Origin of the sequence: Micromonospora violae (assembly GCF_004217135.1) — a bacterium.
In the GTDB taxonomy this organism is placed as follows: domain Bacteria; phylum Actinomycetota; class Actinomycetes; order Mycobacteriales; family Micromonosporaceae; genus Micromonospora; species Micromonospora violae.
This window is the reverse complement of the sequence record NZ_SHKK01000001.1, coordinates 4,240,350-4,354,759: the sequence shown is the minus strand read 5'-3', so window position 1 is coordinate 4,354,759 and position 114,410 is coordinate 4,240,350. Positions and strand designations below refer to the sequence as shown.

The 114,410-nt window shown below is 70.6% G+C and carries 106 protein-coding genes, 2 tRNA genes and 3 rRNA genes (2 of these 111 cut by a window edge); 76 read left to right on the top strand and 35 right to left on the bottom strand.

Features of this window, described 5'->3' with window-relative positions:
• Positions 1 to 731, bottom strand: partial view of a DUF6194 family protein gene (locus EV382_RS19265; protein WP_130403848.1) — the start only. Its footprint begins 862 nt before the window's first position; the window shows 731 of its 1,593 coding nt (coding positions 1–731); the start codon lies at positions 729 to 731; its stop codon lies off the left edge, out of view.
• Between the two features lie 54 nt (positions 732 to 785).
• On the opposite strand from EV382_RS19265, the gene EV382_RS19260 reads away from it, so the two are divergent.
• Positions 786 to 1,559, top strand: a complete 774-nt coding sequence (locus EV382_RS19260) for a MerR family transcriptional regulator (protein WP_130403846.1) — start codon at positions 786 to 788, stop codon at positions 1,557 to 1,559.
• Here the strand turns inward: EV382_RS19260 and EV382_RS19255 are convergent.
• From EV382_RS19255 to EV382_RS19245, 3 genes are all read right to left on the bottom strand, one after another.
• Complete coding sequence (locus EV382_RS19255) at positions 1,502 to 2,341, bottom strand: class F sortase (protein WP_130403844.1); 840 nt, start codon at positions 2,339 to 2,341, stop codon at positions 1,502 to 1,504. The two genes, EV382_RS19260 and EV382_RS19255, sit on opposite strands and share 58 nt — an antisense overlap.
• 12 nt (positions 2,342 to 2,353) lie before the next feature.
• A complete protein-coding gene (locus tag EV382_RS19250; protein WP_208758448.1) occupies positions 2,354 to 2,878 on the bottom strand; it encodes a hypothetical protein in 525 nt (174 codons plus the stop codon).
• Positions 2,879 to 2,982: 104 nt separating this feature from the next.
• Entirely contained in the window at positions 2,983 to 3,447 is a 465-nt protein-coding gene (locus EV382_RS19245; protein WP_130403842.1) for an Lrp/AsnC family transcriptional regulator, read from the bottom strand.
• Between the two features lie 147 nt (positions 3,448 to 3,594).
• On the opposite strand from EV382_RS19245, the gene EV382_RS19240 reads away from it, so the two are divergent.
• From EV382_RS19240 to EV382_RS19175, 14 genes are all read left to right on the top strand, one after another.
• Positions 3,595 to 4,497, top strand: a complete 903-nt coding sequence (locus EV382_RS19240) for a tryptophan 2,3-dioxygenase (protein ID WP_130408991.1) — start codon at positions 3,595 to 3,597, stop codon at positions 4,495 to 4,497.
• Between the two features lie 14 nt (positions 4,498 to 4,511).
• The gene (kynU, locus tag EV382_RS19235; protein WP_130403840.1) at positions 4,512 to 5,792 is read left to right on the top strand and encodes a kynureninase; all 1,281 of its coding nucleotides are present in this window, start codon (positions 4,512 to 4,514) and stop codon (positions 5,790 to 5,792) included.
• Positions 5,789 to 7,126 (top strand): FAD-dependent oxidoreductase, encoded by a 1,338-nt coding sequence (locus EV382_RS19230; RefSeq protein ID WP_130403838.1) that lies wholly within the window; start codon positions 5,789 to 5,791, stop codon positions 7,124 to 7,126. Before kynU ends, EV382_RS19230 begins: the two co-directional genes overlap by 4 nt.
• 23 nt (positions 7,127 to 7,149) lie before the next feature.
• On the top strand, positions 7,150 to 8,631 hold the full coding sequence (locus tag EV382_RS19225) for a 2-hydroxymuconic semialdehyde dehydrogenase (protein ID WP_130408989.1): 1,482 nt from the start codon (positions 7,150 to 7,152) through the stop codon (positions 8,629 to 8,631).
• Positions 8,632 to 8,669: 38 nt separating this feature from the next.
• Positions 8,670 to 9,467, top strand: a complete 798-nt coding sequence (locus EV382_RS19220) for a 2-keto-4-pentenoate hydratase (RefSeq protein ID WP_130403836.1) — start codon at positions 8,670 to 8,672, stop codon at positions 9,465 to 9,467.
• Positions 9,464 to 10,396, top strand: coding sequence for an acetaldehyde dehydrogenase (acetylating) (locus EV382_RS19215; protein ID WP_279636489.1), 933 nt, complete (start codon positions 9,464 to 9,466; stop codon positions 10,394 to 10,396). The genes EV382_RS19220 and EV382_RS19215 overlap by 4 nt, the downstream gene beginning before the upstream one ends.
• The gene (gene dmpG, locus EV382_RS19210) at positions 10,393 to 11,490 is read left to right on the top strand and encodes a 4-hydroxy-2-oxovalerate aldolase (protein WP_130403834.1); all 1,098 of its coding nucleotides are present in this window, start codon (positions 10,393 to 10,395) and stop codon (positions 11,488 to 11,490) included. The genes EV382_RS19215 and dmpG overlap by 4 nt, the downstream gene beginning before the upstream one ends.
• Positions 11,487 to 12,260, top strand: a complete 774-nt coding sequence (locus EV382_RS19205; RefSeq protein ID WP_130403832.1) for a 2-keto-4-pentenoate hydratase — start codon at positions 11,487 to 11,489, stop codon at positions 12,258 to 12,260. The genes dmpG and EV382_RS19205 overlap by 4 nt, the downstream gene beginning before the upstream one ends.
• A 130-nt stretch (positions 12,261 to 12,390) precedes the next feature.
• Positions 12,391 to 12,822: a RidA family protein gene (locus EV382_RS19200; protein WP_130403830.1), complete on the top strand. Its 432-nt coding sequence runs from the start codon at positions 12,391 to 12,393 to the stop codon at positions 12,820 to 12,822.
• Entirely contained in the window at positions 12,819 to 13,343 is a 525-nt protein-coding gene (locus EV382_RS19195) for a 3-hydroxyanthranilate 3,4-dioxygenase (RefSeq protein WP_130403828.1), read from the top strand. Before EV382_RS19200 ends, EV382_RS19195 begins: the two co-directional genes overlap by 4 nt.
• Complete coding sequence (locus tag EV382_RS19190) at positions 13,343 to 14,344, top strand: amidohydrolase family protein (RefSeq protein ID WP_130403826.1); 1,002 nt, start codon at positions 13,343 to 13,345, stop codon at positions 14,342 to 14,344. Before EV382_RS19195 ends, EV382_RS19190 begins: the two co-directional genes overlap by 1 nt.
• A gap of 178 nt (positions 14,345 to 14,522) precedes the next feature.
• Positions 14,523 to 15,986, top strand: coding sequence for an amidase (locus EV382_RS19185; RefSeq protein ID WP_130403824.1), 1,464 nt, complete (start codon positions 14,523 to 14,525; stop codon positions 15,984 to 15,986).
• A gap of 51 nt (positions 15,987 to 16,037) precedes the next feature.
• Complete coding sequence (gene ctaJ / locus EV382_RS19180) at positions 16,038 to 16,358, top strand: aa3-type cytochrome oxidase subunit CtaJ (protein WP_435819372.1); 321 nt, start codon at positions 16,038 to 16,040, stop codon at positions 16,356 to 16,358.
• Positions 16,345 to 16,752, top strand: coding sequence for a DUF5130 family protein (locus EV382_RS19175; RefSeq protein ID WP_124772579.1), 408 nt, complete (start codon positions 16,345 to 16,347; stop codon positions 16,750 to 16,752). The genes ctaJ and EV382_RS19175 overlap by 14 nt, the downstream gene beginning before the upstream one ends.
• A 56-nt stretch (positions 16,753 to 16,808) precedes the next feature.
• Here the strand turns inward: EV382_RS19175 and EV382_RS19170 are convergent, their stop codons facing one another.
• Both EV382_RS19170 and pepN (EV382_RS19165) read right to left on the bottom strand, forming a co-directional pair.
• The gene (locus EV382_RS19170) at positions 16,809 to 17,372 is read right to left on the bottom strand and encodes a Uma2 family endonuclease (RefSeq protein ID WP_130403822.1); all 564 of its coding nucleotides are present in this window, start codon (positions 17,370 to 17,372) and stop codon (positions 16,809 to 16,811) included.
• 84 nt (positions 17,373 to 17,456) lie between these two features.
• On the bottom strand, positions 17,457 to 20,006 hold the full coding sequence (gene pepN, locus EV382_RS19165; protein WP_130403820.1) for an aminopeptidase N: 2,550 nt from the start codon (positions 20,004 to 20,006) through the stop codon (positions 17,457 to 17,459).
• 220 nt (positions 20,007 to 20,226) lie between these two features.
• Here pepN (EV382_RS19165) and EV382_RS19160 point away from each other — a divergent pair, with 220 nt between their 5' ends.
• From EV382_RS19160 to EV382_RS19145, 4 genes are all read left to right on the top strand, one after another.
• Positions 20,227 to 20,853, top strand: a complete 627-nt coding sequence (locus tag EV382_RS19160; RefSeq protein WP_130403818.1) for a mycothiol-dependent nitroreductase Rv2466c family protein — start codon at positions 20,227 to 20,229, stop codon at positions 20,851 to 20,853.
• A gap of 191 nt (positions 20,854 to 21,044) precedes the next feature.
• On the top strand, positions 21,045 to 21,551 hold the full coding sequence (locus EV382_RS19155; protein ID WP_208758447.1) for a hypothetical protein: 507 nt from the start codon (positions 21,045 to 21,047) through the stop codon (positions 21,549 to 21,551).
• A 90-nt stretch (positions 21,552 to 21,641) separates the two neighbouring features.
• Positions 21,642 to 22,841, top strand: coding sequence for a DUF1015 family protein (locus EV382_RS19150; RefSeq protein ID WP_130403816.1), 1,200 nt, complete (start codon positions 21,642 to 21,644; stop codon positions 22,839 to 22,841).
• 87 nt (positions 22,842 to 22,928) lie between these two features.
• Positions 22,929 to 23,396, top strand: a complete 468-nt coding sequence (locus tag EV382_RS19145; protein WP_130403814.1) for a ribose-5-phosphate isomerase — start codon at positions 22,929 to 22,931, stop codon at positions 23,394 to 23,396.
• 11 nt (positions 23,397 to 23,407) lie between these two features.
• On the opposite strand, the gene EV382_RS19140 is transcribed toward EV382_RS19145, so the two are convergent.
• Complete coding sequence (locus EV382_RS19140) at positions 23,408 to 23,749, bottom strand: hypothetical protein (RefSeq protein ID WP_130403812.1); 342 nt, start codon at positions 23,747 to 23,749, stop codon at positions 23,408 to 23,410.
• Positions 23,750 to 23,888: 139 nt separating this feature from the next.
• Here EV382_RS19140 and EV382_RS19135 point away from each other — a divergent pair, with 139 nt between their 5' ends.
• Positions 23,889 to 24,434, top strand: coding sequence for a hypothetical protein (locus EV382_RS19135; protein WP_130403810.1), 546 nt, complete (start codon positions 23,889 to 23,891; stop codon positions 24,432 to 24,434).
• A 190-nt stretch (positions 24,435 to 24,624) separates the two neighbouring features.
• Here EV382_RS19135 and EV382_RS19130 read toward each other — a convergent pair whose 3' ends face one another.
• Entirely contained in the window at positions 24,625 to 25,389 is a 765-nt protein-coding gene (locus EV382_RS19130; protein WP_130403808.1) for a class I SAM-dependent methyltransferase, read from the bottom strand.
• Between the two features lie 130 nt (positions 25,390 to 25,519).
• Between EV382_RS19130 and EV382_RS19125 the strand changes: the two genes are divergently transcribed.
• The 3 genes from EV382_RS19125 to fxsT are packed head-to-tail and all read left to right on the top strand — an operon-like array spanning position 25,520 to position 30,105.
• The gene (locus EV382_RS19125; protein ID WP_208758446.1) at positions 25,520 to 25,891 is read left to right on the top strand and encodes a CU044_2847 family protein; all 372 of its coding nucleotides are present in this window, start codon (positions 25,520 to 25,522) and stop codon (positions 25,889 to 25,891) included.
• Between the two features lie 57 nt (positions 25,892 to 25,948).
• Positions 25,949 to 26,908 carry a trypsin-like peptidase domain-containing protein gene (locus EV382_RS19120; protein WP_130403806.1) on the top strand — a complete coding sequence of 320 codons (960 nt, stop codon included), beginning with the start codon at positions 25,949 to 25,951 and terminating at the stop codon, positions 26,906 to 26,908.
• Positions 26,905 to 30,105 (top strand): FxSxx-COOH system tetratricopeptide repeat protein, encoded by a 3,201-nt coding sequence (gene fxsT / locus EV382_RS19115; protein ID WP_130403804.1) that lies wholly within the window; start codon positions 26,905 to 26,907, stop codon positions 30,103 to 30,105. Before EV382_RS19120 ends, fxsT begins: the two co-directional genes overlap by 4 nt.
• Positions 30,106 to 30,136: 31 nt before the next feature.
• On the opposite strand, the gene EV382_RS19110 is transcribed toward fxsT, so the two are convergent.
• The 3 genes from EV382_RS19110 to EV382_RS19100 form a co-directional block, all read right to left on the bottom strand.
• On the bottom strand, positions 30,137 to 31,237 hold the full coding sequence (locus EV382_RS19110) for an aKG-HExxH-type peptide beta-hydroxylase (RefSeq protein ID WP_244236760.1): 1,101 nt from the start codon (positions 31,235 to 31,237) through the stop codon (positions 30,137 to 30,139).
• 86 nt (positions 31,238 to 31,323) lie between these two features.
• Positions 31,324 to 31,518: a hypothetical protein gene (locus EV382_RS19105; protein WP_130403800.1), complete on the bottom strand. Its 195-nt coding sequence runs from the start codon at positions 31,516 to 31,518 to the stop codon at positions 31,324 to 31,326.
• Between the two features lie 165 nt (positions 31,519 to 31,683).
• On the bottom strand, positions 31,684 to 33,831 hold the full coding sequence (locus tag EV382_RS19100; RefSeq protein ID WP_130403798.1) for a M14 family zinc carboxypeptidase: 2,148 nt from the start codon (positions 33,829 to 33,831) through the stop codon (positions 31,684 to 31,686).
• 188 nt (positions 33,832 to 34,019) lie between these two features.
• Between EV382_RS19100 and EV382_RS19095 the strand changes: the two genes are divergently transcribed.
• Complete coding sequence (locus EV382_RS19095) at positions 34,020 to 34,529, top strand: SigE family RNA polymerase sigma factor (RefSeq protein ID WP_130403796.1); 510 nt, start codon at positions 34,020 to 34,022, stop codon at positions 34,527 to 34,529.
• Positions 34,526 to 35,368: a hypothetical protein gene (locus EV382_RS19090; RefSeq protein ID WP_130403794.1), complete on the top strand. Its 843-nt coding sequence runs from the start codon at positions 34,526 to 34,528 to the stop codon at positions 35,366 to 35,368. The genes EV382_RS19095 and EV382_RS19090 overlap by 4 nt, the downstream gene beginning before the upstream one ends.
• A 105-nt stretch (positions 35,369 to 35,473) precedes the next feature.
• Here the strand turns inward: EV382_RS19090 and EV382_RS19085 are convergent, their stop codons facing one another.
• Entirely contained in the window at positions 35,474 to 35,866 is a 393-nt protein-coding gene (locus EV382_RS19085) for a hypothetical protein (RefSeq protein ID WP_130403792.1), read from the bottom strand.
• Between the two features lie 132 nt (positions 35,867 to 35,998).
• Between EV382_RS19085 and EV382_RS19080 the strand changes: the two genes are divergently transcribed.
• Together EV382_RS19080 and EV382_RS19075 are read left to right on the top strand one after the other, a co-directional pair.
• Positions 35,999 to 36,391 (top strand): hypothetical protein, encoded by a 393-nt coding sequence (locus tag EV382_RS19080; RefSeq protein ID WP_130403790.1) that lies wholly within the window; start codon positions 35,999 to 36,001, stop codon positions 36,389 to 36,391.
• Positions 36,392 to 36,489: 98 nt separating this feature from the next.
• Entirely contained in the window at positions 36,490 to 37,287 is a 798-nt protein-coding gene (locus EV382_RS19075; protein WP_130403788.1) for a class I SAM-dependent methyltransferase, read from the top strand.
• Positions 37,288 to 37,368: 81 nt separating this feature from the next.
• On the opposite strand, the gene EV382_RS19070 is transcribed toward EV382_RS19075, so the two are convergent.
• A tRNA-Gly gene (locus EV382_RS19070) sits at positions 37,369 to 37,442 on the bottom strand.
• A gap of 233 nt (positions 37,443 to 37,675) precedes the next feature.
• Between EV382_RS19070 and EV382_RS19065 the strand changes: the two genes are divergently transcribed.
• From EV382_RS19065 to EV382_RS19040, 6 genes are all read left to right on the top strand, one after another.
• Positions 37,676 to 37,749, top strand: a tRNA-Pro gene (locus EV382_RS19065).
• 138 nt (positions 37,750 to 37,887) lie between these two features.
• Positions 37,888 to 39,234, top strand: coding sequence for a trigger factor (gene tig, locus EV382_RS19060; RefSeq protein ID WP_130403786.1), 1,347 nt, complete (start codon positions 37,888 to 37,890; stop codon positions 39,232 to 39,234).
• A 168-nt stretch (positions 39,235 to 39,402) separates the two neighbouring features.
• Entirely contained in the window at positions 39,403 to 40,044 is a 642-nt protein-coding gene (locus EV382_RS19055; RefSeq protein WP_007464111.1) for an ATP-dependent Clp protease proteolytic subunit, read from the top strand.
• A 10-nt stretch (positions 40,045 to 40,054) separates the two neighbouring features.
• Positions 40,055 to 40,717 (top strand): ATP-dependent Clp protease proteolytic subunit, encoded by a 663-nt coding sequence (locus tag EV382_RS19050; RefSeq protein ID WP_030333536.1) that lies wholly within the window; start codon positions 40,055 to 40,057, stop codon positions 40,715 to 40,717.
• A 209-nt stretch (positions 40,718 to 40,926) separates the two neighbouring features.
• On the top strand, positions 40,927 to 42,222 hold the full coding sequence (gene clpX, locus EV382_RS19045; protein ID WP_130403784.1) for an ATP-dependent Clp protease ATP-binding subunit ClpX: 1,296 nt from the start codon (positions 40,927 to 40,929) through the stop codon (positions 42,220 to 42,222).
• A gap of 137 nt (positions 42,223 to 42,359) precedes the next feature.
• Positions 42,360 to 43,157 carry a carbon-nitrogen hydrolase family protein gene (locus tag EV382_RS19040; protein ID WP_130403782.1) on the top strand — a complete coding sequence of 266 codons (798 nt, stop codon included), beginning with the start codon at positions 42,360 to 42,362 and terminating at the stop codon, positions 43,155 to 43,157.
• Positions 43,158 to 43,160: 3 nt separating this feature from the next.
• On the opposite strand, the gene EV382_RS19035 is transcribed toward EV382_RS19040, so the two are convergent.
• Positions 43,161 to 43,385: a hypothetical protein gene (locus tag EV382_RS19035; RefSeq protein WP_130403780.1), complete on the bottom strand. Its 225-nt coding sequence runs from the start codon at positions 43,383 to 43,385 to the stop codon at positions 43,161 to 43,163.
• Between the two features lie 695 nt (positions 43,386 to 44,080).
• Here EV382_RS19035 and EV382_RS19030 point away from each other — a divergent pair.
• The 3 genes from EV382_RS19030 to rrf all read left to right on the top strand — a co-directional run bounded on the left by EV382_RS19030 (position 44,081) and on the right by rrf (position 49,291).
• Positions 44,081 to 45,595 (top strand): 16S ribosomal RNA (locus EV382_RS19030).
• A 382-nt stretch (positions 45,596 to 45,977) separates the two neighbouring features.
• A 23S ribosomal RNA gene (locus tag EV382_RS19025) occupies positions 45,978 to 49,087 on the top strand.
• Positions 49,088 to 49,174: 87 nt separating this feature from the next.
• A 5S ribosomal RNA gene (rrf, locus tag EV382_RS19020) occupies positions 49,175 to 49,291 on the top strand.
• The 16S, 23S and 5S rRNA genes sit together here, the layout of an rRNA operon.
• A gap of 124 nt (positions 49,292 to 49,415) precedes the next feature.
• Here the strand turns inward: rrf and EV382_RS19015 are convergent.
• Complete coding sequence (locus EV382_RS19015) at positions 49,416 to 50,102, bottom strand: hypothetical protein (RefSeq protein WP_130403778.1); 687 nt, start codon at positions 50,100 to 50,102, stop codon at positions 49,416 to 49,418.
• Between the two features lie 69 nt (positions 50,103 to 50,171).
• On the opposite strand from EV382_RS19015, the gene EV382_RS19010 reads away from it, so the two are divergent.
• Genes EV382_RS19010 through EV382_RS19000 form a run of 3 tightly spaced genes read left to right on the top strand, consistent with a single transcriptional unit; the run spans position 50,172 to position 54,555 of the window.
• Positions 50,172 to 52,790 (top strand): valine--tRNA ligase, encoded by a 2,619-nt coding sequence (locus tag EV382_RS19010; protein WP_130403776.1) that lies wholly within the window; start codon positions 50,172 to 50,174, stop codon positions 52,788 to 52,790.
• Entirely contained in the window at positions 52,787 to 54,124 is a 1,338-nt protein-coding gene (locus tag EV382_RS19005; RefSeq protein WP_130403774.1) for a bifunctional folylpolyglutamate synthase/dihydrofolate synthase, read from the top strand. The genes EV382_RS19010 and EV382_RS19005 overlap by 4 nt, the downstream gene beginning before the upstream one ends.
• Positions 54,121 to 54,555, top strand: coding sequence for a DUF4233 domain-containing protein (locus EV382_RS19000; protein WP_130403772.1), 435 nt, complete (start codon positions 54,121 to 54,123; stop codon positions 54,553 to 54,555). The genes EV382_RS19005 and EV382_RS19000 overlap by 4 nt, the downstream gene beginning before the upstream one ends.
• 42 nt (positions 54,556 to 54,597) lie before the next feature.
• Here the strand turns inward: EV382_RS19000 and EV382_RS18995 are convergent, their stop codons facing one another.
• Positions 54,598 to 56,067 (bottom strand): VOC family protein, encoded by a 1,470-nt coding sequence (locus EV382_RS18995; protein ID WP_130403770.1) that lies wholly within the window; start codon positions 56,065 to 56,067, stop codon positions 54,598 to 54,600.
• Between the two features lie 142 nt (positions 56,068 to 56,209).
• Here EV382_RS18995 and ndk point away from each other — a divergent pair, with 142 nt between their 5' ends.
• Positions 56,210 to 56,635 carry a nucleoside-diphosphate kinase gene (gene ndk / locus EV382_RS18990; protein ID WP_088949743.1) on the top strand — a complete coding sequence of 142 codons (426 nt, stop codon included), beginning with the start codon at positions 56,210 to 56,212 and terminating at the stop codon, positions 56,633 to 56,635.
• Between the two features lie 33 nt (positions 56,636 to 56,668).
• On the opposite strand, the gene sigJ is transcribed toward ndk, so the two are convergent.
• From sigJ to EV382_RS18955, 7 genes are all read right to left on the bottom strand, one after another.
• Positions 56,669 to 57,547, bottom strand: coding sequence for an RNA polymerase sigma factor SigJ (sigJ, locus tag EV382_RS18985; protein WP_130403768.1), 879 nt, complete (start codon positions 57,545 to 57,547; stop codon positions 56,669 to 56,671).
• Positions 57,544 to 57,975: a carboxymuconolactone decarboxylase family protein gene (locus tag EV382_RS18980; RefSeq protein WP_425271994.1), complete on the bottom strand. Its 432-nt coding sequence runs from the start codon at positions 57,973 to 57,975 to the stop codon at positions 57,544 to 57,546. Before EV382_RS18980 ends, sigJ begins: the two co-directional genes overlap by 4 nt.
• Positions 57,976 to 58,196: 221 nt before the next feature.
• Positions 58,197 to 58,985 (bottom strand): ABC transporter permease, encoded by a 789-nt coding sequence (locus EV382_RS18975; RefSeq protein WP_244236758.1) that lies wholly within the window; start codon positions 58,983 to 58,985, stop codon positions 58,197 to 58,199.
• A 10-nt stretch (positions 58,986 to 58,995) separates the two neighbouring features.
• Positions 58,996 to 59,769 (bottom strand): ABC transporter permease, encoded by a 774-nt coding sequence (locus EV382_RS18970; RefSeq protein ID WP_244236757.1) that lies wholly within the window; start codon positions 59,767 to 59,769, stop codon positions 58,996 to 58,998.
• Complete coding sequence (locus EV382_RS18965; protein ID WP_130403762.1) at positions 59,766 to 60,776, bottom strand: ABC transporter ATP-binding protein; 1,011 nt, start codon at positions 60,774 to 60,776, stop codon at positions 59,766 to 59,768. The genes EV382_RS18970 and EV382_RS18965 overlap by 4 nt, the downstream gene beginning before the upstream one ends.
• Positions 60,777 to 60,835: 59 nt before the next feature.
• On the bottom strand, positions 60,836 to 61,858 hold the full coding sequence (locus tag EV382_RS18960) for an ArsR family transcriptional regulator (RefSeq protein WP_130403760.1): 1,023 nt from the start codon (positions 61,856 to 61,858) through the stop codon (positions 60,836 to 60,838).
• Positions 61,859 to 61,959: 101 nt separating this feature from the next.
• A complete protein-coding gene (locus EV382_RS18955; protein WP_165435828.1) occupies positions 61,960 to 63,090 on the bottom strand; it encodes an acyltransferase family protein in 1,131 nt (376 codons plus the stop codon).
• Between the two features lie 347 nt (positions 63,091 to 63,437).
• Between EV382_RS18955 and ileS the strand changes: the two genes are divergently transcribed.
• Entirely contained in the window at positions 63,438 to 66,608 is a 3,171-nt protein-coding gene (gene ileS / locus EV382_RS18945) for an isoleucine--tRNA ligase (protein ID WP_130403757.1), read from the top strand.
• 105 nt (positions 66,609 to 66,713) lie between these two features.
• Complete coding sequence (locus tag EV382_RS18940) at positions 66,714 to 67,403, top strand: lysophospholipid acyltransferase family protein (RefSeq protein WP_130403755.1); 690 nt, start codon at positions 66,714 to 66,716, stop codon at positions 67,401 to 67,403.
• Between the two features lie 54 nt (positions 67,404 to 67,457).
• Here the strand turns inward: EV382_RS18940 and EV382_RS33550 are convergent, their stop codons facing one another.
• Positions 67,458 to 68,735: a hypothetical protein gene (locus EV382_RS33550; protein ID WP_244236756.1), complete on the bottom strand. Its 1,278-nt coding sequence runs from the start codon at positions 68,733 to 68,735 to the stop codon at positions 67,458 to 67,460.
• Between the two features lie 107 nt (positions 68,736 to 68,842).
• Between EV382_RS33550 and EV382_RS18930 the strand changes: the two genes are divergently transcribed.
• The 10 genes from EV382_RS18930 (at position 68,843) to EV382_RS18885 (ending at position 81,706) form a co-directional block, all read left to right on the top strand.
• On the top strand, positions 68,843 to 70,837 hold the full coding sequence (locus tag EV382_RS18930; RefSeq protein WP_130403753.1) for a TIGR03960 family B12-binding radical SAM protein: 1,995 nt from the start codon (positions 68,843 to 68,845) through the stop codon (positions 70,835 to 70,837).
• Between the two features lie 248 nt (positions 70,838 to 71,085).
• Complete coding sequence (locus EV382_RS18925; protein ID WP_130403751.1) at positions 71,086 to 71,526, top strand: hypothetical protein; 441 nt, start codon at positions 71,086 to 71,088, stop codon at positions 71,524 to 71,526.
• Between the two features lie 10 nt (positions 71,527 to 71,536).
• Positions 71,537 to 73,003, top strand: coding sequence for a WXG100 family type VII secretion target (locus tag EV382_RS18920; protein ID WP_130403749.1), 1,467 nt, complete (start codon positions 71,537 to 71,539; stop codon positions 73,001 to 73,003).
• A gap of 10 nt (positions 73,004 to 73,013) precedes the next feature.
• Complete coding sequence (mycP, locus tag EV382_RS18915) at positions 73,014 to 74,468, top strand: type VII secretion-associated serine protease mycosin (protein WP_130403747.1); 1,455 nt, start codon at positions 73,014 to 73,016, stop codon at positions 74,466 to 74,468.
• Between the two features lie 157 nt (positions 74,469 to 74,625).
• Positions 74,626 to 75,438, top strand: a complete 813-nt coding sequence (locus tag EV382_RS18910; RefSeq protein WP_279636487.1) for a TIGR03936 family radical SAM-associated protein — start codon at positions 74,626 to 74,628, stop codon at positions 75,436 to 75,438.
• 131 nt (positions 75,439 to 75,569) lie between these two features.
• Positions 75,570 to 78,677, top strand: a complete 3,108-nt coding sequence (locus EV382_RS18905) for an Rne/Rng family ribonuclease (protein WP_130403745.1) — start codon at positions 75,570 to 75,572, stop codon at positions 78,675 to 78,677.
• Between the two features lie 381 nt (positions 78,678 to 79,058).
• A complete protein-coding gene (rplU, locus tag EV382_RS18900) occupies positions 79,059 to 79,373 on the top strand; it encodes a 50S ribosomal protein L21 (protein WP_007464063.1) in 315 nt (104 codons plus the stop codon).
• Between the two features lie 11 nt (positions 79,374 to 79,384).
• Positions 79,385 to 79,639 carry a 50S ribosomal protein L27 gene (gene rpmA, locus EV382_RS18895; protein ID WP_007464062.1) on the top strand — a complete coding sequence of 85 codons (255 nt, stop codon included), beginning with the start codon at positions 79,385 to 79,387 and terminating at the stop codon, positions 79,637 to 79,639.
• A 95-nt stretch (positions 79,640 to 79,734) separates the two neighbouring features.
• Positions 79,735 to 81,210, top strand: coding sequence for a GTPase ObgE (gene obgE, locus EV382_RS18890; protein WP_130403743.1), 1,476 nt, complete (start codon positions 79,735 to 79,737; stop codon positions 81,208 to 81,210).
• Positions 81,211 to 81,280: 70 nt separating this feature from the next.
• Positions 81,281 to 81,706, top strand: coding sequence for a GNAT family N-acetyltransferase (locus EV382_RS18885; protein WP_130403741.1), 426 nt, complete (start codon positions 81,281 to 81,283; stop codon positions 81,704 to 81,706).
• 28 nt (positions 81,707 to 81,734) lie between these two features.
• On the opposite strand, the gene EV382_RS18880 is transcribed toward EV382_RS18885, so the two are convergent.
• Positions 81,735 to 82,394 (bottom strand): DUF6766 family protein, encoded by a 660-nt coding sequence (locus EV382_RS18880; protein WP_130403739.1) that lies wholly within the window; start codon positions 82,392 to 82,394, stop codon positions 81,735 to 81,737.
• 65 nt (positions 82,395 to 82,459) lie between these two features.
• Positions 82,460 to 82,951: a DUF4383 domain-containing protein gene (locus EV382_RS18875; protein ID WP_130403737.1), complete on the bottom strand. Its 492-nt coding sequence runs from the start codon at positions 82,949 to 82,951 to the stop codon at positions 82,460 to 82,462.
• A gap of 221 nt (positions 82,952 to 83,172) precedes the next feature.
• On the opposite strand from EV382_RS18875, the gene EV382_RS18870 reads away from it, so the two are divergent.
• Genes EV382_RS18870 through EV382_RS18860 form a run of 3 tightly spaced genes read left to right on the top strand, consistent with a single transcriptional unit; the run spans position 83,173 to position 85,095 of the window.
• Positions 83,173 to 83,970, top strand: a complete 798-nt coding sequence (locus EV382_RS18870) for a hypothetical protein (protein WP_130403735.1) — start codon at positions 83,173 to 83,175, stop codon at positions 83,968 to 83,970.
• A 31-nt stretch (positions 83,971 to 84,001) separates the two neighbouring features.
• The gene (locus tag EV382_RS18865) at positions 84,002 to 84,469 is read left to right on the top strand and encodes a phage holin family protein (RefSeq protein WP_130403733.1); all 468 of its coding nucleotides are present in this window, start codon (positions 84,002 to 84,004) and stop codon (positions 84,467 to 84,469) included.
• The gene (locus EV382_RS18860; RefSeq protein WP_130403731.1) at positions 84,466 to 85,095 is read left to right on the top strand and encodes a DUF3618 domain-containing protein; all 630 of its coding nucleotides are present in this window, start codon (positions 84,466 to 84,468) and stop codon (positions 85,093 to 85,095) included. The genes EV382_RS18865 and EV382_RS18860 overlap by 4 nt, the downstream gene beginning before the upstream one ends.
• Before the next feature lie 66 nt (positions 85,096 to 85,161).
• Here the strand turns inward: EV382_RS18860 and EV382_RS18855 are convergent, their stop codons facing one another.
• Positions 85,162 to 86,232 carry a glycosyltransferase family 2 protein gene (locus EV382_RS18855; RefSeq protein WP_130403729.1) on the bottom strand — a complete coding sequence of 357 codons (1,071 nt, stop codon included), beginning with the start codon at positions 86,230 to 86,232 and terminating at the stop codon, positions 85,162 to 85,164.
• 22 nt (positions 86,233 to 86,254) lie between these two features.
• Positions 86,255 to 87,502: a cytochrome P450 gene (locus EV382_RS18850; RefSeq protein WP_130403727.1), complete on the bottom strand. Its 1,248-nt coding sequence runs from the start codon at positions 87,500 to 87,502 to the stop codon at positions 86,255 to 86,257.
• Between the two features lie 146 nt (positions 87,503 to 87,648).
• Between EV382_RS18850 and EV382_RS18845 the strand changes: the two genes are divergently transcribed.
• Positions 87,649 to 88,038: a hypothetical protein gene (locus EV382_RS18845; protein WP_130403725.1), complete on the top strand. Its 390-nt coding sequence runs from the start codon at positions 87,649 to 87,651 to the stop codon at positions 88,036 to 88,038.
• A 120-nt stretch (positions 88,039 to 88,158) separates the two neighbouring features.
• Here the strand turns inward: EV382_RS18845 and EV382_RS18840 are convergent, their stop codons facing one another.
• Entirely contained in the window at positions 88,159 to 88,377 is a 219-nt protein-coding gene (locus EV382_RS18840; protein ID WP_030491749.1) for a DUF397 domain-containing protein, read from the bottom strand.
• A 69-nt stretch (positions 88,378 to 88,446) separates the two neighbouring features.
• Here EV382_RS18840 and pepN (EV382_RS18835) point away from each other — a divergent pair, with 69 nt between their 5' ends.
• On the top strand, positions 88,447 to 90,963 hold the full coding sequence (pepN, locus tag EV382_RS18835) for an aminopeptidase N (protein WP_130403723.1): 2,517 nt from the start codon (positions 88,447 to 88,449) through the stop codon (positions 90,961 to 90,963).
• A gap of 106 nt (positions 90,964 to 91,069) precedes the next feature.
• Here pepN (EV382_RS18835) and EV382_RS18830 read toward each other — a convergent pair whose 3' ends face one another.
• Together EV382_RS18830 and EV382_RS18825 are read right to left on the bottom strand one after the other, a co-directional pair.
• The gene (locus tag EV382_RS18830; protein ID WP_130403721.1) at positions 91,070 to 92,275 is read right to left on the bottom strand and encodes an FAD-dependent monooxygenase; all 1,206 of its coding nucleotides are present in this window, start codon (positions 92,273 to 92,275) and stop codon (positions 91,070 to 91,072) included.
• A 186-nt stretch (positions 92,276 to 92,461) separates the two neighbouring features.
• A complete protein-coding gene (locus tag EV382_RS18825) occupies positions 92,462 to 93,154 on the bottom strand; it encodes a PadR family transcriptional regulator (protein ID WP_130403719.1) in 693 nt (230 codons plus the stop codon).
• Between the two features lie 307 nt (positions 93,155 to 93,461).
• On the opposite strand from EV382_RS18825, the gene nadD reads away from it, so the two are divergent.
• The 5 genes from nadD to EV382_RS18800 all read left to right on the top strand — a co-directional run bounded on the left by nadD (position 93,462) and on the right by EV382_RS18800 (position 96,912).
• Positions 93,462 to 94,058, top strand: a complete 597-nt coding sequence (nadD, locus tag EV382_RS18820) for a nicotinate-nucleotide adenylyltransferase (protein ID WP_130403717.1) — start codon at positions 93,462 to 93,464, stop codon at positions 94,056 to 94,058.
• A gap of 110 nt (positions 94,059 to 94,168) precedes the next feature.
• The gene (gene rsfS, locus EV382_RS18815; protein ID WP_130403715.1) at positions 94,169 to 94,576 is read left to right on the top strand and encodes a ribosome silencing factor; all 408 of its coding nucleotides are present in this window, start codon (positions 94,169 to 94,171) and stop codon (positions 94,574 to 94,576) included.
• Complete coding sequence (locus EV382_RS18810; RefSeq protein ID WP_130403713.1) at positions 94,573 to 95,232, top strand: histidine phosphatase family protein; 660 nt, start codon at positions 94,573 to 94,575, stop codon at positions 95,230 to 95,232. Before rsfS ends, EV382_RS18810 begins: the two co-directional genes overlap by 4 nt.
• 48 nt (positions 95,233 to 95,280) lie before the next feature.
• Complete coding sequence (locus EV382_RS18805) at positions 95,281 to 96,135, top strand: DegV family protein (protein WP_130403711.1); 855 nt, start codon at positions 95,281 to 95,283, stop codon at positions 96,133 to 96,135.
• A 3-nt stretch (positions 96,136 to 96,138) separates the two neighbouring features.
• Complete coding sequence (locus EV382_RS18800) at positions 96,139 to 96,912, top strand: SDR family NAD(P)-dependent oxidoreductase (RefSeq protein ID WP_130403709.1); 774 nt, start codon at positions 96,139 to 96,141, stop codon at positions 96,910 to 96,912.
• A gap of 21 nt (positions 96,913 to 96,933) precedes the next feature.
• Here the strand turns inward: EV382_RS18800 and EV382_RS18795 are convergent, their stop codons facing one another.
• The gene (locus EV382_RS18795; protein ID WP_244236754.1) at positions 96,934 to 97,125 is read right to left on the bottom strand and encodes a GntR family transcriptional regulator; all 192 of its coding nucleotides are present in this window, start codon (positions 97,123 to 97,125) and stop codon (positions 96,934 to 96,936) included.
• A gap of 663 nt (positions 97,126 to 97,788) precedes the next feature.
• On the opposite strand from EV382_RS18795, the gene EV382_RS18790 reads away from it, so the two are divergent.
• The 6 genes from EV382_RS18790 to EV382_RS18765 all read left to right on the top strand — a co-directional run bounded on the left by EV382_RS18790 (position 97,789) and on the right by EV382_RS18765 (position 104,317).
• Positions 97,789 to 98,220 carry a VOC family protein gene (locus EV382_RS18790; RefSeq protein WP_244236753.1) on the top strand — a complete coding sequence of 144 codons (432 nt, stop codon included), beginning with the start codon at positions 97,789 to 97,791 and terminating at the stop codon, positions 98,218 to 98,220.
• A gap of 89 nt (positions 98,221 to 98,309) precedes the next feature.
• Positions 98,310 to 99,116: a hypothetical protein gene (locus tag EV382_RS18785; RefSeq protein ID WP_130403707.1), complete on the top strand. Its 807-nt coding sequence runs from the start codon at positions 98,310 to 98,312 to the stop codon at positions 99,114 to 99,116.
• Between the two features lie 102 nt (positions 99,117 to 99,218).
• The gene (locus tag EV382_RS18780) at positions 99,219 to 100,055 is read left to right on the top strand and encodes a ComEA family DNA-binding protein (protein WP_130403705.1); all 837 of its coding nucleotides are present in this window, start codon (positions 99,219 to 99,221) and stop codon (positions 100,053 to 100,055) included.
• Positions 100,056 to 100,126: 71 nt separating this feature from the next.
• Positions 100,127 to 102,505 (top strand): ComEC/Rec2 family competence protein, encoded by a 2,379-nt coding sequence (locus EV382_RS18775; protein ID WP_244236969.1) that lies wholly within the window; start codon positions 100,127 to 100,129, stop codon positions 102,503 to 102,505.
• A gap of 412 nt (positions 102,506 to 102,917) precedes the next feature.
• Positions 102,918 to 103,898, top strand: coding sequence for a DNA polymerase III subunit delta (holA, locus tag EV382_RS18770; RefSeq protein ID WP_130403703.1), 981 nt, complete (start codon positions 102,918 to 102,920; stop codon positions 103,896 to 103,898).
• Positions 103,899 to 103,903: 5 nt separating this feature from the next.
• Positions 103,904 to 104,317 carry a hypothetical protein gene (locus tag EV382_RS18765; protein ID WP_130403701.1) on the top strand — a complete coding sequence of 138 codons (414 nt, stop codon included), beginning with the start codon at positions 103,904 to 103,906 and terminating at the stop codon, positions 104,315 to 104,317.
• Positions 104,318 to 104,444: 127 nt separating this feature from the next.
• On the opposite strand, the gene rpsT is transcribed toward EV382_RS18765, so the two are convergent.
• Both rpsT and EV382_RS18755 read right to left on the bottom strand, forming a co-directional pair.
• Positions 104,445 to 104,711 carry a 30S ribosomal protein S20 gene (rpsT, locus tag EV382_RS18760; RefSeq protein ID WP_030336508.1) on the bottom strand — a complete coding sequence of 89 codons (267 nt, stop codon included), beginning with the start codon at positions 104,709 to 104,711 and terminating at the stop codon, positions 104,445 to 104,447.
• A gap of 327 nt (positions 104,712 to 105,038) precedes the next feature.
• A complete protein-coding gene (locus tag EV382_RS18755; RefSeq protein WP_244236752.1) occupies positions 105,039 to 106,025 on the bottom strand; it encodes a phosphotransferase family protein in 987 nt (328 codons plus the stop codon).
• A 61-nt stretch (positions 106,026 to 106,086) separates the two neighbouring features.
• Between EV382_RS18755 and EV382_RS18750 the strand changes: the two genes are divergently transcribed.
• From EV382_RS18750 to EV382_RS18715, 8 genes are all read left to right on the top strand, one after another.
• Complete coding sequence (locus EV382_RS18750; protein ID WP_130403697.1) at positions 106,087 to 106,623, top strand: DUF4240 domain-containing protein; 537 nt, start codon at positions 106,087 to 106,089, stop codon at positions 106,621 to 106,623.
• Between the two features lie 116 nt (positions 106,624 to 106,739).
• Positions 106,740 to 108,617 (top strand): translation elongation factor 4, encoded by a 1,878-nt coding sequence (gene lepA / locus EV382_RS18745; protein ID WP_130403695.1) that lies wholly within the window; start codon positions 106,740 to 106,742, stop codon positions 108,615 to 108,617.
• Between the two features lie 339 nt (positions 108,618 to 108,956).
• The gene (locus tag EV382_RS18740; RefSeq protein WP_130403693.1) at positions 108,957 to 109,241 is read left to right on the top strand and encodes a GlsB/YeaQ/YmgE family stress response membrane protein; all 285 of its coding nucleotides are present in this window, start codon (positions 108,957 to 108,959) and stop codon (positions 109,239 to 109,241) included.
• Positions 109,242 to 109,653: 412 nt separating this feature from the next.
• Entirely contained in the window at positions 109,654 to 109,938 is a 285-nt protein-coding gene (locus tag EV382_RS18735; protein ID WP_130403691.1) for a GlsB/YeaQ/YmgE family stress response membrane protein, read from the top strand.
• Positions 109,939 to 110,187: 249 nt separating this feature from the next.
• A complete protein-coding gene (locus EV382_RS18730) occupies positions 110,188 to 111,468 on the top strand; it encodes a sugar ABC transporter substrate-binding protein (protein WP_130403689.1) in 1,281 nt (426 codons plus the stop codon).
• Positions 111,465 to 112,451 (top strand): carbohydrate ABC transporter permease, encoded by a 987-nt coding sequence (locus EV382_RS18725; protein ID WP_130403687.1) that lies wholly within the window; start codon positions 111,465 to 111,467, stop codon positions 112,449 to 112,451. Before EV382_RS18730 ends, EV382_RS18725 begins: the two co-directional genes overlap by 4 nt.
• Complete coding sequence (locus EV382_RS18720; RefSeq protein WP_130403685.1) at positions 112,448 to 113,278, top strand: carbohydrate ABC transporter permease; 831 nt, start codon at positions 112,448 to 112,450, stop codon at positions 113,276 to 113,278. The genes EV382_RS18725 and EV382_RS18720 overlap by 4 nt, the downstream gene beginning before the upstream one ends.
• Before the next feature lie 45 nt (positions 113,279 to 113,323).
• Positions 113,324 to 113,965 (top strand): MOSC domain-containing protein, encoded by a 642-nt coding sequence (locus EV382_RS18715; protein WP_130403683.1) that lies wholly within the window; start codon positions 113,324 to 113,326, stop codon positions 113,963 to 113,965.
• 103 nt (positions 113,966 to 114,068) lie between these two features.
• On the opposite strand, the gene EV382_RS18710 is transcribed toward EV382_RS18715, so the two are convergent.
• On the bottom strand, positions 114,069 to 114,410 hold the end of the coding sequence (locus EV382_RS18710; RefSeq protein ID WP_165435827.1) for a phytanoyl-CoA dioxygenase family protein. It continues 561 nt past the right edge of the window; the window shows 342 of its 903 coding nt (coding positions 562–903); its start codon lies off the right edge, out of view — the gene reads right to left on this strand; the stop codon is at positions 114,069 to 114,071.

The following is a 114,410-nucleotide window of genomic DNA, read 5'->3' as shown; positions in this document are numbered from 1 at the left end:
GCGAGCAGGTTCTCGGCCATCAGCGCGTCCCGGACACCAGCCAACCGGGCGAAGCGTTCGTCCTGGGCCAGTGGTGCGGCGGCCGCGGCGTGGTAGCGCAGCAGCGCGACGGCGGCCGTGGCGTGCACGAACGCCGCCGGCCAGCCCGCTGACTTCCACGGCGCCCGCAGGTACAATTCGGTCAGCATCTCGTCGGCGATCACCCGCAGTCGCTGGGCTTCGGTCGAGCGCCCAACCGACCGTCCCGGCTCCCAGATGGCGGCCGGGTCACGCCACCGCGCCTCGTCCCCGATCAGGTCGTCGATCTCGGCAGACCGGTCCAGGTCGAGGAAGTGGCAGACCTGGTCGAGGTGGTGGCGCGGGCTCGGGGCGCTCTCCATCTCCACCGGGGCGTCGAAACCGTGGAACGTCAGGCGCTCGGCGGCCGGCCGTCCGGTGTTCCACTCCCGCATCCGCAGCAGGAGGTCGCGGTTGGCCGGGGCCGCGCCGAAGCCGTGGCTGAACCCTTCGGTGAGCGCCTGGTCGAGCGGCACGTCGCCGCCCTGCACGAACTCGTCCGCGATCAGCCCGGCGGCCCGGTCGCTCTCCAGCGCGATCGACCGGTATCCGTGCTCCGCGAGGGCCAGGAAGGCGTCGTTGCGGAGTTGGAGGAAGGCGGATTCACCGTGCGTCGGTTCACCGAGGGCGAGCAGGTCGGGAGACACCGTCAGCAGGTCGAGAAAAGGTGGCATTCCATAAACCGTATCGTTGAACCAGCGGTTGAGACTCACGAGCGGTGCAGCGCGGTGACAGCCACAAAACCTTCAAACCCGGGGGTACGCCGACCGGTCGATCTCGCGCGTGCGCACGGCCTCTCCGCGCAGGCCGTACGCAACTACGAACGAGACGGCGTCCTGCCTCCGGTCCGGCGCACCCCGAGCGGCTACCGCCAGTTCACCGAGCTGCACGCCACGGCGTTGCGGGCCTACCTCGCGTTGATCACGGGCCACGGCTACGCGGCCAGCGGCGAGATCATGCGGGCCGTCAACCGGGGCGAAATCGGCGCGGCGTTGCGCACCATCGACCAGGGTCATGCTCTGCTCCAGCGCGATCGGGAAACCCTGGACGCGGTCGAGGCGGCGGTGGCGACGCTCACCGGAACGCGACCGCCGCCGCAGAGCCAGAAGGCCGTGCCGATCAGCGTGCTGGCGCACCGGCTCGGGTTACAGCCGGCCACGCTGCGCAAGTGGGAGCGGGCCGGGGTGCTGCGGCCGGTCCGTGATCCGGTGACCCACTACCGGCTCTACCGGCCCGACGACGTGCGGGACGCCGAACTCGCCCACCTGTTGCGCCGTGGCGGGTACCAGCTCGGCCACATCGCCGACGTGCTGCGTCGAGTGCGCGACGCCGGCGGTGCGGAGCCGCTGGCGGCGTCGCTGCGCCAGTGGCGGCAACGGCTCACCGAGCGGGGCCGGGCCATGCTCACCGGTGCCGCCCGGCTCGCCGATTACCTCGACGCCATTCAGCCGCCACCACGCGCCTTGACCAGCGAGGCGAAGACCACGACGTTGTCCGCGTAGCCGGTCTCGCCGCCGACCCACTGGCCGCCGCAGGTGATCAGTCGGAGGCTCGGGCGGCTGAAGTCGCCGTACACCTCGTCCACCGGCAGTCGGCCCTTGTCGAACTTCTCCACCGAGTTCACCTCGAAGACCGCCACGCGCTGGTCGGTACGGGTCACCTCGATCTCGTCACCGGAGCGCAGTTCGCGGAGTTTGTGGAAGACCGCCGGCCCGCTGGTGGTGTCGACGTGCCCGACGATCACGGCTGGGCCGTACTGGCCCGGGGTGGGCCCCTGGTCGTACCAGCCGGCCTCCTGCGCGCGGGCCGCGTCCGGTACGGCGATCGTGCCGTCCGAGGCGATGCCCACGTCGTGTACGGGCGCCCGCACGTCGATCTTTTCGATGGTGAGGCTGGTCGGAGGGCTGGCCGGCAACACCGGGAACTTCTTCGGCGGTGGTCGTAGGCCGGCGCTGAGCCGGTCCGGCAGCAGGCTCATTCCGGTCACCTGCTCGACGCCGAGCATCGCCACGATCAGCACCATCAGCGCGGCGATGGCCAGCACCGGCAACCCGGGGCTCGTACCGAAACGGTGGCGGGCCGACGGTGGCCCGGCCGGACGTCGCGGCGGCAGCGGGCGGGCGGTCGGATCGGTGGTGGTGACGCTCGCCGACACGGCCTGCCCGGCGACCCGGCGCAGCCGTCCGGAGACGCGGACCACCAGCCGGCCGGACGCGCGCAGCGCCGGCCCGGCCCGGAAGCGGGCGCGGCGATCCGACCGCGCACGCGCGGATCTGCGGGTCATGGGTGCTCCGGCTCAGGAGCCGGCCCCCGATCGACGTCGGCCGCCGGCCATCCCGAGCACGATCGCGGTGCCCACCAACGCCACGCCACCGATGACGAGCAGCGAGCCGGTGCCGCGACCGCCGGCCATGCCACCACCACCGGTCGCCGGCCCCTTGCTGGGTGAGGCCATGTTCAGCACGGTCAACGTGGTCGACGACGTCTCGCCGTTCTCGCAGCGCAGGTCGACCGCGTAGTCACCGGCCGGCTTGTCGCGCGGAATCGTCGCCTGGCCGGTCAGGAAGCCCTTGTCCGGTCTGAGCCGCACCTGCCCGAACGCGTCGGAGTGGACGCTGGACTGCCGGTTGTTGTTGTCGTTGTCGCAGCTCGCCTTGATGCTGACCCGGCTGCCGGCCTGAACGCTGTTCGGTGTCACCTCGACGAAGACGTTCTCACCGGCTCGTGCCGGCGCGACCGACAACAGGACGAACGCCCCGACCAGCCCCACCAGTGTCAGTACGGACGAGAGCGCGCGGTTGATCGTGCGGATTCCCTGCATGATTTCCCCCCAACCGGCGACGACCGCCGGAACCCTCCCCTGGGCACGGGCGCTGCTTTCCCGCTGGCGCGGGGGCAAACCGCAGGCCGACGGGCCAGGAGGGGTCAGCGCGGGCGGGGGACGGGCCCGGCGGCGGGGAGGGGGGTGATGGGCTGCCAGTTCAACGGGGAGGAGAGGACCATCGTGCTCGACGGTTGGCCGTACGGGGCGAGCCGGTCGATGACCCCCTCGAACGCGCCGATCGAGCCGGCCGCCACCTTCAGCACGCTGCACGCGTCGCCGGTGATCCGGTGGATCTCGAGGATCTCCGGCCAGCCGGCCACCGCCGGGTCGTGCAGGATGCAGCGCGCGCCGTAACAGGACATCCGGATCAGCGCGACCACGGTGCGGCCGGCGCGGCTCAGGTCGACATGAGCGTGGTAGCCGGTGATGACCCCGGCCTCCTCCAGCCGACGGACCCGCTCCGCGACGGACGGTGGTGACAGGTGCACCCGCCGGGACAACTCGCTGAAGGAGAGCCGCGCGTCGGCCTGCAACTCGCGGAGCAGCGCCCAGTCCATGTCGTCCACGCCCAGACCTTACTTTCGTGAACTCACTTCGCCTAGTTGCCTTTGGTTTGCCAGGAGAAGGCGGCGAGAGCCGTTGATTCGGCATTCCGCAGGCCGATCCGACCGCGAGATCATGACGTCGACCAGTCCGGGGAGGGAAACGAGATGGTGGATCAGACGGAGCGGCGGGCGCCGAACCGCCGTGCCACGGTGCGACCGGTGACCCCCGGGCAGCGCGCCGCGCAGGCGGAGCGCACCGGCGGCGAACCGACGTTGGAGTTCGCCGACATGGTGCCGTACGACGCGTACGTGCAGGCCAGCGCCCTGCACAAGATGCAGCACCCGCTCAGCAGCGACCCGGGCGAGATGTCCTTCCTGATGGTCAGCCAGATCATGGAGTTGTACTTCGGGCTGACCTGCCACGAGCTGCGGGAGACCCAGCGGCTGATCCGCACCGACCAGATCTGGGAGGCGCTGGCCCCGTTGGGCCGAGCCAAGCTGCACCTGGAAGGGCTCAACGCCGCCTGGCAGGGCCTGCGCTGGATGAGCCCGGCCGACTTCAACCGGTTCCGCAATCTGCTCGGCGAAGCCTCCGGCTTCCAGTCGGCGATGTACCGGCAGTTGGAGTTCCTGCTCGGGCTGCGCGACCCGACGCTGATCCGTCCGTTCCGCCGGCAGGCCGAGGTGCACGCCGCGCTGAGCGCCGCGCTGGCCGCCCCGAGCCTCTGGGACGACGTGCTCGCGCTGCTCGCCCGGCGCGGCTTCGACCTCCCCGCCGACCTGCTCGACCGGGACGTTTCCGTCGAGCACGACCCGCAGCCGGCGGTCGAGGCGGCCTGGGTGAGGATCTACGACGATGCCAGCCCGGACAACCACCTGCGACTGCTCGGCGAGGCGCTCAGCGCGGTCGCCGAGGAGTTCGGTGACTGGCGCTGGAACCACGTCAAGGCGGTGCAGCGGACGATGGGCGCCAAAGTCGGCAGCGGCGGCTCCGCCGGCCTGGCGTGGTTGCAGCGCAGCATGGCCCGGGTGGTCTTCCCGGAGCTGTGGTCGGCCCGCACCGCGATGTGACCGGAGAGCGAGACATGCACACCCCTCAAGAAGAAGCGCATCGACGCGACGAGGCCGACCCCGGCCACCGGCACCTGTTCCACGTGCCGCCGGCCGACGGCGGTGAGCACCCCGAGTCGGCGTACCTGGCCGGCAACTCGCTCGGCCTGCAACCCCGGGCCACCCGCGACGAACTCCTGGCCGACCTGGACGCGTGGGGGCGGCTCGGCGTGGAGGGGCACCTGGAGGCGGAGCGCGCGTGGCTGCCGTACCACGAGCTGTTGACCGGGCCGGCCGCGCGACTGGTCGGCGCCCGTCCCACCGAGGCCGTGGTGATGAACTCGCTCACGGTCAACCTGCACCTGCTGATGGTGAGCTTCTACCGGCCGGCCGGCGCGCGTACCCGCATCGTCATCGAGGACGCCGCCTTCCCTTCGGACAGCTACGCCGTGCGCAGCCAGGCGCGGTTCCACGGCCTGGACCCGGACGACGCGGTGGTCCGGCTGCGTCCGCGCGCGGGTGAGGACGCCCTGCGCACCGAGGACGTGACCGACTACCTGGCCGCCGAGGGGGACCGGGTGGCCCTGCTGCTGCTCGGCGGGGTCAACTACCTCACCGGCGAGCTGCTGGACATCCCGGCGATCACGGCCGCCGGCCGGGCCGCCGGCGCGGTGGTCGGCTGGGACCTGGCCCACGCGGTCGGCAACGTGCCGCTGGCCCTGCACGACTGGGATGTCGACTTCGCCGCGTGGTGCTCCTACAAGTACCTGAACTCCGGCCCGGGTGCCCTGGCGGGTGTCTTCGTGCACGAACGGCACCTCGGCGACGAGAGCCTGCCCCGCTTCGAGGGGTGGTGGAGCACCGCGGCGGCCACCCGGTTCGAGATGACGCCGGTGTCCCGGCCGCCGGCCACCGTGGAGGCATGGCAGATCTCCAACCCGCCGATCTTCGCGATGGGTCCGGTGCGTACCTCGCTGGAGCTGTTCGACGCGGTGGGGATGACCGCGCTGCGTGCGCGCAGCCAGCGCCTCACCGGCTGGCTGGAGTCGCTGTTCGACGAGGTGACCGTCGGGCGGCCACTGCGGGTGGTCACCCCGCGCGACCCGGACCGGCGGGGCTGCCAGCTCTCCGTGCGCATCGGTTCCGGCAGCGCCGCCGAGCTGACCAAACGCCTCCGGTACGAACACGGCGTGATCGCCGACGCCCGTGAACCGGACGTCGTCCGGTTCGCCCCGGTGCCGCTCTACTCCACCTACCTCGACTGTTGGCGGGCCGCGGCGGCGCTGGCGGCGACGGTGGGGCAGGTGAACCCGTGACGGCGCGGCGCGACGAGATCGCGATCATCGGTGCCGGGCTGGCCGGTTGTCTGGCGGCCTGCTTCCTGGCCCGGCGTGGCTACCCGGTGGCCCTCTACGAGCGTCGCTCCGACCCGCGGGCCGGCACCGTCGAGCGGGGCCGCTCGATCAACCTGGCGCTCTCCGAGCGTGGCCTGGACGCGTTGCGCCGGATCGGGCTGGCCGAGCAGGTGATGACCGACGCGCTGCCGATGCGCGGCCGGATGATCCACCCGGTCGAGGGCGAGCAGCAGTTCCAGTCGTACAGCGCGGCCGGCGACCGGGCGATCAACTCGATCAGCCGGGGTGCGCTGAACAACGCCCTGCTGGACGAGGCCGCCGCGCTGCCCGGGGTTCGGGTCGTCTTCGACCACCGGCTGGTCGGGCTCGACCCGACCGACGGCGCGTTGAGCTTCGAGACCCCGCAGGGCACGGTCGCGGCGAAGGCGTCGGTCGTGCTGGGCGCCGACGGCGCCGGCTCCGCGGTGCGCGGGCAACTGCTGGCGTACGGGCTGCTGGACGAGCGTGTGGACTTCCTCGACTACGGCTACAAGGAGCTGACGATTCCGCCGTTGGGCGGGGACTTCGCCCTGGATGAGGACGCGTTGCACATCTGGCCGCGGGGCACCTCGATGATGATCGCGCTGCCGAACCCCGATCGCTCCTTCACCTGCACGCTGTTCTGGCCCAACGAGGGTGCCGGCAGTTTCGCCTCGCTGACCAGCCCGGCGGAGATCGAACGGCACTTCACCGAGCAGTACCCGGACGTGGTCCCGCTGGCCCCGAACCTGGTCGACGACTACCAGCACAACCCGGTGGGCGTGCTGGGCACGGTGCGCTGCACCCCCTGGCAGGTCAACGGAAAGGTCGGCCTGCTCGGCGACGCCGCCCACGCCATCGTGCCGTTCTACGGCCAGGGCGCCAACTGCGCCTTCGAGGACGTGGTGGAGCTGGACCGCTGCCTGGACGAGTGCGCCGACGACTGGTCGGCGGCGCTGCCCCTGTTCCAGCGGCGGCGGCAGGAGAACGCGGAGGCCATCGCGACGATGGCGCTGACCAACTTCGTGGAGATGCGGGACAAGGTCGCCTCCCCGGTCTTCCAGACCCGGCGGCGGGTGGAGCACGCACTGGAACGGGCCCTGCCCGGCCGGTACGTTTCCCAGTACGAACTGGTGTCGTTCTCCACCACCGGGTACGCGGAGGTGCGACGCCGGGTGCGCCGACAGCACCGGGTGCTCGGGGCGGTCGTCGGCGGGGCCGCGCTGCTGCTGGTCGGCGCGATCGGCGCGGCACTGAGCCGAGGGAGGCGCGCATGACCGGCACCTGGGATCCGCGACTGATGGGCGGCCACGCACCGGGTGGGCCGCACCGGTTGCGCAACTTCGTCAACGGCGAGTTCGTCGACGGCGCGACGACGTTCGCCAAGGCCAGCCCGGTCACCGGGGATCAGGTCTTCGAGGTGGACGAGGCGTCGCAGTCCACGGTGGACGACGCGGTGGCCGCCGCCCGTGCCGCGCTGCGGGGGCCGTGGGGCCGGATGGGGGAACGTGAGCGCGCCGAGGTGCTGCGCCGCGTCGCCGACGAGTTGGAACGCCGCTTCGACGACCTGGTCACCGCCGAGGTCGCCGACACCGGCAAGTCCATCGCCCAGGCCCGCACGCTGGACATCCCGCGCGGCGCGGCGAACTTCCGGGCGTTCGCCGAGATCGTGGCGACCGCCCCCACCGAGTCGTTCACCACGGTCACCCCGACCGGCGGCCGGGCGCTCAACTACGCGCTGCGCAAGCCGGTCGGTGTGGTCGCGGTCATCGTGCCGTGGAACCTGCCGCTGCTGCTGCTCACCTGGAAGGTCGCTCCGGCGCTGGCCTGCGGAAACGCCGTCGTGGTCAAGCCCAGCGAGGAGACTCCCGCCTCGGCGACGCTGCTCGCCGAGGTGATGGCCGCCGCTGGCGTGCCGGCCGGGGTGTTCAACCTGGTGCACGGCTTCGGGCCGGACTCGGCGGGCGAGTTCCTCACCCGCCACCCGGGCGTCGACGCGATCACCTTCACCGGCGAGTCGGCCACCGGCGGCGCGATCATGCGAGCCGCCGCCGACGGGGTGAAGGCGGTCAGCTTCGAGTTGGGCGGCAAGAACGCCGGCCTGGTCTTCGCCGACGCCGACCTGGACGCCGCGGTGGCCGGCTCGGTGCGGTCCAGCTTCACCAACGGCGGGCAGGTGTGCCTCTGCACCGAGCGCATCTACGTGCAACGCCCGGTCTTCGAGGAGTTCACCGCCCGGCTGGCGAAGCGGGCCGGGGAACTGGCGTACGGCTGGCCGACCGACGAGGCCACCGCCACCATGCCGCTCATCTCCCACCAGCACCGGGCGAAGGTGCTCGGCGCGTACGAGCTGGCCCGGTCCGAGAGCGCCGAGGTGCTCAGCGGCGGCGGCACACCCACCTTCGGTGACGCCCGCGACGGCGGGTCGTACGTGCAGCCGACCGTGCTCACCGGGCTTCCCCCGGACGCCCGTACCAACCGGGAGGAGATCTTCGGCCCGGTGGTGCACGTCGCCCCGTTCGACACCGAGGACGAGGCGTACGCCCTCGCCAACGGCACCGAGTACGGCCTGGCGGCGACCGTGTGGACCCGGGACGTGGGCGTCGCGCACCGGGCCGGTGCCCGGCTCGACGCCGGCATCGTCTGGGTCAACACGTGGTTCCTGCGGGACCTGCGCACCCCGTTCGGCGGGGTGAAGGCGTCCGGCATCGGTCGCGAGGGCGGCGTGCACTCGCTGAACTTCTACTCCGAACTCACCAACGTCTGCGTGGACCTGTCGTGAGCCGTGGACCTGTGGTGAGCCGTAGCGAGGGAGCAGGCATGGAAGCTGACATCGAGGCCGCCAACCGGGAGTTGGCCGACGCCCGCAGCACCGGCAAGCCGTGCCCGCCGCTGCGGGGCCGGCTGCTGCCGGAGGGCGACGTGGAGTCCGCGTACCGTGTGCAGCAGCTCCAGGCGCGGGCCTGGCAGGGCCGCGGTGAACGCCGGGTCGGCGCGAAGATCGGGCTGACCTCCCGGGCCGTGCAGGAGACCTTCGGGGTGTTCCAGCCGGACTTCGGCATGCTGACCGACGCCATGGCGGTCGGCGACGGGGTGGAGGTGCCCATCGACCGGCTGCTCCAGCCCCGCGTGGAGGCGGAGGTCGCCTTCGTGCTCGACAAGGACCTGCCGAACCCGCAGCTCACCACCGTCGACCTGATCCGCGCTGTCGATCACGTGCTGCCGGCGATCGAGATCGTCGACTCACGGATCGCCGCCTGGGACATCTCCATCGTGGACACCGTCGCCGACAACGCCTCCAGCGGGCTCTTCGTGCTCGGCACCACGCCGCGTCGGCTCGCCGACGTCGACCTGCGACTGTGCGGAATGGTGCTGGAGAGCGCCGGCGAGCCGGTGTCGGTGGGCGCGGGCGCGGCCTGCCTGGGCAACCCGCTGCACGCCCTGCAGTGGCTGGCCGGCACCCTGGCCCGCGCCGGCGACCCGCTGCGCGCCGGGGACGTGGTGCTCTCCGGGGCGCTCGGTCCGATGGTCCCGGTCACCCCGGGGGCCGCGTACGAGGCCCGGATCTCCGGCCTCGGCTCGGTGCGCACGAGTTTCAGTGCTGGAGGCAACAAGTGACCGGTGTGGCGGTGCTCGGGTCCGGCAATATCGGCACGGACCTGATGATCAAGGTTTTGCGGTTGAGTGACAGCCTGCGGATGGTGGCGATGGCCGGCATCGACCCGGCCTCCGACGGCCTGGCGCGTGCCCGCCGGCTCGGCGTCGCCACCACCGCCGACGGCGTGGACGGGCTGGTCGCGCTGCCCGAGTTCGCCGACGTCGAGCTGGTGTTCGACGCCACCTCGGCCGGCGCACACCGCCGCCACGACGAGGTGCTGCGCGCGCACGGCCGCACGGTGATCGACCTGACCCCCGCCGCGCTCGGCCCGTACGTGGTGCCGCCGGTCAACCTCGACGAGCACCTGCACGAGTCGAACGTGAACATGGTGACCTGCGGCGGGCAGGCCACCGTGCCGATCGTCGCCGCGGTCCGCCGGGTCACCCCGGTGGCGTACGGGGAGATCGTCGCGTCGATCGCGTCGAAGTCCGCCGGGCCGGGCACCCGGGCCAATATCGACGAGTTCACCGAGACCACCGCCCGCGCCATCGAGGTGGTCGGTGGGGCCGAGCGGGGCAAGGCGATCATCGTGCTGAACCCGGCGGACCCGCCGCTGCTGATGCGGGACACCGTCTACTGCCTCTGCCCGGACGCCGACGCCGACACCGACGCCATTGCCGACTCCGTCACCCGGATGGTGGCCGCCGTGCAGGAGTACGTCCCCGGCTACCGGCTCAAGCAGGACGTGCAGTTCGACCGGGTGCAGGCGTACCTGCCGACGCTCGGGCGGCCGCTCACCGCCCTTCAGGTGTCGGTCTTCCTGGAGGTCTCCGGCGCCGGGCACTACCTGCCCGCGTACGCCGGCAACCTGGACATCATGACCTCCGCCGCGCTGCGCACCGCGGAGCGGCTGGTCGCCCTGCGCTCCTCGGAGGTGGTCGCGCCATGACCGACCTGTACATCCAGGACGTGACGCTGCGCGACGGCATGCACGCCATCGCCCACCAGTACACCGTCGACCACGTACGCTCCATCGCCGCCGCGTTGGACGCCGCCGGGGTGGCCGCCATCGAGGTGGCGCACGGTGACGGCCTCGCCGGCTCCAGCGTCAACTACGGCCACGGCGCCGCCAGCGACGCCGAGTGGATCTCCGCGGCGGCCGAGGTGCTGACCACGGCCAAACTGACCACCCTGCTGCTGCCGGGCATCGGCACGATCGCCGACCTGAAGGCCGCGAAGGCGCTCGGGGTGACCAGCGTCCGGATCGCCACCCACTGCACGGAGGCGGACATCTCCGCCCAGCACATCTCCTGGGCCCGGGAGAACGGCATGGACGTGGCCGGGTTCCTGATGATGTCGCACATGTTTGACCCGGTCGGGCTCGCCGGGCAGGCCAAGCTGATGGAGTCGTACGGGGCGCACTGCGTCTACGTCACCGACTCCGGCGGCCGGCTGCTGATGTCCGACGTGGCGCAGCGGGTCGACGCGTACCGGCAGGTCCTCGCCCCGGAGACGCAGATCGGCATCCACGCCCACCACAACCTGTCGCTCGGGGTGGCCAACAGCGTGCTCGCCGTCGAGCACGGCCGGGTCAGCGGGTCCGCGCCGGCCGGTCCCGACGCGGTCCACGGCCGGACCGTCCGCGTCGACGCCTCCCTCGCCGGCATGGGCGCGGGTGCCGGGAACGCCCCGCTGGAGGTCTTCGTCGCAGTCGCCGAGTTGCACGGCTGGAAGCACGGCTGCGACGTGTTCGCGCTGATGGACGCCGCCGACGACCTGGTCCGCCCGCTTCAGGACCGGCCGGTGCAGGTGGACCGGGAAACACTCTCCCTGGGGTACGCCGGGGTCTACTCCAGCTTCCTGCGGCACGCCGAACGGGCCTCCACGAAGTACGGAGTGGACGTCCGGTCGATCCTGGTCGAGCTGGGCCGCCGCCGGATGGTCGGCGGCCAGGAGGACATGATCGTGGACGTGGCACTCGACCTGGCCGGCACGGAGCGTTCGCGTGACCCGCGGTCGCGGACGGAGGATGACGCAGCATGATCGGACCGGACGTCGCGGGGATCGCCGAGCAGTTGGGCGCGGCGGCCGACACGGCCACCGCCATCCCGCAGCTCGCCGCCGAGACCGGCCTCGACGTGGACACCGCGTACGCCGTGCAGGCCGCACTGCTGCAACGCCGGCTGAAGGCCGGTGAGCGGCTGGTCGGGTTGAAGATGGGGCTGACCAGCAGGGCGAAGATGGCCCAGGTCGGCGTGGACGAGGTGATCTGGGGGCGGCTCACCAACGCGATGCGGGTGCCCGACGGTGGCGTGGTGGACCCGGCCGCGTACATCCACCCCCGGGTCGAGCCGGAGGTGGCGTTCCTGCTGGACCGGCTGCCCGAGCCGGGCGAGCCGGTCGGTGACTTCGCCACGGCCGTCCGCGCGGTCGCCCCGGCCATCGAGTTGATCGACTCCCGGTACGCGGACTTCCGTTTCTCGCTGCCCGACGTGATCGCGGACAACACCTCGGCCGCCGCTTTCGTGGTCGGTCCGTGGTCGCCGGTGCCGGCCGGGCTGGACAACCTGGGCGTGCTGCTGGAGGTCGACGGGCGGGTGGCGCAGGTCGGCTCGACGGCGGCGATCCTCGGTGACCCGCGCCGGGCGCTCGACGAGGGCATCCGGCTGGCGGGTCGGCACGGGGTGCGGCTGGAGTCCGGGTGGGTCTTCCTGGCCGGTGCCGCCACCGCCGCCGTGCCGCTGCGTCCCGGCGCCCAGGTCCGTGCCGTCGTCGAGAAGCTCGGCACGGCTTCGCTGCGGGCTGCGTCGTGAGCGGCGTGGTGGGGGTTCCGGGCAGCCCGACCGGCTCCGGGCGGTCAGGCTTGATCCCTGCGCCGGTCGGGCTGCCCGGAACCCCTGACCTGGTCGTGGCCCGTGCGTCGGTGCCGGTTGGTGGTGGGTCATGAGTGTCGACGGTGCGCGGGTCGTTGCCGGGAAGGCTGTGCCGCGGGGGGCGTTTCCGCACGTCAAGGTGGCGGGCGGGTTCGTCTTCGTCTCCGGTACGTCGTCCCGTCGGCCGGACAACAGCTTCGCCGGTGTGCAGGTGGACGAGTTCGGCACGACCAACCTGGACATCCGGGAGCAGACGCGAGCCGTCATCGAGAACGTGCGGGATCTGCTGCGGTCGGTCGGTGCGGACCTCGACGACCTTGTCCAGGTGACGTCATACCTGGTCAACATGAATGACTTCGGTGGCTACAACGAGGTGTGGGCCGAGTTCTTCGACGCCTCCGGTCCGACCCGTACGACGGTGGCGGTGCACCAGCTGCCACACCCGCACCTGCTGATCGAAATCCAGGCCGTTGCCCTTCTTCCCTCGGGAGGTCAGTCGTGAGTGAGATCGCCGAGCCGTTCAGCTTTCCGGGCTGGATCGCGGACAACCAGCACCTGTTGAAGCCCCCGGTGGGCAACAAGGAGATGTTCCCCGGCGGGGACGACTTCATCGTGATGGTGGTGGGCGGGCCCAACCAGCGCACAGACTTCCACGTGGACCCGTACGAGGAGTTCTTCTACCAGGTCAAGGGCAACATGCACATCAACCTGATCACCCCGGAGGGGCCGCGTACGGTGCACGTGCGCGAAGGTCAGATGTGGATGCTGCCGCGCAACACCCCGCACTCGCCGCAGCGGCCGGAGGCCGGTTCGATCGGCATGGTCGTCGAACGGGTCCGCGAGGAGGGCACCCTGGAGACGTTCCAGTGGTACTGCCCCGAGTGCGGTGACAAGGTGCACGAGGTCGAGTTGCAGGTCCGCGACATCGCCGCCGACCTGCCCCCGGTGTTCCAGGCGTTCTACGCCGACGAGGCGGCGCGCACCTGCGCCAACTGCGGCACCCTGCACCCGGGCAAGGGCTGATGCCGGCAGGCGTCATCGACGTGCACACGCACGTCGTACCGAAGGGTTGGCCGGACCTCGGCGCGGCGTGCGGTGGGTCCGGCTGGCCGTGGTTGCGGGTCGACTCCGAGCGCGCCGCGATGATCATGGTGGGGGAGACGGAGTTCCGTCCGGTCGGCGCCGAGTGCTGGGACGCGTCGCGCCGACTGGCCGACATGGACGCCGACGGCGTGGCCGTGCAGGTGGTCTCACCCACCCCGGTCTTCTTCAGCTACGACCGCCCGGCCGACCAGGCGGTGAAGGTCGCGCGGATCTTCAACGACCTGACCCTGGAGGTCACCGCGGCCGGAGGTGACCGACTGGTGCCGTTCTGCCAGGTGCCGCTCCAGGACCCGGACGCCGCCTGCGCCGAGCTGGATCGCAGCCTCGCCGCCGGGCACGTGGGCGTGGAGATCGGCAACCACGTCGGCGACCGGGACCTGGACGACGCCGGCGTGGTCACCTTCCTCCAGCACTGTGCCGAGGTGGGCGCACCCGTCTTCGTCCACCCGTGGGACATGCCGGACGGTCCACGGCTGAACCGGTGGATGGCCCGTTGGCTCACCGGGATGCCCGCCGAGACGCACCTGTCGGTGCTGGCGATGATCCTGGGCGGGGTCTTCGACCGGGTGCCCGAGTCGCTGCGGATCTGCTTCGCGCACGGCGGTGGCAGCTTCCCGTTCTGGCTCGGCCGCGCCGACAACGCCTGGCACCGCCGTGGTGACCTGGTCCGGGGCACGTCCGCCGGCCCGCCCAGCAGCTACCTCGACCGGTTCAGCGTCGACTCGGTGGTCTTCGCGCCGCCGGCGCTGCGGCTGCTTGTCGACACGTTGGGGGAGGACCGGGTGCTGGTCGGCAGCGACTACCCGTACCCGCTGGGTGAACGACCGGCCGGCGCGGTGGTCCGCGCCGCCGACTTCCTCACCGACGACCAGCGCACCAAGCTCCTGTCCACCAACGCGCTGCGCTTCCTGCACGGCTGAGCGGGCTTTCGTCACTGGCATGCGCAGATCTTGGACACTTTTCGTTCGCACGTGACGGAAAGTGTCCAAGATCTGCGGGCAGGTGCGGCGCTGAGCTGGCGCAAAGTCCGGTTGGTCCCTTTCCAGTCGCCAGCGCGTGTCGAGTGCGCCAACGGCTGACGGGCGGCAGGATGACGACATGGCCGAGCCGCACGACCTGACCGCGTTGGAGCAGGCCGCCGCGCTGACCCGCGGCGAGCTGTCCAGCGTCGAACTGGTCGAGCACTCCCTGCGTCGGGTGGCGGCGCTCGGCGACACGGTGGGCGCGTTCGTCACCGTCACCCCGGACCTCGCCCGGCAGGCCGCACGGGCCGCCGACGCGGTGCCGGTCGAGGAGCGCGGCCCGCTGCACGGGGTGCCGACCGCGATCAAGGATCTGACGCTCACCGCCGGGGTCCGCACCACCTTCGGTTCGGCCGCCTTCATCGACTTCGTTCCGCCGGTCGACGCCGACGTGGTCCGGTTCATCAAGGCCGCCGGTCTGGTCAGTCTGGGCAAGACGACCACCTCCGAGCTGGGCTGTTCGCTCTACTCCGAGGGCCGGGTCGCGCCGCCGGCCCGCAACCCGTGGCAGCTGGCGTACACCGCCGGTGGGTCCAGCGGCGGCGCGGCGGCGGCGGTCGCGGCCGGGCTGGTCCCCGTCGCCCAGGGGTCCGACGGCGGCGGGTCGCTGCGCATCCCCGCGTCGCTCTGCGGCCTGATCGGCTACAAACCCAGTCGGGGCCTCGTCTCCGGCGGGCCGGTCGGCTCCGGCGCGTTCGGCCTGCCCACCAGTGGTCCGCTCGGGCGGACGGTCACCGACGTCGCCGCGCTGCTCGACGTGATGGCCGTCCCGGTCCCCGGCGAGCCCTACCTGCCGCCGGTCGCGCCATCCGGCGGCTACCTGGCCGTCGCGCGCCGGGCCGAGCCCGGCCCGCTGCGGATCGGCCGGTTCACCGCGCCGATGCTCGCCGACGAACCGGTGCACCCCGACTGCGTGGCCGCCGTGGATCGGGCCGCCGCGCTGCTCACCGCGGCCGGCCACGAGGTGGTCGAGGTGCCACCGCCGCTCGGGCCGGCGGCGTGGCCGCTCTTCGAGATCCTCTGGTACGTGCTGGCGCTCACCCCGGTGCCCCCGCAGCTCGAAGGGGAGCTGCTGCCGCTGACCCGGCTCCTGCGGGCCCGGGGCGCCGAGGTTTCCGCCGGCACCCTGGCCGCCGCTCTCGGCGAGTTGCAGGCGCAGGTCCGCCTCGGTGCCCGTCGCACCGCCGGCTGCGACCTGCTCCTCTGCCCCACCCTGGCCGCCCCGCAGGCACCCGTCGGCTGGTTCACCGCCGACGCGGACCCGGCCGCCGACTTCGACCGGCAACGCCGCTTCTCGCCCTACTGCGCCATCTTCAACGTCACCGGCGATCCCTCCGTCTCCCTGCCGGTGGGCACCACGACCGACGGCCTGCCCGTCGGGGTGCTGCTCACCGGCCGGTACGGAGACGACGCGCGGCTAATCGCTACCGCTGCGCAACTGGAGAACTCCAGTGACGGATGGGATCGGCACCCCGCAATCTGGCGGGCCGCTGACTCCGCTAACGTGAATGGCGACGGAGTCGGGCGGTCGGCAGCATGATCGTCCATCCGACCCGGTTGTTCGAGGTCGTCCTTCTTCCGCCTGGGGGCGTTGGGATTGTCTGTTACCGAGACGTTGCTGGTCTTCGTCGGCATCCCGGTGGCTGCGGTGCTGGTCATCGCCGGCCTGTCGTACGCCGGTAGCCGCGGTGGTGCCACCGGCGGTGGCGGTGGTGCCAAGCGCTACCGTCCGGGCCGGCCCTTCGACTTCACTCCGGTCTGGTTCCTGGGCCGCCCGGAGCAGCTGGCCGACTCGGCCGGCACCGCGCTGACGGCGGGGGCGCAGGCGCCCGCGCTGACCAGCCACAAGCTTGAGCAGGCCAGCGTCGAGGCGCCGGCCGGTGGAACCGGAGGCGCAAGTGACCGTTGGTGAGAAGCAGGCCGGGTCGGAAAATCCGCCCGAGGTGCTCGACGGGCCGTTCTCGACCCGTCAGCTGCTGCGCATCGACGAGGCGTTGCGCCTGGCCGACCAGGGCACCGGCCTGGTCTTCTCGGTCTTCGTCGGTGGCCTCGACGAGCCGATCCGCGAGCACGCCCAGCGGCTGCACCGTCAGCTCGCTGAGCCGGACAAGTCGGTGCTGATCGCCGTGTCGCCCAACCAGCGCCAGCTGGAGATCGTCACCGGTCGGTACGCGCGCAAGCGTATCCCCGACACGTACGCCAAGCTGGCCGCGCTCTCCATGGTCGGCGCGTTCAGCGGCGGTGACCTGGCCGGCGGCATCATCAACGGCCTCGACCAGCTCGCCAGCCACGCCGGCAAGGGCTGAGCCCTCCCTCGTACGACGAAGCCCGGCCCGCCGAACGCGGGCCGGGCTTCAGTGTCTCAGCGAGGCCAGGCCGACGGGTCCAGCTTCATCGGCCACGGCTCGTCGACGTCCACGGGGTCGTCCGGGCCCAGGGTGCCCAACAATTCGTAGTGCTCGCCCTCGTCAAGCCGATAGCGGTAGATCTCCGGGCCGAAGTTGCCCCGTTCCACCCGCCAGTAGTGCGGGATGCCCGCCTCGGCGTAGAGGGCGGGCTTGGTGAAGCGATCATGACGACGGCTTCCCGTCGACTCGACCTCCAGGACGAGCGCGATGTCCACCGGTTCGGCCCACATCCGTTGGCGCGGCGCGCTTGGGCGCAGCGCCGTCAGATCCGAAATGAGATTGCCGCCGGGCACCCGTACCCCGATCTCCCGGATTACCCGCCACCCGGCGGGAGCCGCCTGGCGGAGCGCCATCCGGATCTCGTCCGCCAGCTCGTGATGCTCGGGACCGGCTGGAGGGGTCACGTGCAGGCTCCCGTCGATGATCTCGTAGCGGTTCCCGTCCTCAGGCAGGTCGGACAGGTCCTGCTCGCGCCAGCCCCGCTCCGGGGGTCGCCACTCGTAGGTCGGGTGCGCCATCACGTTCACCTCCTCACGTCACGATAACGGCCGGGGCCGGCGCGGGCGTACACCCACGCCGGCCCCGGGCCGGACAACCGCTGCTCAGGCGCTCTGGGCGTCCTTCGCACGGGCCTTCAGCGCCCGCACCACACCGTCGCGGCCCTCGGCCACCAGCCGACGCAGCGGGGCGGGGTGCCCCTCGCCGGCCAGCCACGCGTCGGTGGCCGCCACCGTGTCGTCCTCCACCAGGTAGGTCGGGTACGCCAGCTGGGCGAACTCCTGCGCCGGCTCGCTGTCCCGGGTGGCCCACACCTGCCCGACCGCCGCGAAGTAGCGCTCCCGGTACGGGGCGACCAGCTCCACCTGCGCCGGGTGGGAGAAGCCCTGCAACAGCGCCCGGTTCCGCCAGTTGGGCAGCGAGTCCGGGCCGGTGAGCAGGGCCCACACGGCTGCCTTGTTCTCGGCCGTCGGCATCAACGCGTGCGCGTACGCGGCCTCCCGCTCACCGCTGGCCGTGCGGTCGCTGCTCAGCTCCGCCTCGATCTCGGCGGTGCCGGCGGCACCGTTGGCCACCAGCGCGGCGAGCACCGACCAGCGCAGCTCGGTGTCCACGGTCAGCCCGGCCGGCACGCCGGTGCCGTCCAGCCAACCGCGCAGCGTCGCCAGGTCCTCCTCGGAGCGCACCGCCGAGGTGAACGCACGGGCCCAGGCCAACTGGAACCCGCTGCCCGGCTCGGCGGCGGCGAGCGCGTCACGGGCGGTACGGGCCAGGTCGGCCCAGCCGGTCGGCGCCCAGGCCGGGTCGGCGTACAGGGTGAGCGCGGTGGTCGCCTGCCGCAGGGTGGCGGTGACCAGGTTGATGTCGGTCTCCGCGGGCAGCCCGCTCAGCGTGAGCGCCACGTAGTCGCGGGCGGACAGCTCGGCGTCGCGGATCATGTCCCACGCGGCGGTCCAGCAGAGCGCGCGGGCCAGCGACGAGTCGAAGCCGCCGATGTGCTGCACCACGGTCGCCATCGAGCGGTCGTCGAGGCGCAGCTTGGTGTAGCTGAGGTCGTCGTCGTTGAGCAGCAGCACGTCGGCCGCCCGGACGCCACGCAGCGGGGCGAGATCGGTGTGCTCACCGGTCACGTCGACCTCGTACCGCTCCCGACGGACCAGCCGCCCGTCGGCCAGGTCGTACAGGCCCACGCCGATGCGGTGCGTCCGCAGCGTCGGGTACGCCGCCGGCGCCTCCTGCCGCACCAGCACCTGCTCGTACGTGCCGTCCGCCCCGATGGTCACCTCCGGCCGCAGCGTGTTGACCTGTGCGGTCTCCAACCACTGCGCGGCGAACTTGCGCAGCTCCCGCCCGGAGGCGGCCTCCAACTCGGTGAGCAGGTCGTCGAAGGTGGCATTGCCCCAGGCGTGCTTGCCGAAGTAGGCCCGCAGCCCGGCCACGAACGGCTCCTCACCCACGTACGCGACGAGCTGCTTGAGCACGCTCGCGCCCTTGGCGTAGGTGATGCCGTCGAAGTTGACCTCCACGGCCTCCATGTCCGGCATCTCGGTGTAGACCGGGTGGGTGGAGGAGAGCTGGTCCTGCCGGTAGCCCCAGTTCTTCCGGATGGACAGGAAGGTCGTCCACGCCTCGGTGAACCGGGTCGCGTTGGTGTTGCACCAGTGGCTGGCCCACTCGGCAAACGACTCGTTCAGCCACAGGTCGTTCCACCAGCGCATGGTGACCAGGTCACCGAACCACATGTGGGCCAGCTCATGCAGGATCGTGTTGGCCCGCTGCTCGTACTCGAAGTCGGTGACCTGCGAGCGGAACAGGTAGTGCGACTCGGCGTGCGTCACGCAGCCGAAGTTCTCCATCGCACCGGCGTTGAAGTCGGGCACCCAGAGCTGGTCGTACTTCGGCAGCGGGTAGCGCACGCCGAACTTCTCGTGGAAGAAGTCGAAGCCCTGCTTGGTGATCAGGAACAGGTCGTCCGAGTCGAGGTACTGCGCCATCGACGCCCGGCAGAACACACCCAGGTCGATGCCGTCGTGGGCGTCGCGCACCTCGTGGTACGGGCCGGCGCACATCGCCGTGATGTAGGTGCTCATCCGGGGCGACTCGGTGAAGTGCAGCGTCTTGAGCGCCTCACCTGCCGGCTCCTCGCGCTGCACCGGCATGTTGGACACCGCCCGCCAGTGCGCCGGCACCGTGACGTGCCAGGTGTAGACGCTCTTCAGGTCGGGTTGGTCGAAGCAGGCGAACACCCGCTGCGCGTCGGCCGTCTCGAACTGGCTGTAGAGGTACGTCTCGCCGTCGACCGGGTCGACCGTCCGGTGCAGACCCTGACCGCTGTTGGAGTAACCGAAGTCGGCGTCGACAACCAGGACGTTGTCGCTGTCCAACCCGGACAGGGTCAGGCCCTTCTCGGCGGACCAGTCGGCGAGGTCGACGGGCGTGCCGTTCAGCGTCGCGGACCGCACCGACTCGGCGGCCAACTCGATGAAGGTGCTCGCACCCGGTTCGGAGCAGCGGAACCGGACCTCGGTCGTCGACCTGAACGTGCGGCCGTCGGCCGCCAGCACGGCCGTGGACAGGTCCAGACTGATGTCATACCCCGTCACATTGAGCAGGCGTGCCCGCTCGGTTGCCTCGACCTGCGTCAGGTTGCGCACTCCCGGCACTGTTCGTCTCCATCCCACATGTCGCCGTACGCCCGGCGGCGCCCGTTCGCCTACCGCTCGTGACGGCCGGCCCGATTCGAGTCTTCCATGTACGGGCAGCCCGCGGTGGCCGAGGTCACGCTCTCATTCGGGTGCCGGTCGATGGGCCGCGGGGTGAAGATTCTCCTGAGACGCCGACTGCCGGCGCCGCCCGTCGTGAAGGGATCTCACCGTGACCGAGCGTGTCACTGCCGACATGTGGTTCGACCCGGCCTGCCCCTGGGCTTGGATCACCTCCCGCTGGCTGCTTGAGGTCGAGCAGGTCCGGGATGTGGACATCCGCTTCCACGTGATGAGCCTGGCCGTGCTCAACGACGGCCGGGACGAGCTGCCGGAGGAGTACAAGGAGTTCCTGAAGACCGCGTGGGGCCCGGTGCGGATCTGCATCGCCGCCGAGCAGCGCTACGGCGGTGACGTGCTGCGCTCGCTCTACACCGCGTTCGGCAACCGGATCCACCTGCAGAAGCAGGAGCGGGGGCCGGAGTTGTACGTCGCCGCGCTCACCGATGCCGGCCTCGACCCGGCGCTGGCCGCAGCCGCCGACAGCACCGACTACGACGAGGCGCTGCGGGCCAGCCATGAGGCGGGCATGCGCCCGGTCGGGCAGGACGTGGGCACCCCGGTCGTCCACGCGCCCGGCCCGGACGGCGCCCCGGTCGCGTTCTTCGGCCCGGTGATCACGCCAGCGCCCAAGGGCGAGGCTGCCGGCCGACTCTGGGACGGTGTGCTGCTGGTCGCCGGCACCCCGGGCTTCTACGAGCTCAAGCGCACCCGCGAGCAGGGCCCGATCTTCGACTGAGCCCCGAGTACCGTGCCCCCGTCCGCGCGTCGTCAGGTGCGCGGACGGGGGCATTTCGGTCAGCCGCCGAGTGCGGCGTCGAGGTCGGCGGGCGGTCGACGCGTCACCGGGAGGCGGGCGACGTCGTTTCCCTCGGTGTCCGCCGCAGCGGCCCGCAGGGCCGCACGCCGCAGTTCGTGGAGGCAATCCCGATGGCCAAGCACCGTGCGTCCGGTGACGATCAGTTGACCCGGCAGGGGGTGATCGAGACTCCCGGCGCGGACTACTGGTCCGTTGACGACTCCCGGTGGCCGACGGTCCGCCCGGACCTGCCCGCCCACCTGGTGGATCTGCTCGCGCCGCCGATCGTGGTGGGCGTGGCGCGGGTCCCGGTGACCTCCCGGCTCACCCCGCCGGTGGCGGTCGACCCGCTGCTGTCGCCCGTCGACGCCGTGCCGAGCGATGCGCCGGCGCTGGTGCCGGCGGGAGCGGCCCCTGCCGAGCCGGCACCTCCGCCGGCTCCTCCGCGCCCGGTGCCCACGCCGCCGCTGAACCCGCGGCCCGTTCCGTCGCCACCGCCGGACCGTCCCGTGCCGGGGCCGCCCGCGTCGCCCCGCCGCGCTCTGAACACCGGGCCGATCGGGACGGTTCGACGCGGCAACGGCGGGCCGGTGAGCGCCGGGCGGCACCGCCGGGGCACCTCCGACCGCGCCAGCTGACCACCCGGGCCTGACCCGGCGCTTTCATCTGGTGGACGGCCCGCGGGTCCCCCGTCGGCGGCGACCCCGTCGCCGGTAGCGTCAGTGGGCATGACGGTCGTGCATCCGATCACCCGGGCCTGGGTCACCACTGGCGGCACCGGGGCGCAAAACTACGACGAGTTCGCCGACGACGCGGAGATCACCGCGATCATCGAGTCGAACCCCCACAGCGCTCTCGGCATCGAGATGCCGCACCGGGCCCCGCAGAGCTTGGGCAAGTCGTTCCTCGACGCGCTGCCGGACGCGGTGGCCCGCCTCGCCGAGGCCAAGGCTGACGGCAGTTACACCCCCGCCGAGCAGGTGGTGGTGCTCTACCGGATCAGCGCGCCCGGCGAGGAGCCGGCGTACGGGCTGTTCGCGATGGTGGACACCGACCAGATCTCCACCCGGGCCGACGAGCCGGGCCTGGTCATCCGCAACGAGGACGTCTTCATCGCCAAGGTTCGCGAGCGGGTGGCGCTGGCCGAGGCGCTGGGTCACCTGCTCTCACCCGTACTCCTGCTCCAGACCGGGCGTGGCGACGAGCTGCACACCGCGCTCGCGGCGGCGACCGACACGGCCGGCGCGCCCGCCGCGACGGACACCGACCAGGCGGGGCGCACGCACGCCATCTGGCTACTCGGCCCCGGCCCGGAGCAGACCGCGCTGACCGCGCTCGCCGGTGGCGGCGACCTGGTCGTCGCGGATGGCAACCACCGCAGCCTGGCCGCGCAGACCGGAGGGCTGCCGCGCTTCCTGGCGGTGATCACCACCCCCGCGTCGGTGGCCATCCAGCCGTACAACCGGCTGGTCAGCGAGCTGACCACCACCCCGGCCGAGCTGCTCGACCGGCTGCGGGCCGCGGGCGCCGAGGTCGCGCCGATCGACGGCCCGGTCGAGGTTCCGGCGGCCGGCGGCACCGTGCACCTGCGCCTCGACGGCCAGGGGTACGCGGTGCGCCTGCCCGCCACCGGCGCCGCCCGCCTGGACAACCTGGACCACGCCCTGGTCGAGCGGCTGGTGCTGCGTGACGCTCTCGGTCTGGACCCGGGCGACAAGCGGATCACCTACGTCGGCGGTGACTACCCGGCGAGCTGGCTCACCGGTGAGGTCGACGCCGGGCGGGCCGAGCTGGCCATCCTGATCGCGCCGGTGACCGTGGCGGATTTCGTCGCGGTCAACCTGGCCAGGGAAAAGATGCCGCGCAAGAGCACCTGGTTCACCCCGAAGGCGCGCGGCGGTCTGGTCGTCGCCGAGCTGCCGCGCTAAGCGCTTCCTCCACGACCGTGTGACGAACCCGGCTCGGGGACGCCGCCGCTGTGACGTCCCCGAGCCCGGCCTGACAGACTGCCCGGTATGCGCGTCTACCTGGGATCCGATCACGCCGGTTTCGAGTTGAAGGTGCACCTGGCCAACCACCTGGCCATGCAGGGGTACGACGTGGTCGACGTCGGCCCGCACGGCTACGACCCGGACGACGACTACCCCACGTTCTGCCTGCACACCGGCGACCAGGTGGTGGCCGACGAGACGGGCCTCGGCGTGGTCATCGGTGGCTCCGGCAACGGTGAGCAGATCGCCGCCAACAAGGTCGCCGGCGTCCGCGCCGCGCTGGCCTGGAGTGTCGAGACCGCTCAGTTGGCCCGCCAGCACAACGACGCGAACGTGGTCGCCATCGGTGCCCGGCAGCACACGTTGGACGAGGCGACCGGCATCGTCGAGGCGTTCCTGAACACGCCGTTCTCCGGCAACGACCGGCACGCCCGTCGGATCGCCCAGGTGGCCGAGTACGAGCGCACCCGCAAGCTGCCCGACCTGCCCTGACCGTGCGGCGTTCAGCGCGGCGAGCGGGGCAGTTCCTCGCGGGGCACCCAGTTGCGGCGGACGACCACCACCCGGGCCTCCGCCTCGGCCAGGTCGTCGTCGGTGGGGCGGGCCGCGTCCCGGGCCCGTAGCGCCGCGCTCAGCCCCACCTGGGACGAGCCGGAACCGACCAACCCGCGCAGCCCCCGCTCGCCGTCGCGCTCGTCGCCGCCCGCACTCCTGCGTCGCGGCGGCGGGTCGTCACCGTCGTGCACGCCCGCGGTGCTGGCCGTCGGGCCGTCGGCACCCGGTCGGGCCGTCTCGGTGTCGGCGTGGTGGCGCAGCCGTCGCCGTCGTCGGTCGGGGTCACCCATCAGCCGACCGTACCGTGCCCGGGTTTGCTCCGGCAGTGTCGCGCGGCTTTGCGTTCCGGCCGGGGTCGGCGACCGATTTGCCGGCTGGCTACCCTCGAATCCAGGCGGTGCTGTTGCCGTCGGTCAGGGGGAGGACGAGATGGCAGACCAGACGCAGCCGTGGGCGGAGCGGACCGTGGAGGTGCCACCGCAGGCCGGCGTCGAGGTGCCGCAGCAGCGCGACGGGTTCCGCCGGGGGGTCGCTCCGGTGGGTCAGCCGCGCACCCCGCGGACGGAGCCGTTCGCGGTGGTCGAGCAGGAGCCGACCGGCACCGGCTGGCCGGGCGGGCCGGCGCCACGCCGCTCGCTGAGCTCCCGAATGGCGCAGCTGCGGCTCGGCGGTGAGTGGAGCGCGGCGGGCGGCCTCTTCGCGTTCGTCTGCTGGGGGATCTGGGCGTTGTCCGGCCAGGGTGACCTGAGCGGCCCGCTGTTGGTGCTGGTGCTGAGCCTGCTGGTGGCGGTCGGCCTGTTCGCCCTGTTCCGGCTGGTCGGTCGGGTGGTGCTGGAGCGGCAGCTGGGTCGGGTCCGGCGCAGCGCCCGCGGTGCGCATCTGGCGACGGCGGTGTTCCTCGCCGGGCTCGGTGTGGCGTGGCTCCAGCAGACCGAGTGGGTCGTGTCGGCCTGGAACTGGATCTCCTCGAACTGATCCGGGTGTGCACGGGCGGGCCGGCCTGCGCCGCCCGCCCGTGCGCCCGGTCGCGGCGCGCCGCGACACCGGTCGTGTCCCCACCAGGCAAGGTTGCCGCTTACCCGGCCGGCCGCGGTTCATCCGTGGCCGGCCGGTTCGACTGATACCCGTTCGGGGGCCTGCGCCGCACGGTGGCGTCGGCGCGGTGTCAGCGCGCGGGTTTGTGCGCCCGGACCAGGATGCGCTGGGCGTGGGCCACGAACGGACCGTGCCGACGGATGTGCTCGTGCAGGTCGGCGAGGCGGGCCCGGTAGCGGTCCACGGTGAAGTCCGGCACCGTCCAGATCACCTTGCGGAGGAAGTGCACCACCGCGGCGACGTCGTTGAAGGTGGTCGGCAGCGCTTCGTGTCGTAGCTCGTCGATGACCAGGCCGGCGGCCTGCGCGTCGGCGGCGGCGCGGGCCGGGCTGCGTTCGTCGCCGATCTCTCGAGGGCCGGTGAGGAACTGGGCCAGCTCCCGGTTCGAGCCGGGCCCGATCTGCTGGGCCAGGTACCGCCCGCCGGGGCTGAGCACCCGCGCGATCTCGTCCCAGAGCACGACGTTGGGGTGCCGGCTCACCACCAGGTCGAACGTCTCGTCGGAAAACGGGAACGGTGCGTCCTCGGCGACGTCGACCACCCGTACGCCGCGCGGTTCCAGGGCGCGCCGGGCCAGCTGGAGGTTGGGCGGCCAGTGTTCGGTGGCGACGGTGAGCGGCGGAAATGCGGGCACCTCGGAGAGCACCTCGCCGCCGCCCGTCTGGATGTCCAGCGCGGCGCGGGCCACCCTCATCTCGGCTGCCATGAGTTTCAGATATCCCCAGGACGGCCGCTGTTCTGTTGCGCGACCGTGGAACCAGGAAAAGTCCCAACCGTCCACGGATGCGTTAGCGCCTTCGTGGATCAGATCCTCGAAGGTTGCCGTGTCCTGCATTCCGCCAGGCTGACAGGCGGCAGTGGTGATGGCAAGCAGAAGCACGTCGTGTCAGCGCGGGGTGCACGCAATGACTCCTGTCAGTGATCTGACACCGATTCCGAACGATCTTTCAGCGAGAATTTGTCACGTGGCGGATCTCCTTCGTTTCGAGACTGATCAGGGCGTCCTCCTCGTCGAGGAACACGCTGGCACCGATCTGGAACGGGTCGGTCTGCTCGATCGGGTCCGCCCCGCTCGGCAGACGCTGGAAACGGCACTGGCCCACATCAAGCCCGCGCTCGACGGGGCGCTGGGCGTGGTCCGGGGGGTGGCGGTGCGCCCCGATCAGGTGGAGGTCGAGATCGGCGTCACGCTCACCGCGGAAGCCGGCGCCGTCGTCGCCCGCACCAGCGCGCAGGGCCACCTCAAGGTCAAGCTGATCTGGACCTCGCCCGTCACCGCCCTGCCGTCGCAGGATGAGGACGGCGCCGGCGCGCCGGGGAACGCCGCGGATGACTGACCGCCGCGCCGACCGCCGGCGGACGACCGTCCGGGCCGAGTGGTCGGCGGCGCACGAATGACCGGTACCCGGTCGCTCGCCGGCCGGGTACGGATACTCGGCGGTCACTCCTCGTCGGTCGTCGGCGCGGGCATCCAGTTGACCGCTGACCTGGTGCTGACCTGCTGGCATGTCATCGACGACGGCACGGGGGCGGACCAGCGCGGGTGGCTCGTCGACACACCGAGCCACCCCGGCACCCGGGTCGCCGCCGAGGTGACCTGGTCGCGGGCGGTCGGTCCAGCGGGCGAGGGTGACCTGGCGGTCCTGCGCTGCGCCACGCCGCTGCCGTCCGCCCCGGCCACCCTGGCCGATCGTGGGGACGACGAGTTCGACGTGCGGATCGTGGGTTATCCGGCCAACACCCCGGCGTCCGTGCTGGTGCTGGCACGGACCGTCGGTCCCGTCGACCCGAGCACCGGGTGGCGTCAACTCGATCGGATCTCCTCCGCCACGGCGGGCATCGACCGGGGCTTCAGTGGTTCCGGGGTGTACGCCTCGGATGGCGCCGTGGTGGGCATGGTGCTGGCCCGTACGAGCGTCGGCCAGCAGTTGGTCGCCTGGATGCTGCCGGTCGGGCAGTGGCCCGCGCTGCTGCCGCCGGCGCTGCTGCCACCGACCCTGTCGGCGGTCAGTGCCCGAGCGACGCCCCGGCCCCCAACCGCGCCGCTCTCATTCGCGCAGAAGATGGCGCTGGCCCGCCTGTTGGAGGAAATCCCCGTACTCCGGCACCCCGACAGCCGTCAATTGGTCATTCAGTCGCTGCCGCCGCACATCAGTCGGATGGTGAAACCATTCGGACCATTGGGTCTCGACATGTTCGGCCTGATTCGGACGGCCTTAGAATACGAGGACGGGATCGCGGCTCTCTATCGCGTTCTGCTGTTGACGGAAGGGTCGGCGAGTACACCGCTACGGGCCTTTCGTGACCTTGCCGAGAGCCTCGGTCTGTTGACGGGTACGGAGGACAATCGGTGACGACGCCGCGCATGCCGACCGCCCAGGTGCAAGCCATCTGCGATGCCCTGCTGTCGATGAGTTCGATCAACGACGGGAGCACCCGTTCGCTCTACCTCGACGAGGTCGAGGGGGAGCTGCGCAAGCGGCTGTCGGTGTCCCGGCACTCCGAGGTCCGGTACGACGTCTACCGCATCGTGCGCGCCTGTTCGCAGGAGCCTCGGGGCATGTCGATCCTGTTGCAGGTCATCGCCAACTTCCACCCGGGCGCCGCCGCGGTCACCCTCGCCCAGCAGATCTACCTCTCCTGGCTCCTCGCGCAGCTGCTCACGGACGTTCCGACCGAGGTGGTGACCGGGGCCGTGGCGGCGGTCGCGGATCGCCCGTTGGCGTCGGCGGACCTGCCCACCGTGGTGGAGGCCGTCGGTTGGCAACCGGTGGGTGACTGGCGGGTCCCCGCCACCGTGGCGCTGGTGGGCCTGGTCCTGGCCGGCCTCGAGGCGGACGCGAGGCCGCTGGAGCAGTGGTTGCGGGATGCGGCAGTGGCCCTGCAGCTCAGCACCGCCGACCTCGACGATCTGCGGGTGGCTGCGAAGGCGCACTGGACGTCGCTACGATCCCCGCACCAGGCGGCACCGGTTGAGGCCGGTGGAGAGGACCCTGATTCCGACATGCGCAGGACGATCATCATCGAGGAGACGACGCCCCAGCGATCCCGAACTCTCATCCGGGGTGGCGTCCCACCGCGCAACCGATACTTCACCGGCCGGGAGAAGCAGCTCGTCGAACTCGACGAACTGCTCTCCGCACAGCACCGGGCCTCGGTGCTGCCGGAAGCGGCGCTGCGCGGTGTCGGTGGGGTCGGCAAGACGCAGCTCGCGGTGGAGTTCGCCTACCGCTACGCGGACCGTTACCAGCTGATCTGGTGGATGGCCGCCGAGGATCTCAGCGCGCTGCGTACCTCGATCGCGGCCCTCGGCGAGCGGCTCGGCTTGCCGGCGAGCGCCAGCCTGGAGCAGACCGTGCGCACGGTGCTCGACTCGCTGTCGACGAGTTCGCTCAGTTGGCTGCTGGTGTACGACAACGCCGACGACCCGCACGAGCTGGCTCCGCTCATGCCCTCCTCCAACCTCGTCGGCGAGCGCGGCCACGTCCTCGTCACGTCGCGGAACATGGCCTGGTCGGCGAGCGCAATGACCTTGGACGTCGACGTGTTCACCCGGGCCGAGAGCGTGGAGTTGCTGCTCAAGCGGCGTCCGGCGACCACCCCTGACGATGCCCGCCGCCTCGCCGCGGAGCTCGGAGATCTGCCGCTCGCCCTGGAACAGGCCGCCAGTTGGCTGCTCACCATGCTGTCGTCGGTCGACGAATACCTCGTCGACCTCAAGGAGCACGCCCGGGAGTTGTTGGGTGAGGGGCAGCCCCGGCAGTACCGGGGCACCGTGTTGACGGTGGTGTCGATGGCGCTCGCCGCGGTGCGCGAGCAGAATCCCGCCGCCGCGCAGCTGATCCAGCTGCTCTCCTTCCTCAGCCCCGACCCGGTCCCGATGCGCCTGCTGTGGGAGGGCCGGCGCGCCGAGTTGGACGAACCGTTGCGCACCAGCCTGCAAGAGCGCAACGACATCGCCCGGGCCATCCGGCAACTGGCGTCGCTGGGGCTCGCGAAGGCGGACAACGCCGCTCGACACGTACAGGTGCACCGACTGGTGCAGGCGGTCCTGCGGGAAGGGCTCGCCGAGCAGGGCGACGAGAGCGCGCTGACGAACGCCCGCCGGTTGCTGGCCGCCGCCAACCCGGGCTTCCCCGACGACCGGAGCACCTGGCCGCGGCATGCCGACATCGCGCCGCACGTCCGCGTCGCCGGTCTGATCCACGGGGACCTCGACGCGCGGCGGACGGCGATGGACCAACTGCGCTACATCTACAACCTGGGCGACTTCGAAGGCTGCCGGGACTTCGCCGAGGAGATCCTGGCCGCCTGGGACCAGCCCGGCCCAGACGGCGAGCGCAGCGGCGATCCGCTGACCCTGCTGGCGATGAGACGGTACGCGGACGCCCTGCGGCTGCTCGCCGACCCGCGCGCGGCACAGTTCGGTCTCGAGGCGCTGGAGCGGATGCGGACCAGCCTCGGTGAGGAACACGAGTACACCCTGGGGGCGGCGAACAGCGTCGGCGCGGACCTGCGGCGGATCGGTGACTTCGCGGCCGCCGCCGACCTGGACCGGCGCAACCTGGAGGTGCACCGTCGGGTGCTCGGTGACGGGCATCCGAGCACGCTGCGGGTGATGAACTCGATGGCGATCGACCTTCGCCTGACGGGCGACTTCGAGGGGGCGTACGAGCTCAACCTCGAAGTGGCGCGGCACGCCGGCGCGGCCGCCGAGGACGGCACCTATCCACTGGTGCTGGCCCAGGAGGCCCAGGCGCGCGATCTCTACCTGCTGGGCCGGTACGCCGACGCGCTGGAGTTGCTGGACAGCTCCCTGCCGGTGCAGCGGTCGCTGCTGGGCGCGGAGCACCTCACCGTGCTGCGCGCCACCTGCATCCACATCGCCTGCCTGCGCAAGACCGGTCGGCTCGACGCCGCCGTGAGCGAGGGCGCGGCCAACTACCGGTTGGTGACCCGCCGCTTCGGAGCCGACCACGTGCTGGCCGCGGAGGCGGGCATGACCTGCGCCAACGCCATGCGCGCCGCGGGTGACGCGACCCAGGCGTACGCCCTGGCCGCCCAGGGGCACGCCACCTTCCGAGCGGTCTTCGGGGAGCGGCACCCGGTCACCCTCTGCGCCGCGGTCAACCTCGGTGTGATCCTGCGGGCCCGCAACTTCGACCGGGAGGCGCGGGAGTTGGGTGCGGCCACCCTGGAGGCGATGGGTGAGGCGCTGCCGCCCACCCATCCATACCTGCTCAGCGCGCGCTCCGCGCAGGCGATCAACCTGGTCCGGTCGCACCGGTTGGAGCAGGCGCAGGTGCTCTCCGAGGCGATCCTCGAGGACTCGCGTCGGCTGCGCGGGCCCGCGCACCCCTACACGTTCTACTGCGCGGTCAACGCGGCGGTCGATCTGATCGAGGTCGGCCAGGAGGCCCGCGGCCGGGAGCTGCTCGATGAGGCTGCCGCGGCGCTGGAGGCGTTGTTCGGTCCGGACCACCCGGAGGTGGACGCCGCGCGGGGTCAGCGGCGCATCGAGTGCGACATCGAAACCGTCGGGTTGACCTGACGTCCCGGCGGCCGGTGCGCGAGCCGTGTGCTCAGCCGGTGGTGATGCTCGGTCGACGGGCGCGTTCGGCCTCCGCCACCGCGCGCCGCCCGGCGGCGTCGGCGGACGCGGGGACCGGCACCGCGGCCAGCTGACCGATCCGTTCGGTCAGGCGCTCGGCCCAGAGCCGCCCGGCCGAGGTGAGACTTCCGGCCCGGGCGAGCTCGACCACGGCGCGCTCCAGTTGTGCCCGTACCACCGCGAACCGTTCGGTGGCCTGGGCCGCCAGCTCCGGGTGGGCGCGCAGCGCGGCCCACACCTCGGCGACGGCGGTGAACGCGTACGTGCCGTGCAGCAGCCCGCCGATCGGACGCGGGTCGGGACGCCAGGGGGCGAAGTACCGCAGCGGGTCGGCCGGTTCGTAGAGCTGGACCAGGCCGAGGATGGCGTTGAGTGTGCTGTGTTGCAGCTCGTGCACCATCGTCACGGCGAGGTCCACCGGGTCGAGGTCGGCGTCGGCGGCGAACGCCCCGAACGCGTCGGCGTGCGTGACGCTGTGCCCGCGCTCGGTGCCGCCAGCCAGCGGCACGAACGTGGTGATCCCGGCCGCCACCTCGGCGGCGTACGTCGGGGCGTACCCGACGAGCAGGTGCCAGGCGTGCCCGACGGACCGTTCCAGTTCCGCGGCCCGGGCCGGGGAGAGCCGGCCGGCGACCGGTAGCCCGAAGCAGTCCCGGTAGGGGTCCAGGTCGTCGACGCGGAGGTCGAGGGTGGCCGACTGGTCGGTGAAGCGCCACCAGCGGGTGGGCGTCCACTGTCTGCCGCTGAGGTCGGCGGGCGTCACCGTCGTGCTGCCGCCGCCCCGGCGCAGCACCCCGAGGCCCGGCACGGGCACCCGACCCGCGTACGGCGTGACCGGCACCGCCGCGTCCGTCCGACCGCTGAGGACGGCCGCCGCGAGCGCCGCGAACGGGAGGTAGTCGGGTCGGCCGGTACGGCCGTGCCGGACTCGGTCGATCGCCCAGACTGTCAGCCACGGATGATCGACCAGCATGTCCGCGGCGGCGGGGTCGAGCTGGTGGGCGTGGCCGAGCAGGTGCGCCGACGCGGCCAGGGCGTCGTCGCGGTCGGCGAGGCCCTTGAGGACGAGCATCGTGCGGTTGCGTTGTGCGCGCCGCAGTCCGTGGATGGAAGCCGGGCCTGCCCGGCCGTCGGCCAGTCGGGTGAACTCCGACCGGGTCAGGTGGAGTCGGCGCCGGGGTCGAGGAAGCTGTTCCAGCCGGTCAGCGTCGTCTGCCGGGGATGCTTCAGGGTCGCGACCAGTTCCTCGATCCATCGGGCCAGTTCCGGATCCTCGTCGCGTAGCAGGTGGCTCAGGCCCTGCGTCAACACGTCGACCACGACGAGGTGATCAGGTGCGGGTTGCTCAGTCATCGATGTCCCGGGTTGGCGCAGGCGTGTTGACATGAAAACACGTCTACGTCTGTGATCACCATCGGCTTCCCGTCCGTCACCGCTCTCGGTCGATGCCGGCCCCGGACGGGCCGGCATCCCGTACCGCCGCCGGCTGCGGGCCGGCGGCGGTACGAGACCCGCGGCTCAGCCGGCGGCCGCCTCGGCCGCGGCGTAGTCGCGGGCCACCCGGACCAGCTCCACCAGCCCGCTGGCGTACTCCTGGGATTCGCCGTGCGCCTCGTCGAACGGCGGCTGGAAGCCGACGCCCTCCCACTGGTTGGTCGCCGGGTTCCACCGGTCGTTGCCGACCTCGAAGTCCCACGCGAAGATGCCCAACTCGTAATAGAGCTGGTCGGCCGAGTTGCCGGCGGCCGAGTAGAGCACGTCGGCGACCGGGCCGGTCTGCGACGGCCAGGTGACGGTGCCGCGCTCCTGGGCGATGGCGCCGACGATTCGTCGGGCGCTGCTGAGGAACAGCGTCGACTCGTCGATCGACGGTCGCGGCAGGGTGACCCTGCCGTCGGCCCGGTACGCCCCCGGCGGCCACATGAAGTACCCGCCGTAGGAGTGCACGTTCATCGCGAACTTGATGTTCGGGTGGTCCTGGGCGAGCGCGATCACGTTGCGGCTCTCCGCCTCGGACAGCTCCGACGTGCCCGCGAAGTTGCCGGACAGGCAGTTGGCGCTGGCCCCCACGTAGCCGTCGAAGTACGACCCGACGGTGTAGTTGCGGTTGACGTCGACGCCCCACGAGGTGCGGTTCTTCGGATCGCGGGCCGCCCCGGTGCAGTGGTTGACGAGATTCTTGCGCTGAAAGTTGAAGTCGTTGAACGAGTAGTTCGCCCCGTCCGGGTTGACCGTCGGGATGACGAAGATGTCGACCTGCTCCAGCAGTTCCCGGGTGGCCGGGTCGGTCCGGGCGTTGGCCAACATTCGCTCGGCGAACTCCAACGTCACCAGCGGGGTGGCCCACTCCCGGGCGTGTTCCTGGGAGTACGCGAGCACCCCGACCCGGGAGCCGTCCCGGTGCACGCCGAGGCGCAGCGCCTGCACCGTCCACGGCTTCGCCGGCACCTCGGTGCCCTGGAGGCCGTCGTCGAGCCGGGCCGGGCCGGCGACGGGCATCGGCAGCCCGGCCGAGCCGTCCTCGACAATGGCCCGGAACCGGTCCGGTTGGCGGGCGTTGATCGCCGCCGCGACCTCGTCGGTGGTGCTCACCGTCCTGCCGGCGGTGTCGGTGGCCAGTGACACGGTGAGGACGCGGTCGCGGTAGCGGACGGTCAGCGGCCGGTTCGCCCGGCCCGGGTCGACCGTCCGCACCTGTACGCCGTTCATGTTCTGATCGCCGAAGCGCACCGACTCGACCACCAGGGCGGCCACCGCCGGGTCACCCAGGTACGCGGCGGCGGTACGCCGGTATCCCTGGGTCTTGTTCGGCAGGTCGATCACCTCGACGAGGTCCCGGTACTGGCGGGCCAGCCGCTTGATCCGCGCCTGGATGTCCACCGGCGTCAGGTACGCGTCGATGAAGTCCTTCTGGTAGCCGCTCGGCAGCGGCGGCGGGGTGGCGTTCGGCCAGAGCGTCGGCGTGACGGCCCGGCTGACCCCGCCGAGGCTGGAGGTGGCGGTCAACTGCACCGGCCTGTTCGGCACCGGCTGGGGAAGGTTGTAGTGGTACTGGTACTCGCCCGAGTCCTCGAACCGGTACAGCGGGAACGAGCCGGTGGCGCCGTCCGCCGTCCGCCAACTGACGGTGATCTCCACGTCCGGGTCGTCGGTGGCGGTGGTGGCCACCTGGGCCTGGAGGAAGGTCTGCCCGGTCGTGGTCCACCAGTACGCCTGCTGCACCTGGAGGGTGTCCACGGCGGCGGCGGCGGTGGACCGCTGGCCAGCGGCCGGCGTACGCAGTCCGGCGGCGGTGCGCGCCTGGGCCGCGCGGACGCTGTCGGCGTAGTGCCGGTTCCCGTCTCCGGCGTGCTGCACGATCTGCACGGCGGTGGCACCCTGCGCGGTCAGTTCGGTGAGTTGCGCGCCGTTGAGCACCAGGTCGGCGAGGATCCGGCCGTCCCGTGCGCGGGGCCGGTTGGCCAGGTCCGCGCCGGTCGCGACGAGCTGGTCCAGCTGGGCCTGATCGCGCAGCTGGACGCGGACCACTGCGGTTTCGGTGGCGCTCAGCGTGATCGGGGCGGCCGGCTCGGCGGGGGCCGCCGCGCCGGAGGTGGGATGGGACAACACCGCGCTGAACAGGATCACTGTGGTGGCGGCAGCTGTCCACCGTCGTCGGACGATCATGTGCCCTCCTGTGACGGACGTCGATGTGCTTGGTCCTTACACCAGTGCATAGATCGACACCTGCCAAGGCATGGGGTGCATCCTCCGCGCCACTTCGGCGTTGATCCCCTGACACGTCCGCGAGTTCCGAAGCAACCCCCGGGACCGCACCCCGCGTGACTTACTCGACATGGGGATCGGAGGCCTGAATGAGCGATCGCGACGAGGCGTTCGCCGAGTACTTCGCGGCACGGTCCGGTGCCATGCGCGGCACCGCGTACCTGCTGTGCGGCGACTGGCACCGGGCCGAGGACCTGGTCCAGACCACGTTCGTCAAGCTCTACCGGGTCTGGAACCGGATCTCCCGGCACGAGGTGCTCGACAGCTACGTGCGTCAGATCCTGATCCGGACCTTCCTCGACGAGCGCCGCCGCGGCTGGTGGCGGCGGGAACGGGTGGGTGGCGACGACGCCGAGCAGGTGGCGCCGCCCGACTCGCCGGAGAGCCGACTGGTGTTGCTCCAGGCGCTGGCCCGGGTGGCGCCACGTCAGCGGGCCGTGCTGGTGCTGCGGTACTGGGAGGATCTGCCGATCGAGGACGTCGCGGCGCTGCTGGAGTGCTCGCCAGGGACGGTGAAGAGCCAGGCGGCACGCGGGCTGGACACCTTGCGCGGCCTCCTGAGCCCCACCTACAGCGGGATCGAGATGGGGGAGCGATGAACGAGGAAGAGTTGCGCGCGGGGCTGCGCAGCGAGATGGCGGGCCTCACCCCGCCAGCACCATTGAGTACGGGGGCCACGCTCGGCGCGGCCCGGCGGGGGCGGTTCCGTCGACGTGCGGTGTGGGCGGTTCTCGCGTCGACGGCTGTCGTGCTGGCGGTCGCCGGCTTCGCGGCCGTCACCAGTCCGGACGGCCATGTCTACGAACCGGCGGGTCAGGGGCCACTGGGCCAGGCGGGCACGTCGGGGGACACCAAGGAGCCGTGGCCCACCGGGCCGGACGGTCAACCGCAGGAGGACCGCACCGCGCGGGCCGGAACCAAATACGACCAGGGAGTCCAGCTGCTCAATGCGGCCGTCTCCGTCGTACCGGCGGGCTTCACCACGCCGGAGGACCCGCCCGGCCAGCCCGCCGAGCAGCGGACGCTGCGAACCCACCAGGCGCAGTTCGAGGACCGGGTGAGCGGTGTCGACGTGTGGAGCTACTCCTCCTCGGTCGCCGTGGCGCAGAACAACGGCACCGGGCGCGTGATCGTCGAGGTGCACGACGCCGGCAGTTCGCTGCCGACCGAGCCGTGCGACCTGGCCCAGGCTTTCTGGGGCATGCGGGGCGAATGTCAGGTCGAGACCGTCGGCTCGGCGCGGGTCGGCGTGGTGGTCCGACCGGGCAGCGACGACCGGCTCGACCAGTGGTCGGCGTACCGGCACCCGGACGGCATGGTGGTCTTCGTGGCGCAGGGCGTGCGGCTCGATGAGAGCCGGCCGGCGTTGACGACGCTGCCGTTCACCGTGCCGCAGCTGGCGGCACTCGCGCTCGACGAGCGGTTCCACCTGAAGTGACACGGCGACTCGGCCGCGCCGAGTAGGTCCAGGTGCCGCCACCTCGCGGTGCACCTGGACCGCGCCGTGTGTGGCAAAGCCCGTCGCTCCTGCGGGGCGTCCTCCTCAGCGACGTGCCGTGAGAGGGACGAGGACGACGGTGGCGATGCCGAGCAGGGCGGCACCGACAGCCCACCACCAGAAGAATCCCGAGAAGACCGAGGCGATCAGGAGCCCCACGCCGAGACCGGCCAGCAGGCCGAGCCCGAACAGGGCCCGTGGGGGCAGGGCGAGGTACGGCAGGCGACGTACCACCAGCACCTCCAGCCAGGTGCCGCCCACCGTCAGCAGCGCGGCGCCGACCGCGTCCACGGCGGACAGCCCGTGCCCCTCGCTGATGGGCGCGAGAACTGTGCCCTCGTTGCCCGCCGGGACGAAGAGAACGAGCACGCCGGCGACGACGAGGAGGGCGGCGGTGACGACCTGCCCGCGCGGGGCGCCCGCACCATCGGGTGACATCGCTACAGTCTCGGCCATCAGCCGTCGTCTGCACAGGAGCCGCCTCGCCGGTGCCCCGGGCAATCGCCTCTGACCCGGGTCGGAGGCTGGTGGAGCGGGTCTGCCACATCGATGCACCGAGCGAGGCACACCATGAGAGTTACCCAGGACGGCCCCTTCCTCGTCGTTGAGCGTGAGCGGTTCGTTGCACGCTTTCCTGCCGACCCGAGCAGTGATCTGGAGCAACTTCAGGACCAAGACATCTATGTAACCGTCACCGGCGGCCCTACCTATTACGCGACCGTCATGACCCTCCAAGCGATCGATGCGGCACTCCGCCGGTGGACACAGACCGGGGAAGCCGCTGGCGGAAGGTACTTCTGGTCCACGGACCTGGTCATCACGCCCCGCCCAGGCATCACCGCGATGATCGAAGCGGTCGACGGACTTGTCCGCGAAGGAGAGATCGCTCAGGCGTGCCAGATCATCCCCGACCCGAAGGGCAGACACCACGCTGCCCCGGATTCCGAGCCATCTCCGCCGTAAGGGCGCCTGACCACGACTGGGCGTCGCGGGTGCGCCCGTTCCTGCCCGAGGCGTCCGAGCATCCCAGCCTGCGCGGCTTGAAGGGACAACCAGCCACCATGACCGACACCAACCGAGAAATGCTGCGCACCACGTTCGGCCAGGACGCCGAACTCTACGACCGATGCCGTCCCAGCTATCCACCCGCGCTGTTCACCGATCTCGCCACGCTCGCCGGTCTCGGCCCGCACGCTCGGGTGCTGGAGATCGGATGCGGCACCGGCCAAGCGACCCTGCCCCTGGCGCAACTGGGATGCACCGTCGTCGCGATGGACCTCAGCCCCGACATGGTCGCCATCGCCCGACGCAATCTCGCCCAGTTCCCGAACGTCACCGTCGTCGTCTCGGCGTTCGAGGACTGGCAGCCCTCGGACGGCACCTTCGACGCGGTTCTCTCCGCGACCGCGTTCCACTGGCTTGACCCCGAGGTACGCATGATCAGGGCAGCGGACATGCTGCGTCCCGGCGGAGCCCTCGGCATCGTCTCGACCCACCACATCGCCGGCGGAACGAACGCCTTCTTCGCCGACGCACAACGATGCTACGAACGTTTCGACCCCACAACACCGCCCGACCTGCGCCTGACGACCGATGACGAGACCGCCGAGGAGGCAGCGGAGTTCGATCGATCGGCACGCTTCGGGCCGGTCGAATTCCGGCGCTACGAGTGGCAACAGACCTACACGGCCCACGAGTACCTGAACCTGCTCATGACCTACTCCGGCCACCGAGCCATGGCACCCCAGGCACGCAAGGGCCTGTTCGCCTGCATCACCCACCTGATCAACGACGTCTACAGCGGAGAAATCACCAAGCAGTACCGGACCCGGCTCGCCATCGCGCAGAAGACACCGTGACTCGGCACGCAAGATCCAAGACGGGGGAGAAGCGAACGGCCCAGGTGCCGCGATCATGCGGCTTACCTGGGCCTTCGTGTGTGGAGCGGGCGACGGGAATCGAACCCGCGTAGTCAGTTTGGAAGACTGAAGCTCTACCATTGAGCTACGCCCGCGTGCGCCCACCTGAGCAGGCCGCGCCGACAGCGTACCCAATGCCATCGCCCGGCGCGTAGCCACGCCACCGCCCACGACGCCGGGTCGTCCCGGCGCCCCCTCTCCGGGCGGCCGGGGGCGGCTCGGCGCGCAAAGCGAGGTGAACGGTTCGGGCCTTTCGGGGGTTTTGTCCGGGTGGCTGATGCCCCGGCACCGACTGAGGCGTGGCGACGGCATAGACTGCACGTCGCCACGGGGTGTGGCGCAGCTTGGTAGCGCACTCGCTTTGGGAGCGAGGGGCCGTGGGTTCAAATCCCGCCACCCCGACTGTCGTCCGCGGCCGGGCCGCCCCGGGTGCCGCCCAGTGCGGTCCCCGGGCGATGCCGGAGCGTCAGGCCGGCTCGCCTACACTCGATGGGCTGAATCACGCCCAGACTCAACTGAGATCCGTCAAGGAGTACGCCTGTGAAGAGCACCGTCGAGACTCTGAGCCCGACGCGCGTGCGGCTCGCCATCGAGGTGCCGTTCGTCGAGCTCGAGCCGAGCCTCAAAAAGGCGTACCGGGAGATCGGTTCGCAGGTCCAGGTTCCGGGCTTCCGCCGGGGCAAGGTGCCGACCGCGGTGATCGACCAGCGGGTGGGCCGGGGCACCGTCCTCAACGAGGCGGTCCAGGAGGCCATCCCGGAGAACATCCTCGCCGCGGTACGCGAGCACGACCTCAAGACGCTGGGGCGCCCGGAGGTCGAGATCACCGAGTTCAACGACGGTGACTCGCTGAACTTCACCGCCGAGGTCGACGTCCGCCCGGAGATCACCATCCCGGACGCGAGCACCATCGAGGTGGTCGTCGACGAGCTGCAGATCGACGAGAGCGAGATCGACGAGCAGGTGAAGAACCTGCGGGAGCGTTTCGCGACCCTCAAGACCGTCGAGCGGGCCGCCGCCGAGGGCGACTACGTCCAGATCGACCTGAACGCCACCGTCGACGGCGAGGACGTGCCGGGCGGCCAGGCGAGCAACATCTCCCACGAGGTGGGCAGCAAGCAGCTCCTGCCGGGCCTGGACGAGGCCGTGGTCGGCCTCGCCGCAGGCGAGGACACCACCTTCACCACCCAGCTGGTCGGCGGCGACTTCGCCGGTCGCGACGCCGAGGTGGCGGTGACCGTGCGCACGGTCAAGGAGAAGGAGCTGCCCGAGCTGAACGACGAGTTCGCCCAGATGGCGAGCGAGTTCGACACGATCGAGGAGCTGCGCGGCGACCTGCGGGCCCGGGTCACCCAGGGCAAGCAGGTCGAGCAGATCTACGCCGCTCGGGACAAGGCCCTGGCCCAGCTGGTCGAGGCCGCCGAGATCCCGGCCCCGGAGGGTGTCGTCCGCGAGGAGGTCGAGAGCCGCAAGCAGGCGATGGTCGACCAGCTGGAGCGGATCGGCGCCTCGATGGAGGAGTACCTCGCGGCCGAGGACAAGACCGAGGAGCAGATCGACGCCGAGCTGACCGAGGCGGCGACCGAGGGCGTCAAGGTCCAGCTCCTGCTGGACACGCTCGCCGACGCTGAGGACGTGCAGGTCTCCGACGACGAGTTCGGCCACGAGATCGTGCACCGGGCCCAGCGCGCCGGGATGGCCCCGCAGCAGTACTACGACCAGCTGGTGCGCTCCGGCGCGGCCGCCGCCGTCTTCGGCGACGTGCGGCGGGGCAAGGCGCTCGCGGCCGTCATGGAGCGGATCACGATCAAGGACGCGGCCGGCAACGGGATCACCCTCGACGCCCTGCGCGCCGCCAACGAGGCCGAGCACAACCACCAGCACTGATCATCGGATGCGGCCGCCGTCCGCCGCTCAGCGGCGGACGGCGGCCGCATCCTTTTTCCGGGTACGCCCGACAGCTGCGCTGAGAGCGAACACTGCCCCGACCGGGACTCTGCCGCCCCGCACAGCGGTTAGTGTCGGGAAAGACGGTACGGAGAGCGAAGGGCTGCCATGACCGACATGCACATCCCCAAGAAGTCGCTCCGGGCGATTGACGCGCGCGGTGGCGACTCCATTGGCAACCTCGACGACTCGGTCTACAACCGGTTGCTCAAGGAACGCATCATCTTCCTGGGCAGTGAGGTGACCGACCAGGTCGCCAACCGCATCTGCGCGCAGCTGCTGCTGCTCGCCGCGGAGGACCCGGACCGCGACATCAACCTGTGGATCAACTCGCCGGGTGGCTCGGTCTACTCCGGCATGGCGATCTACGACACCATGCAGTTCATCGACAACGACGTGTCGACCGTGGCGATGGGCATGGCTGCCTCGATGGGTCAGCTGCTGCTCTGCGCGGGCACCAAGGGCAAGCGGTACGCCCTGCCCCACGCACGGATCATGATGCACCAGCCGTCCGGTGGTCTGGGCGGCACGGCGTCCGACATCGCCATCCAGGCGGAGCAGATGCTCTACACGAAGCGGATGTTCCAGGAGCGGGTCGCGCACCACACCGGCCAGAGCCAGTCGCAGATCGAGGCCGACTCGGACCGGGACCGTTGGTTCACCGCCCAGGAGGCCATGGACTACGGCTTCATCGACAAGGTGATCATCGGGGCCGCACAGGTCCCCGATGGCGCCGGGACCCTGAGCTGAGGAGCTGACGATGACCGATCTGAGCCTGCCGCCCCAGTTCGCGGCCGTGCACAACCGCTACGTGCTGCCGTCGTTCGTCGAGCGCACGTCGTACGGGGTCAAGGAGTCGAACCCGTACAACAAGCTCTTCGAGGACCGGATCATCTTCCTCGGCGTCCAGGTGGACGACGCGTCGGCCAACGACGTGATGGCCCAGCTGCTGACGCTCGAGGGCACCGACCCGGACCGCGACATCATCATGTACATCAACTCGCCGGGTGGGTCGTTCACCGCCATGACGGCGATCTACGACACCATGCAGTACGTCCGTCCGGACATCTCGACGGTCTGCCTCGGGCAGGCGGCGAGCGCGGCGGCGGTGCTGCTCTCGGCGGGCACTCCGGGTAAGCGGATGGCCCTGCCGAACTCGCGGATCATCATTCACCAGCCGGCCACCGAGGGCGGCTACGGGCAGGGCTCGGACATCGAGATCCAGGCCCGGGAGATCCTGCGGATGCGTACGCAGCTGGAGGACATGCTGTCCCGCCACTGCAACCGTCCGATCGAGCAGGTTCGCAAGGACATCGACCGTGACAAGATCATGACGGCCGAGGAGTCCAAGGAGTACGGGCTGGTCGACACGATCCTGACCAGCCGCAAGAAGGGTCTGCTGGCGGCCAACGCCGCCCGCTGAGCAGTATCGGGTCAGAGGTTGGCCGGGGCCCCGTACCCGGCCGACCTCTGACACACCCGTTTTGGGGGTCGGAGAATGCCCCGCCAGCGGGTAACGTCGGGTCCGTACCGCTTCGCCGGTTGGGCCGGCGGCGCGAACTAAGCCGGGCGGCGCGCAACGTCCGCAGGTCAGGGCCGGGGCTCCGGCCGATGAGTGCAGGGAGAACGTAGGTGGCACGGATCGGTGACGGCGGCGACCTACTGAAATGCTCCTTCTGCGGCAAGTCGCAGAAGCAGGTCAAGAAGCTCATCGCGGGCCCAGGGGTCTACATCTGCGACGAGTGCATCGATCTCTGCAACGAGATCATCGAAGAGGAGTTGGCCGAGTCCGGCGAGGTGAAGTGGGAAGAGCTTCCCAAGCCGATGGAGATCTGCCAGTTCCTCGACACCTACGTCGTGGGTCAGGATCAGGCCAAGAAGGCGCTCGCGGTCGCGGTCTACAACCACTACAAGCGGATCCAGGCCGAGGCGGCCGGCGCGCCCGGCTCCGGCAGTGACGCCGTCGAGCTGGCCAAGTCCAACATCCTGCTGCTCGGCCCGACGGGCTGCGGCAAGACCCACCTGGCGCAGACCCTCGCCCGGATGTTGAACGTCCCGTTCGCCATCGCCGACGCCACCGCGCTGACCGAGGCGGGCTACGTGGGCGAGGACGTGGAGAACATCCTCCTCAAGCTGATCCAGGCCGCCGACTACGACATCAAGCGCGCTGAGACCGGCATCATCTACATCGACGAGGTCGACAAGATCGCCCGCAAGTCGGAAAATCCGTCGATCACCCGGGACGTCTCCGGTGAGGGTGTGCAGCAGGCCCTGCTCAAGATGCTCGAGGGCACGGTGGCCAACGTGCCGCCGCAGGGTGGCCGCAAGCACCCCCACCAGGAGTTCATCCAGATCGACACCACCAACGTGCTGTTCATCTGTGGTGGCGCGTTCGCCGGCCTCGACCAGATCATCGAGTCCCGCACCGGGCAGGGCGGCACCGGCTTCGGTGCCCGGCTCCGGTCGGTCTCCGAGCGGTCGACCGACGACATCTTCAGCCAGGTCATGCCGGAAGACATGCTCAAGTTCGGCCTGATCCCCGAGTTCGTCGGCCGGCTGCCGGTGATCACCAACGTGCGCAGCCTGGACCGCAGCGCCCTGGTCCGGATCCTCACCGAGCCGCGCAACGCCCTGGTCCGGCAATACCAGCGCCTGTTCGAGCTCGACGGTGTCGAGCTCGAGTTCGACGAGGCGGCGCTGGAGGCCATCGCCGACCAGGCGATGCTGCGGGGCACCGGCGCCCGTGGTCTGCGGGCCATCATCGAGGAGGTCCTGCTCTCCGCGATGTACGAGGTGCCGAGCAACCCCGACGCCGCCCGGGTGCTGATCACCCGCGAGGTCGTCCTGGAGAACGTCAACCCAACGATCGTGCCGCGGGAGTTCACCGGGCGTCGGGCCCGCCGCGACCGCGAAGAGAAGTCCGCCTGACCCTCCCCACGTCACGCCGGCCGTTCAGCTCCGCTGCGGCCGGCGTGATCGTGTTCGGTGGCGTCCGCCCGTGACCCATCCGCGCCGGCCAGGCTCTGCCGCTGTCCGTGAGCGGCCTCCAGCCGTACCCTTTGCTCATGCGTGTCGCCGTCTGCCAGCTGAATGCCCGGGACGACCGTAAGGCCAATCTGGCGGCCGCGGAGGCGCTGTTGGAGCGCGCCGCCGCCGGCGGCGCGGATCTCGCCGTCCTTCCGGAGTACGTCGACTATCTGGGTCCTGCCGCCGGGCTTCCCGAGCCGGAGCCGGTCGACGGCGAGGTGGGCAGCTTCTTCGCCGGGGTCGCCCGGCGGCTCGGGATCTGGCTGGTGGCCGGGTCGTTCCACGAGGCCGGCCCGGACCCGGACCACACCTGGAACACTTCGCTGGTCTTCGACCGTTCCGGCCAGCTGGCCGCGAGCTACCGCAAGATCCACCTGTACGACGTGGAGATCCCCGGTCGGGTCTCCTACCGGGAGTCGGCGAGTGTCGCGCCCGGGGTCCAACCGGTGGTGGTTGACGTCGAGGGGCTGCGGGTCGGCCTGTCGATCTGCTACGACCTGCGTTTCCCGGAGCTGTACCGGCTGCTCGCGTCCGATGGTGGCGCGCAGCTGCTGGTCGTCCCGGCCGCGTTCATGATGCACACCGGGCGGGACCACTGGGAGGTTCTGTTGCGGGCCAGGGCGATCGAGAATCAGTGCTTTGTGGCGGCGGCTGGCCAGACGGGTGACCACGAGCCGGGTCGCACCTGCTTCGGGCGCAGCATGGTCGTCGACCCGTGGGGGACGGTCATCGGCCAGGTGCCGGACGGCCCGGGGGTCTCCGTCGTCGACCTGGACCTCGACCGGCTCGACGCGATCCGCGCCGAGCTGCCCAGCCTGGCCAACCGCCGGCTCTGAGCCTCACCCCTCCAGCAGCACGCCGATCACCGCGAATCCGGCGATCGCCGCTGCGGTCACCAGCAGCGCCGTGGTCATCCGGGACCTGCCGCGTCGGGCCAACCGTCCCACCGACAGCACGAGTACGACCAGCACGACCGCACCGATCACCACCTGCCAGAACGGCCCGATGAGACCGAGCAGCGCCTGCTCGGCGAACACCCTGGCACCGTGCCCGGACTCATCCATGCCTGACACTCTGGCACGTCTAGGTGGTCCGCGTCCTCGGCTGCACCGAGGACGCTGGTGGGCGGTCCGTCGAAACCAGTGATGAACCCTGATTTGCCTTCTCGGGGCCGTCCGCGTAACTTTCTCTCTGCACGGGGGAGGCCGGACAAACCGGCCGAGAACGGGCGCCAGGCTCGTGGCGGGAACGCCGAGCGAGACTGAGGATCGGGCGGTGCGGAACACTCCGGAAACGGGGTTGCGAACGCGAAGCCGACCGGGTAGAGTTCTGAAGCCGGCAGGAGCCGGGCGGAGAGCCGCGAAGCGGTGATCGGCCGGTCTGCGGCTTCCCACGACAGAAACGAACGTCGACAGCGACGTGCGTCATCGTGGACTCAAGCAAGCAACACTATCCGCATTATCGGGTGAAGCATGGCGAACCGCGAAATACCGGTTTGACACGGCGGAAACGAGCGGGTAACGTAGTAAAAGTGCCTGGCGCTGAAAGCGCCGGGGGCGCGGTTCGGTAAAGCCCCGGGATGGGTGCCGCTGTGTGTGGTGCTTTGATCGGTGTGTGGTTGTTCTTTGAGAACTCAACAGGGTGCTTGTAAAGCCAGTGCCAATTATGATTTATACCCCGGACTGGTCAGGCTTCGGTTTGGCTGGTTGGGATTCCTTTGGCAACAATTTGTTTGTTGTCAGGATTGTTTTCCAATTTTTTGTTGGAGAGTTTGATCCTGGCTCAGGACGAACGCTGGCGGCGTGCTTAACACATGCAAGTCGAGCGGAAAGGCCCTTCGGGGTACTCGAGCGGCGAACGGGTGAGTAACACGTGAGCAACCTGCCCCAAGCTTTGGGATAACCCTCGGAAACGGGGGCTAATACCGAATATTACTGCTGGTCGCATGGCTGGTGGTGGAAAGTTTTTCGGCTTGGGATGGGCTCGCGGCCTATCAGCTTGTTGGTGGGGTGATGGCCTACCAAGGCGACGACGGGTAGCCGGCCTGAGAGGGCGACCGGCCACACTGGGACTGAGACACGGCCCAGACTCCTACGGGAGGCAGCAGTGGGGAATATTGCACAATGGGCGGAAGCCTGATGCAGCGACGCCGCGTGAGGGATGACGGCCTTCGGGTTGTAAACCTCTTTCAGCAGGGACGAAGCGAGAGTGACGGTACCTGCAGAAGAAGCACCGGCCAACTACGTGCCAGCAGCCGCGGTAAGACGTAGGGTGCGAGCGTTGTCCGGATTTATTGGGCGTAAAGAGCTCGTAGGCGGCTTGTCGCGTCGACCGTGAAAACTTGGGGCTCAACCCCAAGCCTGCGGTCGATACGGGCAGGCTAGAGTTCGGTAGGGGAGACTGGAATTCCTGGTGTAGCGGTGAAATGCGCAGATATCAGGAGGAACACCGGTGGCGAAGGCGGGTCTCTGGGCCGATACTGACGCTGAGGAGCGAAAGCGTGGGGAGCGAACAGGATTAGATACCCTGGTAGTCCACGCTGTAAACGTTGGGCGCTAGGTGTGGGGGGCCTCTCCGGTTCCCTGTGCCGCAGCTAACGCATTAAGCGCCCCGCCTGGGGAGTACGGCCGCAAGGCTAAAACTCAAAGGAATTGACGGGGGCCCGCACAAGCGGCGGAGCATGCGGATTAATTCGATGCAACGCGAAGAACCTTACCTGGGTTTGACATGGCCGCAAAACCTCCAGAGATGGGGGGTCCTTCGGGGGCGGTCACAGGTGGTGCATGGCTGTCGTCAGCTCGTGTCGTGAGATGTTGGGTTAAGTCCCGCAACGAGCGCAACCCTCGTTCGATGTTGCCAGCGCGTTATGGCGGGGACTCATCGAAGACTGCCGGGGTCAACTCGGAGGAAGGTGGGGATGACGTCAAGTCATCATGCCCCTTATGTCCAGGGCTTCACGCATGCTACAATGGCCGGTACAATGGGCTGCGATGCCGTGAGGTGGAGCGAATCCCAAAAAGCCGGTCTCAGTTCGGATCGGGGTCTGCAACTCGACCCCGTGAAGTCGGAGTCGCTAGTAATCGCAGATCAGCAACGCTGCGGTGAATACGTTCCCGGGCCTTGTACACACCGCCCGTCACGTCACGAAAGTCGGCAACACCCGAAGCCGGTGGCCCAACCCTTGTGGAGGGAGCCGTCGAAGGTGGGGCTGGCGATTGGGACGAAGTCGTAACAAGGTAGCCGTACCGGAAGGTGCGGCTGGATCACCTCCTTTCTAAGGAGCACCTTCCGACGAAAGTCGGTAAGGAGCCCGCGCTGCCCGAATGTGGTGGTGGGGTGCTCAGATGGCGGAGACACTGGCAAGTTTTTCCTCGGCAACGGCCGGGATCGCTTAGTACAGCCGCCCCTTGGGGTGGTGGGAACGGATCGGTTCTGGTGCGGCTGAGAAAGAATGTAAGCACCCTGTTGGGTCCTGAAAGAACAACCAGTGGTTGTTTCTTTCGGAGCCGTAGCGAGCCTGTGGGTTCGTGAGGTTGCCAGGCATGGCCTGGCTCCACATACCGCTGGTCTGAGAGGGCCGGGTTTTGGTGTGGGGCTGTTGGGGTTGTGGGTTGGTCGTTTGTTGAGAATTGCACAGTGGACGCGAGCATCTTTGTGGTCAAGTTGTCAAGGGCGAACGGTGGATGCCTTGGCACCAGGAGCCGATGAAGGACGTGGGAGGCCGCGATAGGCCTGGGGGAGCTGTCAACCAAGCTGTGATCCCAGGGTGTCCGAATGGGGAAACCTGGCACCAGTCATGTGGTGTCACCCACACCTGAACACATAGGGTGTGTGGAGGGAACGCGGGGAAGTGAAACATCTCAGTACCCGTAGGAAGAGAAAACAATTTAGTGATTCCGTGAGTAGTGGCGAGCGAAAGCGGATTGAGGCTAAACCGGCTGCGTGTGATACCTGTCAGGGGTTGCGTGGTCGGGGTTGTGGGACCCTGCTGAGTGTACTGACATGCACTCGAGAAGTTACAAAGTCAGTGGCTAGTCGAACAGTCTGGAATGGCTGACCGTAGACGGTGAGAGTCCGGTAGGTGAAAGTTGCTGACCTTCTGTGGGTGTTCCCGAGTAGCGGCGGACCCCTGAAATCTGCCGTGAATCTGCCAGGACCACCTGGTAAGCCTAAATACTTCCTGGTGACCGATAGCGGACGAGTACCGTGAGGGAATGGTGAAAAGTACCCCGGGAGGGGAGTGAAATAGTACCTGAAACCGTTCGCCTACAATCCGTCGGAGCCTTGCGGGGTGACGGCGTGCCTTTTGAAGAATGAGCCTGCGAGTTAGTGGCATGTGGCGAGGTTAACCCGTGTGGGGGAGCCGTAGCGAAAGCGAGTCTGAATAGGGCGATTCAGTCGCGTGTCCTAGACCCGAAGCGGAGTGATCTAGCCATGGGCAGGCTGAAGCGCGGGTAAGACCGCGTGGAGGGCCGAACCCACCAATGTTGAAAAATTGGGGGATGACCTGTGGTTAGGGGTGAAAGGCCAATCAAACTCCGTGATAGCTGGTTCTCCCCGAAATGCATTTAGGTGCAGCGTCGCGTGTTTCTTGCCGGAGGTAGAGCACTGGATGGTCTAGGGGGCCCACAAGCTTACCGAAATCAGCCAAACTCCGAATGCCGGTAAGTGAGAGCGCGGCAGTGAGACTGCGGGGGATAAGCTTCGTAGTCGAGAGGGAAACAGCCCAGATCACCAGCTAAGGCCCCTAAGCGTGTGCTAAGTGGAAAAGGATGTGGGGTCGCATAGACAACCAGGAGGTTGGCTTAGAAGCAGCCACCCTTTAAAGAGTGCGTAATAGCTCACTGGTCAAGTGGTTCCGCGCCGACAATGTAGCGGGGCTCAAGCACACCGCCGAAGCTGTGGCATTCACATTTTATCCTCGCTTGGACGTGATTCCTTGTGCAGGTGTGTGGATGGGTAGGGGAGCGTCGTGCCGCGAGTGAAGCAGCGGGGTGACCCAGTTGTGGACGCGGCACGAGTGAGAATGCAGGCATGAGTAGCGAAAGAAGGGTGAGAAACCCTTCCGCCGGATGACCAAGGGTTCCAGGGCCAGGCTAATCCGCCCTGGGTGAGTCGGGACCTAAGGCGAGGCCGAGAGGCGTAGTCGATGGACAACGGGTTGATATTCCCGTACCCGCGAAAGAGCGTCCCTGATGAACCTCGTTGTGCTAACCACCCAAACCATCCAAGACCTTCGGGTTGAGGGTGGGGAGCGTGGGAACCTGGCGGGTAGTAGTCAAGCGATGGGGTGACGCAGGAAGGTAGCTGAGCCCGGCCGGTGGTTGTGCCGGGGTAAGCGTGTAGGCCGTGGTGTAGGCAAATCCGCACCACATGAAGGCTGAGACGTGATGCCGAGCCGATTCAGGTGAAGTCAGTGATCCTATGCTGCCGAGAAAAGCCTCTAGCGAGTTCTTAGCGGCCCGTACCCCAAACCGACACAGGTGGTCAGGTAGAGAATACCGAGGCGATCGGGCGAACTGTGGTTAAGGAACTCGGCAAATTGCCCCCGTAACTTAGGGAGAAGGGGGGCCGGAGACGTGAAGCCCCGCGCGGGTGGAGCGTTGTATGGCCGCAGAGAGCAGGGGGAAGCGACTGTTTACTAAAAACACAGGTCCATGCGAAGAAGTAATTCGATGTATATGGACTGACGCCTGCCCGGTGCTGGAACGTTAAGGGGACCTGTTAGCTCTTCGGGGCGAAGCGGAGAACTTAAGCGCCAGTAAACGGCGGTGGTAACTATAACCATCCTAAGGTAGCGAAATTCCTTGTCGGGTAAGTTCCGACCTGCACGAATGGCGTAACGACTTCCCCACTGTCTCAACCACAGGCCCGGCGAAATTGCAGTACGAGTAAAGATGCTCGTTACGCGCGGCAGGACGGAAAGACCCCGGGACCTTTACTATAGCTTGACATTGGTACTCGAATTAGCTTGTGTAGGATAGGTGGGAGCCGGTGAAGTCCATACGCCAGTATGGGTGGAGGCAATCTTGAAATACCACTCTGGTTGATTTGGGTATCTAACTTCGGACCGTTATCCGGTTCAGGGACAGTGTCTGGTGGGTAGTTTAACTGGGGCGGTTGCCTCCTAAAAGGTAACGGAGGCGCCCAAAGGTTCCCTCAGCCTGGTTGGCAATCAGGTGTTGAGTGCAAGTACACAAGGGAGCTTGACTGTGAGACTGACAGGTCGAGCAGGGACGAAAGTCGGGACTAGTGATCCGGCACTTGCGAGTGGAAGCGGTGTCGCTCAACGGATAAAAGGTACCCCGGGGATAACAGGCTGATCTTCCCCAAGAGTCCATATCGACGGGATGGTTTGGCACCTCGATGTCGGCTCGTCGCATCCTGGGGCTGTAGCAGGTCCCAAGGGTTGGGCTGTTCGCCCATTAAAGCGGTACGCGAGCTGGGTTTAGAACGTCGTGAGACAGTTCGGTCCCTATCCGCCGTGCGCGTAGGATACTTGAGAAGGGCTGTCCCTAGTACGAGAGGACCGGGACGGACGAACCTCTGGTGTGCCAGTTGTCCTGCCAAGGGCACGGCTGGTTAGCTACGTTCGGAAGGGATAACCGCTGAAAGCATCTAAGCGGGAAGCCTGCTTCAAGATGAGGTATCCCACCCACCTTGGTGGGGTAAGGCCCCCAGCTAGACGACTGGGTTGATAGGCCGGAAATGTAAGCCCGGTAACGGGTTCAGTTGACCGGTACTAATAGGCCGAGGACTTGACTACTAAGCTGCTACGCGTCCACTGTGCAACTCTGAACGAGCGAACACCCACGTGATGTGTGCCCGGGGTTGTTTGATATGTTCATAGAGTTACGGCGGTCATGGCGGAGGGGAAACGCCCGGTTACATTCCGAACCCGGAAGCTAAGCCCTCCAGCGCCGATGGTACTGCACTCGTGAGGGTGTGGGAGAGTAGGACGCCGCCGGACAATCTTCCAGGAAAGGCCACCCCATATGGGGTGGCCTTTCCTGCGTTCCCAGGCGACCCGGGTTGATCGGCCCGACGTCACCGAAACCGGGGTCGATCAGTGCCCCGGGCGGGGGCTGCACGGGTCAGCCCCGGGTCTGCATGCTGCCGCGGAGATTGCGCAGCAGGCCGCCGGCGTCGCCGACCGACCGGCCGGGGAACATGGCCATGACCACGCTGCCATGGTCGGCCCAGCCGCACACCGCGAAGTCCCCACCCTCGCCGCTGGTGCTGCCACACTTCAACACCCCGCCGAGATCGCCTGCGGGAAGTTCGCGCAGCCCGTTCACCGCACCGGTCTCGTCCGACATCAGCCGGAAGAGGCTGTCCAGGTCCCGCTCCGGCTGCCAGAGCAGGGTGGTGCCCCCGAAGACGAGGACCGAGCGCTTCTCGTCGGCCGGGTCGCGGTAGACCGTGCCGAAACTCCGGTCCAGATCGATGTTCGCCGCCAGACCGCTGCGCAGGTAGTCGGCCGTGCTCTTCGCCCGTTCGCTGTCGTCGCGGGTCAGACCCGCCACCCGATCGGGTGAGGTCAGTTGGGTGTCCTTCTGCTGCATCACCCGCCACCCACCGACACCGAGCACCCCGGCGCCGGCCAGGCCGACCACCAGTGCGACCGTCCAGCCAATCTTGCGGCGGCGTGACCAGCCGGCGGGCCGCTCGTCGGGGTCGCCTCCGGGGTCCCGGGTGCTCAGCTGGATCGGCTCTTCGGTCAGCTCGACCGGCTCGCGGTCGCCGCCGAGCGACCGCTCGGTGAGATGTGCGTCGGACATAGCCGACACCGTACGCGAACGGCAGGTGGCGCACGTCGGGTCCGCGAAAGCCCTCCGTAGACTTGTCCGGTGACCGAGAGACTGGATGCCCAACGCCCCGACGCCCCGACCCTTGCCGGCCAGTACCAGCCCGGTGAGGTAGAGCAGCGACGGTACGAGCAGTGGGTAGCCGGCGGGCACTTCCGGGCGTCCGCCGACAGCGACAAGCCTCCCTTCACCATCGTCATCCCGCCGCCGAACGTCACCGGCTCGCTGCACATGGGCCACGCGTTCGAGCACACCCTGATGGACGCGTTGACCCGCCGGAAGCGGATGCAGGGCTTCGAGGCGCTGTGGCTGCCGGGCATGGACCACGCCGGCATCGCCACCCAGAACCTGGTCGAGCGCCAGCTCGCCGCCGAGGGCCTTTCCCGGCACGATCTCGGCCGGGAGAAGTTCGTCGAGCGGGTCTGGCAGTGGAAGGCCGAGTCCGGTGGCGCCATCCTCGGCCAGATGCGCCGCCTGGGCGACTCCGTCGACTGGGACCGTGAGCGCTTCACCATGGACGCCGGCCTGACCCGCGCCGTCCAGACGATCTTCAAGAAGCTGTTCGACGACGGCCTGATCTACCGCGCCAACCGAATCATCAACTGGTGTCCGCGCTGCCTCACGGCGCTCTCCGACATCGAGGTCGAGCACACCGACGACGACGGCGAGCTGATCTCGATCCGCTACAGCGACGAGGTCGTGGTGGCCACCACCCGGGCCGAGACGATGCTCGGCGACACGGCCGTGGCGGTGCACCCCGACGACGAGCGCTACCAGCACCTGATCGGCACCGAGGTCGAGCTGCCGCTGACCGGCCGACGGATCCCGATCGTCGCCGACGCGCACGTCGACCCGTCGTTCGGCACCGGCATGGTGAAGGTGACGCCTGCCCACGACCCGAACGACTTCGAGATCGGCCAGCGGCACGACCTGCCCGCGCTGACCGTGATGGACGAGCGCGGCGTGATCACCGTGCCCGGCCCGTTCGAGGGGCTGGACCGGTTCGAGGCGCGGCCGGCGATCGTGGCCGCGCTGCGGGAGCAGGGCCGGATCGTCGCCGAGAAGCGCCCGTACGTGCACGCGGTCGGGCACTGTTCGCGTTGCAAGACCACCGTCGAGCCGCGGCTGTCGCTGCAGTGGTTCGTCAACACCGCCCCGCTGGCCAAGGCCGCGGGTGACGCGGTGCGCGACGGCCGGGTCCGCATCGAGCCGGCCGAGCTGGCCAAGCGCTACTTCGCCTGGGTCGACAACATGCACGACTGGTGCATCTCCCGCCAGCTGTGGTGGGGGCACCGCATCCCGGTCTGGTACGGCCCGGCGGGCGAGATCGTCTGCGTCGGCCCCGACGAGACGCCACCGACCGGCGAGGGCTGGCACCAGGACGAGGACGTCCTGGACACCTGGTTCTCCAGCGGCCTGTGGCCGTTCTCCACCCTGGGCTGGCCGGAGCAGACCCCGGACCTGGCGAAGTTCTACCCGACCAGCGTGCTGGTCACCGGGTACGACATCCTGTTCTTCTGGGTGGCCCGGATGATGATGTTCGGCCTCTACGCGATGGACGGCCGGCCACCCTTCGACGTGGTCGCGCTGCACGGCATGGTGCGCGACCAGTTCGGCAAGAAGATGTCGAAGTCGTTCGGCAACGTGGTCGACCCACTGGACTGGATCGACCGGTACGGCGCCGACGCCACCCGGTTCACCCTGGCCCGGGGCGCGAACCCCGGCCAGGACGTGCCGGTCAGCGAGGAGTGGTGCCAGGGCTCGCGCAACTTCTGCAACAAGCTCTGGAACGCCACCCGGTTCGCCCTGATGAACGGCGCGCACACCACGGGCGACCTGCCCCCCACCGAGCAGCTCTCCACCGTCGACCGGTGGATCCTGTCCCGGTTGGCGCACGTCACCGCCGAGGTCGACGAGCAGTTCGAGGCGTACGAGTTCGCCAAGGTGTGCGACCTGCTGTACCACTTCGCCTGGGACGACGTCTGTGACTGGTACGTCGAGCTGAGCAAGCCGGTGCTCGCCGAGGGCGGTGAGCGCGCGGAGGTCAGTCGCCGGGTGCTCGGGCACGTCCTCGACCAGCTGCTGCGGCTGCTGCACCCGGTCATCCCGTTCGTCACCGAGGAGTTGTGGCTCGCGCTGACCGGCGGCGAGACGGTGCAGGCCGCCGCCTGGCCGGTGGCCGACCGGTCGCTGGTCGACGACGCCGCCGAGGCCGAGCTGGCCGCTGTGCAGCGGGTGGTCACCGAGATCCGCCGGTTCCGTTCCGACCAGGGGCTGCGTCCGACGCAGCGGGTCGCTGCCCGCCTGGACGGGCTGTCCGGCGCGGGTATCGCCGACCACGAGCCGCTGATCCGTTCGCTGGTCCGGTTGGATCCGGCCGGTGACGACTTCCAGGCCAGCGCCACGCTGGCCATGCCCGGAGCGGTCGGTGTCGCGTTGGACACCCGGGGGTCGATCGACGTGGCCGCCGAGCGGGCTCGGCTCACGAAGGACCGCGCGGCGGCCGAGAAGGAGGTCGCGCAGGCCCGGGCGAAGCTCGACAACCCCGCCTTCATCGGCAAGGCCCCCGAGCCGGTGGTCGCGAAGATCCGCGACCGGCTCGCCACCGCCGAGGCCGACCTGGTCCGGATCGACGCTGCTCTGGAGACACTGCCCTCGTGACCGACCGTACCGATTTCGCCGCTGTGGAAGCCGAGCTGAACGCCCGCGGGTTCACCCGCATGGTCTTCGAGCTGGACCGGATCGAGTCGCTGCTCGACCTGCTCGGCAGCCCACAGCGGGCGTACCCCGCGATCCACCTCACCGGCACCAACGGCAAGACCTCCACGGCGCGGATGATCGACTCGCTGCTGCGGGCGTTCGGGCTGCACACCGGGCGGTACACCAGCCCGCACCTGGAGACCGTCCGGGAGCGGATCAGCCTGGACGGGGAGCCGGTCAGCGAGGAGCGGTTCGCGGCGGTGTACCAGGAGATCAAGCCGTTGGCCGAGCTGGTCGACGCCCGGTCGGACGAACCGCTGACGTACTTCGACATGACCACCGCGCTGGCGTTCGCCACCTTCGCCGACGCGCCGGTCGACATCGCGGTGGTCGAGGTCGGCCTCGGCGGCGCCGAGGACGCCACGAACGTTCTCCAGGCCGGGGTCTGTGTGATCACCCCGATCGGGCTGGACCACACCGAGTGGCTCGGCGACACGCTTCAGGACATCGCGCTGGCCAAGGCCGGCATCATCCACCCGGGGGCCACCGTGATCGCGGCGGCCCAGGAGGAGGAGGAGGCCGCCGGCCCGCTGCTCGAACGCTGCGCCGAGGTCGGGGCCACCATCGCCCGGGAGGGCGGCGAGTTCGGCGTACTGAGTCGGGCGGTCGCGGTCGGCGGTCAGGTGCTCAGCATCCAGGGCCTCGGCGGGGTGTACGACGACGTGTTCATCCCGCTGCACGGCGCCCACCAGGCGCAGAACGCCGCGGTGGCGCTCGCCGCCGTGGAGGCGTTCCTGGGGGCGGGGGCTCGACGTCAGCTGGACATCGAGGCGGTCCGGGAGGGCTTCGCCACGGCCAGCTCCCCGGGCCGGCTGGAGCGGGTCCGCAGCGCCCCGACCGTCCTGCTCGACGGTGCGCACAACCCGCACGGCATGAAGGCCACCGTCACCGCGCTGCAGGAGGAGTTCGCGTTCAGCAAGCTGGTGGCGGTGGTCGGCGTACTCGCCGACAAGGACGCCGAGGGGTTGCTGGAGCTGCTGGAGCCGGTGGTCGACCGGGTGGTGGTCACCCAGAACAGCTCGCCACGGGCGATGCCGACGGGGGAACTCGCCGCGCTGGCCGCCGAGATCTTCGGCGAGGACCGGGTGGAGTCGGCCGAGGAGATGCCGGACGCCATCGAGTTGGCGGTGGCGTTGGCCGAGGAGGACGTCCCGGGTGAGCTGAGCGGGGTCGGGGTGCTGGTCACGGGTTCCGTGGTGACGGTCGCCGACGCGCGTCGGTTGCTGAAGCGATGACCGACCCGGAGCGGGACCCGCACACCACGGACGACTCGACCGACCGGCCGGTCGAGCAGCCGGTGGGGGAGCAGCACACGACCGGGCAGCCGCGGCGCTCCGGATTGCGCAACCCGGAGCGGGCGGTACGCGGTCTCGGCGCGGGCACGCTCAGCCTGGAGGCGCTGGTGCTCCTGCTGGCGATCCAGCCGATCCGGGTGGTCGGCGGTGATCTCGGGGGTGCCGCGATCGGCGCGGTGGTGGCCCTGGCGGTGGCCGCCGTGGTGCTCGCCGGCATGATGCGCCGCTCCTGGGCCTGGAACGCCGGCACGGTGCTGCAGGGCCTGCTGTTGCTGGGCGGTCTGCTGCACTGGTCGCTGCTCGGGCTGGGCATCATCTTCGCCCTGGTGTGGGCGTACGCGTTGCACGTTCGCCGCGTCATTCTCGGCTGACGCCGGAGGAGTCGGCGGCGCCGAGGGCCGGAGCGGGCCGGGTCAGGCGTCGGCGCGTTCGCGCCACTGGGTGAGCGCCACGCCGTGGCCGTCCGGGTCGCGGAAGGCCGCCGCCCACCCCTCCAGCTTGGTGCCGCGGTTGACCACCCGGGGCGCGTACGTGAAGCGGACGCCTGACTCGCGCAACCGCTCGTACGCCGCCTCGATGTCGTTGACCTCAAGGTTGACGTGCACCAGTCGACGGCTGATGGGAGCTGCCCCGGTCACCTCGCGCAGGACGATCCGGGTCGCCCCGGAGGCGAGGACGGCGTTGTGGGCACCCTGGTCGACCTCGCTGAAGCCGAGCACGTCGCGGTAGAAGCCGAGTGACCGGGTCAGGTCGGTGACCAGCAGGGTGAGGCCCACTCCGCTGATCGGCGCGGACGGGTCCGTGGCCGAGCCGGCGTCGAAGCCGAAGATCGCCTGGTCGAGTTCCTCGTCGGTCACGCTCGCGTGGCCGGCACCGGCCGTGGCGGGATCGTCCAGCGGAAGGTCGAGCGGGTCCAGCGGGTCGGCCGGGCCGGGGCCGGAGCGCTGTGCGGGCGGCGGGTCGACGCGCGGTGCGGCCGGCGGGTCGGCCGGCTGCGCGCTGGCCTCCTCGACGGAGTCGTCGGCGGGATCGTCGAAGCGTTCCTCGGCGGGCGGGCGCGGTGCCGGGGTGGCCCGTCGGGGCAGCCCAGCGGCCTGCGGTTCGACGACAACGCCCTCCAACACCACCGGGCCACCCGGGCGGCTCTGGTGCATCACCACGGGCTCGCGCTCCTCGGGCACGAGGCCCGGGTCGTCGCGCCGGAGGTCGTCGCGCCGGAGGTCGTCGCGCCGGGGCTCGGCCCGCGACGGGTCGGTGCGCAGGGGGTCGGTGCGCAGCGGGTCCCCGAGCGGGTCCCGGAACGGGTCACCGACCGGGTCCCGGAAGTCGTCGCGGAAATCGTCGTCGGGCGTGCGGTCGGCCCACGGCGGCGCGTCCTGCTGGATCAGCACCTCGTCCACCGCGTCCGCATCGGCGAACTCCGGCGGGAGGTCGGCGACGGCAGCGGCGGTCTCGGCATGGGTCGGCACCTCGTCCCAGAGGACCTTGACGTGCCGCTGGTCGTCCAACGCGACCCGGATCGGCAGGGTCTGGCCCAGCGACGGCCACTTGGAGACCGGCACCCTCGGCTCAATGATTTTCTTCGATCGCGGTGGCAGACCAGGGGCGTCGATCACCAGTTGCAGTTCGCAGCGACCGAACGCGTACTGGGTGGGTGGTTCGGAGGCGCTGTGCACGTGCCCGACACCGACGACCCAGGTGCGGCCGCCGCCGCGTACGGTCGCCAGTGCGATCGCCAGCACCAGCAGGGCGACCCCGAGAGCCACGATGGCCCAACTGGTCATGCCCAGCCCGAACAGGACGACGAACGTGGCCACGGTGCCCAGCACCGTGCCGATCAACTTGCGTACCGGCGCGATGGGTCGGTTCCCGCCATTCGCCACAGTGGACCTCCCGGGGGTCAGGGCCAGGCTAGGCCGGATCGGCCACCGGGGGAAAGACCGGCCGCCGCGCCGGCGCCGGGACCGGGTCGCTAGGCTGACGGTACCGATCCCAAGCGTTCAGTGCGTACAGGAGGAACCCAGCGTGTCCAGCAACAGCCCGGATGAGCGCAGCCTCGTTCTGATCAAGCCCGACGCGGTCCGCCGCGGCCTGGTCGGCGAGGTCCTCTCCCGCTTCGAGCGCAAGGGGCTGCGGATCGACGCGATGGCGCACCGGACGATGGACGCCGCGCTCGCCGACGAGCACTACGCCGAGCACGTGGACAAGGCGTTCTACCCGCCGCTGAAGGACTTCATGACCGGCGGCCCGCTGGTCGCCCTGGTGCTCTCCGGCGACCAGGTCATCGACGTGGTTCGCGGGCTGGTCGGCGCCACCGACGGCCGCAAGGCCGCCGCCGGCACCATTCGGGGTGACCTGTCGCTGTCCAACCGGGAGAACCTGGTGCACGCCTCCGACTCGACCGACAGCGCCAAGCGCGAGATCGCGCTCTGGTTCCCCGAGCTGGGCTGACGTCCGGCCGGGGGCCGACCGACAACACCCGGTTCAGTCGATTGCCGGCACCTTCGCCGGGTTGCCGACAACGTAGATGCCGGTGATCCGTCCGTCGGCCGCGGCGATGGTCAGCGTGTACCGACTGCCGTCCGCGCGGGTGATCAGCATCGCGGGTTCCCCGTTGAGCTCGACCGGATCCATTGTCGTGCGGTGGCGCGGGCCGTAGACCCCGGCGTAGAACCGGGCGATCCGGTCTGCGCCGGTGACCGGGTTGAGGGCGGCGCGTACCCGACCGCCACCGTCGTTCCACGCGATGGCGTCGGCGGCCACCAGGTCGGTGAGCGTCGCCAGGTCGCCGTCGCGGGCGGCGGCGAGGAACGCGTCCAGCAGCCGCTCCCGTTCGGGGCGGCTGGCGGTGAACCGGCGCTGCTCCTGGTGCACCCGCGCGGTTGCCCGGTGGTACAGCTGTCGACAGTCGGCGGTTGACCGGTCCAGGATCTCGGCGATCTCCGCGTACGGCAGGTCGAAGGCCGTGTGCAGGACGTACACCGCCCGCTCCGGCGGGGTGAGCCGCTCCAGAACGTGCAGCAACGCGGTGGAGAGCGAGTCGCGTAGCTCCGCCCGGTCCAACGGCCCGAACGGCGAGGGTGCGGTCGGCACCGGCTCGGGCAGCCACGTCCCGACGTAGGTCTCGCGGGCCGCCTGCCGGGCGCGCAGCCGGTCCAGGGCCAACCGGGTGACCACCCGGGACAGGTACCGGCGTGGCTCGCCGACCCGTGCCCGGTCCACTCCCAGCCAGCGCAGGTACGCCTCCTGGAGCACGTCCTCCGCGTCGTGGCGGCTGCCGAGCAGGCGGTACGCGAGCCCAAGCAGCATCGGCCGGTGCGCCTCGAGCGCACCGGCCGCCTCTGCTGCTGCCTCGGTGGTCACACCTGGGCCGGGGGCTCCAGCTGCATCGTTACCCCGATCCGATTCCACACGTTGATTGTGGCAATCGCGATGACCAGGTCGGCCAGTTCCTTCTCCGACCAGACCTTGGCGGCGTCATCCCACACTTCGTCCGGCACCCCGTGCTCACCGAGCCGGGTGACCGCGTCGGTCAGGGCCAGCGCGGCCCGCTCCCGCTCGTCGAAGAAGGGCGCCTCCCGCCAGGTGGCGACGGCGAACAGCCGCCGGCTCGACTCGCCGCCGGCGAGCGCGTCCCGGCTGTGCAGGTCCACGCAGTACGCGCATCCGTTGATCATCGACGCCCGCAGCTTCACCAGCTCCAGCACCGTGCGGTCGACGTTCGTCTGGACGTACTTCTCCAACCCCATGACCGCCTTGTACGCCTGCGGTACGACCTCGGTCGGGTTCATCCGTTGCACGACTACCTCCTGATCGGTCCGATATCCGTACGACGGATCAGCGGGGGCGCGCCGTGACAACCGGGGCTGTGACCCCGGTCATGCCGTCTCTCGACACAGTTGATCATGGGGTTGGCGGGCGGATCGGAGATCCACGGACCCGCCAACCCCATGATCGACCCGCCGGGTGTCGCGTCCGCGGGTGCAGAGCAAAGGCCGGGATGGGGGGCGGGTCAGAGGGTGTCCAGGGAGGCTCGGCGGCGGGATTCGACTTCGAAGAGCTTCAGCAGGGTGGCGGCGAGGGTCGCGTAGCCGATGGCGATGGCAAGTTCGGCGGCGAGCTGGGGCGCGGCGGCGTGAAAGCCGTCACCGGCGACCAGACGGCGTGCCGCCTCGGCGGCGTGGGTGATCGGTAGCAGCTCGCCGGTGACCCGCATCCAGGTCGGCAGCCCGGCGGCGGGCACGTTCACCCCGGTGAGCAGGATCAGCAGCGCCACCGCGACGTTGGAGACCAGCCAGACATCGCGGAACCGCAGCCCGATCGCGCCCAGCGTCAGGCCGAAGAAGCCGCAGGCCAACGCCGCGACAGCGAGGGCCAGCAGCAGCCCCGGCAGCGCGTCGACCGGCACCCGCAGGCCGAGCAGCAGGGACGCAGCGGTCATGGTGGTCACGGCGATCAGCAGGCCGTTGGCGGCGTACGGCAGGACCCGGCCGAGGAAGACCGCCGTGCGGCTGCGCGGCGACAGCAGCACGTGCCCGAGCGTGCCGAAGCGCCGCTCGTTGGACACCGCCATCGTCCCGCCGAACACGCAGGCAACCGAGGCCGCCAGCACGGCGTTGCCGGTGATGTAGAAGCCGTCGTCGGCGACGCCGAGCTGCCGGCCCAGGTAGGCGAAGAACAGCAGCTGGAACAGCGGGCCGACGAGCAGCGTGCCGACGAACATCGCCGGGGTGGTCCAGTTGAACAGGGCACGGTAGGCGATCACGCCACCGACGCCGATCAGGCGGAACAGTGCGGGCATCATCGCCTCCTCAGGCCAGGGCGAGGGTGGCCGCCGCGCGGGCCCGCCGCTCGACGTGGGTCATCATGATCGCGCCAAGCGCCAGGCAGGCCAGGCTGATCGCCAGGCAGGCGCCGAGCGACGGCCAGACCGGCCCGCTGCCGGTGGCCGCCTCGCGGACCGCCCGTGCTCCCCAGGTGGTCGGCAGCACGGCGGCGATCGGACCGGTCCAGCCGGGCAGCGCGGTGACCGGCACGAGCATCCCGGACACCAGCCAGATCGGGTACTCCAGCGTGTTGGTGAGCGCGTTGGCGTTGCGCAGCAGCACGAACGTGGAGGCGAGCAGCAGGCCGAACATGCCGAGCGCGATGATGCAGCCCGGTACCGCGACCGCGAACGCCAGCGGGTGGGCGAAGGCCAGTGGAATGCCGTACAGCAACCGGCCCCAGGCCAGCGTGGCGACCATGGCGTACGTGCCGGTGAGGGCGGTGGCCAGCGTGATCGGCAGCACCACGAGGGCCGGTGGTCGGGGCGCCAACATGATCATTTCCAGGGTGCCCTGCCAGCGCTGGTTCTGGATGGCGCCACCCGAGCCGAACAGCACCGACGACCAGATGCCCATCAGCCCGGCCCCGACCGAGGCCTCCAGCAGCCGGCCCGGGTCGCCGCCGGCCCGGAACAGGTGGACGGCCAGGGTCGCCTGCACCACCGGCACGATCAGCGCGGTGGCGATCTCGAACGGCGACCGGCTGAGCTGCTTGGCGTGCAGCAGCGCCCCGACCACGATCATCCGCAACGTCCTCACGCCGGCACCGCCTCGACCGGCCGAATCTGCGCGTCGACCCGGTTCACGATCGCCACGTACGCGTCCTCCAGGGTGGGCTGTCGGGCGGTGACCCGCCCCAGCCGGACCCCGTCCAGAGTGCGCAACACGTCGGCCTGCACGTCCACCCCCGCGTCGGACTGCACCGTCAGCACCTGCGCCGCACCCGTGACGACGACGCTCGCCTCGCGTACCCCGGGCAGGGCGTGGATCAGGGCGAGCTGGGCGTCGGCCACCCCGTACGCCTCCACCTCCAGCACCTGCCGGCCGTCGGCGTGGTGCCGCAGCTCGGCCGGGGTGCCGAGGGCCTGAATGCTGCCGTTCGCGATCACCGCGATCCGACCGCACAGCTCGTCGGCCTCGGCCATGTAGTGCGTGGTGAGCAGCACGGTCGTGCCGGTGGCGGCGAGATCCGCCACGGTCTGCCGCAGCTCCCGGGCGGCCACCGGGTCCACCCCGATCGACGGCTCGTCGAGGAAGAGCACCCGAGGCCGGTGCAGCAGGCCCCGGGCGATGTGCAGCCGCTGCCGCATGCCCCGGGAGTAGCCCTCCACGCGGTCGTTCTCCCGGCCGGTCAGCCGGACCAGCTCGAACAGTTCGGCGATCCGCCGCTTCTGCTCCCGTCCGGGCACGCCGTACAACTCGGCGAAGTACCGCAGGTTGTCGCGGGCCGAGAGCCGGTCGTACAGGCCTCGGTCGCCGCCGAAGACGTACCCGATCCGCCGACGTACCTCCCGGGTCTGCCGGACCACGTCGAAGCCGCAGATCCGGGCCTCCCCGGACGTCGGGATGAGCAACGTGTTCAGCAGCTTGATCGTGGTGGTCTTGCCAGCGCCGTTCGGTCCGAGCAGGCCGAACAGCTCACCGTTACCGACCGTCAGGTCGACGCCGCGGACCGCTTCCACCTCCCGGCGCTGTGGTCGTAACCATCCGGTGCGGCTGCGGTACGTGCGGCGCAGCCCGACCGCCTCGATCGCGTGTTCGCTCATGCCCGGAGGCTAGGAGTGGCCGGGGCGGGCGGGAAACGAATTCGGAACGGGCCGAATGTTCAGGCCGAGGCGGTCGCCGGCTCGTCGCCGATCAACTGCACCAGGGCCAGGCCGGCCGGTTCCAGGCCGTAGAGCACCCGCCGGCCCACCCGGCGGCGGTGCACCACACCGGCGGTGAGCAGGGCGGAGAGCTGCTCCGAGACGGTGCTCGGGGCCAGCCCCAGGGTCGCGGCGAGGCCGGCGGTGGTCGCCGGTCGGGTCAGTGCCCGCAACACCTGGGCACGCCCGCGCCCGACCAGCACCGCCAGCCGGTCGGTGGCCGGGGCCGCCGCGGGCTTGTCGGCGTCGGGCCGATCGGCCAGCAGCACCGAGCCGCGGGCCTGGTACGAGACCGCGAGTATCTCCGGGTGATCGGTGGAATGGGTGAGCGCGCCCCGGGAGAAGATCAACGGGATCAGCAGCAATCGCTGGTCGACCGCGGTGAACTGGGCCTCGGACGGCTTGACCAGGGTCAGCACCGGCCGTTCCCAGCGCACCCGCTCGTGGAGGTCGGCCAGCAGCGCGTCCGGGCCGTGCGCGGCGAGCGCCCGTGCCCGGTGCAGCACCTCCTCGTCCAGCGCCGCCCGCATGGCCGGCCACCAGGGCGCGATCGCCGCGTCCCAATACGCCTGAAGGCCGTCGGCGAGCCGGGCCAGGGCCGCCTGACGGTCGCTGACGAACGGCCGCAACCAACCCGGCAGGTCGTCGGGACGGTGGTAGCGGGGGATCTGCTCGGCGATCACCGAGGCCGGCGTGGCCCGGAGCACGGCCAACTCCTCGGCGATGGTCGGGCTCGCGGTGGGCGGTACGGGGCCGAGGAAGTCCGGGTACCACGGGCCGGTGGCCGAGTAGAGCTTCAGCGGGGCCGGGTCAGGTAGCTCGGCGAGCGCGCGGCGGGCGTGCCGGGCCCAGCTCGTGTACGGCCAGGGCGCCTCGTCCGGGTACCGGTCGAGCAGGTAGAGGCTGCATTTGGCCTCCCAGAGCGGGCTGGTCGCGATCCGGGTGCGCGTCAGCGTCGGCTCGTCCAGCTCGATCCGGATCACACTGCCAGCCTAGGCGGTGGCCGGCGGGCGGGCGGGTCGAGCATCGTTGATCATGAGGTTGACGGGCGGCTGGGAGATCCACCGCCCCGTCAACCTCATGATCAACGGCGGTCGCCGGAGGGGGTGAGGACCGGGAGGTCGGGGGTGGGGGTGGGGGTGGGGGTGGTGGGGGTGGGGGTGGGGGCTGCTTTTCCGTGACCGGAGAGGTGGCGTCCCACCCCGATCATCGGCTGCTCCACCCAGCGGTAGAGCAGGTCGGCGGCGAGGAGGCCGACCACGGTGGTGCCGACGAACAACCGGGTGCTGTGCCCGGCGTACGACGGGACCAGCGCGATCACCGTCGTCATGGCGAGGTACTGCACCAGGTAGAGCGAGTAGGAGCGCTCACCCACGAACACCAGCGGTCGCCAGGAGAGCACCTTCGTCGGGATGCCAGGGGTCAGCATGGCGGGGAGCAGGAACGCCACCGCCACCGCGTACACCGCGACCCTCAACTCCGAGTGGCCGTCCGCGGCGGGCGGCCAGTACTGCAACGACAGGTGCACGGCGACGAACCCGACGAGCACGGCGAGGGACACCACGGGACGGGTCAACGGCCGGAACAGCGCGTACCCCTTCGGGTGGTGCATGACGATCGCCAGGAGGCAGCCCACCAGGATCGACACGTAGTGGATCGGCCAGTAGGGCCAGTCCTTCTCGAACGGGATCAGCGCGACCAGGCCGGCGATGACCAGCAGCGTCACCGCGATCCGGCGCAGGAACGCCGTGCGGACGAGCGCGAAGGCGAGCAGCGGCCAGACCAGGTAGAACTTCCACTCGATGGCGATCGTCCAGGAGTGCAGGAAGGCACTGTTCGGCGCGAACTCATTGACCATGAGCAGGTAGTACGGCATCGACTCGCGGACTCTCCCGCCGCCGCCGTTGAGGTGCGCGAGGGCGTACGTCGCGGCGAGCACCACCAGGTAGACCGGCAGGATGCGGAAGATGCGCCGGATGTAGAAGGACCGCAACGACACCCGTCCCCGCGACTCCTCCTCACGCAGCATCAGCGTGGTGATCAGGAAGCCGGAGAGCACGAAGAACAGTTGGACGCCGACCCACCCGGACACCCAGTCCCATTTCGGCCCCCCGAAGTGGAAGGCCACGACGATCACCGCGGCGATCGCACGGAGCCCGTCGAGGGCGGGGAATCGGCGCATTGCGCGGTATTCGGCGTAACTGATCGCGGCCACCCGGTGAATTCTGCGGAGCGGCACACAGCGCGTCAACTCGCCGCCCCCGCCCCCGCTCGGGTTCGGTGCTACTCGGAGGCGGGGCGGTGGGCGGGTCGAGTATCGTTGAGCACCGAAAGGCGATGACCCGGCCATCACCGGTGAGCCTCCGGAAGAACAGCCGGGCAACCGGCCCAGTAGAACCGGACGGGTGCGGCCCGTCACAGCCGGTAATGAGCGGGCGGTCGATCGAGACCGCCAAGCGGGGTGGTACCGCGGGCCACCCGGGAGCGCCGTTTCAGGCGTACCCCGGAAGGTTCGTCCTCGCAGACCCACCACAGAGTGAGCTGCGAGGAGAGCGACCCCCGATGGCCTATCCGTTGCACGACCCGACCGCCGCCGGTGTGCCGGCGAGCCCGGACCTGCCCGCGGTCGAGCGCCGGGTGCTGGAGCACTGGACGGCCGACAAGACCTTCGAAGCGTCGGTGGAGGCCCGCCCGGCCGGCGACGACGGCAAGAACGAGTACGTCTTCTACGACGGCCCGCCGTTCGCCAACGGCCTGCCGCACTACGGTCACCTCTTCACCGGCTACGTCAAGGACGTGGTGCCGCGCTACCAGACCATGCGCGGCCGGCACGTCGAGCGGCGCTTCGGCTGGGACTGCCACGGCCTGCCCGCCGAGGTGGTGGCCGAGAAGCAGCTCGGCATCACCAGCAAGGCGGAGATCATCGACCTGGGCGTGGCCCGGTTCAACGAGGCCTGCCGGACCTCGGTGCTGGAGTTCACCCAGGACTGGGAGCGGTACATCAACCGGCAGGCCCGCTGGGTCGACTTCGCCAACGACTACAAGACCCTCGACCTGGACTACATGGAAAGCGTCATGTGGGCCTTCAAGACCCTGCACGACAAGGGTCTGATCTACGAGGGCTTCCGGGTCCTGGCGTACTGCTGGCGCTGCGAGACGCCGCTGTCGAACACCGAGACCCGGATGGACGACGTCTACCGGGACCGGCACGACCCGACCCTGTCGGTGTGGTTCGGGCTGACCGCTGACGAGAGCGCCCCGGAGCTGGTGCGCGGTCCGGTCAAGCTGGGCGTCTGGACCACCACGCCGTGGACCCTGCCGTCGAACCTGGCGCTCGCCGTCGGCCCCGACATCGAGTACGCGGTGCTGGAACGCGACGGCGACCGCTTCGTGGTGGCTGCCGCGCGGCTCGGGGCGTACGCCAAGGAACTGGAGTCCTACGAGCAGGTCGGCACGGTGTACGGCCGGGACCTGGTCGGACGCCGCTACACGCCGCTGTTCGACTTCCTCGTCGAGCAGGCCGGCGAGAACGCCTACCAGGTGCTCGGCGCGGAGTTCGTCACCACCGAGGACGGCACCGGGATCGTCCACCTGGCCCCGGCGTTCGGTGAGGACGACCAGAACGTCTGCAACGCTGCCGGCATCCCCACCATCGTCACGGTGGACGACCACACCCGCTTCACCGCGCTGGTCCCGCCGTACCAGGGTGAGCAGGTCTTCGACGTCAACAAGCCGGTGATCCGGGAGCTGAAGGACCGGGGGGTGGTGCTCAAGCAGGACACCTACACCCACTCGTACCCGCACTGCTGGCGCTGCGACACCCCGCTGGTCTACAAGGCCGTGTCGTCGTGGTTCGTCGCCGTGACGAAGTTCCGGGACCGGATGGTCGAGCTCAACCAGGAGATCAACTGGACGCCCGGTCACATCAAGGACGGCTCGTTCGGCAAGTGGCTGGCCAACGCCCGGGACTGGTCGATCAGCCGGAACCGGTTCTGGGGTTCGCCGATCCCGGTGTGGAAGTCCGACGACCCGAACTACCCGCGCCTGGACGTCTACGGCTCGCTGGCCGACATCGAGCGCGACTTCGGAGTACGTCTGAGCGACCTGCATCGGCCGGCGGTCGACGACCTGGTCCGCCCCAACCCGGACGACCCGACCGGGCGGTCGATGATGCGCCGGGTGCCGGAGGTGCTGGACTGCTGGTTCGAGTCCGGGTCGATGCCGTTCGCCCAGGTGCACTACCCGTTCGAGAACGCGGACTGGTTCGAGCACCACTACCCGGGTGACTTCATTGTCGAGTACATCGGGCAGACCCGCGGCTGGTTCTACACCATGCACGTGCTGGCCACCGCGCTGTTCGACCGGCCGGCGTTCCGCAACTGCCTGAGCCACGGCATCCTGCTCGGCTCGGACGGGCGCAAGATGTCCAAGAGCCTGCGCAACTACCCGGACGTCTACCACGTCTTCGACTCGTACGGCTCGGACGCGATGCGCTGGATGCTGATGTCCTCGCCGGTGCTGCGCGGCGGGGACATGGCGGTCACCGAGGCGGGCATCCGCGACGCCGTCCGGCAGGTGCTGCTGCCGCTGTGGAACGTGTGGTACTTCTTCACGCTCTACGCCAACGCCGACGGGTATCAGGCGCGGCGACGCACCGACTCCACCCACCTGCTCGACCGGTACGTGCTGGCGAAGACGAACGAGCTGGTGTCGACGGTCAGCGCGCAGATGGACGCGTACGACATCTCCGGTGCCTGCGGCACCGTCCGGTCCTACCTGGACGCGCTGACCAACTGGTACGTGCGCCGGTCGCGGGACCGGTTCTGGTCCGGTGACGCCGACGCGTTCGACACCCTGTCGACGGTGCTGGAGACGCTCTGCCGGGTGGTGGCGCCGCTCGCGCCGCTGACCGCGGAGGAGATCTGGCGCGGCCTGACCGGGGAGCGTTCGGTGCACCTGACCGACTGGCCGGAGGCGAGCGAGTTCCCGGCCGACCACGACCTGGTCGCCGCGATGGACAACGTCCGGGCGGTCGCCTCGGCGGCGCTGTCGCTGCGCAAGGCCAAGGGGCTGCGGGTGCGACTGCCGCTGTCCCGGTTGACCGTGGCCTCGCCGGTCGCGGAGCAGCTGCGGCCGTTCGCCGACCTGGTCGCGGACGAGGTCAACGTGAAGACGGTGGAGTTCAGCGCGGAGCTGTCCGCGTACTGCGAGCAGGTGTTGACGGTGGTGCCCCGGGCGCTCGGCCCGCGGGTGGGCAAGCAGGTCCAGCAGGTGATCAAGGCGGTCAAGGCGGGTGAGTGGGAGCTGGTCGACGGCGCCCCGGTGGCCGCCGGTGTCACCCTCGCCGAGGGCGAGTACGAGCTGCGCCTGATCGCCGCCGACGCCGAGCACTCCGCGCCGCTGCCCGGCGGTGAGGGCGTGGTGGTGCTGGACACCGACGTCACCCCGGAGTTGGCCGCCGAGGGGCTGGCCCGCGACGTGGTGCGGGTGGTGCAGCAGGCCCGCCGGGACGCCGACCTGGACGTGTCGGACCGGATCGTGGTGTCGGTGTCGGCGTCCGACGAGGTACGCGCCGCGGTGGCCGCGTACGTCGACTTCGTCGCCGCGGAGGTGCTGGCCGACTCGGTGGACTTCGCCGAGGGTCCGGGCGGCTCCGCCGCTGAAGGGCTGGAGGGCTTCGCTGGTGAGGTCGGCGAAGGTGAGCGGGTAACGGTGGTCGTCCGCCGGGTATAACGGATCGTCGCCAGGGTGCGGGCGCCTCACCACCTCCGTCCGGGAGGTGTGGAGGCGTCCGCTACCGTGACACCGCCTGTTCGCACCTGATCTGCCGGAGGACCAGTGCCCCTGCTCTACACCATCGGCAAGCTCACCGTGGCGCCCACGCTGCGGTTGGCGTTCCGCCCGACCGTGGAGGGGCTGGAACACGTGCCGGAGATCGGTGGCGCGGTCTTCGCCGGCAACCACCTCTCGGTGGCCGACGAGCTGTTCCTCGGCACGGTCGTGCCCCGGCACCTGGCGTTCTGGGCCAAGTCGGAGTATTTCAAGGGCACCGGCGTGAAGGGTGCGATCTCCAAGTTCGTCCTCACCGGTCTGGGCGCGATCCCGGTCGAGCGGGCCGGTGGCCGGGCGGCGTTGTCGGCGTTCGACGCGGCGATCCCGGCGCTCAAGGGCGGTGACCTGGTGGTGGTCTACCCGGAGGGCACCCGCTCGCCCGACGGCAAGCTCTACCGGGGGCGGACCGGCGCGGCCCGGCTGGCGATCTCGGCCGGCGTGCCGATCATTCCGGTCGGCATGATCGGCACGGACAAGGCGCAGCCGATCGGCGCCCGGGTGCCCCGGCCCGGCACTGCCAAGATCACGGTTCGATTCGGCAAGCCGCTGGACTTCACCGGCCGGTCGGACGACCGCACCTCGCTGCGGCAGATGACCGACGAGCTGATGAGTGAGATCCAGAAGCTCACCGGCCAGGAGTACGTGCCCCGCTACGCCCCGCCGCGCGCCCACCCGGCTCCGACCCGCGACGCCTGAGCCGTCCTCGGCCGGTGCCGGGGACGTAGGCGACCCGGGCGGCGACAGCGCGGCTCAGCCCCGCTTGGGCTGGACGATCTGGGCGCGCAGGGTGGCCAGCAGGTCGGCGCTGTCAGCGACGGAGAGTCGGGTGAACACGCCGGTGGCGATGCTGCCGTGGTCGACCGACGTGCAGACCACCACGGCACTGCCGTCGGCGCTCCCCACCGCGCACCGTTCGTGCCGGCTCCGCACCCCGGTGTCCACGGTCTCCGGGGTGCCCAGCGCGTACCGTTCGGTGAGCCGGCTGATCTCGGCTTCCGCGTCGGACTCCGGGCTCAGCCGGAAACCGGTGCCGCCGAAGACGGTGACCAGCTTCCCGTTCGTCGTGGTGTAGACGCCGGCGAACGTGTCCTCGGCCAGCCAGTGCTCCGTGCGTACCTCGTTCTCCAACGTCCGGGCCACCGCCGTGCTGCGGTTGTCCTGCCGCAGGCTGAGGTCGTTGACCTGGACGGGCAGCGCCGCGCGCGCCGGGTACTGAGCCGAGATCGGGAACCCGTAGTAGGCCGGGCAGCCACAGCAGCAGGCCAGCGTGAGCAGCAGCAGCCACGGCCAGCGGCGACGCCGGCGGACCGGGACCGGCACGTACCCCTTGGGGGCCTGCCAACCGGGCGGCGGCATCGGCGGTGCGGTGGATCGCCGGCCCCGGCGCTGCTTCGGCGGCGCCGGCGGCGGGGGCGGTGACATCGGTCGGGCCGGCGGCGGCGGGGGCGGTGACATCGGTCGGGCCGGCACCATGGGCCCGACGACCCGCGGTGTGCTCGGCGGGGCCGACGGTGGCACCGGGTGCGACCCGGCCGGCGAGACGGGCCGCCCGGACCACTGCCGGGTGTCGGGCGGCGTCGGGTACGACACGGTCGGCGGCAGCGGGGGCAGCTCGGCGGAGGGCAGATCCCAGCCGCCGGTGTCCACGCCGGCCCACGGGTCGACCGGCGTCTGGTGCTCCGGCGGCCCGGCGGGCACCGGTGGGAGAGGGGTCGGCTCGGCCGACTCGCCCCACGCGGGTCGCCGTGGCAGCGGCGGCGGCACCGACGCCGAGCCGCTCCACCTCGGCGCCGGGACCTCCGCGGTGGCGGCCGGCTCCGGCTGGCCCGGAGGACTCGGCTGGCCTGCGGCGTCCGGCTGGCCTGCGGCGTCCGGCTGATCCGGGGGGCTCGGCTGGTCCGAGGGGTCCGGCTGGTCCGGGGGTACGGGTGGGGAGGTCGGCTCGTCGGCGACCGCCCGGTCCCGCTCCGGCTCCGCGCCCGGGGTGTTCCCGTCGGCCGGCCGTGCTCCCGGCTGGGGCTCCGGCATCGCGGCAATCTCCTCTCGCGCCGATCCGAGGTTAGTACCGCGCCGCCACCACCGCCGACCGGGCGTGCGCGCGATCGCCGCCGGGTGAACGCGTACCCTTGGGCATCATGAGTGCCCCGTCCACGACGCCGCGCGCGGCCGCGACCAATTCCGTGTGGTCCCAGCTCGAGCCGCTGCTACCCCAGGTCTCCAAGCCCATCCAGTACGTCGGGGGCGAGTTGGGTGCGGTGACGAAGGACTGGGACGCGGCGACCGTGCGCTGGGCGCTGATGTATCCCGACGCGTACGAGGTGGGCCTGCCCAACCAGGGCGTGCAGATCCTCTACGAGGTGCTCAACGAGCTGCCTGACACCCTCGCCGAGCGGACGTACGCGGTCTGGCCGGACCTGGAGTCGCTGATGCGCACGCACGGCGTGCCGCAGTTCACCGTCGACGCGCACCGGTCGGTGCGCGGATTCGATGTGTTCGGCATCTCCTTCTCCACCGAGCTGGGTTACACCAACATGCTCACCGCGATCGACCTGGCCGGCATCCCGATGCTGGCCGCCGACCGCACCGACGCCGACCCGGTGATCGTGGCCGGCGGGCACGCCGCGTTCAACCCGGAGCCGATCGCCGACTTCATCGACGCCGCGGTGCTCGGCGACGGCGAGGAGGCGGTCCTGGAGATCACCGCGATCGTCCGGGAGTGGAAGGCCGAGGGCTCGCCGGGCGGCCGCGACGAGCTGCTGTTGCGGCTGGCTCGCACCGAGAGCGTCTACGTGCCGCGCTTCTACGACGTCGACTACCTGCCGGACGGCCGGATCCAGCGGGTCGTGCCGAACCGGGCGGACGTGCCGTTCCGGGTGCACAAGCGCACGACGATGGACCTGGACGCCTGGCCGTACCCGAAGAAGCCCCTCGTGCCACTGGCCGAGACGGTGCACGAGCGGTACGCGGTGGAGATCTTCCGGGGCTGCACGCGCGGTTGCCGGTTCTGCCAGGCCGGCATGATCACCCGCCCGGTGCGGGAGCGGTCGATCACCACGGTCGGGCAGATGGTCCGCGAGGGCCTGGAGTTCTCCGGCTTCTCCGAGGTCGGCCTGCTGTCCCTCTCCTCGGCGGACCACTCCGAGATCGGTGACATGTGCTCGGGCCTCGCCCAGCAGTACGAGGGCACGAACGTCTCGCTGTCGCTGCCGTCGACCCGGGTGGACGCCTTCAACATCGACCTCGCGCAGGAGCTGTCCCGCAACGGGCGGCGGACCGGCCTGACCTTCGCCCCGGAGGGCGGGTCGGAGCGGATCCGCAAGGTCATCAACAAGATGGTGTCGAAGGAAGACCTGATCCGTACGGTCGTCACCGCGTACACCAACGGCTGGCGGCAGGTGAAGCTCTACTTCATGTGCGGCCTGCCCACCGAGACCGACGAGGACGTCCTCGAGATCGCGGAGATGGCCCACGAGGTGATCCGGGCCGGCCGGGCCGCCACCGGCTCCAAGGACATCCGGTGCACGGTCTCCATCGGCGGGTTCGTGCCGAAGCCGCACACCCCGTTCCAGTGGGCCGCGATGGATCGTCCGGAGGTCATCGACCACCGGCTCAAGATCCTCAAGCAGGCCATCAACGCGGACCGTTCGCTGGGCCGCGCCATCGGCTACCGCTACCACGACGGTGAGCCGTCGCTCATCGAAGGGCTGCTCTCCCGGGGTGACCGTCGGGTCGGCTCGGTGATCCGCAAGGTCTGGGAGAACGGCGGCCGGTTCGACGGGTGGAGCGAGCACTTCTCGTACCAGCGCTGGGTGGACGCGGCGGCCGAGACGCTGCCCGCGTTCGGGGTCGACCTCGACTGGTTCACCACCCGTCAGCGCGACGAGTTGGAGGTCCTTCCCTGGGACCACCTCGACTCGGGCCTGGACAAGGACTGGCTCTGGCAGGACTGGCAGGACTCCGTCAACGAGTTCGAGCAGGACGACTGCCGGTGGACGCCCTGCTTCGACTGCGGCGTCTGCCCGTCGATGGACACCGAGATCCAGATCGGCCCCACCGGCAAGAAGCTGCTGCCGCTCACCCCGCTGGGCGGCAACGGCATGAAGGTCCCGTCGGGCCACTCGCACCACTGACCGGACGGTGGCGGGCCGCACCGGCGGTGCGGCCCCACCACCCTCCACAATCCGATATGTCGCCCAACGGGCCCGCCTCTCGCGGGCCCGTTGGCGCTGTTCGGCCTGGGTCGCGCCGACTTCTCCTCAATATCGACCACTATCTGTACCACGTGGTGGTGACGGGGGCTGCCCCGACTAGGTCAGACTCGATACGCTGCGTCTGACATGGACCGACCCCGGCGGGTCGGGAACGGGGGAGGAAGCACATGAGCAGCATCCCGCCGCCGAACACCGGCGATCTGCAGGTCAGCGTCGAGGACCTGGACGCCGCCGCGGCGTACGTCGAGCGGCTGAAGCAGTACGTCGACGACACGATCAGCTACGAGATGGAACGCATCAAGACGCGGATGAAGGGCGACAGCAACAACGCCCAGACCGTCCCGAACGGCACCCCGTTCGGCGCGTACGAGGACGCCGTCATGCAGTGGCGGGCACTGGAGACGTCCACGGCGAACATGGAAGCGCACCTCACGACGCTCTCCCAGAAGCTCGCCGCGCTCAAGGAAGGCACCGAGGAGATCGCCAAGGCGTTCCGGGACGCCGAGGCGCGAAACGGCGCCAATGGCAAGGAGATCGAGCGGCTGCTGGAGTCGGCGGCACCGCCGCCCACCGCCAGCGGCGCACCCACCTACCCGTACACGGCCTGAGGGGGACGTCATGGCTGGAGGAACCTGGGAGCGGTGCGTCCGCGAGGTGACGCTCTCCGCGGACCCGGAGACGGTTGGATCGGTCGGAGCGGGCTGGAGCAATCTCTCCAGCGGCCTGCAACAGTTGCGCGACGCGCTCGTCGGTCGATCGTTCGTCGGCCCGGTGGCGACGGGTCAGGAGCGCCCGAACGTCGGCGGGCTGCCCGGCATGCTCGCCGGATGGAAGGGCAGCGGTGGTGATGCGTACCGCGAGCACCTGGGCAAGATCGGCAAGCAGATCGAGGATCTGATCACCGACGCGACCAACGTCAGTGGCGCGTTGACGCGGATCGAGGGCGACATCCGCAAGTCGGTCGCCACGATCCCGATCCCGCTGATGGACGACTTCGGCTGGAACGAGTGGAGCCTGCCCAACGGCACCGAGCTCGACGATGCCCGCGACGGCGAGAGCGCGTCGGGGTTCCTCGCCGCCCTGCGTCAGGACTATCAGAACAACCCGGCCTCGTACGCCGACGGCGCGTTCCGGGACAAGGCCGACGACCTGGAAGCCACCATGAAGGTCGACGGTCAGGCCGGTGACCAGAAGCGGGGCGGCTGGTGGGACACCAAGTCCCACCTGGACAACTGGTACCGCGACAACCAGCAGGCCGCGAACAGCGCGATGGCCCCGCTGCCCAAGGCGGTCTACACCGAGCGTCCCAAGCTCACCGTGATCGGTCCGGAGACGGGCGGTATCGACGAGGTTCGTCGCGACACCCGAATCCCGCCGACGGGCCGACCCGATATCAGCGGCGAGATCGGCGGAAAGCCCGATATCGGTGGTGGCGACCGCTCGATCGGCAGTCGGCCGCCGGGCATCGGCGACGTGGGCAACCCGACGTCCAGTGTCGACCAGTTCTCGCCGACCAAGCCCGGCGGGCTCGGCGATGGCTCACCCACCGGCGGCACCGGCCAACTCACCACCCCACCGACCGGTTCCGGCTATCCGGGCAGCGACCAGGACTACACCAGCGGTCTGGCGGGCGCTGCCCCGAGCACTGTCGGTGGTCTGGGCGGCGGCCTGGGCGGCGGCGGGATCGGTAGCGGCGGTCTCGGTGGCGTCGGCGGCGGGCTCGGCGGCGGCGCCGGGGTCGGCGCGGCCGGTGGCATCGGTGCCGGCGGTGGCCTGGGCGCGGGTGCCGGGATCGGCGTTGGCGGCATCCCGGGGATGGTGGGCGGCGGCAACGGCAAGGTCCCGCCGATGACCAGCGCGGCGAACGCGCTGCGCACCGCCGCCGGCGCGGGCGGCGCCGGGATGGCGGGCGGCGCGCGTGGTGCGGGCGTCGGCGGCGCCGGGATGATGGGCGGCGGCATGATGGGCGGCGCGGGCGGCGCCGGGCATGGCGGTGGCAGCGGCACCGAGCACTCGTCGTGGTTGACTGAGGACGACGATCCGTGGGGTCCCGGTGACGGGGCGTCCCCGGGTGTCCTTCGGTGAGGATGGACGGATGAGGGTGAACGTCGGAAGCCTCCGGCCGGTGGTCGCCTGCCTGCTGGCGGGGTTCCTGGTGGTGGGGGCCGCCCAACCGGCGGCCGCCGCGCCCCGGCGGGCCGAGCAGTGGTATCTGGACGAGCTCCGCATTGACCAGGTGCACAAGATCTCGACCGGGCGGGGCGTGGTCGTGGCCGTGGTCGACAGTGGTGTCGAGGCCACCCATCCGGACCTACGCGGTCAGGTGCTTGCCGGTGGCCGCAGCTACGGCGCCTCCGGCGACGGTCGGGCCGACGAGGACGGGCACGGCACACACATGGCCGGCATCATCGCGGCCAAGAGCGGTGGCCGGGACGGCGTGGACGGCATCGCCCCCGGCGCGAAGATCCTGCCCATCAAGCTGCGCAAGGGCACCGGGACGAACAGCGCGGCGGCGGTGGCCGCCGGCATCCGGATGGCCGTCGACGGTGGCGCCAAGGTCATCAACTTGTCCATTGGTGCCCCGGGCTTCGCCAGCCCGGCGGAGCAGAGCGCAATCAAGTACGCGTTGGACCATGACGTCGTGGTGGTCGCCGGTGCCGGTAACACCGCCAAGGGCCACGTCGCGGTCGGAAACCCGGCCAACACGCCCGGTGTGATCGCCGTGACCGGTACGACCAAGGGCGGCAGGTTCTGGTCCGGCTCCGTCCAGGGGCCGGAGGCGGTGGTCGCGGCTCCCGGCGACAGCGTCTACAACGTCACCAACGAGGAGGGCTACGGCTGGGGCGACGGAACCTCCGACTCCAGTGCGATCGTCTCCGCTCTGGCCGCGTTGATCCGAGCGAAGTACCCGGAGCTCAACGCGCCGAGCGTGATCAACCGGATCATCCGGACCGCGCGGGACGCCGGCCCGGCCGGACGGGACCCGCAGTACGGGTTCGGGGTGATCGACCCGATGAAGGCGCTGACCGCGAACGTGCCGGCGGTCACCGCCAACCCGCTGCTCGACCCGGCCGCGGCGACCGAGCCGGGCCCGGCCCGCACCGGGGGCGCGGACGAGGAGTTCGACGTCACCCAGCACGGTGATCGCGGTGGTCCGACCGACCAGCAGGTCATGGTGGTGGGAATCGGCATCGCCGTGGTGCTGGTGTTGCTGCTGGGGCTGGTGGTGTTCCTCATCTGGAACCGCCGCCGGTACCGGCGCGAGGCGGCTCGGGCCGGCGACATCCCGGACGAGGTGCTCGACCGGGCGCCCCCCGGCGGGTACCCGCCGCCGGGGGCGGATTACGCCCCGCCGTCCGGCTACCCGCCACCACCCAACTACGGCCCACCGTCGGGTTACGGCCCGCCCCCCGGCGGCCCGCCTCCCGGTTACGGCCCGCCGTCCGGTTACGGTCCGCCGTCCGGTTACGGCCCGCCGTCCGGTTACGGTCCGCCTCCCGGCTACGGTCCGCCGGGCGGTTCGCCGCCCGCTCCGCCGCGCGAGCGGTAGCCCGTCCCGATCGTTGGTGGCCGGCCGGTGACCTCCGCGTCACCGGCCGGCCATCGGCTTTCGCGGAGGGTGTTCAGCGCCCTGGCGACCGGTTCGTACCCGTCTGTCGGGCGAGTCGACCGCCCCGGCTGCGTACCGTCACGAGGCCTGCGCCAGGATGGGAGGACACGCAGGTACACCCGAGGAGCCCACGATCGCCAGAAAGCCTCAACCCGAGGGCGGCCAGGCACCGGTCGTCCAGCGCGTCCGCATCCGGTACGCCAAGCGCGGGCCGCTGCGATTCACCTCGCACCGGGACTTCGCCCGGGCGTTCGAGCGCGCGCTACGCCGGGCCGCTGTGCCGGTCGCCTTCTCCCAGGGTTTCCACCCGCACCCGAAGATCTCCTACGCCAGCGCCGCGCCCACCGGCGTGGCGAGCGAGGCGGAGTACCTGGAGATCGCCCTTCAGGCCGCGGTCGACCCGGAGGCGCTGCGCGCCGCGTTGGACGCTGCGCTCTCGCCGGGGCTGGACGTCCTGGACGCGGTGATCGCCGAGGGGGGCAACCTGCCGGACCGGATCGAGGCGTCGCACTGGCACATCGAGTTGCCCGAGGTTGATCCGGCGGTGCTGCGCGCAGCGGTGGACGCGTTCGTCGCGGCCGACGAGGTGCTGGTCGAGCGGATGACCAAGCAGGGCCGACGCACTTTCGACGCCCGCGCCGCCGTGATATCCATCGATGTCAAACCGTCGACGCCGACGCCTTCCGGGGCACCGGGCGTACCGTGTGCGATACTCGAACTGGTCGTGCGGCAGGTCACCCCGTCCGTACGGCCCGATGACGTCCTTTCCGGCCTCCGCGTGGTGGCCGACCTGGAGCCGCCGGTTCCGCCGAGGGTGACCCGGCTGGCTCAGGGCACGTTGACCGCGCAGGGTGCGATCGTGGATCCGTTGGATGCGGACCGCGACGGGGCAGCCATCGTTGGGCACTGACCGACGGTCCGTGCTCTGGCAGGCAGACTTCGGCGGTCGCGCACCACGCGCGCCCGGCGGAAACACTTTTGCGGCGACCCTGCGTGGCAGCGCTCACCCGCGCCCGGGGTAGCCAGAACTGGAGAACGTCCATGCTCGAGAACGAGCCCGAGGGCGGCGAACGGACCGGTTCACAGCCGGCCGGCGAGACCGCCGACCAGAGCAGCACGGCCGACAGCGCCGCCGTCGCGCCCCCCACCACCGCGGTCGGTTCCGCGCCATTGGAACCGGCCAGCGCGGAGAGCGCTCCCAGTGCGGAGGCCGCCGAACCGGCCGCGCCGGTGCGGCGCACCCGGGCGACCCGTCGTCGGGCCGCCCCGCTCAACCAGCCAGAACAGACCGAGGCTCCGGCCGAGGCGTCCACCGGTGGGACCGGCAGCGCCGAATCGCCGCAGGCGGAGGTCTTCGCGCCGGTCTCCGGCGATCTGGATGTCGCCCCGAAGACCCCCCGGCGTCGCCGCAAGGCCACCCCCGTCGAGACGACCGCTGAGGAGCCGCTGGCCGCCGCCTCCGCGGAGGCGGCCTCGACCGAGGTGGTGCCGCCGGTCAAGGTGACCCGTACCCGGCGCAAGAAGGCCACGCCGGCTGCCGTGGAGGAGCCGGCCGCCACCGAGCAGCCGGCCGCCGTCGACGAGGTGCCCGCCGTCGAGGAGCCGGTGGTCGAGGAGCCGGCGGAGTCCGACCTGCGCGAGGCCGAGGCCGAGTTGAACGAGGCCGAGACCCTCCCGAGCACGTCCGTCGCCGCGCTGCCGTGGAGCAGTGGCGGGCCGGAGCGCGCCGGCGAGGTGTCGCCGGGTGTCGCCGTTCCCGGTGTGACGGATGAGCCGAACGAGCCGGCCGAGATCGAGCCGGAGCAGCCGCGTACCCGTCGTCGGCGGGCTGCGCTCTCCGCGCCCACCGTGCTGTTCATGGCACCCCAGCCGGACGCTGTGCCGGTGACCCGACCGGTCGAGCCCGCCGCGGTGACCGAGGAGCCGGCCGTCGAGGAGGCCGCCGAGCCGTCCCGCCGACGTCGGCGTGGTCGCCGCGAGGTCGAGCCGGTGGAGCCCGTCGAGGCGATCGAGGCCGAAGAGGCGCCGACCGAGGAGGTCGACGAGGCCACCGAGGCGGATGAGGACGACGAGGACAGCGCCGCCGCGCGCCGCCGTCGCCGGCGTGGTCGCCGGGGCCGGGGCCGGGGCAAGGGCGGGGCCGACGACGCCGAGGACGAGGAGTCCGAGGAGGCGGCGCAGGCCGATGAGGAGGAGACCGCCGAGGCTGAGGCCGAGGGCGACGAGGACGAGGAGTCCGAGGGCGGAGACGGCCTGACCCGTCGCCGTCGTCGTCGCCGCCGTCGTGGCGCCGGTGACACCGAGGGCGCGGCCGACGACGGCGTACCGACCGTGGTGAAGATCCGCGAGCCGCGTCGGAGCGTCGACGAGGTGCAGGGTGTGTCCGGCTCGACCCGGCTGGAGGCCAAGCGCCAGCGCCGCCGGGATGGTCGGGAGCAGCGCCGTACCCGCCCGCCGATCCTGAGCGAGTCGGAGTTCCTGGCGCGCCGGGAGGCTGTCGACCGGGTGATGGCGGTTCGCCAGCGCGGTGACCGCACCCAGATCGCCGTTCTGGAGGACGGCGTGCTGGTCGAGCACTACGTCACCCGCAACTCGTCCGGGACGATGGCCGGCAACGTGTACCTGGGCAAGGTGCAGAACGTGCTGCCGAGCATGGAGGCCGCGTTCGTCGACGTCGGCCGGGGCCGCAACGCGGTGCTGTACGCCGGTGAGGTCAACTGGGACACCTCCGGGCTGGAGGGGCGGGCCCGTTCGATCGAGCAGGCGCTGCGCTCCGGCGACTCGGTGCTGGTCCAGGTCACCAAGGACCCGATCGGGCACAAGGGCGCACGGCTGACCAGCCACATCGCGCTCTCGGGCCGGCACCTGGTCTACGTACCCAACGGCAACGCCTCCGGGATCAGCCGCAAGCTGCCGGACAACGAGCGCAAGCGGCTGCGGGACGTGCTCAAGAAGCTGGTCCCGGACGGCGCGGGCGTGATCGTCCGGACGGCCGCCGAGGGTGCCACCGAGGATGAGCTGGCCCGTGACGTCAAGCGGCTCCAGGCGCAGTGGGAGGACATCCAGGCCAAGGCCGCCGAGGGTGGCGCTCCGGTGCTGCTCTACGGCGAGCCGGACCTGGTCATCCGGGTGGTCCGGGACCTGTTCAACGAGGACTTCCGCGAGCTGGTGATCGAGGGCGAGCAGTCGTACGACATGGTCGAGTCGTACCTGTCGCATGTCTCCCCGGACCTGGTCGACCGGGTGCGCCGGCATGTCGGCACGACCGACGTCTTCGCCGAGTACCGGATCGACGAGCAGATCATCAAGGGCCTGGACCGCAAGGTCTTCCTGCCCTCCGGTGGCTCGCTGGTGATCGACCGGACCGAGGCGATGACCGTCGTCGACGTCAACACCGGCAAGTACACCGGCTCCGGGGGCAACCTGGAGGAGACCGTCACCCGCAACAACCTGGAGGCGGCGGAGGAGATCGTCCGTCAGCTCCGGTTGCGGGACATCGGCGGCATCGTGGTGATCGACTTCATCGACATGGTGCTGGAGTCGAACCGTGAGCTGGTGCTGCGCCGGCTCACCGAGTGCCTGGGCCGGGACCGCACCAAGCACCAGGTCACTGAGATCACGTCGCTCGGCCTGGTGCAGATGACGCGGAAGCGGATCGGCGCGGGCCTGCTGGAGGCGTTCAGCGAGACCTGCGAGTGCTGCAAGGGTCGGGGCGTCATCATCCACACCGAGCCGGTGCCGGAGAAGCCGCGCGCCGCCGGTGCGGGGGAGAAGGTCAAGGCGGTCGCCTCGTCGACGGCGCCCGCTCCGGCGGCCGAGGCGGGCACCACGTCGTCCCGCCGCCGGGCGCGCAAGAACGCCCCGGCCGCGGCCGAGCGGACCGTGGTCGAGGTCGTCGACACCGACACCAAGGCCGAACCGGACGACGACTACCAGGACACCATGGGTTACGACCTGTCCCGCTACGAGTCGGACACCGCCGCCGCGCCGGCGATCTCCGACGCCCAACAGGGTGAGTCGGCTCGACTGGCCGCGGCGGATGACCCGGACGCGCTCGGTGATGGTGAGGGCGACGAGGAGACCACCGAGGGCGGTGGCGGTCGTCGCCGGTCGCGTCGGGGTGGCACCCGTCGGCGGACCCGCCCCTGAGCCTGACCAGTTAGCTGTTTGACGAGGTCCCTCTCCCGCAACCCTGCCGGGAGAGGGACCTCGCCGTTGTGCCCCGGTCCTCTGCGGGGCCGCTGGGCGGGCCGAGGCGGCGCTGGCCGGCTGGCGGACCCGTGCTGCGGGAGCAGTCGGGGCGGACCAACGATCCGCAGCTCAAGACGCCGCAGCAGCGCCTCGACCAGCTCTGCGCGCGCTGACCAGGGCGGGCCGGTTTGGGGTCCGGGCAGGCAATGGCGTACTCTTGCCTGCGGCCCACCTTTGGTGTGCCGAGTTCCCGTGTGCCCGCGCCGCCGTGCACTGCTACCCGGCGAGCCGCCGCGGGGACGACCGCCAGCAGCCTCAACGACAGGGAGTCCGCCTCCGATGTACGCGATCGTCAAGACCGGCGGCAAGCAGTACAAGGTCGCCGAAGGCGACGTGATCGAGGTCGAGAAGCTCACCGGTGCCCCCGGTGACGCGGTGAAGCTCACCGCGGTGCTCCTCGTCGACGGTGACGACCTGGTGACCGACGCAGCGAAGCTTGCCGAGGTCGCGGTGTCCGGCGAAATCGCCGCGCACACCAAGGGCCCGAAGATCCGGATCCACAAGTTCAAGAACAAGACCGGCTACCACAAGCGCCAGGGTCACCGCCAGCCGTTGACCCAGGTCAAGGTGACCGGCATCTCCAGCGGGAAGTAGGTCGTCCTCCAATGGCTCACAAAAAGGGTGCGTCTAGCTCGCGTAACGGTCGTGACTCCGCGGCCCAGCGACTCGGCGTGAAGCGCTTCGGTGGTCAGGTCGTCAGCGCCGGTGAGATCATCATCCGGCAGCGTGGCACCAAGTTCCACCCCGGTGACCTGGTCGGCCGTGGCGGCGACGACACGCTGTTCGCGCTGTCCGCCGGTGCGGTCCTGTTCGGCACCAAGCGCGGTCGCAAGACCGTCAGCATCGTTCCGCAGCAGTAGTTCTCTTCGCTCAAGCGGGCCGCGGACCTCAGGGTCCCGGCCCGCTTAGGCTTTTTCGAAGTGCGAGGTCGAACCTCGCTGGAAGGATTGACGCCGTGGCAACGTTCGTTGACCGGGTCGTTCTGCATCTGCAGGCCGGCGATGGCGGGCACGGTTGTGTCTCGATCCACCGCGAGAAGTTCAAGCCCTTCGGTGGGCCGGACGGCGGCAACGGCGGGCATGGGGGCAGCGTGTCCCTGGTGGTCGACCCGCAGGTCACCACGCTGCTCGACTTCCACTTCCACCCGCACGTCAAGGCCGACAACGGCAAGGGCGGCGCCGGCTCGAACCGGGACGGGGCCAACGGCCACAACCTGGTGCTCAAGGTGCCCAACGGCACCGTGGTGCAGACCACCGACGGCACCGTGCTGGCCGACATGGTCGGTGCCGGCACCACCTTCGAGGTCGCCCGTGGCGGGCGTGGCGGGCGCGGTAACGCCTCGCTGGCCAACGCCAAGCGCAAGGCGCCCGGCTTCGCCGAGCTGGGGGAGCCCGGCGACCAGCTGGACATCGTGCTGGAGCTGAAGAGCGTCGCCGATGTGGGCCTGGTGGGCTTCCCGTCCGCCGGCAAGTCGTCGCTGATCTCGGTGATCTCCGCCGCGAAGCCGAAGATCGCCGACTACCCGTTCACCACCCTGGTGCCCAACCTCGGTGTGGTCCGGCTGGACAACCACACCTTCACCGTCGCGGACGTGCCGGGCCTGATCCCCGGCGCGGCCACCGGCAAGGGGCTGGGCCTGGAGTTCCTGCGGCACATCGAGCGCTGCGCGGTGCTGGTGCATGTCATCGACTCGGCGACCCTGGAGCCGGGCCGTGACCCGGTGGCCGACATCGACGCCATCGAGGCCGAGCTGAGCCAGTACGGCGGTCTGGCCGAGCGGCCACGGCTGGTCGCCGTCAACAAGGTTGACGTGCCGGACGGCCGTGACCTCGCCGAGATCGTGCGCCCTGACCTGGAGGAGCGCGGTTACCGGGTGTTCGAGGTTTCCGCGGCCACCCGGGAAGGGCTCAAAGAGCTGACCTACGCGATGGCCGAGCTGGTCGAGGCGGAGCGTAAGGCCGCCCCGCCCGCCGAGCCGACCCGGATCGTCATCCGCCCGACGGCGGTGGACGACGCCGGTTTCACCATCACGGCCGAGGCGGACGGCTCGTTCACCGTCAAGGGTGTCCGGCCGGAGCGCTGGGTCAAGCAGACCAACTTCGACAACGACGAGGCGGTCGGCTTCCTGGCTGACCGGCTGGCCCGGCTCGGGGTGGAGGACAAGCTGGCCAAGGCCGGCGCGCAGCCCGGTGACCTGGTCCGGATCGGTGTGCGCGAGTTCGACTGGCAGCCGACGCTCTACGCCGGCGTGGAATTCGTCCCCGGCAACCGGGGCACCGACGTCCGCCTGGAGGAGAAGTCGAACCGGGCCTCCGCCGCGGATCGGCTCGCCGCCCGGAAGGCCCGCCGGGTGCGGTCGGCGGACGAGGTGGGCGCGGACGCGTCCGACGACCTCGACGACGACATCGCCGACGAGGACGACGCCGAGTAGTTCGGTGCGCTCCGCGACGGGGTTGATTGCCGTCAACCTTCGCGAAAGGTACGCCTCTTAGCGTGGGCTGATGCTGATCGAGTCCCGGCCTGTCATCGATCCGGAGATCGCCGCCCTGGTCACCGCGCAGCAGCGTGAGCTGCGCGAGGCCGATGGTGGTTTGGGCGACGTCCGCTACCTGGCGGTGGTGGTGAACGGTCGGGCGGTCGCCTGCGGCGGGCTCCGGGCGCTCGATGCCGACACCGGTGAGATCAAGCAGATGTACGTCCGGCCCGCGTACCGGGGGCGGGGGATCGGTCGTCAGCTGCTCGCCGCGCTGGAGGAGTGCGCGTTCCGGCAGGGCTACTCGGTGGTCTGTCTGGAGACGGGCAGCTACCTGCCGGCCGCGATCGCCCTCTACACCTCGTGCGGCTATGAGCGGATCCCGGTCTACGGCGAGTACGTGGACAACCCGTACAGCGTCTGTTTCGCCAGGCGTCTGCCGGTCGCGGCCTGACGGTCGTCGCCGCTGCCGTACCGCCGTCTCAGGCGCCGGTGCTGGCGTGCGCCAGGGTCACCGGCTTCGACTCCGGCGAGCCGTGTTGGCGCAGGACGATGCTCAGCAGGATCAGCGCGCCGACCGCGAGGAACTCGCTCTGCCAGTTCTGCATGGACTGGAACCAGAAGTCGCTGGTGCCGAGGAAGTCCCACACCCCGATCGGCGGAGCGCCGCTCTGTAGCGCCTGCTCCTGGTTGTACGCGGCGGTGCCGCCGAGCAGGTGGCCGACGAACGAGCCGGCGAAGATCAGCAGCAGCGCGAGGGAGAGGCTGTTCCGGTAGATCACCAACGGCAGGCCGCCGGTGCGTACCGGCCAGGGTGACCGCGGGGTGGCCCGCCGCTCGTCGTCCTCGGGCCGGTCGGTCTGGTCCGCCGGTTTCGACTCGGCCGAGCCCCGCTGCACCAGGTACGCGGTGAGCAGCACGTACCCGCCCATCTGGAGGAACTCCGACTCCCAGTTCTCGAAGACCGCCTCGACGAAGTGCCCACTGGTCAGGTACGCCGGCCAGCTCAGCGGCGCGGCCCCGAACTCGGTCAGCTCCTCGTTGTGGGTCTGCCAACCGAAGACGCTCTGCAACACGAGGAAGACCAGGAACGCGCCGAGCATGGCGATGGCCAGGGCGTTGTTGCGTAGCCAACGAGGCATGGGGTACCTCCTTCGCCTGTCGATTACCCCTGCGGGCACGACCGCGAAACCCCGAAAGCTCCAGCTCAGTGCCTTTTGGCGGGGTTGTCCAGGCGTCCGCCGGTGCCCGCCTCGTTCGACAGCAGCAGTCCCAGCGCGAGCATCCCGAAGCCGAGCGCCAGGTGCAGCCAGTTGTCGGCGTCGTTGACCGGCAGGATGTTCGCCCCGCCGTCGGGGTTGACCGCCTCGATCACCAGGCCGTACAGCCAGAGAGCGAGGTAGATCGCGCCGCCGGCGGCCAGGAACACCCGGGCGCCGGCGACAGTGCGGGCCATCACCAGGCCGACCAGGCCGAAGAGGAGGTGCACCGCGTTGTGCAGGATCGACACCTGGAACAGCCCGAGCAACAGCGCTTCCGAATGGTGCCCGCCGAAGCGCAGCTCGCCGTAGTCGGTGGTGATGCCGGGGATGAAGCCGAGGACGCCGATCAACAGGAAGACGCCGGCCACGACCAACGCGGCCAGCTGGACCCGGGGTCGGTGCCCGGCCGGTCGGCCACCCCGCGCGTCTCGTGCCATCGCTGCCCCCTCCGTGGATCTGTCAGCCGCACTGTCCGCAGCGGCGACCTGACGCAGCCCGACGATCCTCCATTTTGAAGTCCATCCGGGGGGCCGCGCAGAGAAATGCACGAAGAGGTATGGACGGCAGAACGCAGGGTAGGTGAATGGTCAGCGGCTGCGGCGACGCGACCGCATCCCCCCAGCACAACCGCGACGACTTTCTGAGCGGAAGGGAAATCATGACTTACGATCTTTCAGCTACCTCCTCCACGTACGGGCAGCAGTCGACCAACGGCGGTGGCGTTCGCGACCAGGCGCGTCAGGTCGGGTCGGAGGCCGCGCAGGCTGGTGGCGCGGTCGCCCAGACCGCCAAGGAGCAGGGCAGCGAGGTCGGCCGTGAGGCGGCCCGGCAGGCCCGCAACCTGTACGGCGAGGCCCGCAGCCAGCTCGCCAGCCAGACCGGTGAGCAGCAGCGCCGGGCCGCCGGTGGGCTGCGTTCGCTGGCCGACGAGATGCGTTCGATGGCCGAGCAGGGTGGCCAGGCCGGCCCGGTGACCGAGCTGGCCCGCCAGGCCGCCGACCGGGTGCACGGCGTCGCTGGTTGGCTTGAGCAGCGCGAGCCTGGCGACCTGATCACCGAGGTACGCGACTACGCGCGGCGTAACCCGGGCACCTTCCTGGTCGGCGCGGCGGTCCTCGGTGTGCTGGCCGGCCGGTTGACCCGTGGCATCTCGGCCGGTGGTGACGACTCCGGCAACGGTTCCTCGACCTACCGGGGTGCCGGGGCGTACGACCCGGAGCAGACCGCCGTGATCCCGACGCCCCCGCCGGCGCCCCGCGCGGTGCCGGACGCCGTCCCGTCGGCCGGCTACCTCGACCCGACCCCCGGCGCCTACGCCGACCCGGCCTCTGGCGGTTTCGCCGAGCCCAGCCGGGGCGACAACCCGGAGCACTCCGGCACCGGTCAGCCGCTGCCGCCGGTGACCCAGACCGACCCCCTGCCGGGCGTGCCGTCCAGCGGCAACCCTCGCCCGTGAGCCGCCGTTTCATCCGAAGGGAGACGACGGCATGAACATGCCGACGCAGGGGTCCGGACTGGGCTCCGACTACCACCCCGACGCGGGTGCCCCGCACACGGCGGCGGAGGTGAAGGGCAGTTCGCTGGGTGACCTGATGCGTCAGGTCACCACCGACCTGTCGACGCTGATGCGTCAGGAGGTCGAGCTGGCCAAGGCCGAGATCCGCCAGGAGGGGAAGAAGGCCGGCAAGGCCGCGGGCCTCTTCGGCGGTGCCGGCTTCGGCGGCTACATGGTGGCGCTCTTCGTGTCCATCGCCGTGTGGCAGTTCCTGGACAACGTCATGGATTCCGGCCTGGCCGCGTTGATCGTGGCCGTGATCTGGGCTGCGGTCGCCGCCGTCCTCTACTCGATGGCCAAGAAGAACGCCCAGCACGTACGCGGGCTCAAGCAGACCAACGACAGCGTGCAGCGGATCCCTGACGCGCTCAAGCCGCATCCGGAGGGAGTCACCCGATGAGCACCGATCCCGATCAGATCCGCCGGGAGATCGAAGCCACCCGTAACAGCCTCAGCTCCGACGTGGATGCGCTGGCGTACAAGGTCAGCCCCAGCCGGATCGTCAACGACCGCAAGCAGCGGGCCCGTTCCGCTCTGCAGAAGGTGAGGGACAAGGTCATGGGAACCGCGTCTGACCTCGGCCACGGCACCGGCCAGGCCGCTCACTCGGTGGGTGACCGCGCCTCGTCGGCGGCCTCCAGCGTCAGCGACGCCGCGCACACGGCGGCGACCACTGTCAGCGACGCGGCGCACAGCGCACCGCAGGTGATCCGGCAGAAGTCCCAGGGCAACCCGCTCGCCGCCGGGCTCATCGCGTTCGGGGTCGGCTGGTTGGCCTCGTCGCTGATCCCGGCCTCCCGCCGCGAGCAGCAGGCCGCCAGCCAGGTGAAGGCCAAGGTCAGCGAGCACAGCGGGGTGGTGAAGGAGAAGTTGGGCGAGGTGGCCAGTGAGCTGCGCGAGCCGGCCCAGCACGCCGCCGATTCGGTGAAGTCCACCGCTCAGGACGCCGTGCACGCGGTCAAGGACGACACCAGGTCCGCCGCCCACGACGTCAAGGACCAGGCGAAGCACCACGCCACTTCCTGACCCCACCCCGCACAGCAGCGCGACAGCTCGCGGCCACCACCCCGGTGCCCGCGAGCTGTCGCGCTCCTATCCCTGGCCCATCCCCGCGATGGTGCGCAGGATCGCGCGGGTCTGCGGGGCAGGGGTCGCCGCGTGACGGATTCGGGTGCCGTTGTAGCGGACGCCGCCCAGCAGGAACCGTCGGCCGACCGCCAGCCAGCTGCAGATGCCCCGTTCCAGCAGCCAGAGCGGGGCGGCCAGGGCCGTGCTCGGTGGGAACACGCGACCTCCGTGTGCGCGGCGGCGACCCGCCTCGGCCAGGACGACGACCCCGGCCGCCGCGCCGAGCAGCAGCCCGGGCCGGCGCGACGCGACCGCCGCCGCCAGCCCCGGCAGCACCGCGAGTGCGGTCACCAGGCGCGCCGGCTGAGCCAGGTCGTCGTACGCCTGACGGACCCTTTGACCGCGGAAGTGCGCGGCCTCCGGAGGTAGCCGGCGGACGTACAGCCAGGCCGGGGCGGCCTCGGTGCCGTGGTGTCGGCGTACGGTGCGGATCAGCTCCAGGTTCTCGAAGAGCACGTCCGGGTCGTACCCGCCCATGGCGAGGAAGGTGCTGCGCCGGACGGCGAGGGTGCCCGGGTAGTCCGCCCCGAACGCCCGGTTGAGCAGCGTGCGACCGGTGTCCCACCAGGCGTGCCAGGGCAACGGGTCGAAGTAGTTCTGCGGTCGTACCAGGTCGGCCCGGCCCAGCAGGCGGTGTACCGCGATCAGTGCGGCCTCGTCGTACCGGACGTCGTCGTCGGCGATCACCACCTGCTCGTGGCCGGCCGCGCGGACGCCGGTGTGTACCCCACGCACCTTGCCGTTGAGCCCGGGCTCACCCGGGTCCGGGGGGAGGTGCCGCGCCAACCCGCGCCACGTCTGCGCGTGCCGTGCGAAGAGGTCCGTAGGCGAGCCGTCGACCACGAGCACCTCGACCCGGTCAGCAAGCCCACGCAGGTAGTCGGTCAGCTCGACCAGGCCGGCGTCGGAGTGCCACCGCAGTGGCAGCACGTACGTCATCGGTAGGCGGATCGGCGACGTGCCGGCGCCCTCGTCTTCGGCGTCCGGCCAGCGGGTGGCGCGCCGGACGTCGCCGGTAGGGCGGAGAGAGGACATGACAACTCCGTGGCGGGACGGGTCAGGCGGTGCGGCGGACGTTGGTGAGGGTCAGACGCAGGGGCGGCAGCGCGGGCATCCGGTGCAGGTCCAGGGCCAGGTTCTGGACCGGCACGTCGTAGCGCATGGTGGTGGTCAGATTGGTGACCGCCCGCTTCATCAGGTCGATGGTGATCCACTCGCCGGCGCAGCGGTGCCCGGCCCAGTGCTCGCCGCCGCCCTGCGGGACCAGCTCGAAGGGGTCCACCTGGCGGTCGGCGAACCGCTCCGGGCGAAACAGCTCCGGTTGCGGCCACAGCGTCGGGTGGTGGTTGGTGCCGTAGAGGTCGAGCAGCACCCGCCACCCCTTCGGAAAGTGGTGGCCCTGCCAGTCGAAGGCCCGGCGGACCCGGGCCGCCGCGATCGGAAAGAACGGGTAGTAGCGGCGTACCTCCTGGACGAAGTGCTCGGTGGCCTCGTCGTCCGCGCGGACCCGTTCCCGCCAGGCCGGGTGGTCGTGCAGAGCGAGCGCGGCGAAGGCGATGTACTGGTCGACGGCGACCACCGGGCGCAACACGTTGAGCAACTCCACCGCCGCGATCCGCCGGGGGAGGAGGTCGCCGCGCCGGTCGCGGTGTTCGGCGATCACGGCCAGGGCGCTGCCGTCCGGCGCTGGAGCGAAACCGACCCGGGTCCGTTCGACGAGGTCGGCGAGCCAGCGTTCGGCGCGGTACCGGGCCAGCCGGCCCCGCCAGTGCCGACGGCCGATCACCGCCGGTGCCTCGATCATGGCGTGCAGTTCGACGGCGCGTCGCTCGACCTGCGACGCGGGCAGCGGCACCCCGGCCCACGCGCAGACCACCCGGGTCAGCGACCGCCCCAGCTCGTCGTAGAGCGACACCGGGCCGGCGCCCTCCCAGGCGGTGATCCGGCTCTGCCACTCGTCGTCGAAGAGCTGACCGAGCCGCCGGATCGCGGCCGGCGTCATGATCGACATGAACATGGCCTTGCGGTCGGAGTGCTCCCGCCCGTCCAGCCCCTGCACCCCGCCCCGACCGGTCAGGGTCCGCTGCACCCGCAGCGGCATCGCGGTGGCCCGTTGGAAGCGGTCGGTGTCGTAGAACAGCTCCGCCGCCGGCCGGCCGCGCAGGCAGATGGTCGGGGCGAGCAGGATCCGGGTCCGGAAGACGTCGCTGCCGTACCGCTCACACCGCTCGCCGATGAACCGGTAGCCGGCGCGGAGCAGCGCGAGCGTGCTGTCCGGGCTGCGGTCCGCCGGCATGCTCGCCATCGAATCTCCTCACGCGCGGGTGCGGCTGGTCACCGTCGACCACCGCGCTTACCCCCGTCGACGCCGCTGAATCCCCCGCCGGCTGGCCCCTCCCAGGGGCGGCGGAACCTGGTTTGCTGCTGGTGGGACGAGCACGGGGAGGGCGGATGCGCGACAACAGAGCGCCGCACTGGCGGCAGCGGCGAGCGGTCGGGGCACTGGGTGGAGGCCGCGACGGGGGCTCACTGATCGGGCCGCCGCGGCGGCCCACCCGTCCGCACCGGTTCTTCACCGTGCACCTGGGCTTCACCGCGCCCGGCCCGGTCGAGGCGCGCGAGCTGGCCGTGGCGTACGCGGAGGCGCTGAGCCTGCTCCGTTCGGAGGTGGCGCTCGGGGCGGCGGCCCTGTCACCGGCGGACGCCTGGCAGCGGGCCGAGCGGCTGTTCTGCGGCGCGGTCGGCCCGGATGGGGAGCGCTGCGTCGACGTGGCCGACCACCCGGGCTTTCACCACGCCCCTGGCCCCGGTGGCCTTGGCTGGGGCGACGGCGATGGCTGACCGCCAGCCCCGGGTGGTCGATCCGGGAGTGCTCCGGCCGGCCCGTCCGGATGGCCGTGCCGGTGTCCCGACCGTGAGCACCGGCACGGCGATCCAGCGCCGACGGGTCGGCGGGCGCGATCAGTCCAGGTCGAACTCGCCGTCCTGCGCGCCGGCCACGAACGCGTCCCACTCGGCCTGGGTGAAGACCAGCACCGGCCCTTCCGGCTCGGCCGAGTTGCGCATCCCGATCAGGTCGTCGACGAAGGCGACCTCGACGGCGCTGTCGGAGGTGTCCCCCTCGGCCCGCTGCCAGACCGCCCGAGAGAGGTCGAAGTCGCCCTTGGGGTGCTGCGCCATGGTTCTTTCCTCCAGTGCCGAGGGTCATATGGTGACCGAGTGCCGATCCCCATCGGGCAGGATAAGCGGATGCCAAGCCTGACCCGTGTAGAGGCGACCGCGCGTGGCGCGGCGATTACTGTCGAGTCCTATGAAGTGGATCTCGACCTGACCGGTGACGGCGACCTGTTCCGCTCCCGCGTCGAGATCCGCTTCCGGGCCACCGCCGGCGCCGCGACCTTCGTCGAGGTCAAGCCCGCCAAACTGCTCGGCGTACGCCTCAACGACCGCGACCTCGATCCCGACCTGCGCACCGACAACCGGCTGCCACTCGACGACCTGGCCGCGGAGAACACGCTCGTCGTCGAGGCCGAGATGGCGTACTCCAACACCGGCGAGGGGATGCACCGCTTCGTCGACCCGACCGACGGCGAGACCTACCTCTACGCCGAGTCGTTCCTCGACAACGCGCAGCGCATCTTCGCCGCGTTCGACCAACCCGACCTCAAGGCCCCGTTCACCCTCTCGGTCACCGCCCCGCCGCAGTGGATCGTCGCCGGCAACGCCGCACTGGCCGCCAACCCGGCCCCCGGGCGCTGGGAGTTCGCCCCGAGCGAGCCCCTGGCCACGTACTTCTTCTCGCTGATCGCCGGGCCGTACCACGTTCGGCGAGCCGAGCACGACGGCATACCGCTGGGCATCTACTGCCGCCGGTCGCTCGCCGCGCACCTGGACGCCGACGCCGAAGAGATCTTCACCATCACCCGGCAGTGCCTGGACCGGTTCCACCAGCTCTTCACCGAGCGCTACCCGTTCGGCAAGTACGACCAGGCGTTCGTGCCCGAGTTCAACGCCGGCGCGATGGAGAACCCGGGCCTGGTCACCTTCCGTGACGACTTCGTGTTCCGGTCGGCGGTCACCGACACGCAGCGCGAGCAGCGGGCCGGCACCATCGCCCACGAGATGGCCCACATGTGGTTCGGTGACCTGGTCACCATGCGCTGGTGGGACGACCTGTGGTTGAACGAGTCCTTCGCGGAATACCTCGGCACCCGCGTCTCCGCCGAGGCGACCCGGTTCGACCAGGCCTGGACCACCTTCGCCATGCGCCGCAAGGCTTGGGGGTACGCCGCCGACCAGCGGCCCTCCACCCACCCGATCGCCCCGCGGGAGGTCGCCGACGCCGAGGAGGGCCTGCTCAACTTCGACGGCATCTCGTACGCCAAGGGGGCCAGCGTGCTGCGGCAGCTGGTCGCGTGGCTCGGCGACGAGGCATTCCTCGCCGGTCTGAACGCGCACTTCGCCGCACACCGCTTCGGCAACGCCACCCTCGCCGACCTGCTGGGCAGCCTCTCCACCAGCAGCGGACGGGACCTGTCCGACTGGGCCGAGCTGTGGTTGCGCCGCCCGCAGGTCAACACGCTGCGGGCCGAGGTCACCGTGGACGCCGACGGGCGCTACACCGAGGTGGCCGTGGTGCAGACCGCGCCCGAGTCGCACCCGGTGCTGCGCCCGCACCGGATCGGCGTGGGTCGCTACTCGACGGACGGCACCGGGCGGCGCGACGAGGTGGACCTCGACCCGAGCGCCGACGGCGGCCGGACCGTGCTCGGTGCGCTGGCGGGCGAGCCGGCGGCCCAGCTGCTCCTGCTCAACGACGGTGACCTCACCTTCGCGAAGGTACGCCTCGACCCGGTGTCGGCGGACGCCGTCCCACTGGTGCTGCCCAAGCTGACCGACCCGCTGGCGAGGGCGGTGCTCTGGCGCGAGGCGTTGGACACGGCGACCGACGGGGAGCGGCCGGTCACCGGCCTGATCGACCTGCTGGTCGCCGCGCTGCCCGCCGAGACCGAGGTGATCATCGCGGAGGACGTGTTGACGCTCAGCCGGTCCCTGGTCGACCGCTACCTCGACCCGCCGACCCGGTCCACGGCGCTGGCCAGAGTCGCGCAGGCGTGTCGGCGGCTGCTCGACGGCGCGCCGGCCGGAGGTTCGTTGCAGCTCGCCGCCGCACGGGGTTGGATCGCCGCGACCACCGACGCGGATCTGCTCGTCGGTTGGCTCGCCGGCCGGGACGTGCCGGCCGGTCTGCAGGTCGACGCGGAGTTGCGCTGGGCGGTGCTGCGCCGGCTGGTGGTGCTGGGCGCCGCCGGTGCGGCAGAGATCGCCCTTGAGGCCGCCGCCGACAACAGCTCCACGGGCGCGGAACGAGCCGCCTACTGCCGGGCGGCCCTGCCCGACCCGGCGGCGAAGCAGGCGACCTGGGACATCATCGTGCGGGACACCGAGCTGTCCAGTCGGCTCCTGGAGGCGGCGGCCGAGGGTTTCTGGCAACCCGAACAGGCCGACCTGACCGCCGCCTACGTCGATCGGTACTTCGCGGAGATGCCGGCCGCCGCGCAGCGGCGTACCCCCTGGACGGCTGACCGGGTGGCGGCCCTGGCGTTCCCCCGCTACGCCGTGGCGCAACCCACCCGGGAGGCGGCCGCGGCGCTGCTGGCCCGCGACGACCTGACTCCCGGCCTGCGTCGGGTGGTGACCGACGCCGACGACGACCTGCGTCGCGCGCTGATCGCCCGGACGGCGGTGGCCGCCGCCTCGGTCTGAACACCGGCCGACGCGCCGGCCACCGGCGCGGGTTGACCGACGCGGGGTGGCCGGCACGCGGGTGACCCGTCGCGGGGTGGCTGACCGGCCACCCCGCGACCACAGCTCAGCGCAGGGCGGGTTCCGCCGTGACCGGCTCGTCCCAGTCGATGACGTAGCGCTGCTCGTGCGCGACGGTCTTCTCCGGGTCCAGCACCGTGCGCACCATCAGCGGCATCAGCAACGGCATCAGCGTCCGCGCGACCGCACCGGGCGCCTTGGCGTGGTTGATCCGGGCCGCGCGGGCCGCCACCTTCTCCACCCGGGTACGACGTAACCGCACGTACGCGGCGAACGCCGTCTGGACGTCCGGCAGGTCGCGCAGACACCGGGCGAGCTGCACCGCGCTCTCGATCGCCAGTGACGCGCCCTGCCCCGAACTGTTCGACGGCGCGTGCGCCGCATCGCCGACCAGCACCATCCGGCCCCGGTACCAGTGCGGCACGGGCGGCATGATCTGCAACGACCCGACCACCTGGAGGTCGTCGGCGGTGCTGGTCAGGATCAGCTCCCGACCCGGGTCGTCGTCGCCGTAGCTGGCGCGCAGCGTGTCCAGCCACTGCTCCGCCGGCACCGCCCGGGCCTCGACGAGGCTCATCGGCCGCTGCTGTGGCAGGTTGGCCCCCCACCGGGTGCCGCCACCGGGCTCCGGCCAGTACAGGTAGTAGCCGCGTCGCCCGAACGCGAACGTCATCGTTCCCGGCTCGGCGTCCACCTCGTGCCGGGCCACCGCCTCGAAGCCGAGGAGCCCGGTGAACCGGGGGCCGGGCGCGGCCGGGTCGATGAGACCCCGCACCGTGGAGCGGATCCCGTCCGCGCCGACGAGGATGTCAGCGGTCGCGGTGCTCCCGTCCTCGAAACGTGCCAGCACGCCGTCGCCGGTCTCCTCGACGTCGACCAGCCGCTTGCCGTACACGTACGGCACTCCCACAGCGGATGCCTGGTCGTGCAGCACCCGGTGCAGCGCGGCCCGGTGCACCACGTGCAGCGGCGGCACCCCGGTCAGCGTGGGCAGGTCGATGCGGCGGCGGCCGACGGCCAGGGCGTTGCGGTCGATCGGTGTCGCGATCGCCGTCACCGCCTGGTGGACGCCGACCGTACGCAGAGCCGCCACACCGTTGGGCGCGAGGGCGAGGGTGCCGCCGATGCCGTTGGCCGTGCTGGGGTACGCCTCGTAGACGGTTGCGGTGATGCCGGCGCGGCGCAGCGCGAGCGCTGTCACCGGCCCGGCGATGCCACCGCCGATGACGATCGCGGTTCGTACCGTGGTCATGCTCTCTCCCTGGGTGTGGTCGGTGCGCGGCGGCGCGGACCTGGTGTGGTCGGTGCGCGGTCGCGCGGACCTGGGAGGAAGCCCGGTTATCCTCGTGCTTGCCGCTTCGGGCCGGGTGCCTTCCCAGGCGTCGGTTCGGGGTCAAGGCCCCGGTGAGGTGTTGGCGCACCTCGCCGGGGCCGCTCTTCAGCCGGTGGTGTCAGCCCTCCGGTCGCTTGTGGTGTCGGCGCCGGCCTTCGGGGTGCTGGTTCTCGCGGCCAACTCGGTCAACTCGGCCGGCATCTCGCCGGTCTCGTGGAACGCCCGCCAGGTGTCCAAGCCGGGGTAGCTCCCCGACGTCAGCTCCGCGAGCAGCGCCCGTAGCCAGGCCGCCTCCGCGTCCCGGATGGCGAGGTCGTACTCCGACTCCACCAGGAACAGTCGCGGAATCTCCCGCAGGTGCGCGTCGAGGGTTTCGCGGTCCCGGCGGATCGCGCCCTCCAGCAGGTCGAGCCGTTGCCGCAACAGATCGGTGGCCTCGTCCGGGTGCAGTGCGGCGAGCACCGACAACCCGGCCCGGAAACGGGGGTGCTCCGCCATCGGCGTGGAGACCAGCTCGCGAGCCCAGTCGACCAGCTCCGCCCGCCCCGCGTCGGTGATCCGGTAGACGGTGCGTTCCGGCCGTCGGCCCTCGCGCATGCTCTGCACCGCCTCGATCAGGTGGTGTTTGTCCAGGTTGCCGATAACTGTGTAGAAGGACCCCCACTTGAACTCCATGTCCTGGTCCTTGCCCCAGGCATGCAGTGCGGTGGCGATCTCGTACGGGTGCATCGGCCGTTGGACCAGTGCGGACAACACAGCCAGCGCCAACAGGTTGCCGACCTTGCGCCGCTTCGGCACGATGCCCCCTCCGCTCGTTGACGGTTACTCGTCGACGAATATACGCCGACGGGCGAGGGTATCGCGACCCCTATCGCCTCCTCTGCCGCCCGCGTGACGTGCCGCGCCGTGCGCGTCGGGCCCGGTGATCGACTCGGGTTTCAGGAAATCGGGGTGTCCTGGTCTCCGGGATGGGCCGGTTTTCAGGAAGCCGAGTCGATCACCCCGGCCCGCCGCAAGAGGTCGACTCGACGACCGCGTCGGGCCGGGCAGGACGGCGGTGCCGGGCCACGGCGGTCGGCCAGGACGCTCGGCCTACGATCACGGGGTGGAGGAAGATATCCGGCGGATCGGGATCATGGGTGGCACCTTCGACCCGATCCACCACGGGCACCTCGTCGCGGCCAGCGAGGTGGCGGACCGGTTCGGTCTGGACGAGGTGGTCTTCGTCCCCACCGGGCAGCCGTGGCAGAAGGCTGACGAGCCGGTCAGCCCGGCCGAGGACCGGTACCTGATGACCGTGATCGCCACCGCCTCCAACCCTCGTTTCCAGGTCAGCCGGGTCGACATCGACCGTACGGGGCCGACGTACACGGTCGACACCCTGCGCGACCTTCAGGCTGAGTACGGCCCGAAGGTGCAGTTGTTCTTCATCACCGGCGCGGACGCCCTGCAACGCATCCTGTCGTGGAAGGACCTGGACGAGATCTTCGAGTTGGCCCACTTCATCGGCGTGACCCGGCCCGGTTTCCCGCTGACTGACAAGCACCTTCCGGCGGACACCGTCAGCCTGATCCAGGTGCCCGCGATGTCCATCTCGTCGACCGACTGTCGCGCCCGGGTCGCCCGAGGGGAGCCGGTCTGGTATCTGGTGCCGGACGGTGTGGTGCAGTACATCGCCAAGCGGAGCCTCTATCAACGCTGAATGCATCCGTTATGCCCAGGTTTATGCCTCTAACCGAGCAGAACTGGACGATCGGGGTGCCGCCGGGTATGAGACGCTTGGAGGATCGCACGCTTGATCGAAGGAGAACGGTGACAGTTTCCGAACGCGCTCACGAGCTGGCCATCGCGGCTGCCCAGGCCGCCGCCGACAAGAAGGCGCAGGACATCGCGATCATCGACGTCGGCGACCAGCTCGCCATCACCGACGCGTTCGTGCTCGCCGCTGCCCCCAACGAGCGTCAGGTGCTGGCCATCGTCGACGCCATCGAGGAGAGCCTGCTGGAGCTGCCGGAGAAGGCGAAGCCGGTGCGGCGCGAGGGCGAGCGTGGTGGCCGTTGGGTGCTGCTCGACTACGTCGACATCGTGGTGCACGTCCAGCACACCGAGGAGCGCGAGTTCTACGGGCTCGACCGCCTCTGGAAGGACTGCCCCACCATCCCGTTCGTCGATCGCGACCTGGTCGAGGCCGACGCCAGCGGGTCCGCCGCAGCCGAATGACCCGACTGATCGTCTGGCGGCACGGCAACACCGACTGGAACGCCGCCAACCGCGTCCAGGGGCAGCTCGACGTACCCCTCAACGAGCGTGGTCGCGACCAGGCTCGCGCCGCCGCGCCGCTGCTCGCGGCGCTGCGGCCCGACGCCATCGTGGCCAGCGACCTGAGCCGCGCCGCGGAGACCGCCGCTGCGCTCGCCGCGCTGACGGGCCTGCCGGTCCGCACCGACGCCCGGCTGCGCGAGCGGCGCTTCGGCCAGTGGCAGGGTCTGCACCTCACCGAGGTCGCCGAGCGATTTCCCGATGAGTACGCGCGCTGGCGGGCCGGCGACCCCAACCCGGGCGCGGATGTGGAGCCCCTGCACGACCTCGGCGAGCGGGTCGGTGCCGCGCTGCGGGAGGCGGCCGAGGCCGCAGCCGGCGGCACGGTGGTGATCGCCACTCACGGTGGCGCCTCCCGACAGGGCATGGGCCATCTGCTGGGCTGGGACACCGGCGTGCTGCGCTCCGTCGGCTCGCTGGCCAACTGCCACTGGAGTGAGCTACGGCACGACGACCGTGCGCCGGCCATCGGGCGTCCGCAGGACGTCAGTGGCTGGCAGTTGCGGGCGCACAACGTCGGCCTGATCACCGCCCCGGTCGCCGTCGACGCGGTCTGAGCACTCGCGCCTCGGCGTTCACGGCCTCAATCGGCTAGCGTGCCGGGCATGCCCGTCGCGGTTGTCATCGACTCCACCGCCTACCTTCCGCCTGACCTGGTGCAGGCGCACCGGCTGACCGTCGTGCCGTTGACCGTCGTGCTCAACGGCGCGGAAGGGCTGGAGGGGGTGGAGACCCAGCCGGCCGACGCGACCCTGGCACTGAGCGCCCGCCGGGTCACGGCGACCACCTCCCGCCCGGCGCCCGAGCAGTTCGCCCGGACGTACCGCCGACTGCTCGACGCCGGCGCCGACGGGATCGTCTCGGTGCACATCTCCGCCGCGCTGTCCGGCACCGTGGAGGCCGCCCGGCTCGCCGCCGCCGACCTGGACGGCCGGGTCGAGGTCGTGGACAGCCGCTCCGCGGGGATGGGGCTGGGCTTCCCGGCCATCGCCGCCGCCACCGCCGCTGAAGCCGGTGCCGACCTTGTCGGGGTACGCGGCGCGGCGCTCGCCGCCATCGACCGCACCACCGTCTGGTTCTACGTCGACACGCTGGAGTTCCTCCGCCGGGGCGGCCGGATCAACGCGGCCGAGGCGTTGGTCGGCACCGCGCTGTCCGTCAAGCCGATCATGCACATGCCGGGCGGGACGATCGTGCTGCGCGAGAAGGTCCGCACCGCCAGTAGGGGAGTGGCCCGTCTCGTGGAGCTGGCCGTGGAGGCGGCCGGCGACGACGACGTGGATCTCGGGGTGCACCACCTGGCCGCACCACAACGGGCCGAGGCGTTGCGCGCCGCGCTGACCGAGCGGTTCGGCGACCGGCTGCACGACACGTACGTCTCCGAGGCGGGCGCCGTCGTCGCCGCGCACGCGGGACCGGGCCTGGCCTGCGTGGTCGTTCACCGCCGACCGGAGGGCTGAGCCGTGCCCACGTCGTGCGTGGTGACCGGAGGCGGTCGCGGTGTCGGCCGTGCGGTGGTGGAACGACTGCTGGCGACGGGCGCCACCATCGTCGTCCTGGAACGCGACGCCGACGCGGTCGACTGGTTGGCGGGCCACCCGGCCGCCGATCGGCTCGTCGCGGTGGTCGGCGACGCCGCCGACGAGCAGGTGGCGGAGCGCGCCGCGGAGTTGGCGGATCGCGCCGCGCCGTTGAGCGGCTGGGTGAACAACGCAGCGGTGTTCCGCGATGCCGCGCTGCACTCCACGTCGGCCGACACGGTGCTGGACCTGATCGGGCTGAATCTGCGCCCAGCCGTGGTGGGCGCGGCGGTCGCCGTCCGCCGCTTCCTGGCCCGCGCCGCCGGTGGCGCAATCGTCAACGTCTCGTCGCACCAGGCCCGTCGGCCGGTGTCCGGTGCCCTGCCGTACGCGACAGCGAAGGCCGCCGTGGAAGGGCTGACCCGGGCGCTGGCCGTCGAGTACGGCAGGTACGGCATCCGCGCCAACGCGGTCGCGCTCGGCTCGATTGCCACCGAGCGGCACACCGACTTCCTCGCCACGCAGGAGCCCAGCCAGGCGCAGTGGATCGACGCCGAGCTGACCCGGCTACACCCGGTGGGCCGGATCGGGCGGGTCGACGAGGTGGCCGAGGCGGTCGCGTACCTGCTGTCGCCCGCGGCGAGCTTCGTCAACGGAGTGACGTTGCCGGTGGACGGCGGACGGGCCGTGCTCGGCCTCGACCCCGAGGCCCGCTGACCGTTCTCCGAGCCCCGGATCTCAGCTGTCGGCGACGAAGACGCCCTGGCCCTGTTGACCGTAAATCAGGTTCCGCTCGTGCAGCTCCTTGACGGCCCGATAGGCCGTGGAGCGCGCCACGTTGTACAGCTCGCCTATCTCGGACACCGACGGCAATTGTTGGCCAGGCGAGTATTCGCCCGAGCGGATCTTCTGCTCGATGTCATCCGCCACGCGGCGGTAGTGCGGTGGTCTCGTCGGCATGAGCGGCTCTCCCGGACTTCAGCGGAGATCATGTTTCCAGCCCGGACGTGGTCGAGACAAGGTGACAACGCAGCAAAGTGGAGACAGTGAGAACTTGACTACACTGAGACAGTGGATACAGTGAGATAGTGACCGGGTGCTCCCGGACTTCAGCACTCCTGAGGTATCCGGTCCGCCCGCCCTGAGGGAGTTCGTCACAAGGCTTCGACCCCCAGGGCGGGCTACCTCGGATCGCGTGGAGGCGTGGAACATGCCAATCGATGAACCGGTATCCGCGGCGACCGAACTGTTCATAGCTAACCGCGTACTCGATGTTCACTGGACCCGGGCGCTCGACCGGCCGTGGCGGGCGGGCGGGTGCCTGGAGTGCCGGGGACACGACGACTGTCGACAGCTCGACAGCTCGACTGGGCGTTGGCGCTTCTGGCAGAAGTCGCATCCGTCATGCTTCAAAAACGGTGAACAAGCGGCTCGGTCGGCTGTGTTAGCCTCCGTGCGCGCCCCAGATGGGCCTACCCCCCCGGAGGTTCTGGCTACTTCAGCCACTACGCCGAGATCGATGCGACTCACGCGTCTCTCGGGCGGGATCCGGGGGCGTCGGTGCCTTCGGGGCTTCGTCATCTGGGTGGCTGGGTGAGCACTGTGGCCTCCGGCCGGGTCTTCGGATCGACCGGGAAGACGACGGTACGCATGACAGTCACGTTCAACCACACCATCATCGCCAGCAAGGACAAGAGCGCCTCGGCGGCGTTCTACCGGGAACTGTTCGAGCTGCCGGAGGCGCCTGCGTGGGGGCCGTTCGTCAACGTCCAGTTGGACGAGGGCGTGCTGCTCCAGTTCGCCGAGCCGCCGGTGGATATCCAGATGCAGCACTACGCGTTCCTCGTCGACGACGAGTTGTTCGTACGGTGCCTGGCGTTCGTGCAGCGGCGTGGCATCACGTACTGGGCCGATCCCCAGCTCCAGCGGGAGGGGGAGACCAACACCGAGCACGGTGGACGGGGTTTCTACTTCTTCGACCCCGCCGGCCACGCCATCGAGATCATCACCCGGCCGTACCTGTAGCTGCTCGTCCAGGACGGTGTCGGCTCTGGTGGTGTGTCCGCCGGAGCCGACACGGTCCGGCCGTTGCCTGCCGGTCCTACCCTGCCGCCATGAGGACCCGTGGTCGTCGTCGTTTCATCAACCGACTGGGCGCGTGGTATCTGCTGGTGTTCACCCTCACCGGTGCGATCGGTGCCCTGGCCGCAACAACCCGGATCCGCGCCGACGAGGTGGTCGTGCCGGGCACCGTGGTGTGGTGCGCCGCCCTGGTGGTGGCTGGTCTGGTGGCCTCGCCGCCACCCCGGATGATCATGCTGTCGGTGGCCTGGCTGCTCAGCTCCCTCCTCATGTTCGTGGCCGCCGGGTCGCTGTGGGCGGCAGTGCTCACGCTTCGCGGTGAACGGGTCGTGGCGACCGTGATCGATGTGCGGGACGGCAGCGAGGAGGGTCGTCACCTCTACTACACACTCGCCGACCAGTACGACCGGCGCATTCCCGGTGAACTGGGAATGTGGCCGGGGAGCAGCATCGGCGCGTCGAACAACCCGGAAGGCACGGTGGGGCAACGCGTCGTCGTGGTGCGGGACCCTGAGGGCCTGGTCGACCCGCGCTCGCCCGAGGAGGTCGCCACCGGTCCGGGCAACTTCGCCCTCCTGCCGGTCGTCTTCGTCGTTCTCGCCGTGCTCTGCATGCTGGCCGGGCGGCCCCGGCCCGAGGATGACACCCCGCAGCCGGTCGGCCAGCCCTATGCCACCGACCCGCAGCCCACCTGGGGAAGCGCCGTCAAACGGCAGGCTCGCGGTGTTCGTGGGCTGACGGGGTTGCCCGGCGGACGGTCAGGCGTGCCCGGGCGGGTCCACGCAGGATTCGGATATGCCGGTTTTCCCAGGTCACATCGCGCTCGGCTCCGCGCCTAGCAGATTCGAGCATGATCAGGGCGTTGTCCACAGTGGTGACGACTGTCCACAGGGCGAGGCGTTCACCCTCCACCGCCCCGGCCGCCGCCATAGCGTCGCGCTGTGTCGCACGACGAGGAGACAGAGGTACGCCAGCGCCTGCGCCGGCTGACGGAGACGGGTGTCGCACCGCTTCCCCGGCCAGCAGCGCCGATCCCGGGCGTACCCCCGTCGTCCGTGGTCGGCGCGCCACTCACGGACGCGCTGACCTCCCGGTCCGCCGCGCCGGTCGTCGAGCCGGCGTCGGACGGCCTTGCGGCTCCGCCCGAGTCGCGGTTGCCCGGGCCGGGGGCGTTCGACCCCGGGCGGCGGGGCGTGCGGGCCCTGGCAGTGGTGGCCGTGGTGGTGGTCCTGGGTGCGGCAGGTTGGGCCTGGCAGGCTCGACCCCGGTCGGAGCCGGTCACCCCGCTGCTCAGCGACGCCGTGTCGGCCACGCCGGCGGGTGAGCCCAGCGCGCCCGGCTCCGGCGAATTGGTGGTGGCGGTCGCGGGCAAGGTTCGAAAACCAGGTTTGGTACGCCTGCCGGCCGGCTCCCGTCTCGCCGACGCGGTTCAGGCGGCCGGCGGCGCGTTGCCCGGAGTCGACGTGGCGCTGCTCAACCCCGCCCGCAAGGTCACCGACGGCGAGTTGATCGTGGTCGGGGTGACGCCACCGCCGGTGCCGGGCGGTGCGGCCGGGCCTGCGGCGGGCGGTGTGGCGCCCGCCGGCGGGCCGCTGAATCTCAACACCGCCACCCTGGCGCAGCTCGATGCGCTGCCCGGGGTCGGGCCGGTGCTCGCCCAACGCATCCTCACCCATCGCGATCAGCACGGCGGGTTCACATCCGTTGGCGACCTACGCCAGGTCGACGGGATCGGTGATGCCCGCTACGAGCAGCTCAAGGACCTGGTGACGGTGTGAGCGGGTCCGCCACTGGTCCACCGCCGCCGCGCATCGCCCAGCGCCGGCCCCGGGCCGAGCCGGCTCAGGCCGTGTCGACGGCCGGCGGGGCTCCGTCCCAGCCACCGGATCTGCGACTGGCCGGGCTCGCCGTGGCGGCCTGGCTCACCGCGCTCGCCGGCCTGCACCTCGGGAGCCGGGCCGTCCTGCTGGTGGCCGGCGCGGCGGCCGGTCTGGTCGGGGTTGGTGCAATGCACCTGCTCGGCCGCCTCGGCCGTCCCCGAGCCGTGGTGCGGCGCTACGGGTGGGTTGTCGTGGCGGTCGGCCTCGGCGTGCTCTGCGGTGGTGCGGCCACCGCCGCCCGGCTCGCCGTGCGCGACGCGCCGGCGATCCGCGCCCTGGCCGAGCAACGCGCTCCGGTCACCGCCGACCTGGTCGTCCGGGACGATCCGCGTCCGATCCGGAGCGCCGGTCGGCCGGGCATGGTGCTGGTGTCGACCGAGCTGGTGCGGCTCACCGGCCCGGACGGCGGGCGGGTCCACGCCTCGGTGCGACTGCTCGTCCTGGCGACCGACCCGGCGTGGCGGGGCTTGCTGCCCGGGCAGCGCCTCACCGCCGACGGCCGGCTCGGCGTTCCGCGCGGTGGCGACCTCACCGCGGCAGTGCTCAGCACCAACGACCCACCGGAGCGGCACGGCGCGCCGTCCTGGGCGCAGCGGGCCGCCGGGACGCTGCGTACCGGCCTGCAACGCGCCTGCGCTCCGCTGCCCGACGACCCCGGCGGGCTGCTGCCCGGTCTGGTGGTGGGCGACACCAGCCGATTGCCACCCGCCGTCGAGGAGGACTTTCGGGCCACCGGAATGACTCATCTCAACGCGGTTTCCGGCTCCAACGTGGCGATCGTGGTGGGTGCGGTGTTGTTGCTGGCCCGGTGGTCGAGGGCCGGTCCGTGGCTCGCCGCCACGCTGTGTGGGGTGGCGCTGGTGGGGTTCGTCATTCTGGTCCGCCCGTCGCCGAGCGTCGTACGGGCCGCCACGATGGGAGCGATCGGGCTCGCTGCCCTCGCCGCCGGTCGTCCGCGCGCGGCGCTGCCCGCGTTGGCCACCGCCGTGACCGTGCTGGTGCTCGTCGATCCCGAGTTGGCCGGCGACCCCGGGTTCGCGCTCTCCGTGCTGGCCACCGGTGGCCTGCTGCTGCTCGCACCGCGCTGGCGGGACGGGCTGCGTCGGCGGGGCGTACCGCCCGGGTTGGCCGAGGCGCTGGCCGTGCCGGCGGCCGCCCAACTCGCCTGCGGCCCGGTCGTCGCCGGGATCTCCGGCACGGTGAGCTTGGTGGCGGTGCCGGCCAACCTCCTGGCGGTGCCGGCCATCGCGCCAGCGACCGTACTGGGCGTCCTGGCGGCCATGGTGTCGCCGCTCTGGCCGGCCGGTGCCGAGTTCGTCGCGTGGCTGGCGAGTTGGCCGGCCTGGTGGTTGGTGGTCATCGCCCGGCAGGGCGCTCGACTGCCGGGCGGCACCCTGCCGTGGCCGGGCGGGGTGCCCGGTGCCCTGCTGCTGACCGGCCTGACCGTTGCGCTGCTGATCGCGGTGCGCCGGCCACTCGTCCGCCGACTGGTGGCGGTGGTCGGGGTCGCCGCCGTGGTGGGTGCCCTGCCGGTTCGGCTGGTAGCCGCCGGCTGGCCGCCGGCCGGTTGGGTGGTGGTGGCGTGCGCGGTGGGTCAGGGCGACGCCCTGGTGCTTCCGGTCGCCCCCGGTCGGGCGGTGGTGGTGGACGCCGGGCCGGAACCAGGGGCGGTGGACGGTTGCCTGCGTCGGCTCGGCGTACGGGAGGTCCCCCTGCTGGTGATCAGTCACTTTCACGCGGATCATGTGGGCGGGGTGGCCGGGGTGTTCCGAGGGAGGCGGGTGGGTGCCGTGCTGACGCCATCGTCTACCGACCCGGAGGGCGGCCGGGACCTGGTTCGGGCCGCGGCCGCTGGCGGGCGGGCCGCGCTGCTGACCACCGTGGCCGGCGCTCGCCATCCGGTGGGTGGAGTCGACCTGTTGGTGCTCGGCCCGCCGTACCCGCTGGCCGGGACGAGATCCGACCCGAACAACAACTCGCTGGTGCTGCGGGCCACCGTGGCCGGGGTGCGGATCCTGCTGGCCGGTGACGCGGAGACCGAGGAGCAGCACGCGATGGTGGCGCGGGCGGCACCCGGCCAGCTCCGGGCGGACGTGCTGAAGGTCGCGCACCACGGCTCGGCGTACCAGGACCCGGGCTTCCTCGACGCGGTGCGGCCGACGGTGGCGCTCGTGCCGGTGGGCACGGGCAACACCTACGGGCACCCAAGTCCGGGGCTGCTCGCCCGGCTGGGCAGGGGCGGCGTGCGGGTGCTGCGTACCGACACGGACGGCGACGTGGCGGCGGTCCGAATGGGCGCCGGTCTGGCGGTGGCCCGGCGAGGCGTGCCCGCAGGCCGACAGCCCTGAGCCGGGTCTGCGGCCCTGTCGGGTCCGTGGCCTTGCCGGGCCTGCGGCCCTGTCGGGTCCGTGGCCTTGCCGGGTCTGCGGCTTGCGGGTCCGTGGCCTTGCCGGGCCTGCGGCCTTGCCGGGTCGTGGCGTTGCGCCGCAGGTCGGCAGTCCTGACTCGCGGGCCGGCAATCGGACTCCCGCTCGCCGTCCGGGCCCTTGATCGACTCGGGATTCTTGACGTCGCGGTGTCACCGGCGGTCTAACACCGCGACTTCCTTGATCCCGTGTGGATCAAGAAGCGACCCCATTGTCTACACGAATTGAGGATTAAATGGGGAATTGAGGCAGATGTCTGGATTTGCACTGAGTGCGGGCTGCGCCGACCAAGCAGTGAATGAGCAGGCACGATCCCGCCGCAGGCCGTGCGAATATGGGCGGCGTGACCCCCGCCAGCCTCGCCCCCATTCTGCTCGTCCTCGGTGATGAGGAGTTGCTCGCCACGCGCGCGGTCACCGAAGCTGTCGCGAAGGTCCGCTCCGTCGACCCCGAGGTGGACGTCCGGGAATACCAGGCCAGTGCGCTTACCGTCGGCGAGATCGCCGAGATGCTCAGCCCCTCGCTGTTCGGCGGGCGGCGGCTGCTGATCCTGCGCTCCGGCCAGGATGCCCGCAAGGACCTGGTCGCCGCGTTGTTGGCGTACGCGAAGAATCCCGACCCGGACGTCCAACTGCTGGTGCTGCACCTCGGAGGTGCCAAGGGCAAGGCGTTCGCCGACGGCCTGCGGGCGGCCGGCGCGACGGTGGTCCCGGCCGCCAAGCTCAAGGGGCACCGCGACCGGGTGACCTTCGTCCGCGACGAGATCCGCCGAGCTGGCGGAAAGTGCACCGATGACGCCGCCGAGGCGCTCATCGCCGCGGTCGGCAACGACCTGCGCGAGTTGGCCGCTGCCTGTTCTCAACTGATCGCCGACACCGATGGGCGGATCAGCGCCGAGACGGTCTCCCGTTACTACCGGGGTCGGGTCGAGGTGACCGGCTTCACGGTGGCCGACGCCACCATGGTCGGCGACGTGCCGGCGGCGCTTGAGGCGCTGCGCTGGGCCCTGCACGTCGGGGTCGACCCGGTGCCCATCGCCGATGCCCTCGCCGACGGGGTGCGCACCGTGGCGCGGGTGGCATCGGCCGGGCGGGGTAGCCCGTACCAGCTGGCCAGCAGCCTCGGAATGCCCGCCTGGAAGATCGAGCGGGCACAGCGGCAGGGGCGGGGTTGGACGCCGGAGGGCCTGGTGCGGGCCATGCAGGCCGCCGCCGAGTGCAACGCGGCCGTCAAGGGCGGCTCCGACGACCGGGCGTACGCCCTGGAACGTGCGGTCTTCTCAGTCGCGGCGGCCCGGCAGGGCAGCACCAGGTGACAAGGGTGAACCGCCCCGCGTGGGCCACCATTTCCGTGGACGAGGAGCGTTACCGACCGCTCTACGCCCGGCTGCTCGGCCTGCGGTTCGTCAACCCCGGCGGCGTGCTGTGCTTCCTCTTCTTCGAGGGCGCCATCGCGTTGGCGGTGCTGCTCGCCCTCGCCGAGTTGGTCAGCTGGTGGGCGGTGCTGGTGCTGCCGATCGTGGTGGCGGTCATGGTCAAGCTCAACGACATGGTGGCCGCGGTCGTGGTCCGCTCCGCCGCGCTCGTGCCTGAGCAGGAACGGGACCGATTTCGCCGGCAGATGGAACCGGTGGTCGGCCGAGCCCGGGTGGAGTGGGTTTCGCACAGCGTTCCCGGCGTGGTGATCACCGCCGACCCGGTGCCACCTCCCCGGCAGGCCAACCCGTCAGACTGAGCGCCGACCCCCGGCGGGGCCACGCACCGAACGGCCGGCCCGGAGAAACCGAACGGCCGGCCTCTGGACACACGGAAGCCCCGGGCCTGAGCCCGGGGCTTTCCGAATCAGTCTGACGGTGAAGTCGTCAGGCGGAGAGCGCCACCACGCGCTTTGCGATCGCGGACTTGCGGTTCGCGGCCTGGTTGGAGTGGATCACGCCCTTGCTGACGGCCTTGTCCAGCTTGCGGGAGGCGTCCAGCATGAGCGCGGTCGCCTTCTCGACGTCACCGGCCTCGGCAGCCTCGTGGAACTTCCGGACGGCGGTCTTCAGCGACGACTTGACCGACTTGTTGCGCAGCCGGGCCTTCTCGTTCTGCCGGTTGCGCTTGATCTGGGACTTGATGTTCGCCACGCGACAGCCTCGTCTTGATAGCTCGGGTTGGTCAGCTTATTGCGCGTGATGCCGAACATGCGTCATCGCCACGCGAAGAGCCAGGTTACCAGGTCGCCCCGGACGAGCCAAAACGGCTCGGTCCGAACGGCGTTCTCCCGGGTGGCCGGGGCTCACTCGGACGTTTCGACGCTTGATCCACTCGGCTTCCTGAAAATCGGGGCATCCGACCACGTCAGAAGGCCCGATTTCAAGAAACCCGAGTCGATCAAGCGCCGCCGCCGGGCCGCGCCGCCGCCGGGCCGCGCCGCCGCCGGGCCGCGCCGCCGCCGGGCCGCGCCGCCGCCGTCATCGCCAGCCCTGGCGGCGGGCCAGCCAGTCGAGCGACTGTTCGCCGCTCCAGCGCTGGTGGGCGGGGAGGTGCGGCGAGGCCGTCGGCGGTGCGGCGGCAGCGCCGGTCAGGTGGTAGCCGGCCAGGGCGGCCAGGGTCGCGTCCAGCGCGTCCGGGGGCGCACCGGCAGCGGCCGGGTGGGTGGCGAAGAGCCGGTCGGCGTCCAGCCCGCTGGCGTACGCGGTGAGCAGGAGGCCGGCCAGGTCGAACCAGGCCGGGCCGGAGCAGACCCAGGTCCAGTCGCAGAACCAGGCTCGGCCGTCCGGGCCGATCAGTACGTTGTCGACCCGTAGGTCACCGTGGATCAGTCCGGTCGCCCCGGCGGCGTACCGGGGGAGGAGGGACTCCAACTCCACCAACTCGGGCAGTCGGCCCTGAAACCGCGCGGGCAGGGGTGGGGTCGGCTCGCGACCGGCGGCGACCTCCTCCCACCAGAGGATGTCCGACCGGGCCAGGTCGGCCAGGCGCGGCAGGCCGAGCGCGGTCAGCTCGGCCGGTGGGTCGGCCAGGGCGGCGGCGACCTGCGCGTACCCGGCGAGGGTGGCGTCCAGTTCGGCGGGCACCCAGGGCAGGCGCGGGGTGTGTCCGTCGACGGCGTCGGTGCAGAGCACGAACCAGCCGGCCGCGGCGAGGGTCCAGCGGGGGCGGGGCGCCGGCAGGTCCGCCGGCAGCCGGTCGAGGATCGCGGCCTCTCGGGCGTACCAGTCGACCAGATGCGGTTGCTCGGCGGCGGGTGCGGCCTTGACGAAGGCCCGACCACCGTCGGCGGTGCCGAGCACGGCGGCGAACCCCCGGGTGAAGCCCGCGCCCGCGACCCGGGCGGTGACCACCGGCGCGCCGAGCCGGTCCGCGACTGCGGCCCGCAGCGCCGCCGGCAACTCCGGCCACGACGGGCGCAGGGCACTCGCGTGGTACGGCACCGGCGGCAGCAGGGGAGCGGACACCCCACCATGCTGCCCCGGGGTACGTGCGCGACGCACGGCGACACTGCCAGACTGCCAAGCCATGAGGACCGAGGACTTCTGGAAGCTGATCGACGAGGCGCGGGCCGGCGGTGGTGGTGAGCCCGGCCCGGTCGCCGCGCGGGCCGTCGCGCTGCTCGCCGAGCGCGATCCGGAGGACATCATCGGGTACGCGCGGCACCAGATGCGGGTGCTGGCCGCCTCGCACAAGGCGGATCTGTGGGGTGCGGCGTACCTGATCAACGGTGGCGCCTCGGCCGACGGCTTCGAACACTTCCGGGGTTGGTTGATGACCCAGGGGCGGGCCGTCTTCGCCCGCGCGGTCGCCGAACCGGACTCGCTGGCCGAATTGCCTCAGGTGCGGGCGGCCTCGCTCAGCGGCGAGGAGTTCGCCGCCGAGCAGATGCTCTCGGTGCCCTGGGACGCGTACCGCAAGGCCACCGCGACCGAGCTGCCGGCGGACCGCGACCCGGTGCGGACGCCGGACCTGAACGACTTCTGGGACTTCGACGACGAGGACGAGGCGCGTCGCCGGCTGCCCCGGCTGGCCGCGCTCTTCGTCGAGCCGCCGATGGAGTGAGGGGTCCTCGGGCCGATCCATCGCCCGCGCATCGGGCGCGCCCCGGCGGCGTGGGAACATAGAGGGGGTCGGCGGCGCGCCGGCCTGTTCACGTCAGCCGACCAGAACGGACCGCTGTGCCACCGAAGCTCGATCCCGGCGCGAACGCCCCTGGTGCCACCGACCCCGGTCGCATCCGGAACTTCGGCATCATCGCCCACATCGACCACGGGAAGTCGACCCTGGCCGACCGGATGTTGCAGCTCACCGGCGTGGTCGACCCCCGGCAGATGCGCGCGCAGTACCTGGACCGGATGGACATCGAGCGCGAGCGCGGCATCACCATCAAGAGCCAGGCCGTCCGCATGCCGTGGACGATCCGTGAGGGTGAGCGGGCCGGTGAGCACGCCGTCCTCAACATGATCGACACCCCGGGGCACGTGGACTTCACCTACGAGGTGTCCCGGTCGCTGGCCGCCTGCGAGGGTGCCGTGCTGCTGGTCGACGCCGCGCAGGGCATCGAGGCGCAGACCCTGGCCAACCTCTACCTGGCGCTCGAGAACGACCTGCGCATCATCCCGGTGCTCAACAAGATCGACCTGCCGGCCGCGCAGCCGGAGAAGTACGCCGAGGAGTTGGCGCACCTCATCGGCGGCGACCCCGCCGACTGCATCCGGGTCTCCGGCAAGACCGGCGAGGGCGTCCCGCACCTGCTCGACGAGATCGTCCGGCAGTTCATCCCACCGGTCGGCGACGCCGAGGCGCCCGCCCGGGCGATGATCTTCGATTCGGTGTACGACGTCTACCGTGGCGTCGTCACGTACGTCCGGGTCATCGACGGCCGGATCAGCGCCCGCGAGCGGATCAAGATGATGTCCACCGGGGCGGTGCACGAGCTGCTGGAGATCGGCGTCATCTCCCCCGAGATGGTCAAGGCCGAGGCGCTCGGCGTCGGCGAGGTCGGCTACCTCATCACCGGTGTGAAGGACGTCCGGCAGTCCCGGGTCGGTGACACGGTCACCATCAACAGCCGGCCGGCGGCCGAGCCGTTGGGCGGCTACAAGGACCCGAAGCCGATGGTCTACTCCGGTCTCTACCCGATCGACGGGTCCGACTACCCGAACCTGCGCGAGGCGTTGGACAAGCTCAAGCTCAACGACGCCGCCCTGGACTACGAGCCGGAGACCTCTGGTGCGCTCGGCTTCGGCTTCCGCTGCGGCTTCCTCGGCCTGCTCCACCTGGAGATCATCCGGGAGCGGCTGGAGCGCGAGTACAACCTCGACCTGATCTCCACCGCGCCCAACGTCGTCTACCGGGCGATCACGGACGACGGCGCGGAGATCGTCGTGACCAACCCGAGCGAGTACCCCACCGGCAAGATCGCCGAGGTGTACGAGCCGGTGGTCCGGGCCACCGTCCTGACGCCCAACGACTACGTGGGCGCGGTCATGGAGCTCTGCCAGGGCCGGCGCGGCACCCTGCTCGGCATGGACTACCTCTCCGCTGACCGGGTGGAGCTGCGTTACACGCTGCCCCTCGCGGAGATCATCTACGACTTCTTCGACCAGTTGAAGAGCCGTACCAAGGGTTACGCCTCCCTCGACTACGAGCCCTCCGGTGAGCAGGCGTCCGACCTGGTGAAGGTGGACATCCTGCTGCACGGCGAGCCGGTGGACGCGTTCAGTGCCATCGTGCACAAGGACAAGGCGTACAACTACGGCGTCACCATCGCCGCCAAGCTGCGTACCCTGATCCCGCGCCAGCAGTTCGAGGTGCCGATCCAGGCGGCCATCGGCAGCCGGGTCATCGCCCGGGAAACCATCCGGGCGATCCGCAAGGACGTTCTCGCCAAGTGCTACGGCGGTGACATCAGCCGTAAGCGCAAGCTGCTGGAGAAGCAGAAGGAGGGCAAGAAGCGGATGAAGATGGTCGGCCGGGTCGAGGTCCCGCAGGAGGCCTTCATCGCCGCCCTCTCCTCCGAGTCCGGCGACGGCAAGGCCGCCGGCAAGAAGTAGGTCGCCACGCCGTACGCGCCCGGGTGCCACACGTGCCCGGGCGCGCTGCGTTGCCGGGCGTGTCGCGCGCTCGGCTGCCAGTCTGTGCCGCTGGTGCAACGAGGGTGACCGTCGGGCGCGGAAGTTTTGTGCCGCTGTGGTGGCGGGCGCGGGTCGATGAGACGGGCTCCTACCTGTGTGAATGTACGCCTGCACCAATCGACGCACTGCTCAGGCATTGACAATCTGCGTTCTCCCAACAGGTGAATCGGTTTGGGCTTTCGGTGAGTCGGGCACTTAGCCGTCACGACAGGAAGCACACACCTCGTGTGCCAGACATTCTTTTGAAGGAGGGCGACCGTGGAGTTCACCGTGTGGGGCATCATCACTGCGATCGTTGTTGGTCTCATCATCGGGGCGCTCGGCCGTCTGGTCGTCCCGGGCCGGCAGGACATGCCGATCTGGCTGCACATGCTGATCGGTATCGGCGCGGCCCTGCTGGGCACCGTCCTGGCGCGGGCCATCGGCATCGCGACCGAGACGAGCGGCATCGACTGGGGCGAGCTGCTGGTGCAGGTCGTGCTGGCCGCGATCGCGGTCGCGCTGGTGGCCGGTGTGGGTGGCCGCCGCCGCTTGACCCGATAACCCGCAGCACCAACCCGCACCACCGCGACATCTCCGGATGGGCGCCCGGCCGACAGGTCGGGCGCCCATCGGCGTTCCGCCGGCCGTCCGCGCCAGCGGTTCCGGTGCCGGTCGGGTGGTCTTCGGCGGCTGCGTCGCGGTGATCGACTCGGTTTTCGTGATGTCGAGGTGTCCCGGTGGCTCTGATGCCACGGATTCAATGACCTCGTGTTGATCTTGATCGTGTGGCGGCCGTCCGGCCGTCCACCGGGGATGCCCGCCGGTGGGCCCGGGGTGGAACGTGGTCTTGTCGGCCAAATCGTGATCGTTTGGTGCGTGCAGTCGGTTTGGATTTTCGAGGGGTCGGGCAATTAACGGTCACGACAGGAAGCACACGCATCGTGTGTCAGACATTCTTTGAAGGAGGGTGGCCGTGGAGTTCACCGTGTGGGGCATCATCACTGCGATCGTTGTCGGTCTCATCGTCGGCGCGCTCGGTCGCCTGGTCGTCCCGGGTCGGCAGAACATGCCGATCTGGCTGCACCTGCTGATCGGTATCGGCGCGGCGCTGCTGGGCACGGTCCTGGCGCGGGCCATCGGCATCGCGACCGAGACGAGCGGTGTCGACTGGGGCGAACTGCTGGTGCAGGTCGTGGTGGCCGCGATCGCGGTCGCGCTGGTGGCCGGTGTGGGTGGTCGCCGTCGCGTCACCCGATAACGACCCGGCATCATCTGGCGACACAGCACCACTGGTAGGAGAGCACGACTCGAAAGAGCGCCCGGCCGAGAGCTGGGCGCTCTTTCGTGTTGAACTGCCCAACTTGGTCCGGTGCCGGACCTCGGTCGTCGGGCCGCTGCGGTACGGTCGCCACGTTTCGGCCAGTCCCACCCACTGTCGTAAAGGAATTCTCCGTACTAGGGTGCGGCGGAGAAGGTTAGTTCCAGGCGGCGCGAGGGGAGAAGTGGCGTGAACAGGTGGAAGCGGCTGGCCCCGGTCACCGCCGTGGTGGCCTCGGCCGCGATGGTGCTGACCGGCTGTGGAGGCTCCGGCGATGCGGCCGACGACAAACTCACGGTCTGGATGATGGGCGAGGGTGGGGACGCGCAAAACTCCTTCCTCGACGGTGTCGAGGCCGAGTTCCGCCAGAAGCACCCCGACACCGATGTGGTCGTGCAGTACATCCCCTGGCTGGAGGCGCCGAAGAAGTTCCAGGCCGCGCTCGCCGGTGGTGAGGGGCCGGACATCACCGAGCTGGGCAACACCGAGACTCAGGGTTGGGCCGCCCAGGAGGCGCTCGCCGATGTGAGTGGTCGGATGGGCGGCTGGGCCGACGGCAAGGACCTGCTGCCCGACCTGGTGCGCAACGCGCAGCTCGACGGCAAGCAGTACGGCGTGCCCTGGTACGCGGGTGTGCGCGCGATCTACTACCGCACCGACTGGTTCGCCGAGGCCGGCGTGCAGCCCCCGAAGACCTGGGACGAGCTGGTCACCGTGGCCAAGACGGTGCAGGCGAAGAAGAAGGGCACCTACGGCATCGCGTTGCCCGGCAACTCCGAGCTGCCCTTCTACTCCTTCCTCTGGGGAGCGGGCGGCGAGATCGCCAGCAACCAGGGCGGCACCTGGAAGTCCGGCTACACCACGCCCGAGGCGCAGCGGGCCGTCAAGTTCTGGACCGACCTGGTGACCGTGCACAAGGTGGCTCCGCCAGCGGCGGCCGGGTGGAACGAGATCGACGCGCGTACCCAGTTCGCCACCGGTAAGGCCGCGATGGCCTTCGCCGGTAGCTGGCAGCAGGGCGCCATCAAGAAGGACAACCCCGAGATCGAGAAGGTCTGGGGTACGTTCCCGATCCCCGGCCCGGACGGCAAGGCCGCGCCCGGTTTCGCGGGCGGCTCGGACGTGGCGATCTGGAAGGACAGCCAGCGGCAGGACCTGGCCTGGGACTACCTGACCGTGCTGCTGAACAAGAAGAACGCGCAGAGCTTCGCGAGCAGCCTCGGCTTCTTCCCGGTCTACCAGGACCTGGTCTCCGGTGGCACGTACGCGGACGACAAGGTGATGGCGGCGTTCGCCACCACCATGCAGAACACCAAGCTCACGCCGCTCACCCCGAAGTGGGTGGAGGTCAGCCGGACGAAGACGGTGACCCAGGCGATGAACAGCTCGGTCATGAAGGGTCAGAAGACGGTCGAGAAGGCTACCGCCGACGCGGCCAGTGAGATGGAAAGCATTCTCAACGCCAAGTGACCACGCTGACCGAGGTGCCGGAGGCGGCCGCCGCGCGGGAGACCCCCGCGCGGCGGCGTCGCCGGGTGGACCGCCTGCCCTACCTGCTGCTCCTGCCCGCCCTGCTGATCATCGGGGTGCTGCTGCTCTGGCCGCTCGGCCAGGTGGTGGTGATGTCCTTCTACCGGCTCAACAGCGTCCGGCAACTGCGCGGCGATCGGGAGTGGCCGTGGGTGGGGTTCGGCAACTACGCCGAGATCCTCGCCGACCCGTTCTTCCTGACCGTGCTGCGCAACACGGTCCTGTTCGCCGCGGCCAACGTGCTGCTCACGATGGTGCTCGGCACCCTGGTGGGGCTGCTGCTCAACCGGCTCGGTCGCAAGATGGCGACGTTCGTGGCGAGCTGCGTGATGCTCGCCTGGGCCACGCCGGCGCTGACCGGCACCATCGTCTGGAAATGGATCTTCGACGACACGAGCGGCCTGGTCACGTGGCTGTTCAACGCGTTGCCGGACGGGCTCTCGAACAGTGTGTTCGGGCGTAGCGACTGGACCGGCTACGGCTGGTTCAACTCGCCCCTGCTCTTCTTCGCCATCCTCACCCTGGTGGTGGTCTGGCACTCGTTCCCGTTCATCGCGGTGAGTGTGCTCGCCGGTCTCAAGAGCGTGCCGAGTGAGCTGCACGAGGCGGCCCGGGTGGACGGCGCCGGCCCGTGGCGGGTCTTCTGGACGATCACCTTTCCGTTGCTGCGCCCGGTGTTCGGGATCCTGATCGTGCTCTCCACGATCTGGGACTTCAAGGTCTTCACCCAGCAGTTCGTGCTGGCTGGCGGCACCCAGGACCGGCCGACGTTCATGCTCGCCATCTACTCGTACGCCGAAGCTTTCTCGCCGCCGCCGAAGTACGGGCTCGGCTCGGCCATCGCGGTGATCCTCACGCTCATCCTGTTGGTGGTCACCGGCTTCTACGTACGGATGGTGCTCAGGCAGGAGGACGAGTCGTGAAGAAGGTCGCCCTCAACGGCGCCGGGCTGCTGGTCGCGCTCTTCGCGGCGTTCCCGGTCTACTGGATGATCTCCACGTCGCTGAAGCCGAGCAACGAGATCTTCTCGGCCACCCCGCAGCCGGTGCCGACCCATCCGACGTTGGCGCACTACCGCGAGATCCTGACCGGCAACCTGATCCCCGGGGTCAGCTTCCTCGACTTCTTCCTCAACAGCGCGCTGGTCGCTGTCTCCACTGTGGTGCTCAGCGGTCTGGTGGCGTTGCTCGCCGCGACCGCGGTGGCCCGGTTCCGGTTCCGGCTGCGGACCAGCTTTCTGATCATGTTGCTGGTGGTGCAGATGATCCCGCTGGAGGCGCTGGTCATCCCGCTGTTCCTGATGATCCAGCGACTGGGGCTCTACAACACCCTGCCCAGCCTGATCCTCACGTACCTCGGATTCTCGTTGCCGTTCGCGGTGTGGATGCTGCGCGGTTTCGTCGCCGCGGTGCCGAAGGAACTGGAGGAGGCGGCGGCCATCGACGGAGCCAGTCGGGCGCAGACCTTCCGGCGGGTGCTCTTCCCGCTGGTCGCGCCCGGCCTGGTGGCCACCAGCATCTTCTCCTTCATCACCGCGTGGAATGAGCTGATCTTCGCGTTGACGTTCATCAACGACCAGGGCCGTTACACGCTGCCGGTGGCGATGACCTTCTTCTTCGGTCGGGACGACACCAACTGGGGGCCGGTGATGGCCGCGTCCACCCTGTTCACCCTGCCGGTGATCATCTTCTTCCTGCTGGTGCAGCGTCGGATGGTCTCCGGCCTGGTGGCCGGCGCCGTCAAGGGTTGACCGGGCGCGACCGACGCCTGCGCGCCACGCCCTAGGCTGACGGTCATGACGGGCAGGGTGGCAGCGGTGAACCTCGGCATCGTGACCGAGGCGGGATGGGCCGGTGACGCGAGCGGTCGCAGCGGCATCGACAAGCGGCCGGTCGACGGCCCGGTGTCGGTGCTCACCGGCGGCCTGGCCGGCGACTTCATCGGCGAGCGGGCCCACCACGGCGGTCCCGACCAGGCGGTCTACGCGTACGCGGAGGAGGACGCCGCCTGGTGGGTGGCCGAACTGGGCCGCCCCATACCGCCCGGCGGCTTCGGCGAGAACCTGACCACGTACGCGGTCGACGTGACGGGTGCGGTGATCGGCGAGCAGTGGCAGGTGGGTTCGGCCCTGCTCCAGGTCACCAAGCCGCGTACCCCCTGCACCACCTTCGCGGGGTTCTGGGGCGTACCGGATCTGATCAGGCGGTTCACCGTCCGGGCGTCGCCCGGGGCGTACCTGCGGGTGCTGCGCGAGGGGGAGGTCGGCGCGGGCGACCCGGTCGAGGTGGTGGACCGGCCGGCGCACGGAGTGACCATCGGCGAGGTGTTCCGGGCGACCAGCCTGGAGCCGGAGTTGTTGCCTCGGCTGCTCGACGCCGAGGGCCTGCCGGAGCCGATCCGGGAGAAGGTCCGCCGCCGCCTCACCCGCCAGGGCTGACCGGCGGCTCGCAGAGACGCCGGGGCACTCGCCCAGGGGCGGACGTGCAACGGCCCCCTGCCATCGCCGAGCGTTGACAGGGGGCCGTCCTGCGAGCAATGGGTCAGCGGAGCCAGGGGACGCTGCGGTCGAGCAGACCGCGCTCCTTGAGCTCCTTGCGCAGCGGGATCTCGTCGTCGACGTACCCGTCCCAGTTGATGCCCCAGTAGTTGGCGGTGTGGGTGCCCTCACCGATCAGCTGGCGCTGCACCGGGGTGCGGTTGCGGTACCACTCGCCGTCCACGTCGGGGTGCAGCTCGTCCAGCGGACGGATCCACCGGTAGGTGTAGCCGACGAAGAGCATCTTGCGGGTGATGGTCGACAGGTTCGTCGACCGGGAGTGCCACTGCCGACGGTCGAAGATGAAGGCGTCGCCCGGGTTGGCGGTGATCTCCACCGTGCCCTC

Coding starts and splice junctions, on each gene's coding strand:
- EV382_RS19255 (WP_130403844.1), bottom strand. CDS start 2,341: ATGACCCGCAGATCCGCGCGTGCGCGGTCGGATCGCCGCGCCCGCTTC.
- EV382_RS19250 (WP_208758448.1), bottom strand. CDS start 2,878: ATGCAGGGAATCCGCACGATCAACCGCGCGCTCTCGTCCGTACTGACA.
- kynU (WP_130403840.1), top strand. CDS start 4,512: ATGCACACCCCTCAAGAAGAAGCGCATCGACGCGACGAGGCCGACCCC.
- EV382_RS19225 (WP_130408989.1), top strand. CDS start 7,150: ATGGGCGGCCACGCACCGGGTGGGCCGCACCGGTTGCGCAACTTCGTC.
- EV382_RS19220 (WP_130403836.1), top strand. CDS start 8,670: ATGGAAGCTGACATCGAGGCCGCCAACCGGGAGTTGGCCGACGCCCGC.
- dmpG (WP_130403834.1), top strand. CDS start 10,393: ATGACCGACCTGTACATCCAGGACGTGACGCTGCGCGACGGCATGCAC.
- EV382_RS19205 (WP_130403832.1), top strand. CDS start 11,487: ATGATCGGACCGGACGTCGCGGGGATCGCCGAGCAGTTGGGCGCGGCG.
- EV382_RS19200 (WP_130403830.1), top strand. CDS start 12,391: ATGAGTGTCGACGGTGCGCGGGTCGTTGCCGGGAAGGCTGTGCCGCGG.
- EV382_RS19190 (WP_130403826.1), top strand. CDS start 13,343: ATGCCGGCAGGCGTCATCGACGTGCACACGCACGTCGTACCGAAGGGT.
- EV382_RS19185 (WP_130403824.1), top strand. CDS start 14,523: ATGGCCGAGCCGCACGACCTGACCGCGTTGGAGCAGGCCGCCGCGCTG.
- EV382_RS19170 (WP_130403822.1), bottom strand. CDS start 17,372: ATGGCGCACCCGACCTACGAGTGGCGACCCCCGGAGCGGGGCTGGCGC.
- EV382_RS19155 (WP_208758447.1), top strand. CDS start 21,045: ATGGCCAAGCACCGTGCGTCCGGTGACGATCAGTTGACCCGGCAGGGG.
- EV382_RS19150 (WP_130403816.1), top strand. CDS start 21,642: ATGACGGTCGTGCATCCGATCACCCGGGCCTGGGTCACCACTGGCGGC.
- EV382_RS19145 (WP_130403814.1), top strand. CDS start 22,929: ATGCGCGTCTACCTGGGATCCGATCACGCCGGTTTCGAGTTGAAGGTG.
- EV382_RS19140 (WP_130403812.1), bottom strand. CDS start 23,749: ATGGGTGACCCCGACCGACGACGGCGACGGCTGCGCCACCACGCCGAC.
- EV382_RS19135 (WP_130403810.1), top strand. CDS start 23,889: ATGGCAGACCAGACGCAGCCGTGGGCGGAGCGGACCGTGGAGGTGCCA.
- EV382_RS19130 (WP_130403808.1), bottom strand. CDS start 25,389: ATGCAGGACACGGCAACCTTCGAGGATCTGATCCACGAAGGCGCTAAC.
- EV382_RS19120 (WP_130403806.1), top strand. CDS start 25,949: ATGACCGGTACCCGGTCGCTCGCCGGCCGGGTACGGATACTCGGCGGT.
- EV382_RS19110 (WP_244236760.1), bottom strand. CDS start 31,237: ATGCTCGTCCTCAAGGGCCTCGCCGACCGCGACGACGCCCTGGCCGCG.
- EV382_RS19105 (WP_130403800.1), bottom strand. CDS start 31,518: ATGACTGAGCAACCCGCACCTGATCACCTCGTCGTGGTCGACGTGTTG.
- EV382_RS19100 (WP_130403798.1), bottom strand. CDS start 33,831: ATGATCGTCCGACGACGGTGGACAGCTGCCGCCACCACAGTGATCCTG.
- EV382_RS19095 (WP_130403796.1), top strand. CDS start 34,020: ATGAGCGATCGCGACGAGGCGTTCGCCGAGTACTTCGCGGCACGGTCC.
- EV382_RS19090 (WP_130403794.1), top strand. CDS start 34,526: ATGAACGAGGAAGAGTTGCGCGCGGGGCTGCGCAGCGAGATGGCGGGC.
- EV382_RS19085 (WP_130403792.1), bottom strand. CDS start 35,866: ATGTCACCCGATGGTGCGGGCGCCCCGCGCGGGCAGGTCGTCACCGCC.
- EV382_RS19080 (WP_130403790.1), top strand. CDS start 35,999: ATGAGAGTTACCCAGGACGGCCCCTTCCTCGTCGTTGAGCGTGAGCGG.
- EV382_RS19075 (WP_130403788.1), top strand. CDS start 36,490: ATGACCGACACCAACCGAGAAATGCTGCGCACCACGTTCGGCCAGGAC.
- EV382_RS19055 (WP_007464111.1), top strand. CDS start 39,403: ATGACCGACATGCACATCCCCAAGAAGTCGCTCCGGGCGATTGACGCG.
- EV382_RS19050 (WP_030333536.1), top strand. CDS start 40,055: ATGACCGATCTGAGCCTGCCGCCCCAGTTCGCGGCCGTGCACAACCGC.
- EV382_RS19040 (WP_130403782.1), top strand. CDS start 42,360: ATGCGTGTCGCCGTCTGCCAGCTGAATGCCCGGGACGACCGTAAGGCC.
- EV382_RS19035 (WP_130403780.1), bottom strand. CDS start 43,385: ATGGATGAGTCCGGGCACGGTGCCAGGGTGTTCGCCGAGCAGGCGCTG.
- EV382_RS19015 (WP_130403778.1), bottom strand. CDS start 50,102: ATGTCCGACGCACATCTCACCGAGCGGTCGCTCGGCGGCGACCGCGAG.
- EV382_RS19000 (WP_130403772.1), top strand. CDS start 54,121: ATGACCGACCCGGAGCGGGACCCGCACACCACGGACGACTCGACCGAC.
- EV382_RS18980 (WP_425271994.1), bottom strand. CDS start 57,975: ATGAACCCGACCGAGGTCGTACCGCAGGCGTACAAGGCGGTCATGGGG.
- EV382_RS18975 (WP_244236758.1), bottom strand. CDS start 58,985: ATGCCCGCACTGTTCCGCCTGATCGGCGTCGGTGGCGTGATCGCCTAC.
- EV382_RS18965 (WP_130403762.1), bottom strand. CDS start 60,776: ATGAGCGAACACGCGATCGAGGCGGTCGGGCTGCGCCGCACGTACCGC.
- ileS (WP_130403757.1), top strand. CDS start 63,438: ATGGCCTATCCGTTGCACGACCCGACCGCCGCCGGTGTGCCGGCGAGC.
- EV382_RS33550 (WP_244236756.1), bottom strand. CDS start 68,735: ATGCCGGAGCCCCAGCCGGGAGCACGGCCGGCCGACGGGAACACCCCG.
- EV382_RS18930 (WP_130403753.1), top strand. CDS start 68,843: ATGAGTGCCCCGTCCACGACGCCGCGCGCGGCCGCGACCAATTCCGTG.
- EV382_RS18925 (WP_130403751.1), top strand. CDS start 71,086: ATGAGCAGCATCCCGCCGCCGAACACCGGCGATCTGCAGGTCAGCGTC.
- EV382_RS18920 (WP_130403749.1), top strand. CDS start 71,537: ATGGCTGGAGGAACCTGGGAGCGGTGCGTCCGCGAGGTGACGCTCTCC.
- mycP (WP_130403747.1), top strand. CDS start 73,014: ATGAGGGTGAACGTCGGAAGCCTCCGGCCGGTGGTCGCCTGCCTGCTG.
- EV382_RS18910 (WP_279636487.1), top strand. CDS start 74,626: ATGGGAGGACACGCAGGTACACCCGAGGAGCCCACGATCGCCAGAAAG.
- EV382_RS18905 (WP_130403745.1), top strand. CDS start 75,570: ATGCTCGAGAACGAGCCCGAGGGCGGCGAACGGACCGGTTCACAGCCG.
- rplU (WP_007464063.1), top strand. CDS start 79,059: ATGTACGCGATCGTCAAGACCGGCGGCAAGCAGTACAAGGTCGCCGAA.
- rpmA (WP_007464062.1), top strand. CDS start 79,385: ATGGCTCACAAAAAGGGTGCGTCTAGCTCGCGTAACGGTCGTGACTCC.
- EV382_RS18885 (WP_130403741.1), top strand. CDS start 81,281: ATGCTGATCGAGTCCCGGCCTGTCATCGATCCGGAGATCGCCGCCCTG.
- EV382_RS18880 (WP_130403739.1), bottom strand. CDS start 82,394: ATGCCTCGTTGGCTACGCAACAACGCCCTGGCCATCGCCATGCTCGGC.
- EV382_RS18875 (WP_130403737.1), bottom strand. CDS start 82,951: ATGGCACGAGACGCGCGGGGTGGCCGACCGGCCGGGCACCGACCCCGG.
- EV382_RS18870 (WP_130403735.1), top strand. CDS start 83,173: ATGACTTACGATCTTTCAGCTACCTCCTCCACGTACGGGCAGCAGTCG.
- EV382_RS18865 (WP_130403733.1), top strand. CDS start 84,002: ATGAACATGCCGACGCAGGGGTCCGGACTGGGCTCCGACTACCACCCC.
- EV382_RS18860 (WP_130403731.1), top strand. CDS start 84,466: ATGAGCACCGATCCCGATCAGATCCGCCGGGAGATCGAAGCCACCCGT.
- EV382_RS18855 (WP_130403729.1), bottom strand. CDS start 86,232: ATGTCCTCTCTCCGCCCTACCGGCGACGTCCGGCGCGCCACCCGCTGG.
- EV382_RS18850 (WP_130403727.1), bottom strand. CDS start 87,502: ATGGCGAGCATGCCGGCGGACCGCAGCCCGGACAGCACGCTCGCGCTG.
- EV382_RS18845 (WP_130403725.1), top strand. CDS start 87,649: ATGCGCGACAACAGAGCGCCGCACTGGCGGCAGCGGCGAGCGGTCGGG.
- EV382_RS18840 (WP_030491749.1), bottom strand. CDS start 88,377: ATGGCGCAGCACCCCAAGGGCGACTTCGACCTCTCTCGGGCGGTCTGG.
- pepN (WP_130403723.1), top strand. CDS start 88,447: ATGCCAAGCCTGACCCGTGTAGAGGCGACCGCGCGTGGCGCGGCGATT.
- EV382_RS18830 (WP_130403721.1), bottom strand. CDS start 92,275: ATGACCACGGTACGAACCGCGATCGTCATCGGCGGTGGCATCGCCGGG.
- EV382_RS18810 (WP_130403713.1), top strand. CDS start 94,573: ATGACCCGACTGATCGTCTGGCGGCACGGCAACACCGACTGGAACGCC.
- EV382_RS18805 (WP_130403711.1), top strand. CDS start 95,281: ATGCCCGTCGCGGTTGTCATCGACTCCACCGCCTACCTTCCGCCTGAC.
- EV382_RS18785 (WP_130403707.1), top strand. CDS start 98,310: ATGAGGACCCGTGGTCGTCGTCGTTTCATCAACCGACTGGGCGCGTGG.
- holA (WP_130403703.1), top strand. CDS start 102,918: ATGGGCGGCGTGACCCCCGCCAGCCTCGCCCCCATTCTGCTCGTCCTC.
- EV382_RS18750 (WP_130403697.1), top strand. CDS start 106,087: ATGAGGACCGAGGACTTCTGGAAGCTGATCGACGAGGCGCGGGCCGGC.
- EV382_RS18715 (WP_130403683.1), top strand. CDS start 113,324: ATGACGGGCAGGGTGGCAGCGGTGAACCTCGGCATCGTGACCGAGGCG.